This is a genomic window from Cellulomonas sp. NPDC055163 (assembly GCF_053607065.1).
The window spans coordinates 328,259-414,208 of the sequence record NZ_JBSGSU010000006.1; the positions used below are offsets into that span (position 1 = coordinate 328,259).

Genomic DNA, 85,950 nt, shown 5'->3' on the forward strand with positions numbered 1-85,950 from the left:
CCTTCCCCGAGCCGCTGCCCCGGTGGGACGACTCCGCGGCGAACCGCGCGCACTTCTGGGCGACCGAGCACGAGACCCGCGCGGACGTCGTGCGTCCGGGCCGTGACCGCCCCGCCGCGGACGCGCAGGAGCCCGGCCGCGCACGGGCGACCGGGCTCCTGGCGTGCTGCGGCCGGCGGGTCAGGCCGTCGTGTCGGGGGAGGTCCCGCCCGTGTCGGGCACCGCCTCGAACGCCGTCGTGGAGTCGTCCTCGACGACCTCGAGCAGCTCGCCGATGCGGGTGACCTCGAGCAGGAACCGCACGGTCGGCGGCACCCGGAGCAGCTGCACGGGGTGCTGGCTGCGGATCGCGAGGCGCGCGAGGAACGCGACGCCCGACGAGTCCATGAACGTCACGTGGTGCGTGTCGACCTCGATCGGCAGGCCGACGTCCTCGGCCTCCGTGGTGGCCTCCTGGAGGTCCGGGCCGAGGTCGGCGTCGACCTCGCCCGAGAGCACGATGCGCGTGCGGTCCGCCCCCAGGATCACGTGCACCGCTCCCGGCTCGCCGTTGACCGACGTGCTGCCCTGCAGGGGCGCGGTGGCTCGGTCGGAACCACCCGCGGCGTGCAGGTCCTCAGCGGGCTCGTCCGGCCCCGGGCTGTTACCGTCGCGCACGATGCTCCTTCCCGGGTGAGGTCAGCCCTCGGGCCCCGAATCACGCAGAGCCCGCGGCAGATCGCGGGATACGTTCGGCACGCTAGACGATCGGAGGTGGTCGTGGTCAACTCCGGGACCACACAATCTCCACACGCGCCCCTGGACGAGCTGCCCGGGGCGGCGCTCGCGGCGGTCGACGTGCCCGTCTTCATCACCGCCGACCACGGTGGCTCGTGGCCGATCGTCTGGGTCAACGAGTCGTTCGTCCGCACGACCGGTTTCACCGCGTCGCAGGTCATGGGCCGTGAACCGGGGATGCTGCGCTCCGCGACGACCGACGAGGCCGTCGTCGAGCAGCTGCGGACGTCGATGCGTGCGGGGGTCGGGCGCACCGAGGTGCTGCGCGCGGAGGCTGCCGACGGTTCACCCTTCTGGTCACGCGTGTCGGTCTCGCCGCTGCGCGACGGCGACACCGTGACGCACTGGGTCGTGGTCCTCGTGGACGTGACCGAGCTCATGGACCGCGACGTCGAGCACGCGGCCCTCGTGGCGTCCGAGCGCCGGGAGCGCACGTCGCTCGGGCTCGTCTCGCAGGTGTCGGACCTGCTGATGGACATCGACGACCCGTACACGCTGCGCGAGATCGCCCGGCTCCTCGAGCGGGGGCTCGTGCGCTGGGCGGGCTTCTACCTGAACGACGACGGCCTGCGGGCGGTCGACGGCGTGGACGCGCAGTCCGCCCCGACCGGGCGCGGCGACCGCCACGGCAACGTGCCGCCCGACCAGGTCGAGACCGTGGTCGAGGTCGACCCCGTGCAGCAGCTGCTCGACGGGGAGCGGGACGGGCCGTTCGAGCTCGCGCTGCGCACCGACCGGCCCCCGACGAGCGCGTCCGGCTGGCTCGCGCGCCGGCTCGGTGCCCGGGACTCCCTCGGCAGGCCGGCCGCGGACCGGGACCGGCTGCCCGACGACGTCGAGAGCGTCGTGCTGCTGCCCGTGCCCGGCCGCCGGCGCATCCTCGGCCTGCTCGCGGTCGTGCCGCGCGCCGGCGCGGGCGTCGACGTGCTCGACGAGGCGACGCTCACGGTGCTCAGCCTGACGGTCCGCCGGGTCGGCCTCGCGGTGGACAACGTGCGCCTCTACGCGCGCGAGCACCGCCTCGCGGAGACGCTGCAGCGCGCGATGCTCCCCGAGCAGGCCGAGGTCGACGGGCTCGACGTGTGGACGTACTACGCGCCCAACGCGGAGCACGCCCAGGTGGGCGGCGACTGGTACGACGTGCTGCAGATCGCCCCGGACGTCGTCGGCGTCGTCATCGGGGACGTCGTCGGGCACGACGTCGAGGCCGCCGCCGCGATGGGTCAGCTCCGCTCGGTCGTGCGCTCCTACCTCTTCGAGCAGGCCGAGCCGGGCGCGGTGCTCTCGCGCGTCGACCAGCTCGTCGCCGGGATGCGCGTGCCGCGGCCCGCGGGGCTCGTGCTCACGACGATGCAACGGCAGGAGGGCGGCGGCTGGCGGGTCGAGTACTCGCGCGCCGGGCACCTGCCGGCGCTGCACGTGCGCGCCGGTGTGGTGACGCGGCTGTCCGGCGCGGGCGGGCCGCTCATCGGCTTCGGGCGCGCACCGCGCGAGAGCGCCGGGACCGACGTGCGGGCCGGCGACTTCCTCGTCTTCTACACCGACGGGCTCATCGAGCGGCGCGACCGGTCGCTGCGGCAGGGCGTCGAGTCGCTCGCCGAGGTCGCCGCCGGCGTCACCGCGCTCGACGCGGCAGGCATCGGCGAGGAGGTGCTCTCGCGCCTCGCCGACAGCCCCGAGGACGACGTCGCGGTCGTCGTCGTGCGCGTCCCCGGCCCGGACGACGAGACGCGGCGCTCCGGCAGCCCGCGCGTGCGGCGCTGGGTGCTGCCGGGGGAGGCCGCGTCGATCGGGCGCGCGCGGCACGCGGTGCTGCGGACGGCCCGCGCCTGGGACCTCGCGGGTGTCGGGCACGCGGAGCTCGTGGTCTCCGAGCTCGTCGCGAACGCCGTCCTGCACGGCTGGGGGCAGGTGCAGCTGCGCCTCTACGACACCGGCGACGGGCTGCGCATCGAGGTCGAGGACTCCAACCCGACACCGCCCGTGACGACCGACGGGCACCCCGGGCGCATCGGGGGCTTCGGGATGCAGATCGTCGAGCGGCTCGCCGACTGGGGCTGGCGGCCCTCGCGCGGCGGCAAGCTCGTGTGGGCGAAGGTCCGGGACTCGCGGCGCTGAGGGGCGGCGCGGCCACGCCAGGGCCGGCGCGCGCCGGCTCCGGGGACGACGACGGACCCGCCGCGGCGGGCGACGGGTCCGGACGAGCGGGTGGTGCGAGGGTCAGGCCGAGGGGGTCGGGCCCGTCCCGGCCGGACGTTGGAAGCCCGACTCCTGCTTCGTGTGCGTGCACGTGTCCTCGACGCGGAACAGGTCGAGCGCGCCGCAGACCTCGAGCACGAAGAGGTCACGGGCGTCGGCCCCGCGCAGGACCGTCGCGCCGCCGCGGCTGCGCGAGGAGTCGGCGAGCGTGATGAGGAACGCCGCGCCGGTCGAGTCCATGAACGTGACGCCGCACATGTCGATGACGAGCAGCTGGCGGCGCAGGCCCACGACGCGTGCCGCGATCTCGGGGAACCGGTCGCGCTCGGCGAGGTCGAGGTCCCCGTCGATCACGAGCGTGGTCGAGGTGGGGGAGCTCGAGATCTCGATCATGGCCATCCCGGGAGAAGGGTCGGTGAGCATGCTGACTGTAACCACCGTCCAGGTGACCCGCATTCCCACCCCGCCGCGCCGGGTGCGCCCGTGCGCGCGGCGGGGGCCTGCGAGACTGGCCCGATGAGCCACCAGAACCTTCTCGGGCCCGAGCCGACCCTCCTGCCGGCCGACGGCGCCGACGCCGACGCCCGCGCTGCCCTGCAGTCGGGCGCCGACCTGCGCGAGGCCGCACGCCGGAGCCCTGCGTCGTCGTACGCGTGGGCCCTGCTCGCCGAGCAGGCGCTGTCCGAGACCGGCGACCCCGTCGCGGCGTACGCGTTCGCGCGGACCGGCTACCACCGCGGGCTCGACGCGCTGCGCCGGGCGGGGTGGCGCGGCCAGGGCCCGGTGCCCGCCGACCACGAGCCGAACCAGGGCTTCCTGCGGGCGCTGCTCGCGCTGCACGAGGCGGCGGAGGCCATCGGCGAGGACGACGAGGCCGAGCGCTGCGCGCAGTTCCTCGTCGACTCGGGGACGTCGGCCGACGAGGTGTCCGGGCTGCGCTGAGCCGGCACGGGAGCCGGCGTCGGCGCCGGGCGGCCGGCACCGGCGCCGCCCGTCCGCCACGTCGGCGCGGCGCCTCGCCCGGCGCGCGTCCATGACCCCGCCTTTACCGGTCCGCTAAACTCCCGGAGGTACTGGGTCACTGCCGCCCGTGCCCCGGGTCCCCGGCCAGCGAGCCGCCTCGCACCGAACCATCGCGGACCGGACCGCTGGCAGCCGTGGAGAGTGGTGATCTGATGCCCGCCGTCGTGGTGCTCGGGGCCCAGTGGGGCGACGAGGGGAAGGGCAAGGCGACCGACCAGCTCGCCTCCCGCATCGACTACGTCGTGAAGTTCAACGGCGGGAACAACGCCGGGCACACGGTCGTGATCGAGGGCGAGAAGTACGCGCTCCACCTCCTGCCCTCCGGCATCCTCTCGCCCGGCGTGGTCCCCGTGATCGGCAACGGCGTCGTGATCGACCTCGAGGTGCTGTTCCACGAGATCGACGCGCTCGAGGCCCGCGGCGTCGACACCGGCAGGCTCCTCGTCTCGTCCGCCGCGCACCTCATCGCCCCGTACAACCGCACGATCGACAAGGTCACGGAGCGGTTCCTCGGCAAGCGCAAGATCGGCACCACGGGCCGCGGCATCGGCCCCACGTACGCGGACAAGATCAACCGCGTCGGCATCCGCGTCCAGGACCTCTTCGACGAGAACATCCTGCGCCAGAAGGTCGAGGGTGCCCTCGACCAGAAGAACCACCTGCTCGTGAAGGTGTACAACCGGCGCGCGATCACGGTCGACGAGGTGCTCGACGAGCTCCTCGCGAACGCCGACCGCCTGCGCCCGCTCGTCGCCGACACCCCGCTCGTGCTCAACCGCGCGCTCGACGAGGGCAAGACCGTCGTGTTCGAGGCCGGTCAGGCGACGATGCTCGACGTCGACCACGGCACCTACCCGTTCGTCACGTCGTCCTCCGCGACGGCCGGCGGCGCGTGCACCGGCTCGGGCGTCGGCCCGACCCGCATCGACCGCGTCGTCGGCGTCATCAAGGCCTACACGACGCGCGTCGGCGAGGGCCCGTTCCCGACCGAGCTGCTCGACGACACCGGCGAGTGGCTGCGCAAGACCGGCGGCGAGTACGGCACCACGACCGGCCGCCCGCGCCGCACCGGCTGGTACGACGCCGTCGTCGCCCGCTACTCCGCGCGCATCAACGGGCTCACCGACCTCGTCGTCACGAAGCTCGACACCCTGACCGGCCTCGAGAAGGTCCCGGTCGCGGTCGCCTACGACGTCGACGGCACCCGCCACGACGAGATGCCGCTCGACCAGAGCGACTTCCACCACGCGACCCCGGTCTACGAGGAGTTCCCCGGCTGGTGGGAGGACATCTCGCAGTGCCGCTCGTTCGACGACCTCCCCGTGAACGCGCAGCGCTACGTGCTCGCGCTCGAGGAGATGTCCGGGGCGCGGATCTCGGCCATCGGCGTCGGGCCCGGTCGTGAGGCGACGATCGTCCGGCACGACCTGCTGGGCTGAGCCGAGCGGGGCGTCCGCCGAGCAGGGCGTCAGCCGAGCGGGGCGTCCGCCGAGCAGGGCGTCAGCCGAGCGGGGCGTCCGCCGAGCAGGGCGTCAGCCGAGCGGGGCGTCAGCCGAGCCGGTCCGCCCGTGACCGGACGTCGTCCACCACCGGTGCGTTGGCCCCGCGCGCCGCGAGGTCGTCGGCCAGCGTGAGGAGCTCCTCGCGGGCGGCGCCGCTGCGCTCGGCCTCGACGTTCAGGTCCGTGCGGAGGTCGACGACCTGGTGGTACGGCAGGTTGTGCGCGGCGTCGCCCGACCGCTGGTAGAGCGCGAGGGCCGGCGCGGTGAGCTGCAGGGCGGCGTCGGGGTCGGCGGCGTGCGCCTGCACCATCCGGTCGTCGACGCGGCGGTAGAAGTCCCGCCCGACGCTGCGGGCGACCGTGACGGCGGCCTGCGCGGCGAGCTCGGTGCCCGGCAGCAGCTCGGCCGCGTCCCGGAGCGTGGCCATCCCGGCCCCGAGCGTCGGGGACTGCGAGCCGTCGAGCACGAGCGACAGCCCGACCTCGCGCGTGAACCACTCGTGCGCGAGCCGGTCCTCCTCCCGGCTCATCGGCCGCCCGACCCGCAGCCGCGCCGCCGGCGAGGTGAGGAACAGGCCGCCGCCGTGGTACGCGGCCCGGATCAGGTACTCGCCGGGCGCGTCGAACAGGAACCCGCGGGTGCCGAACGTCAGGGGGACCACCGCGCTGTACCGGTCCTCGCCCTGGTTCGACGCGTCGGCCGCGAGCGGCTCGAGGACCGCGGTCCGCGGCAGGCCGTACTCGCACACGACCGGGTCGAACACCACGGTCCTGCCGTCGGGCCGCCGGACGAGCACCGTCGTGACGCCGTGCCGCGGGTCGAGGCGCACGTCGAGCTCGAGCGGGGACGGGGACGCGTTGCGCAGCCGGAGCTCGACCTGCACCGGCTCCATGAGCTCGACGTAGCCCTGCGTCCGCACGAGCAGCTCGACCGCCGAGTCCGGGGCCGTCTCCGCGGTGGCGTCCGGGGGTGACTCCAGGTGCCCGCCCGACGCCCACGGGTCCCCGCCCATGATCACGGCGGCCCGGTCCCCGTGACGCAGGTGCAGCAGCTCCTCGTCGTCGAACCGGAATCGGAAGGAGCTCCAGAACGCGTCCGTGCCGTTCCGGGCGTCGTACCGCTGCGGGTAGTTCATCCACGAGAGGGCGTCCGGGCGCGCCTTGTTCCACGAGTGCAGGAAGTTGAACGCGTGGCCCGCCTCGTGGACCCACGTGTACAGGAACTGCCGCATCGAGAAGGCCTCGGCCTGGGTCACCGCGGGGCGGTCGACGAGGTTCCTGAACCAGGGGTGGTTGCGGAAGACCGCGAACCCCTGCCGGTCCGGTCCCTCGCCCGCACCCCCGAAGCTGGCGGCGGCGTCGAACATGATGCCGCCGGTCGTGGCCTCCTCGTACGAGCCGGCGAGCAGCCCCCACATGTGCCAGCTCGGCCAGGTGCTCGGGAAGCCGCTGAACGCGGTCTCCATCGCGTCGTGCAGCTCGGCGGGCGACCAGGTCGCGAACCCCGGGTCGCTGTCGTCGAGGACGGACGGAGCCGTGGACCGGGTGATCTCGACGCCCGCCTCGCGGTACGCCTCCTCGATGGTCAGCTCGCGGAGCGCCGTGTCGACCGGACGCACGGCGTGCGCGTGGGTGTCGTAGCGCGGCACCAGCGGCGCCGCGGCGACCGACGAGCACCGGTCGATCTCGAGGTCGACGGTGCGGAAGCTGTCCGAGCGCAGCGCGCACAGGAACGTCGACCGTCGCACGCCGCGCCGGGCGAACGTCACCTGGGCGGGGCCGATCACGCCGCCGCGCCACGGCACGACGACGGCGACGGTCGTCAGCGGGTGGAGCCCCTGCCAGTACCGGACCGTCCCCGTGACCTCGACGCTCGTGCGCCGCCACACGACCGTCGGGGAGTCGACGACCCACGAGTGCAGGTACGTCCGGACCGTCCGCGCGGCGCCCGGGCCGGGCGTGAGGTCCGCCAGGACCGGCCGGTGGAGGTACACGTCGCCGCTCAGCGTGTCCAGGACGGGCGAGGTCGCGCTGTACCGCCGGTCGACGTCCAGGCGCAGGTGCAGCTCCTGACCCTGGACGGTGACGCCCCCGCCCCGCCCGACGTAGAGGCCGCTGACCCCACCTCGCCGGGGCCGGGCGGCGTCCGGTCCGCGCTCGTCCTCGTCCAGGTCGAGGGTGCCGGGGGCGTCGGGCTCGGGACCGTGCATGGTGCTCTCCGCAGGGCAGTCGGTCGGGGCGTCCGGCTGCGTGGCGCTGACGCGCCGGAGCCGTCCCGCCGGCTCCGGGTGGCGCGGGTGCGCGGAGAGCCGGACGACCAGGCTGCCGCCGCGTCCCGGGGGCAGGAAGGTCCGGAAGGGCACCCCCGGGGGCCGGTGCGGTGCACGAGCGGACGCACCTCGCCCGGCCGGTGACGTCCCTACACGTACCCCAGCGGCTCGCGCCCGGTGCGGACCACCAGGCCGCCCGGTTCCACCGCGACGGTGACGACCGTCTCCGGGTCGACCACGACCTCGGCGGACAGCCCGCGGCCGGGGACCTCCACGCGCAGGCGCGCCGAGGGCGCAGTGTTCTCGAGCCGGACGATCTCCGCGTAGCCGAGGAGCAGCCGCGTGGTGACGTGCGGGGAGCTGCGCACCTCGGTGCCGTCGAGGAGGAGCACGACCTCGTCGTCGTCGAAACCGTCCTGCAGGTGGACCGACGTCATCGCACGCCTCCCGCGGTCGCTCGCGGACCGGACGGTCCCCGCATTCGCCCGATCGTCCTCCGCGCACGTCCCCGGGTCGACCGCACGCGGGTCCGGGGATCACCGGCGGGGAACCATGACGCGCAGCGCGGCCGCGGTGACCTGCACGTGGATCGGCGTCGTGCCCGACACCTCACCGTCCACGTCGACCGCCATCGGGCGGTCCGTCGTCACGTGGAGCTCCGTCGCGCTCAGGTGGCCCTTGCGCGCGACCGGCTCCCACGGCGTCACGGCCTGCCGCGCTGCCGCACCCGCGGTCGAGAGGCGGGAGCGGCCCCCGAGCGCGTACGCCGTGAGCAGGCGGTCCTCGAGGCTCGCGTCGCGCGCGATCGGGGTGCCCGCGTGCATGCGGCCGTTCGCGATGTTCAGCTGGTGGGTCACGACCTCCCACACGACGTCGCCGCTGCGGACCTCCGCGACGAACGGGCGGTGGCGGGCCAGAGACACCGCGGCCGTCGCCGTGTACGCCGAGCGGCCGAGGTGGCGCTTGAGCCGGTGCGGGGTGCGCCCGGCGACCTCCGCCGAGATGCCGATGCTCACGAGGTTCGCGAAGTAGTCGCCGTCGACGCGCCCCAGGTCGACCTGGGCGACCCGCCCGCCGGTCACGACGTCGACCGCGGCGCGCAGGCCGCGCGGCAGCCCGAGGCTCCGGCTGAAGTTGTTCGTGGTGCCCAGGGGGACGTAGCCCAGGACCGTCTCGCTGTGCGCGAGGTGGTCGACGACGCTCGCGATCGTCCCGTCGCCGCTGCCGACGACGAGCATCGAGGGCCGGGCCGCGAGGAGCTGCGGCAGCAGCACCGGCAGCTCCGCGGCAGGGTCCGTGACGAGGTGTGCGGCGGTGAGCCCGATGCCCTGGGCCGTCAGCAGGTCGCGCAGGCGGGGGAACGCCTCGGCGCCCCGGCGGGACCGGCCGTTGACGAGCAGGACCGCCTCGCGCGTGGGGAGCTCGGGGCGGGCGCGGGCGATCGCGTGCGACGGGGTCGGGACCGATCGGCCGGGGGTGGGGGTCACGGGGGCATGTCTACCCATAACGGGCAGGCGTGCGCCAGGAGCGGGCGGAGCGGCTCGCCACGTCGACTGCGCCGCCGACCCGTGACCGAGACCCTGTCCGAGCCCGGACAGCAGCCGGCGCGCTACGCCGCGTCCCGTCAGCGGGCGGCGGCCCGCTGGTACTGGCGGACCGTCAGCGGCACGAACACGATCAGCAGCAGGACGCCCCACGCGAGCGTGTAGAGCACGGGGTTCTGCAGCGGCCACGCCGTCGGCTCCGGGGTGCCCGGCGGGATGTTGCCGAAGAGCTCGCGCGCCGCCTGCGTGACGCTCGACACCGGGTTCCACTCGGCGAAGGTCTGCAGGACGGGCGGCAGGTTGTCCGACGGCACGAACGTGTTGGCGATGAACGTCAGCGGGAAGATCACGATGAACGTCGCGTTGTTGAACACCTCGGGCGTGCGCACGAGCAGCCCGACGTACGCCATGAGCCAGCTGATGCAGTACGCGAAGAACAGCAGGAGCAGGTAGCCGAGCGCCGCCTCGCCGACCGAGGTCGTGATGCGCCACCCGACGACGAGCCCGGTCAGGGTCATGATCAGCACGGTCAGGACGTTGTTGACGACGTCGGCGGTCGTGCGACCCACGAGCACCGCGGAGGGGGCCATCGGCAGCGAGCGGAAGCGGTCGATGATGCCGGTCTTGAGGTCCTGCGCCATGCCGGAGCCGGTGATCGTGGCGCCGAAGATCATGGTCTGCGCGAAGATCCCGGCGATCAGGAACTGCCGGTAGAGGTCCGGGTCGACCTCGGGCGTCCCGGGCAGCGCGATCGAGCCGCCGAACACGTACGCGAACAGCAGCACGAACATGATCGGCGAGATGATCGACCCGACGAGCAGGTCGGGGACGCGCTTGATCTTGATGAGGTTGCGGCGCGTGACGGTCCAGCCGTCGCCGAGCGCCTGTGCCAGGTCGGTCACGCGCGGGCCTCCTCGGTGGGTCGGTCCTCGGCCTCGTGCCCGGTGAGCCGCAGGAACACGTCGTCGAGCGTCGGCCGGCGGATGCCCGCGTCGAGCACCTCGACACCCGCGTCGTCGAGCGCGCGCAGGGCGCCGACGAGGGCGCTCGACCCGCCGTCCACCGGGGCGGTGACGGTGCGGGTGTGCTCCTCGACGACCGGGTCGCCGGCCGCGACGACGCCGAGCGCCGCGCTCGCCCGGGCGAGGTCCTCGGCGCGCGTGACGGTGACGTGCACCCGCTCGCCGCCGACCTGCGCCTTGAGCTCGTCGGACGTGCCCTCGGCGATCACCCGACCGTGGTCGATCACCGCGATGCGGTCCGCGAGCCGGTCCGCCTCCTCGAGGTACTGCGTCGTGAGCAGCAGGGTCGTGCCGCGGGCCACGAGCTCGGCGATGACGTCCCACATCGCGAGGCGGCTGCGGGGGTCGAGCCCGGTCGTCGGCTCGTCGAGGAACAGCACCTCCGGCTCGGCGACCAGGGCGCCCGCGAGGTCGAGCCGGCGCCGCATGCCTCCCGAGTACGTCCGCACGGGCCGGCGCGCGGCGTCGACGAGGTCGAAGCGCTCGAGCAGCTCGTCGGCCCGCTCGCGCGAGCGCCGTGCACCGAGGTGGTAGAGCCGCCCGACCATGTCGAGGTTCTCGAAGCCCGTGAGGTTCTCGTCGACCGCGGCGTACTGGCCCGAGACGCCGATGCGCGAGCGCAGGGCCTTCGCGTCGCGCACCACGTCGAGCCCGACGACCGTCGCGGTCCCGGCGGTGGGCCGCAGCAGCGTCGTCAGGACGCGGACGGCGGTCGTCTTCCCGGCGCCGTTCGGGCCGAGGAGGCCCAGCACCGTCCCCTCCTCGACGGTCAGGTCCAGACCGTCGAGCGCCCGGACGGAGCCGTAGGTCTGCACGAGGCCGTGCGCGGTGATGGTCGACACCCGAGCCAGTGTGCTCGGCACCACCCACACGGACCAGGACGACCCCGACATCGCGCCGGATCAGGCAGCCGCCCGGCCGTGTATCCGGTGGGCGGGCCGCACGTCCTCCGTGGGCCGGCATGTCCCCTGCATCCCCGGCACCCGAGAGAGGACGAGCACCCATGACCACAGCGGACGACCCGCGCGGCGCGGGCCGGGTACCCAGGCGGGTCCCCCTCACGGTCCACGGCCAGCGCGCGGACCAGATCAACAACGTCGACGGCGACCAGGTGTACCAGCAGTACGTGCACCACGTGGAGCAGCAGAGGGACGGGTTCCTGCGCGACGTCGCGGCGACCCGCACGAAGGCGCGTGCGCTCATCGTCGTCGGCTTCGTCGCGTTCCTCGTCGGGCTCGCCGCCTTCGCGTACTCGATCCTGACGTTCATGGCGGAGGTCGGGAGCCTCGACCTCGCCACGACGCAGCTCCCCGGACCTGGGGAGCTGACGCCGTTCGGTCCGCCCGTGCTCGGCATGCCGCTCGGGCTGCTCGGCTGGGCGCTCGCCGCGCTCGGGACGATCCTCATGGTCGTCGGCGGCGTGCTGCACGTCGTCGCGACCGCCCGGCGGCGGCGCGTCGACCGCGAGCACCCGGTGCCCCCGCCGGTCCGCCCGCCGTGGTGGGGCGGGGCGACCGCTCCGGGAGGTGACCGGCCGTGGTGAACGTGACGGGCGGCCAGCACGCCACGGTGATCAACAACGTCGACGGCGACCAGCACAACTACGACGCGCGGACGGTGGGCGACGGCGCGCAGGCCGCCGCCCTGGGGGCGGTGCGCGACCTGCGCGCGCTGCTCGACGGCCTGGGCCTCGACGCCGCGACGGCGCAGGCCGCCCGCGCCGACGTCGCGGAGATCGAGCAGGCGGCGTCGGCAGGCGACAAGGAGCGTGCCGGCGGGAGCGTCGAGCGGCTCACCGCGCGGCTCGACCGGGCCGGACGGCTCGCGTCCGCCGGTGCGGCGCTCGTGCCCCCGCTGCGGGTGCTCGGGGGCTGGCTCGGTGCGCTCGGGGCGGGCGTGCTCCAGCTGCTGCCCGGCTGAGGCAGCGCGACCGCTCCTGTGGGGATCGACACGCTCCCCACAGCGTCACCACAGCCGCACGTCCGAGGGTCGGAGGCACACCCCGGGACCGGCCCGGGACGCACCGAGGAGCACCTCATGAAGCTCAACCACAGGCTCGCCGCAGCGGGCGTCGCCGGAGCCCTCGCGGTGACCGGCCTGACGGCGGTCGTCGTCGCCCCGCTCGCGTCGGCCGCGAGCGACACCGCCACGCCCGACGCGACCGACGACGCGACGGCCACCCGCGCCGCCGGCCGCGTGCAGGCGATCACCGACGCGCTGGCCGGTCTGGTCAGCGACGGCACCGTCACCCAGGCGCAGGCCGACGCGGTCGCGACGACGCTGGCCGGGTCGGACGCACTGCGTGGGGGAGGCGGCCACGGCGGCGGGCGCGGGCTCGACCTGGGCGCTGCCGCGGAGGCGCTCGGCCTGACCGCCGACGAGCTGCGCACCGCGCTCGCGGCCGACGGCGCGACCCTCGCGAGCGTCGCCGAGGCGCAGGGCGTCGAGCTCTCCGTCCTCACCGACGCGCTCGTGGCAGCGGGCACCGAGCGCATCGAGGCCTCGCTCGCCGACGGCCGGATCACGCAGGAGGAGGCCGACGCGGCGATCGCGGCGCTGCCGGGGAAGGTCGCGGAGCGCGTCGAGCAGGAGCTGCCCGCGGGTGGCGGGCGTGGTGGGCGGGGCGGCCCGGGAGGCGCCGCCGACGGCACGGCCACGCCGGACGGGGCCACCACCACGCCGGACGGCGCGACCGCGACGCCGAGCAGCACCGGGGGCGTCTGACCCGGTCCGCGGCGGGAGAGCGGGGCGCCCGAGCCGCCGCCTCGTCCCCGCTCCGGTGCGCGTGCGCCGGAGCGGGGAGGAGCGGTCCTCGCCCCACCGCCACCCTGCCGCCCACGAGCGCAGCCGCCGGTGCGACCGGCACGTGACCGCGCCCGCCCGGCCGTCTAGCCTTCGCGGCATGGAGCTGCGCTGGGAGGAGTCCCGCGACGCGTTCGCGGACGCGGCGGACTGGTTCGTCCGGACCGTCGGGCAGGTGGGTGACCGCTGGGGCGAGCCCGGCCTGGGCGAGTGGGACGTGCGTGCGCTCGTCGGGCACACGAGCCGCTCGTTCCTCACCGTCGAGGAGTACCTCGCGAAGCCGGCGGCGGCGGTCGAGGTCGAGTCGGCCGTCGCGTACTACCGGGCGACGCGCGAGATCGCCGCCGGGCCCGGGGTCGCGGACCGCGGTCGCGCCGCGGGGACGGCGCTCGGCGACGACCCCGTGGCGGCCGTCACGGAGATCGCCGCCCGCGTGGGCGCGCTGGTCCGCGGGTGCGACGGCACGGAGCCGCTCACCTCGATCGCGGGTGGGATGCGGCTCGCCGCCTACCTCCCGACCCGGACGTTCGAGCTCACCGTGCACACCACCGACCTCGCCGTGGCACTCGGCGTGCCCGCCGACGTGCCCGCGTCCGCCGCGCGGCAGGCCCTCGGGCTCGTGACGGCGCTCGCGGTCGAGGACGGCGCGGCCGGCGCGATGCTCCTCGCCACGACGGGCCGGCGCGGTCTGCCGGCGGGCTTCTCGGTGCTCTGAGGCTCGCTGCTCTAGGGCGGCATCCCGCGCACCTGCGCACCTGCCGCTCCGTCCGACGTGCCCTCGTCGGGCGCGTGTCGAGAACCCGCGACCGGCTCCGTCCTGGGGGTGACGGTGCCACGCTGGGCACCACCACGAGGAGAGGGTGACGACATGACCCGGTACCTGCTGGCGGTCGACTTCCAGGCCGGCGTCGACGAGACGCCGATGTCGGAGTGGTCGCCCGAGGAGATCGCAGCCCACCTGGACCACTACCGCGTCCTCAACGAGGAGCTCGTCGCGAGCGGCGAGCTCGTCGAGGCCACGATCCTCACGGGGCCGGACCTCGCGAAGATCGTGACGTCGGACGGGCAGCGCGCGCCCGTCGTGACGGACGGGCCGTTCCAGGAGTTCAAGGAGTGGGTCGCGGGGTACCAGATCGTCGACGTCGCGTCGCAGGAGCGGGCGATCGAGATCGCCGCGCGGGTCTCGGCCGTGCCCGGGCAGTTCGGGCGGCCGACGCAGCAGCCCGTCCAGGTCCGGCAGGTCATGGACGAGGGACCGTCGGGGGTCGACGAGATGCGCGCGTTCCTCGACACGGCCGGCGGCGAGCGCTGAACCTGGCCCCGGACGTCGAGGACCTGCTGCGCACGCTCGCGCCGCAGGTCGTCGGCGTGCTCGCCCGCCGCAGCCACGACTTCGACGCGGCCGAGGACGCCGTGCAGGAGGCGCTCCTCGCGGCGGCGACGCACTGGCCGCGCGACGGCGTCCCGGACAACCCCCGCGGGTGGCTGCTGCAGGCCGCGACGCGCCGGCTCGTCGACCACGTCCGCAGCGAGGCGTCGCGCCGGCGCCGGGAGCTCCTGGCCGCGCAGCACGAGCCCGCCGGTGCCCGGCCGACCGGCGAGGACGACACCCTCACGGTGCTCCTGCTCTGCTGCCACCCGTCCCTGACGCCGGCCTCGGCGGTCGCGCTGACGCTGCGCGCGGCCGGCGGGCTGACGACGGCCGAGATCGCCCACGCGTTCGGCGTCCCTGAGGCGACGATGGCGCAGCGCCTCAGCCGCGCGAAGCAGACGGTCCGCGCGTCGGGCGCACCGTTCGCCCGGCCGACGCCCGACGAGCTGCCGGACCGGGTCCGCAGCGTCCTGCACGTGCTCTACCTCGTCTTCAACGAGGGGTACACGAGCACGCGCGGCCCGGACCTGCACCGGGTCGAGCTCGTCGACGAGGCGGTCCGGATCACCCGGCTGGTCCGCGCGCTGCTGCCGGACGACGCCGAGGTCGCCGGGCTGCTCGCGCTCATGCTGCTGGTCGACGCGCGCCGGCCCGCCCGGACCGACGCCGCGGGGGACCCCGTCCCGCTGCCGCAGCAGGACCGCACGCTCTGGGACCGGGCGCGCGTCGCGGAGGGGCTGGAGCTGCTCGACGCCGCGCTGCGCGGCGGGCCCGCGGGCGAGTACACGCTGCAGGCGGCGATCGCGGCGGTGCACGACCGGGCACCGACCGCCGACGCGACCGACTGGCCCCGGGTGCTCGCGCTCTACGGTGCGCTCGAACGGCTCACGGGAAACCCGGTCGTCACGGTCAACCGCGCGGTCGCCGCCGCGATGGTCGACGGCCCGGCCGCCGGGCTCGCGCTGCTCGACGGGCTCGACGACCGGCTGGGCCCGAACCACCGTCTCGACGCGGTGCGCGCGCACCTGCACGAGCGGGCGGGGGACACGGCCGCGGCGCTGGAGCACTACCGCCGGGCGGCCGCGCACGCGACGAACGTGCCGGAGCAGCGGCACCTCGCGGCGAAGGTCGCGGAGCTCACCCGGGCGGCGCAGGCGGCAGCGGTGCCCGACGACGCAGGCGGGCGTAGGGCCTGACCGCCGCGGGGTGTCGACTCGCGACGGCCGGCCCGCACGCCGGCTCGCGTCCCGCGACGGCCGCCCGCACGTCGGCCCGCGCCGTGGCGGAAGGCGGTGCCCCCGTCGCCCGTCGCGCCCGGCGTCCTCGGGCGCCCCTCGTCAGCGCGCCGCGTGCCGCTCCAGGAACGCGTACACCTCGGCGTCGTCCACGCCCGGGAACGTGCCCTGGGGCAGCGGCGCGAGGACCTGCGCGTGCAGCGTCGCGGACGGCCACGAGGCCGAGCGCCAGCGGCGGCTCAGCTCGGCGTCGGGCCGTCGGCAGCACGACGGGTCGGGGCAGCGGGACTGCGTGCGCAGCGCGGTGTCCCGGCCGCGGAACCACGACGCGTGCGCGAACGGGACGCCGACGGTGATGGAGAACTCGCCCGACTCGGACGCGCCGGTCTGCGAGGTGCACCAGTACGTGCCCTGCGGGGTGTCGGTGTACTGGTGGTACTCCGTCGTGCGGTCGCGGCGCACGAGCGACCCGCGCGCGGCCCAGCGCCGGCACACGGGCTGGCCCTCGATCGCGCCCGTCGGGTCGGTCGGGAACGTGATGCCGTCGTTCTCGTAGCCGCGGGTCAGGGCGCCGTCGTCGCCCACGCGCAGGAAGTGCACCGGCAGCCCGAGCTCGCTCGTCGCGAGGTTCGTGAACCGGTGCGCCGCGGCCTCGTGCGTGACGCCGAACGCGTCGCGGAAGTCCTCGATCGCGAGGTCCTTGGCGCGCTTCGCGGCACCGAGGAACTCGAGCGCGGCGCTGCGCGGGATGAGGCACGACGCGGCGAAGTAGTTGATCTCCATGCGCTGACGCAGGAAGTCGGCGTAGGAGACGGGCCGGTCGTGGCCGAGCACGCGGTGCCCGATCGCCTGGAGCGCGAGCGAGCGCAGCCCGTGCCCGCCGGGGATCGACGCGGGCGGCAGGTAGATGCGCCCGCTCGCGAGGTCCGTCACGGTGCGGGTCGAGTGCGGCAGGTCGTCGACGTGCAGGATCTGGAAGCCGAGCTGCTCGGCCATGCGCGCGACGGCGCGGTGCGTGAGGGCGCCGACCGTGTACCCGGCCCTGCGCGCGAGGTCCTCGCCGACGCGCTCGATCTCGGGCAGGTGGTTGTCGCGCTCCTGCATCCACAGCCGCAGCTCGGTGTTGGCGCGGCGGGCCTCCTCGGGCGTCGCGATCGACTCGGTCTCGCGGCGCGCGAGCTCGGCGTGCAGCCCGACGAGGGCCTCGAGCGCCTCGACCGGCATGCCGCGGCTCGGGCGGACGGACGGCAGCCCCAGGCCTGAGTAGAGGTGCGAGCGCTGCGCACGGTCGAGGGCGATCTCGAGCGCGGCGCGGCGGCTCGGGGGCTCGGGGGCGAGGAGCTCGGCGACCTCGACGTGCAGTGCCGCCGCGAGCGCCTGCAGGAGCGAGAGGCGCGGCTCGCGGTGGCCGTTCTCGACGAGCGAGAGCTGGCTCGGGGCGGAGCCGGTCGCCTGCGCGAGCTGGTCGAGCGTGAGACCCCGGCTCGTGCGGAAGTGCCGGATACGGCGGCCGAGCGTGAGGAGGTCGCTGCCGTCGGGCCGGCGGCGGGCCGGGGTGGCGGGGTCCGTGCCGGGGGCTCCGGGTGCTCCCGGGGGCAGCGGACGGTCCTGCGCGCTCGGTCCCACGGCGTCGGGGGTCATGGCTTGACGGTAGCGAAAGATCCGTAGTTCTTGACAGGCCTGGAGCCGGGAAAGTGCGGCGGTACGGGGCCACAGTGGAAGGGAGGTCGTCACCGTCGCCGAGCCGCCGGCCCCGCCCGCCACGTCCGAGCCGTCCGCCCGAGCCACCCGCAGCAGGAGGTCCGTCCCATGACCGTCATCGACCGCCCCGACGCCCGACCCGCGACGCGCACCGTCGCCGACGCCCGGCCCGGCGGTGCGTCGTCGGCACCGGGCCGCCGCCGCACGGCCGACGCCACCGCCCCGACGACCCACTGGCGGCTGCGCGCCTGGGTGCAGCGGATCGCCGACCTCACCGAGCCCGACGACGTCGTCTGGGTCGACGGGTCGGCCGAGCAGAAGCAGCGCCTCGTCGACGGCATGGTCGAGGCCGGCACGCTGGTCCCGCTGAACCCCGAGCTGCGCCCGGACAGCTACCTCGCGCGCTCGGACCCCGACGACGTCGCGCGCGTCGAGGACCGCACGTTCATCTGCTCGCTGCGCGAGGAGGACGCGGGCCCGACGAACAACTGGCGCCAGCCCACCGCGATGCGCGCCGAGCTGCGCGGCGCGTTCGCGGGGTCGATGCGCGGCCGCACGATGTACGTCGTCCCGTTCTCGATGGGCCCGCTCGGCGGACCCATCTCGCAGCTCGGCGTCCAGGTCACCGACTCGCCGTACGTCGTGGTGAGCATGCAGGTCATGACGCGCGTCGGCTCCCCGGTGCTCGACCTGCTCGGGGCCGACGGCGACTTCGTGCCCGCGATCCACTCCGTCGGGGCGCCGCTCGTGGGCCGTGACGGCGAGCCGGTCGCGGACGTGCCGTGGCCCTGCAACCGCACGAAGTACATCGCGCACTTCCCCGAGACGCGGGAGATCTGGTCGTTCGGCTCCGGGTACGGCGGCAACGCGCTGCTCGGCAAGAAGTGCTTCGCGCTGCGCATCGCGTCCGTCATGGCGCGCGACGAGGGCTGGCTCGCCGAGCACATGCTGGTCCTGCGCGTGACCGACCCTGCGCAGCGCGTCTTCCACGTCGCCGCGGCGTTCCCCTCGGCGTGCGGCAAGACGAACCTCGCGATGCTGCGCCCGACGCTGCCCGGGTGGACGGTCGAGACCATCGGCGACGACATCGCGTGGATGCGTCCCGGCGGCCCCGGCACCGACGGGCGGCTGCGCGCGATCAACCCCGAGGCCGGGTTCTTCGGCGTCGCCCCCGGCACGGGCCCGGCGACCAACCCGACGGCGATCGAGACGCTGCGGTCCGACGTGCTCTTCACGAACGTCGCGCTGACCGACGACGGCGACGTGTGGTGGGAGGGCCTGACCGACACCCCGCCCGCCCACCTGACGGACTGGCGCGGGAACGACTGGACGCCGGACAGCCCGACGCCCGCCGCGCACCCGAACTCGCGCTTCACGGTCGCCGCCGACCAATGCCCGACCATCGCCGACGACTGGGACTCGCCCGCGGGCGTCCCGATCGACGCGATCCTGTTCGGCGGCCGCCGCGCGAGCAACGTCCCGCTCGTCGCGCAGGCCAGGGACTGGGCGCACGGGGTGTTCATGGGCGCGACGATCTCCTCCGAGCAGACCGCCGCCGCCGAGGGCACCGTCGGGGCGCTGCGCCGCGACCCGTTCGCGATGCTCCCGTTCTGCGGCTACAACATGGCCGACCACTGGGGCCACTGGCTGCGGCTCGGTGCCGAGCTCGAGGCGCGCGGCGTGCCGCTCCCGGCGGTCTTCCAGGTCAACTGGTTCCGCAAGGGCACCGGCGGCCGGTGGCTGTGGCCGGGCTTCGGGGAGAACTCCCGCGTGCTCGCGTGGGTGCTCGGGCGGGTCGCGGGCGACACCGCGGACGCCACGGGCGTCGTCGACTCCCCGGTCGGGCTGCTGCCGGCTCCCGGTGCGGACCCGGCCGTGACCGCCGGTGCGCTCGACCTGCGGGGGTTGGACCTCCCCGCGGAGGACCTCGACGAGCTGTTCCGCGTCGACGCCGCCTCGTGGCGCGCCGAGTGCGACCTGACCGAGGAGTTCTTCGCCCGGTTCGGCGCGCACCTGCCCGAACGGCTCACCGAGGAGCTCGCGACGCTGCGCTCGCGGCTCGGGGAGGTCTGAGCGGGCGCGCGTCGCTCACGCGTACGCGTAGCTCGACGACGAGTACTCGGAGTAGCCCTCGCGGGGGCGCAGCGTCGTCCCGCACCCGACGCAGTCCACGGGCCGGCCGCCGTCGCGCCCGCGGATCGTCAGCCACGCACCCGCCCGGCCGGTGAGCACGCCGCGGAGCTGCACGAGCTCGTGCGCGCCGTGCTTCTCGGCGGTCGCGACGAAGTCGAGGAACGTCGTGTGCCGGTCGCACTCCGGGCAGTGGAGATCGACGACGCGGAACGGTCCGTCGAGGTCGTCGACCCGGACCTCCAGGTGCTCCGCGAGCTCACGGACCTCCGCGTCGTCCATCGTGCGCATCTCGGGCGGGTCGTCCGACGGGAGCGCCCGCAGGGTCTCCCGGTCGACGCGGTACGTGCGGGTCGCCGCCGGCCGCTCGTACAGCAGCGCGCGCACGTCGTCGGGGGACAGGAAGCCGCCCTCGCGCTCGTCCATGGCGTCCCTCCCGGTTCGGCAGGCTCGCCGGCCTGCGTGCGGACGGGCCGTGCCGCCCTCGTCCGAGCGTCGTCGGCACGCGCGGGGGACACCAGGCCCGGTCGGGCAGCCGTCCGGGCGCCCACGCTGCACCGACGGGCGGGTTCCCGGACGGCCCGGGCGCGCTCCGGCCGTCGATCGCCCAGACTCGTGCTGTTCACGCACCCGTCCGACAGGAGCCTCCCGTGTCCCGCGTCCTCATGGTGGTCTCGGCCGCCGACACCCTCGTGCTCACCGACGGCACCGCGCACCCGACGGGGTTCTGGGCCGAGGAGCTGGTCGTCGCGCACCGGACGCTGACCGGCGCCGGGCACGACGTCGTCGTCGCGACGCCGGGGGGCGCGCGCCCCACGGTGGACCCGGCCTCGCTCGACCCGACGACCGTCGGCAGCGCCGAGAAGGTCGACGACCTGCACGCCTACCTCCGCGGGATCGGCGGCGCCCTCGACGCGCCGGTCGCGCTCGAGGGGGTCGACGTCAGCGGGTTCGACGCCGTCGTGATCCCGGGCGGGCACGGCCCGATGGTCGACCTCGCCGTCGACCCGGCGCTGGGCCGCCTCCTCGTGCAGGCCGACGCGGCGGGACTGGTGATCGCGCCGTTCTGCCACGGGCCGGCGGCGCTGCTGTCCGCGACGACCGACGACGGCGGGTTCCAGTTCGCCGGGCGGCGGCTCGCGGTGTTCACCGACGAGGAGGAGCGCACCGGCGGCACGGGCGAGACGACGCCGTGGTTCGTCGCGACCCGGCTGCGCGAGCGCGGCGCGGTCGTCGAGGCGGGCCCGGCGTGGTCGAGCTTCGTGGTCCGCGACGGCAACCTGGTCTCGGGGCAGAACCCGCAGTCGAGCGAGGAGGTCGCGCAGGCCGTGCTCGACGCGCTGGGGGCCAGCCGGCGCTGAGCCGGGCGCGGCCCGCGTCGCCCCCGTCCGCCATGCCGCCCTTGACCCTCCCCCTGGGGCAGGGTCGACAGTGACCGTGTGACGACGACGCACCAGCCACCCGCGCTCCTGACGATCGGCCAGCTCGCCGACCGGTCGGGCCTCAGCCTCAAGGCGCTGCGCCTGTACGACGAGCTCGGGCTGCTGCCGCCCGCGCGCGTCGACCCGGCGTCGGGGTACCGGTACTACGACACCGGTCAGCTCGACCGGGCGCGGCTCATCGGGCTGCTGCGCCAGGTCCGCATGCCGCTCGCGGACATCGGGGCGCTGCTCGCCGACCGGGACCCGGAGCGGCTGCGGGCCTGGTGGCGCGGGGAGGCCGACGACCACCGCCAGCGCGACGGCGTCGTGCGCTACCTGCTCACGGAGCTCGACGGCGCCGAGCGGCCCGTGATCCCGGTGCTCACGCGGCACGTGCCCGACGAGAAGGTCGCCACGACGTCGGCTCACGTGCTGCAGCCGGACCTCCCGCGGTACATCCCGGAGGCGATCGGCCGGCTGCGCGAGCACCTCGCGGCGTGCGGCGCGGCGGCCCGGGACATCGACTGGACGGTGTACCGCACGCCGTCCACCACGGACTCCGCGGGGCGCGTCGAGGTGTGCGTCCCGTTCAGCGGCACCGTCCAGCCGACGACCGAGGTCACCGTGCGCGTCGAGCCCGCGCACCACGAGGCGTACGCCCGGATCACCAAGGGCGAGGTCCGGGCGCCGCACATCATGTTCGCGTTCGACGCGGTCGCCGCGTGGGTCGCCGAGCACGGCCACACCCGCACGCTCGACCCGCGCGAGGTGTACTTCGCCGACTGGGTCGCGGTCGACGACGCGACACCCGCGGTGGACATCGCGTTCCCGTACGCGCCGGTGGCCGCGGCGGAGGTCGCCCCGTGACCCGCGCCGGCGACCGGGGCGACGCGCTCGACCGGTACCGCACCCACACCCCCTTCACCGACCCCGGTGCGCACGCGGCACTGCTGCGCACGCTCCCGGCGGACCTCGACGCGCTCGCCGCCGCGGTCCGCGGGCTCGTCGTGCACTACGTCGCCTCCGGTCTCTCGTTCCCGCCCGACCGGCTCGCCGAGATCGACAGCCGCTGGGTCGAGGCGATGCTCGCGCGCCTCGCCGAGCACGACCCGGCACCCCTGTCGGAGCGGCGCGACGTCGACGCGTGCCTCGTCGGCTGCTGCCGCGACTTCACGCTGCTGCACGTCGCCGCGCTACGCGAGCACGGCGTCCCGGCGCGCAGCCGCGTCGGGCTCGCGCCGTACCTGCGCCCCGGGTTCGCGCACGACCACGTCGTCGCCGAGCGCTGGGACGCCTCGCGGGCGGCGTGGGTCCGCGTCGACGCGCAGATGGACCCCGCCGACTGGGCGGACGTCGACGTCGCGGACCTCGGCACCGGGCCCGGCAGCCCGTTCCGGCCGGCGTCGCGGCTCTGGCTCGACCACCGTGCGGGCCGTCTCGGCGCTGCGGACCTCGACGGCTACGGCGTGAGCCCCGACCTTCCGCTGCGCGGGCGCTGGTTCGTGCGCAACTACGTGGTCGTCGAGCTCGCGCACCTGACCGGGCACGAGCTGCTGCTGTGGGACCTGTGGGGCGCGATGACCCCACCGGCCGTCGGCCCCGACGGCGAGCTCACCGAGGTCGCGGTGCCCGACGACCCCGAGCTCGACGCGCTCGTCGACCGGGCCGCCGCGCTGCTCCTCGACCCGGACGCGCACCTCGCGGAGCTCGACGCGCTCGCGGCCGACCCGCGCCTCGACCCGCGGACCGGCGTGGTGTGCGACTCCCCGCGGGGTGTGCAGGCCACGGTCGACCTGACCGCGCGGGCCGTGCGCGAGGTGCAGCACTGACCCGCCGCGTCTCGGGCGCCGCCGCTCAGAGCAGCCCGTGCGCCCGGAACACGCGGTCGAGGATCTCGCGGACGACCGGCGCCTTGAGCTCGTTGTAGTCCATGCCCGACCCGCCGCCGTCCGCGCGCAGCCGGTCCGCAGCCGCGTGCTTGGCCGCGGCGTAGGCCGCGCGGTCCTCGGGGTGCTCGCGGAGCCAGTCCCGCAGGAGCCGGTGCCGGACCGCCTCGGGGGAGTCGGGGCTCCAGACGTGCAGGTTCGCCCGGGGTCCCGCGTGCACGAGGACGCGGTGCTCGTGCCAGGCCCGCTCCCGCAGGACGAGCGTGAAGCCCTCCGCCTCGAGCGCCGGCACGTACGCGGCCTCGTCCGTGGAGTCGGTGACGGTGAGGTCGAGGTCGATGATCGGCTTCGCGGCGAGGCCGGGGACCGAGGTCGACCCGACGTGCTCGAGCGCGAGCACCCCGTCGGCGAGCGCCCGCCGGACGCGGTCCGCGAGCACCGCGGCGGCGTCGGCCCAGGCGGGGTCGTGGTCGGTGACCGTGATCGGCTCCGGGGTCGAGGGGGCGAGCCACTCGGCGCCGTCGGGGTCGTAGGGGTGGTGGCGGACGATCTCTGCTGCGGTCGGCACCGCCCGAGGCTAGCGAGCGTGCGGGGGCTGCGTCTGTCGCTCCGGTCCCGCGCTGCCCGCCGGGTAGTCGACGAGCGGCGTCGCACCGGCCGCCCAGGCGTCGAGGATCGGCTGCACGATGCGCCAGCCCTCCTCGGCCTCCTCGGCGTGCGCGGACAGCCGGGTGTCGCCCGCGATCACCGCGAGCAGCAGCTGCCCGTACGGCGTCGGGTCCTGGCGCGCGAGCTCGGTGTCGAGCTGCACGGTCTCCAGGTCGAACGGGTCGCCGATGCCGTTGACGTTGAGCCGCAGCGACATCCGGTCGGGGTCGAGCTGGAGGCGCAGCTCGTTGGCCTCGGGGTGCTGGCCGGTGAACACGTCGTGGGGCACGGGCCGGAACCGGACGACGACCTCGCGCCGGTCCGAGTCGAGCGCCTTGCCGGTGCGCAGCCGGAACGGCACGCCGCCCCAGCGCCAGTTGTCGATGGACAGCGTGACGTCCGCGTAGGTCTCCGTCGCGCGCGCGGCGTCGACGCCCTTCGCGTCCACGTACGCGTCGACCTGCCGGGTCTCGCCGTCCTTCCCGGTGACCTCCCCGCTCGTGTACCGCCCGCGCACGGTCGCGCGCGCGACCTCCTCGGGGGACAGCTCGCGCACCGCGCGCAGGACGTCGACCTTGCGCTTGGACAGGTCCGCCGGCCCGACCGAGAGCGGCGGCTCCATGGCGACGTAGGTGAGGAGCTGCAGCAGGTGGTTCTGCACCATGTCGCGCAGCGCGCCCGAGCGGTCGTAGTAGCTGCCGCGGGCCTGGGAGTCGACGGTCTCGTCGAACACGATGTCGACGCTCTCGACGTACCGGCTGTTCCACAGCGGCTCGAGGACGGCGTTCGCGAACCGCAGGCCCAGCAGGTTGATCACGGTCTGCTTCGCGAGGAAGTGGTCGACGCGGAACGTGCGGTCCTCGGGGACGACCGCCGCGAGCTCCGCGTTGAGCGTGCGGGCGCCCTCGAGGTCCTCGCCGAACGGCTTCTCGACGACGACGCGCAGCCCGGCCGGCCGCTCGCACCGCCCGAGCGCCGCGATGACGTCACGGAACAGCACGTGCGGCAGCGCGAGGTACAGCACGACGGGCTCGTCGCCCTCGGGGGCGGCCTCGGTGAACGCCTGCTGCAGCGTCGCCGGGTCCGTCACGTCGCCGTGCACGAACCCGGCCTCGTCGGCGAGCGCGCGCACCTGCTCGGCGGGCCCGTGCCCGGGGTGCTCCGCGACGACGCCGCGCACGTGCTCGCGGAACGCGTCCGGGGTGAGGTCGTCCTGCGCGACGCCGACGAGCCGGACCCCGCCCTCGACGAGGTGCAGCACCTGCGTGAGGCCGGGGAGGAGGTAGCGGCGCGTGAGGTCACCCGTGGCGCCCAGCACGATCATGTGTGCGGTCATCGTCGTCCGTCCCCGAGTGCGGCGGCCCTGCTCCGGCGTGAGCGAGCGCGTCCCCACTCCACCCGAGCGGCACGGGGGGCGCAACCGGGGCTCGCCCCGGGCCCCGCGGACCGCCGACGGCCCCGCGGACACCCCGGGCCCGGTGCGGCGGCGCTGGGTAGGCTCCCGGCCGTGGAGATCCTCGTCATCGGCACCGGCGCGCGCGAGCACGCCCTCGTCCGCGCGCTGTCCCGCGACCCCCAGGTCACCGGCCTGCACGCCGCTCCCGGCAACCCGGGCATCGCGCAGCACGCCCGGATCCACGGCGTCGACCCGCTCGACGGAGCCGGGGTGGCCGCGCTGGCCCGCTCGCTCGGTGTCGACCTCGTGATCGTCGGGCCCGAGGCCCCGCTCGTCGCGGGCGTCGCGGACGCGGTGCGCGAGGCCGGGATCGCCGTGTTCGGGCCGAGCGGCGAGGCCGCGCAGCTCGAGGGGTCCAAGGCGTTCGCCAAGGACGTGATGGCCGCCGCCGGCGTCCCGACCGCGGAGCCGCGCGTCGCGTCGACCCCCGAGGAGGCCGCGGCGGCGCTCGACGAGCTCGGCGCGCCGTACGTCGTCAAGGACGACGGCCTCGCCGCGGGCAAGGGCGTGGTCGTGACCACCGACTACGCCGAGGCGCTCGCCCACGCGCACGCGTGCCTCGCGAAGCCCGGGGCCCGCGTCGTCATCGAGGAGTACCTCGACGGCCCCGAGGTCTCGCTGTTCTGCCTGTCCGACGGCGCGACCGTCGTCCCCCTCGTCCCCGCGCAGGACTTCAAGCGCGCGCACGACGACGACCGCGGCCCCAACACCGGCGGCATGGGCGCGTACTCCCCTCTGCCGTGGGCGCCGCGCGGGCTCGTCGAGGAGGTCGTCACGCGCGTCGCGCAGCCGACGATCGACGAGATGGCCCGCCGCGGCACGCCGTTCGCGGGCGTGCTGTACGTCGGCCTCGCGCTCACCACGCGCGGCACCAAGGTCGTCGAGTTCAACGCCCGCTTCGGCGACCCCGAGACCCAGGTCGTGCTGGCCCGCCTCGCGACGCCGCTCGCCGGGGTCCTGCACGCCGCCGCGACCGGCGCGCTCGCGGACCTGCCGCCGCTCGAGTGGAGCGACCAGGCCGCCGTGACGGTCGTCGTCGCGTCCGAGGGCTACCCCGGCGCGGTCCGCGGCGGCGACGAGATCACCGGCATCGAGGACGCCGAGCAGGTCCCCGGGGTGCACGTGCTGCACGCGGGCACCGCGCTCCAGCAGAACCCCGCCGGGGACGACGACGACGCGCTCGCGGGCGCCCGGCTGGTCTCGGCCGGCGGGCGGGTGCTCTCGGTCGTCGGCGTCGGTGCCGACCTCGCGGACGCGCGGGCGGCGGCCTACGCGGGCGTCGAGCAGATCGAGCTCGCGGGCTCGCACCACCGGACGGACATCGCGCGCGCGGTGTCGCTGGGGCCCTCGGCCTGACCCCCGGGGACACGGCGGCCGCTCCCACCGGCACGCGTGCCGCGTCCCACCCGGGGGCGTGGCGGTCGCCGCCCCCAGCGGTGCGCGTGCCGCGCTAGCGTCGGCCCGTGCGTGCGCCGCGGCAGGGCCAGGTCGACGTCGAGCTCGTCGAGATCGTCGGTGACGACGCCGTGCCCGAGGCCGAGCCCGGGGCCGACTGGCGTGAGCTGCTGCGGCGCGTGCCCGGACGGGCCTGGGCGGTCACGGCCGTCGTCGTGGCACTCGTCGTCGGTGTCGTCGGGGCCGTCGAGTGGCGTGCCGACCGGGCCCAGGCCGCGCGGCTCGCAGCCACGGACGGGCTCACGGTGTCCCTCGCCGAGCCGCTCGCCGAGGTGTGGCGGGCCCCGCGCCAGGGCGTGCTCGGTGTCGTCGGGGACGTCGCGGTCCTGCACGGCGGCACGAACCAGGGGGTGATCGGCGTCGGCGTGCGCGACGGCGAGGCCCGCTGGGAGCAGGGCGTCGGCGGGGCGGGCTGGTGCTGGCTCGAGCGCCTCGGCCCGGACGGCCGGCGCGTCGGCCCGTGGGGACCGGCACCCGCACGGACCGAGCCCGGCGAGGCCGTGCTCGGGTGCACCGACTCCCGCGGCGGAGGCATCGACGAGCAGGGCACCGAGGTCACCGTGCTCGACCCGGTCGGGGGAGACGTCCTGCGGCAGTTCGCACTGTCGGGGCCGGGCACGGGCTCGACCTCCGAGGTCGACGACGGCGTCGCGACGCTCGGCCTCGACGGCGAGGGCCGGGTGGTCGGGCGCCGGTGGGACCTGCTGACGGGCGCGCTGGCCTGGGAGTTCGTCGGCCCCCGCGTCGAGCAGGGGTCCCAGGGCGTCCGGACCTCCGTGGGCGAGGACACGATGACGCTGGCGTCCGGGCAGGTGTCCGTGACGCTCGACGCGGCGACCGGCGAGGTCGTCGACACCGCCGGGGGCGGTCGCCCGGCGGTGCAGGAGCTCGACCGCCTGCGGATGCCCGACGGCGGGGTCGCGATCTCGACCGCCGTCGGCGAGGAGCGCCTCGAGGTCGTGGTGCAGGACGAGGACGGCCAGCAGCGCTTCACCGCGTCCGGCTACGCGCTCCGCCCCGTCGCCGACGACGGAAGCGCCCCGCAGGCTCTGCTCCTGTCGTCGTCCGGGCGTCCCGGGGTCATGGCGGTGGACGCCCGGACCGGCGACGAGCTGTGGCGCTCGCGCGTCTCCTCCTGGCAGGTCGCGGTGCTCGACGGCCTCGTGGTCCTGCGCGACGAGCAGCGGACCACGGCGGTGGACGCGCGCAGCGGCGCGACGGTCTGGTCCCACGACGACCCGGCGCCGCCGACCGGCGTGAGCCTGCTGACGGACGGCCGGGTGCTCCTCACGCCCGTCCGCGGCGGCGACGGCTCGACCGACCTGGTGGCGCGGGTGGTCGAGACCGGCAGGGAGGTCTGGCGTGCGCCGGCGCCGGTCGCCGAGGGCTCGCTGGAGAGGCTGCCGGACGGTCGCGTGCTCGTCGTGGGCTCGGGCGAGACGGTCGTGCTGGCGCCGTAGCGGACGGCCGCCGCGCGGCGTGAACGCGTCGTCCCCCGCGCGCGGTGCGTGCGGCAGGATGTGCGCGTGAGCGCGACGACCGCACCGGCCGGCTGGACCCACACCTACTCGGGGAAGGTCCGTGACCTGTACGTCCCCGACACCGGGAGCGAGGTCGGTCGCGCGGTGCGCGAGCGGCACGGCGACGTCGTGCTCGTCGTGGCGAGCGACCGGATCAGCGCGTACGACCACGTGCTCGCCTCCGAGATCCCCGACAAGGGCATCGTCCTCACGCAGCTGAGCCTGTGGTGGTTCGCGCAGCTCGAGGACCTCGTCCCGAACCACGTCGTGACCGCCGAGCCCGGCGACGCGCCCGGTGACGTCCCGCCCGTGTTCGCGGGACGCGCGATGGTGTGCCGCCGGCTCGAGATGTTCCCGGTCGAGTGCGTCGCGCGCGGCTACCTCACCGGCTCCGGCCTCGCCGAGTACCGCGCGGGCGGCGAGGTCACCGGGATCCCGCTGCCGCCCGGGCTCGTGGACGGCTCGCGCCTCGCCGAGCCGATCTTCACGCCCGCGACCAAGGCCGAGCTCGGCGACCACGACGAGAACGTGAGCTTCGACGTCGTCGCGGGGACCGTCGGCGCCGAGGCGGCCGGGCGGATCCGGGAGCTCACGCTCGCGGTGTACGCCCGCGCCGAGGGGATCGCGCGCGAGCGCGGCGTGATCCTCGCGGACACGAAGCTCGAGTTCGGCACCGACCCCGTCACGGGTGCCGTCACGCTTGGCGACGAGGTGCTCACGCCGGACTCGTCGCGGTTCTGGCCCGCGGACGCCTGGGAGCCGGGCCGAGCGCAGCCGAGCTTCGACAAGCAGTTCGTGCGGGACTGGCTCACGTCGCCCGCGTCCGGCTGGGACCGCGCGGGGGACGCCGCGCCTCCTGCGCTGCCGGCCGACGTCGTCGAGCGGACCCGTGCCCGGTACGTCGAGGCGTTCGAGCGGCTCACGGGGCACGGCTTGGGCTGAGCCGCGGCGACGCGCGGCTGCGCCCCGGAAAGAGCGGCCGAACCGGTCGGGCCCGGGAGGGTTCACGGCCCGCGCCGTGTGCGAAGGTGGAGGGGTCGATGGCATGTCGCCTGCTCGCCCGGGGCCGGCGTCACCGCTGCACGGGCGGACCCCCGCCGGACGGGCCGGCAGCTCATGGTCGAGACCACCTACCTCGATGCGCTCGCCCTCGAGGTCGCGAGCTCGTTCGGCGACACGGCCGGCTCAAGCATCACGTTCCGGCACCACGGCGCGATGCTGCGGGTCGCGAGCAGCGACGAGGCGTCCGCACGCTGCGACCAGGTCGAGTCACGCCTGCACCACGGGCCCTGCCTCCAGGCGATGGAGAGCCAGGAGGCGGTCTTCCTGCCACGCATCGCCGACGACACGCAGTGGCCGGAGTGGCGCGAGCAGGCTCTGCACGAGGGCTACGTGTCGGCGGTCGCCGTGCCCGCGCCGGTCGCACCCGAGGTCGCCGTCGCGCTGAACATCTACTTCCGCAGCCCCGATCCATGGGACGACGAGATGCTCGCCGTCGCGCAGGAGCACGCACGCACGATCGCCCGGGCCGTGCAGAGCCGGCTCGTGGTCCTGACGGCCGCGCACGCGGCGACCGAGGTGCGGGGCGCGATGGGTGCCCGCGTCACGGTCGAGCACGCGGTCGGCGCGATCATGCACTGCAACGCGTGCTCCGCCGACGAGGCGCTCGAGGTGCTGAGGCGCACGTCCGTGGACGTCGAGGTGAGCCTCGAGGTCGCCGCACGGATCGTGGTCGGCGTCCTCTCGGGCGCACCGGTGGGGTCGCCGACCCGGCTCGACGAGCGCTGAGACCGTCGCTGGGCCACGATCGAGGGACCGATGGAAGGGGTGCCGTGGAACCGGTTCCTGGCACGGTCGAGCTCCTGCGCGCACTGCGTGCGTCGGACGCGGGGGACGTCGAGGGCGCGCTGCGCGAGCTCGCCGCGCGCGTCGCCGAGGTCGTCCCGTCCTGCGTGGGCCTGAGCCTGAGCGTCGCGCACGGAAAGCTGACCTTCACGCTCGCGTCCACGGACGGGACGACGGCGGCGCTCGACGCCGTGCAGTACCTGGTCGGCGGCCCGTGCGTCGAGACCGCGGCCGAGGACGTCGAGATCGAGCTCACGGACGTCCTGGACGAGGACCGCTGGCGGCGCTTCGCTGTCGCCGCGGCCGCGTCGGGCGTGCGCAGCACCCTGTCGCTGCCCCTCACGGTCCCCGGGATGGGGCCGGCGTCGGTGAACGTGTACGCGGCGGACGAGCACGCGTTCGCGGGCACCCGGGACGCGCTGCGCGCGGTCGTCGGCGCCGGCGTCGACGTGGCGGTGACCAACGCGGACCTCCCGTTCCGCACGCGGACCGCCGCCGGGTCCGGGCTGCAGGACCTGCGCGCGCTCGACGTGGTCGAGCAGGCCGTCGGCTACCTCATGGCGAGCGAGCAGCTCGACGCGGACCGGGCGCGCGCGCGGCTGGTCGACGCGGCGGAGCGTGCGGGGACGGACCTGGTGACGGTCGCGCGGGCGCTCGTCGGCGGCAGCTGACCGCAGGACCGCGAGTCCCCGGCGGGGTGGCGTCCCTCCGCGCCGCGCGCCATCCTGGGTGCGTCGGATCCGGCCAGGGGGTGGTCACGGTGCAGCTGTCGCTCGAACGGGCGGAGGTGGTCGGTGCCCTGCAGGACGCGCTCGTGGACGCCACCGAGGTGCGGGACCTGCTCGACGCGGTCGTCCGCCACGCCCGCACCTGCGTGCCGGCCGGCGTGGACGTCGCGGCCACGGTGCACCGGACCGGTCGCGGCCCGCAGACCGTGAGCAGCGGCCCGGCGGCAGCGTCGTGCGTCGAGGCGGAGCTCGAGTCGTACGCCGGGCCGTCGGTGGCGTCGGTCGAGGCGGGTCACCGGGTCGTGGTCGTCGACGTGGCCGCGGAGCGGCGGTGGCCGCAGTGGCGCGAGGCGGCCGCCGCGGCGGGCTACCGGACGGCGGCGGTCGTGACACGCACCGTGCGCGAGGGCTGCGCGGTCACGTTCACCGTGCTCAGCACGCTCGACGGGCCGTGGGACGCGGACGCACTCGTGCGCACCGAGCTCTCCGTGCAGGAGGTCGCGCGCGCGCTCCGCATCTGCCTGCTCTGGACGGACCGCGCGGAGCTCGCGGCGGACCTGCGCTCGGCGCTCGCGGGGCGGGCCGCGATCGACCAGGCGGTGGGCGTCCTCATGGCCGAGAACCGGTGCTCGGCCGACGAGGCGCTCGCGGGGCTGGAGAGCGCGGCACGTCGTCGGGGAGTCGACGCGCGGGATGTCGCGGCGGCGCTCGTCGAGGGCGCCACCGGCGCGGCGACGGCGAGGCCGGCGGAGCTCGACGCGCGCTCGGCCGCGCCGCCGTACCGAGGTCGGCGCACGACGAGGTGACGACCAGCACCCGTGCCCTGCCCTGGGTGGGAGCTCCCGGGACGCTCCGCACGTGAGCGCCCCGGGGCGTTCACCCGCTCCACCGAGGTTGCGCGCCCGGCCGGATCCGGGCGGATGATGGACTCAGGTGCGCCGATCCTCGACTCGCCCGCAGGCTTCTGGAGCACACGGTGGATCCGATCCCCGAGACGGCACTGCTGCTCGCGTCCCTGGACGCCGGCAAGCAGGACGACCTCGTCGCGACGCTGCGGCGCATGGCGCAGGACGCGGCGCAGCTCGTCCCCTCGCTCGTCGGTCTGAGCCTCATCCTCGGGGAGCACGGCCTGACGCTGACGCTCGTGGCCCCCCACCTCGTCGCGCACGCGCTCGACGGGGTGCAGGACCTCTTCGGGGGTGGGCGCGGCCCGGCGGCGCTCGACGGGCGGGAGGACGCCGTGCCGGACCCCCTGAGCGAGGAGCGCTGGGCGGAGCACGCGCAGGCCGCGTCGAGCAACGGGGTGCGGAGCAGCCTGTCGTTCCCGCTCGACGGCAGCGCGGCGCCCGGCGGCTCGCTCACGCTGTACGCCGCGGACCCCGGGGCGTTCGACGGGCAGGAGGACGCCGTGCGCCGCGTGCTCGGCCTGCCGCGCGGGCCCGGTGTCACCAACGGCGACGTGCCGTTCCGCAGCCTCGCCGACGCACGGGACGCCGTCGAGCGGCTCGCGGACCACGACCTCGTCGAGCGTGCCGTCGGCTTCGTGGCGGCCTCGCGGCTGGTCGGCATCGCGGAGGCCCGCGTGCTGCTGCGGGCCGCGGCGCTCCGGGCGGGCGTCGAGGTCGTGCTGCTCGCTCGCACGATCCTGCACGGCCCCGGGGGCTGGCCCGTCGACCTCGACCACGGGGTCGTCGGCCCGCCGGGCGCAGGGCCTGACGGCGACGGGCACGACGACGGGCACGGTGACGGGCACGACGACGGCGACCTCGACGCGGGCCCGCACGGCACCGTCTGACCATGCAGGGCACCCGACCCGTGGTGTGACGTGATCGCGGTCCGCGGACCCGCCGGCGAAGGTTAGGCTTACCTTTGCACGCACGTCCTGGGGGTGGGCCGAGCGCGCACCCCCTCGTCGAACCTGAACGGAGCCACCCGTGCCTGCACGCACGACCCGCCGTCGGCCGCTCGCCGCCGTCGCCGCGACCGCCGCGGCCCTCGCCCTGACCCTCGCCGCCTGCGCGTCCGACGACACCGCGGCCGAGCCCGAGGAGACCGCCGGCGGCGCGTTCCCGGTGACGATCGAGTCCGCGCTCGGTGACGCCGTGATCGAGGAGGCGCCCGAGCGCGTCGTGACGCTCGGCTGGGGCTCGGGGGACATCGCGTACTCGCTCGGCGTCACACCCGTCGGCGTCGAGGAGGACACGTGGGGCGGCGACGAGGACGGCTACCAGCCGTGGCTGCGTGCCGCGATCGAGGCGGACGGCGGCGAGCTGCCGACGACGGTCCAGATGTACCCGGAGCTCGACGTCGAGGCGATCGTCGGCCTCGAGCCCGACCTGATCCTCGCGCCGCAGTCCGGCCTCGAGCAGGACGTGTTCGACCAGCTCGCCGAGTTCGCGCCCGTCGTCGCCTACCCGGGCGAGCCGTGGCAGACGACCATCGAGGACCAGGTGCGGATCTCCGCCGAGGCGCTCGGCGTCCCCGAGAAGGCCGACGCGGTGCTCGAGGCACGCGAGGCCGCGCTGACCGACGCCGCCGCGGCGCACCCCGAGTTCGAGGGCACGACGTTCGCCTACGTCTACGGCGGCACGCCCGGCACGCTCAGCGTCTACCTGCCGGGCGACACGCGCGTGTCGCTGCTCACCGGCCTCGGGCTCGAGCTCGCGCCGTCCGTCGCGGGCCTCACGGCGAGCGAGGGCACGTTCGCCGCGACGCTCGGCCTGGAGAACGCCGACCAGCTCGCCGACGCCGACGTGCTGTTCACGTGGTTCAACGACGAGACCGAGCAGCAGGCCACCGAGGCGCAGCCGCTGTGGCAGCAGATCCCCGCGTTCCAGCGCGGCTCGTACCTGCCGATGCTCGACACCCAGCTCGGGATGGCCGTCTCGGTCGCCTCGCCGCTGAGCATCCCGTGGGCGCTCGACACGTACGTGCCGCAGATCGCCGAGGCCGTCGCGGCCGTCCCCGCGTCCTGACCGCCGCCGCTGTCGTGCCGGCTCCGGAGCGCCTTCGCGGCCCCGGACCGGCGCGGCCGCGGGGCGCCCGGACACGCACCCCCCGGACGCGCACGCCCTCGACACGCACCCCCCGGTGACGCACCCATGAGCACCCTCGACGCACCGCCGTCGGCCCCGGCCCGGCACGTCACCCACGTGCGGGGCTCGCGCGCGCGCTCGTGGTGGCTCGCGGTCGGGCTGCTCGCCGCCGCGGCGCTCGTCGTGGTCGCGTGCGCGCTGAGCGTCACGGTCGGCTCGAAGGCCGTGCCGCTCGGCGACGTGTGGGGTGCGCTCGTCGCGCCCGACGGGTCCTACGCGTCCGTCGTCGTGGACTCGCGCCTCCCGCGGACCGTGCTCGGGATCCTCGTCGGTGCCGCGCTCGCCGTCGCCGGGGCGGTGATCCAGGGCATCACGCGCAACCCGCTCGGTGACCCCGGGCTGCTCGGCGTCAACGCCGGCGCGGCCGCGTCGGTCGTGGTCGTGACGGCCCTCGCCGGGGCAGGCGCCGGGCGGTCGGTGTGGGCGGCGGTGCCCGGCGCGCTGCTCGCCGCGGGCGCCGTGTACGCGATCGGCGCGGGCGGGCGCGGGCCGACGCCCGTGCGGCTCGTGCTCGCGGGCGCCGCGGTCACCGCCGCGCTCGTCGCGCTCGTCGAGGCGATCTCGCTCGCGAACCCCACCGTCTTCGACAGCTACCGCGTGTGGGCCGTCGGGTCGCTCGCCGGGCGCGACGCCGGGGCGACCACGCGCATCCTGCCGTTCGTCGTCGTCGGGCTGCTGGTCGCGCTCGCGCTGTCCCGCGCGCTCAACGCGCTCGCGCTCGGTGACGAGGCCGCGACGTCGCTCGGGCTGCGTGCCGGGCGCACGCGGCTCGCCGGCGGGTTCGCCGCGGCGCTGCTCACCGCCGCGTCGGTCGCAGCCGTCGGGCCGGTCGCGTTCGTCGGGCTCGCGGTGCCGCACGTCGTGCGCGCGTTCACCGGGTCCGACCACCGTTGGCTCCTGCCGTACTGCGCGCTGCTCGGCCCCGTGCTCGTGCTCGGGTCGGACGTCGTCGGGCGCGTGGTCGCCCGGCCCGGGGAGCTCATGGTCGGCGCCGTGACGGCGTTCGTCGGGGCACCGTTCCTGGTCGTGGCCGTGCGGCGGGGGAGGGCCGGGCTGTGAGCACCGGCACCGCCGCGCCGAGGCTGCTCCGGGTCGGCGACCGCGTCGCGCTCGTGACGAACCCGCGCGCGGTCGGGGTCTGCCTCGTGCTCGTCGCCGTCGCGCTCGCCACCGTGCTCGTGACGCTCACGATCGGGGACCTCGGCGTCCCGCTCACCGAGCTGCCCACCGTGCTCGCGGGCGCGGGGAGCCGCGCGCAGGACTGGGTCGTGTTCACCAACCGGCTCCCGCGGCTCGCGGTCGGGCTCGGCGCCGGGGCGGCGTTCGGCGTCGCGGGCGCCGTCTTCCAGAGCGTCACGCGCAACCCGCTCGGCAGCCCCGACGTCATCGGGCTCGGCGCCGGTGCGGCGGCCGGAGCGGCGGCGGCGGGGCTCGTCTGGCCCGGCGTCGTGCCCGTACCCGTGGGGGCGCTCGCCGGCGCGTTCGTCGCGATCGTGGCCGTCTGGCTCGGCTCGGGGCGGGGGTTCGCGGCGCCGTACCGGATGGTCGTGACCGGTATCGCCGTCGGGGCGATGGCGCTCGCGTTCGTGCAGCTCGCGATCCTGCGCGCCTCCCGCGAGGACGCGCAGGTCGTCGCCGCGTGGCTCAACGGGAGCCTCGGCTCGCGCGGCTGGTCGGACGCCGCGACCGTCGCCGTCGCGCTCGTCGTGCTCCTCCCGCTCGCGCTCGCGCTGAGCCGCCGCCTCCAGCTCGTCGAGATGGGGGACGACGCCGCGACCGGGCTGGGCGTCGACGCCGGGCGCACGCGCACGCTCGCGGTGGTCGTCGCGGTGCTGCTCACCGGGGCGGCCGTGGCCGTGTCCGGGCCGGTGGCCTTCATCGCGCTGACCGCCCCGCAGATCGCCCGGCGCCTCACGCGCTCGTCGGGCCCCGGCATGGTCGCCGCCGCGGTCACGGGCGCGACGCTGCTCGTCCTCGCCGACCTGCTCGCGCAGCGGCTGCCGTTCGGGGTGCAGTACCCGGTCGGGATCGTGACCGCCGGCCTCGGCGGGCTGTACCTGGCGTTCCTGCTGGTCCGTGAGTGGAGAAGGGGTGCGGTGTGACGCCGACGACGACAGCGACGGGGCCGGTCGCGCCGGGCTCCTCGGCGGCGCCGCTGCGCGCCGAGCACGTCACGCTCGCCTACGACCGGACCGACGTGGTGCACGACCTGTCCGTGACGATCCCGCGCGCGTCGTTCACGGTGATCATCGGGCCCAACGGCTGCGGCAAGTCGACGCTGCTGCGGGCCCTCGCGCGCACGCTCCGGCCGCGCACGGGCGAGGTCCTGCTCGACGGCGAGCCGCTCGCCCGGCTGCGCTCGCGCGACGTCGCCCGCCGCCTCGCGCTCCTGCCGCAGAGCCCGCTGGCGCCCGAGGCCATCACGGTCGGCGACCTCGTCGCGCGCGGCCGCTACCCGCACCAGGGGCTGCTGCGCCAGTGGTCGGCGGCGGACGCGGTGGCCGTCGCCGACGCCCTGCACGCGACCGAGGTCGCCGAGCTGCGCGACCGGCTCGTCAGCACCCTCTCGGGCGGCCAGCGGCAGCGCGTCTGGCTCGCGATGGCCCTCGCGCAGGGGACCGACCTGCTGCTGCTCGACGAGCCGACGACGTTCCTCGACATCGCCCACCAGTTCGAGGTCATGGACCTGTGCGCGCGCCTGCACGAGGAGGGCCGCACGCTCGTCGCGGTGCTGCACGACCTCAACCAGGCCGCCCGGTACGCGACGCACCTCGTCGCGATGAAGGACGGCCGGGTCGTCGCCGAGGGCACGCCCGCCGAGGTCGTCACCCCCGAGCGGATCGCCGAGATCTTCGACCTCGCGTGCCGCGTCGTCGAGGACCCCGAGACCGGGACGCCGATGGTCATCCCCGCGCGGCGGCCGGTGCGCTGACCGGATCGCGGGCGGAGGCTTTCTCGCTCCCGCAACGCTTTATCAACTCTTGTGAAGATGTTCCCCGGTTGTGAAGTTCGCGCCATGGACCGAGCGCGAAACCCCTACACACCGAACGCCGGTGCCCCGCCGAGGTACTTCGCCGGACGTGCGACGGAGGTGGAGGACTTCCGCATCCTTCTCCGGCGCCTCGCCGCCGGCTACACCGAGCAGTCCGTGGTGGTGACGGGTCTGCATGGCGTCGGCAAGACCGTGCTCCTTGGTGAGTACCGCCGTATCGCCGATGAGGAGGGTTGGGTCGCGATCGATGCCGAGGTCTCGAAGAACACCGAGTTCGGGCCACAGATGGCCAACCTGGCTCGCCGTGCGCTCCTCCAGGTCTCGCCGCGAGTTCGTTGGGGTGACCGAGCCCGCGCAGCGGCCGCGACCCTGAGGTCCTTCTCCTTGACGGTGCAACCGGACGGCTCCCTCACGGGGGGCCTCGATGTCGAGCCGCAGTGGGGCAAGGCCGACACCGGGATCCTGAACGACGACCTCGCCGACGTGTTCGAAGCCGTCGGAGAGGCCGCGAAGGAGACCGACCGCGGCGTCATCTTCTTGTTCGACCCGTCGCGGACCGGCCGCCCGGGCCGCCCGGGTGCCGCCGCTCAGCCCAGCCCGGCGGCGCGCGCCTTGATCGCCGCCTGCATGCGCGACGTGCAGCCGAGCTTCGCGAGCACCCGCGACACGTGGGTCTTCGCGGTCGCCTCGGTGATGACGAGCGCGGCCGCGAGGTCGGCGTTGGACAGCCCGCGCGCGAGGCAGCCGAGCACGTCGCGCTCGCGGGCGGTCAGATCGGCCCAGCCGTCGATCTGCTCGGGCGTCGCCGCGGCGACGGGCGGCGGCGCGACGAACGCCGCGAGCAGCCGGCGGGTCACCTCGGGGGCGACGACGCCCTCCCCGGCGGCGACCCGGCGCACCGCGTCGAGCAGCGCCGCGGCCTCGGTGGACTTGAGCAGGAACCCGGCGGCCCCGGCGCGCAGCGCACCGAACACGTACTCGTCGAGGTCGAACGTCGTGAGCACCAGCACGTCCGCCAGGCCCTCGCCGGTGATCGTCCGGGTCGCCTCGATGCCGTCGGTCCCGGGCATCCGGATGTCCATGAGCACGACGTCGGGGCGCAGCGCGCGGGCGTTCGTCACGGCCGCGGCGCCGTCACCGGCCTCGCCGACCACCGTGATCGCCGGGTCGGTCTCGAGCATGAGCCGCAGCCCCGCGCGGATCGCGGCGTGGTCGTCGGCGACGAGGACCCGCACCGGCGCCGCGCTCACGCGGTCGCCCCGAGCGGCAGGGACGCCACCACGGACCAGCGGGCGTCGCCCGCCCAGCCGGCGGCGAACCGCCCGTCGAGCGCCTCGGCGCGCTCGCGCATCGTGACGAGCCCGAGCCCGGACCCGTCGGCGCCGGCCGGGGGCGGTGGTTCCGCGGCGGGGGAGCCGGGGGTCGGCGCGGCCGACTCGACCGCGAGCTCGAGCGCCCCGTCGTGTACCTCGACGGCGACCCGCACGTGCGCCCCGGGCGCGTGCTTCGCGGCGTTGGTGAGCGACTCCTGCAGGATCCGGTAGGCGGCCTGGTCCACCGCGGAGGGCAGCGCCGGGAGGTCGTCGAGCATCGTCCCGTCCCACGTCAGGGTCAGCCCGGCGGCGCGCGTGGCGGCGACGAGCTCGGTGGCCTCGCGCAGCCGCGGAGCCGCCGCCGTCGGGTCGCCCGACGCGGCGCCGTCGGCCCGCAGCAGCAGGATCATCGAGCGCATCTCCTGCAGCGACGTGACGCTCGCGGTGCGGACGGCCTCGAGCGCGGCCCGGTCGCGGGCAGCGGAGCGCGGGTCGCCGGGCGGCACGGCGAGCGCCGCCTCCGCGTGGATCGCGATGGCCGAGAGGTTCCCCGCGATCGCGTCGTGCAGGTCGCGGGCCATGCGGGCGCGCTCCTCCGTCACGAGCTCCGCGGCCCGCAGCGACGCGAGCCGGCGCTGGTCCTCGGCGCGCTCGGTCGCCAGGTCCGCGAGCTCCGACTGCCGCCGCACGGCGGTGCCCCACCACAGCGGCGTGCCGATGAGCGCGAAGTACTGCAGCGCGAGGAACACCGTGGTCTGCGCGTCGTGCGTGACGCCCCACACCAGCGCTGTCCCGACGCCGCCGAGCGCGACGACGGCCGAGCGGAGCACCGCGGCGGCCCGCGCGCGGGCGTGGATGGCCGCCGAGTAGATGAGGTCGACGAGCACCACGATGACGCCGATGCTCCCGCCGAGGTACGCGTCGACGACGAACAGCACGACGCCCGCGAGCAGCACCCCGACGGGCCAGCGCCGCTTCACGACCATGAGCGCGCAGCCGACCGCGAGCAGGGCGAGCGGCACCGCGGGCCCGGGCGGCCGGTGCTCGGCCAGGTCGCTCCACACGCCGTCGATCCCGACCGCGATCGTCAGGAGCCCGACGAGCGCGACCGCCCCGGCGTCGAGGAGGTCGCTCGTGCGCTCCGACGCGCGCACGCGCCGGTACCAGGCGGCGTCCGGGACCCTCATCGGGCCATCCCAGCACAGCACGCGCCGGGGGAGGTCCGACGAAGGATGTACCCGGCCGCCGCGCGTCGCGCCTTTCGCCCGACGACGCGGGACCCGCGCCCGCCACACGCTCGGCGCATGGCCCCTGACCTGCTCGGACAGCTCGTCGTCCTCGCCCTGATCGACAGCACGAGCTTCGGCACGCTGCTCATCCCGGTGTGGTTCCTGATGGTGCCCGGGCGGGTGCGCGCCCGGCGCGTGCTCGTCTTCCTCGGCACGGTCGCGACGTTCTACCTCGTCGTCGGGCTCGTCCTCATGTCCGGGGCGCACGCGGCGCTCGGCGACGGGTCGCGGCTGCGCGAGGGGACGGCGGGTTCGGTCGTCCAGCTCGTGCTCGGCGGGGCCCTGCTGGCCTGGGCGCTCGCGTACAAGGCCCCGAAGGCCGACGCCGGCGGGGCGGACGCCACCGGCGCGACGGGCGGTGCGGGGGCGGGCGGCGCCGGCGTGGTGGTCGACGCGCGCCGGCTCGGGAGCGGGGACGGCGCCGGCCCCGGCGTGGCGGGCGGCGCGGGCGGACCCGCCACGGCGACCCGGCGGCAGGGACGCGTGACGCGCTGGCGGGACCGGGCGATGAGCGGCGAGGCCGGCGGCGTCGGGGCGCTCGTGGGCCTCGCCGTCGCGGCGGCCGCCGTCGAGCTCGGGTCGATGCTGCCGTACCTCGGGGCGATCGGGCTGCTCACCGGCTCGGGGCTCACGTGGCCCGAGCGGGCGACGGTGCTCGTCGGCTACTGCCTCGTGATGATCCTGCCCGCGCTCGTGCTGCTCGCGGGGCGCCTGGTCGCCGCGGGCGCGGTCGAGCCGCTGCTGGGGCGGGTCGCCCGCTGGATGGAGCGGTCCGCCGGGGAGACGACGGCGTGGGTCCTCGGCATCGTCGGGTTCCTGCTCGCGCGCGACGCGCTCACCCGGCTCCCGTGGGTGCTGGACGCGCTCCGCACCGCCGGCTCCGTCGCGGGGATCGGGGACTGAGCCGGGGTTCCCGGGCGCGGTGCCCGGCTCAGCGGGAACGAGTCCGGGACGTGGAGCCGGTGACCGCGACACGGTCCCGACCGTCGGCCTTCGCCTCGTAGAGCGCCGCGTCCGCCGCGGCGTACAGCTCCCGCAGGGTCGTCTTGCCCGACGCGTGCGCCACGCCGATGCTCACGGTCAGCGGGACCGGGCCGTCCGCGGTGCGCAGCGGGCTGTCGCGCACGAGGCGCACGAGCTCCTCGGCGACCCCGATCGTCGCCTCGCGGTCCCACCCGGGCAGCAGCAGGGCCATCTCGTCGCCCCCGAGCCGGGAGGCGATCCAGTCGCGGTCGGCCCGGCGGCGCAGCAGGTCCCCGACGTGCGCCAGGGCGTCGTCGCCGACGGGGTGCCCGCGCTCGTCGTTGATGACCTTGAACCGGTCGAGGTCGAGGACCAGCAGGCCCGTGCCGGCACCCGTACTCGCCAGGGCGCACGCGGCGGCGTCGTCGAGCACCCGTCGCGTCGCGAGCCCCGTGAGCGCGTCGACGGCGGCCTGCTCGGTCAGCCGGGCCACGAGCCGGTCCTGACGCTCGCCCGCCTGGACCAGCACCGCGGCGACGACCGTGAGCATCGCCCCGATGTACGCGAGGTCGGTCGCGGCGCGGCCGGGCGGCAGCAGCGAGAACACGACCCAGGCGTTGCCGAGCACGGCAAGCACGGTCACGAGCGCGACCGGCCGGCGGCCGAGCTGCGACGCGGCGAAGACGACGGGGAACGCGAAGAACGCCTGCGCCGAGGCGCTCGCGTCGTGGGTCACGACGTCGAGGCCCGCGATGATCGCGACCCCCACCACCGGCGTGAGCAGCCAGGTCACGGCCGGCGCGCGGTGCCCGTGCCGGTAGAGCGCGAGCGCGAGCGCGAGGACGACGAGGTTGACCACGACCACGACGACCTGCGCGACGAGCGACGACGGGCCCTGGCCGAGTGCGGTGAAGACCAGCGTGACGACGGCGCCGACCGCGACGAGGACCGCCGCGGCGCGTGCTGCACCACGCGGGTCCCTCGGCCGGCACGCCTCGTCCCATGACACGTCCTCTCCATCGGCCGCCGCCTCCCCGGGCTGAGCGGCCCGACGGCTGAAGGGCCGGCAGCGGACCACCGGGGGTGGGCCGGCAGCGGACCACCGGGGGGCCGGCGGCGGACCGGCGGCGGACCACCGCCGGGCCGCCGCCTGCGCCGATGAGTTCCGGCGCCGCCGTCCGTCTGCCCCCGTGACCGCCGGACGGCCGCCGCCGCCCGCCCGCGACACCCCGGAGGACCCGATGACCACCGCACCGGACCGACCGACCACCCTCGCGCCCGGCCGCCCGCTCGTGGTCGACGCGGCGACGTGGCAGGCCGCGCGCGACGAGCTCCTGGTCCGCGAGAAGGCGCACACGCACGAGGGCGACGCGATCGCCGCGGCGCGCCGGCGGCTGCCGATGGTCGAGCTCGACCCGACCGTCGAGGTCGTGGGACCCGACGGGCCCGTCCCGTTCCTCGACCTGTTCCAGGGGCGCGACGAGCTGCTGGTCTACAAGCACATGTGGCACGACGGCGCGCCGCACCAGGGCCAGTGCGAGGGCTGCACCGTCTCGGCGTGGCACCTGCGCGACACGTCCTACCTGCAGGCCCGGGGGGTCTCGTTCGCGGTCGTGACCACCGGCGCGTGGGACGAGGTGGCGCCCTTCGCCGACTTCATGGGCTACACCCAGCCCTGGTACTCGGTGCGGGGTCTCCCCGAGCCGGTCGGCGGCGAGATGGGGATGTTCGCAGTCTTCCTGCGCGACGGCGACCGCGCGTTCCTCACCTACGACACGACCGGGCGCGGCACCGAGGTGGCCAGCGGCTCGTTCGCGCTGCTCGACCTGACGCCGTACGGGCGTGGGGAGGCGTGGCAGGACACCCCCGAGGGCTGGCCCGAGGGCCGGGGCGCCTGCTGGTACTGGCGCACGGACGTCGACGGCAACGGGACCTGGGGAGGGACGGGCCGCCCCACGCCGCAGTGGACCCGCCCGGGCGCGACCCCGGAGACGACTCTCGGGCGGCACGGGGACCACCACTGACGGTGGCGTTCGACGGCCCGTTCGACGGCCGGTCGACGGCGTGCCCACCCGGTCCCCGTCGGGGCCCTGGGTGGGCACGCGGCTGAGCTCCGCGGGCTGCGTGCTGCGTTCTGCGTGCGGCGGATCAGGCGACCGCGGTCGCCAGCCGTGTCGTGCGGCGTGCCGCGAGCGCCGTCGCCACGAGCGCGAACACGACGACGGCGGCGCTGACGACGCCGTACGCGGGCAGGTCGACCACGGGCGGCCCGCCGAGCACGCCGGCGCTCACGCCGACCACCGCAGGGACCACGGCCAGGGTGCCGACGACCCACGCCGTGACCCCCGTGATCGCCGCCTCGACCGTGGTCATGGCCAGGAGCTGGCGGCGGGTCGTGCCGGTGCGGTGCAGCAGCGCGAGCTCGTCGCGGCGGGCGACCGTGGTCATCGCGAGCGTGCTCGCGGCGCCGACCGCCACGACGGCGAGCAGCAGGAGCAGCAGCGCGGTCCCGATGTCGTTCTCGCCGCCGGCCGAGCGCATCGCCGTGGCAGCGTACGTCGTCGCGTCGGCCGCGGTCGCGCCCGCGGCGGCGATCGCCGCGGTGGCGTCCGCCAGGTCCGCGCCGGGGGTGAGGTCGACGAGCACGGTGTCGGCCAGCACGGGCAGCCCGTGGGCCTCGGCAGTCGCGGGGCCGGTGATCAGGTCGCCCACCCCCAGCCCGCGGGAGAACACCGCGACGACGGTCGCGTCGACGACGTCCTGCCCGAGCCGGAGCGCGAGTGTCTCGCCCGGACGAGTGCCGCTCGTGAAGGCCGTGTCGGTGCTCACGGCCACGGTGTCCGGGGTGACGAGGCCGGCGAGCGAGCCGTCGACGACGTCCGGGTCGAGCGCCGTGGTGCCCGGCGGGACGACGCGCAGCGCCGTCGCCTCCCACGCCAGGGCGCCGTCGATGTCGTCGTCGGTCCGCAGCTGTGCCGGCACGGTCGCGAGCGGGACTGCCGACGCGACGCCGGGCACCCCGGCGACCTGCGCCGTCAGGTCCTGTGCTGCGCCCTCGGGAGGTGCCGCGCCCTCGGGGGGCGTCACGACGAGGTCGGCGGCGACCGAGGCGACGAGCTCCTCCTGGGCGGCGGTCGTGATCGCCCGGTTGACGCTCGTCTGGACCGTCGCCGCGGCGACCACCAGGGCGAGCGGCACGACGACGGTGGTCAGCCGCCGCGAGAAGCCGCGCACGTTGCGAACGGCGAGCACCGTCGCCGGACGTCCGCCGGACGGGTGGACCCGCGCGAGGCGGTCGAACAGCCAGCCGACCAGGACGGGGCCGGCGAGCGCGACGGCCCCGACCAGCGCGAACGCGGAGAGCGACGCCGTGGCGCTCCCCAGGGTGCCCGGGATCCACAGGCTCGAGAACGCCAGGGCCAGGCCACCGAGAGTCATGGCCAGGGCGGTCAGCCGCCGGGCGGTCCCGACCTCACGGTCCTCGACGGCGCTCAGCTGGAGCGCCTCGGTCGGTGCGGTCCGCGCGGCCTCGCGGGCGCCGAGCCGGCCGACGGGCACCGCGGTCACCACGATCAGCGCGACGGCCACGAGGACGGGCAGCGGCGACAGGGACGACGTGAAGCCCGGCGCGACCATCCCGCCGCGCACGAGCAGGGGGTCGAGGAGCCGGGCGCCGAACAGTCCCGCGAGCGCACCCAGCGGCGCGGCGACGAGCGAGACCACCGCGACCTCGAGCGTGACCGTGCGCCGCACCTGCGCCGGCGTCGCGCCGACCGCGCGCAGCAGCGCGAGCTCCCGGCGGCGTCCGCGCAGCGCGAGGGTCACGGTCGCGGCGACGACCATCACCACGACGACGAGCAGCGTCCCGGCGTAGGAGGACGCGAGGGACACGAGGAGGCCGCCCGAGGTCGGGTCCGCGGCGGCCTGCGTGCGCAGGCCCGACTCGGCCAGCACCCCGGTCACGGCGAGGACCGCCGCGGCGACGGCGAGGACGACGGCGGTGCCGGCGAAGGCCCCGCGGTGGGCGCGGACGCCCGAGGAGGCGAGCTGCCACACGGTGCTCACCGGCCCGTCGTGAGGAGGCGGGCGGTGACCTGCTCGGCGGTGGGATGCTCGAGCTGGTCGACGACGAGCCCGTCCGCGAGGACGACAACGCGCTCCGCAGCGGCCGCGACGCCCGCGTCGTGGGTGACGACGACCACGGTCTGCCCGAGCTCCCGGGCGGAGTCCCGCAGCACCTGGAGCACCGCGGCCCCGGTCCGGGAGTCCAGCGCACCCGTCGGCTCGTCGGCGAACACGACGGCGGGCCGCGTGACGAGCGCCCGGGCGATCGCGACCCGCTGGGCCTGCCCGCCGGACAGCTCGCCCGGCAGCCGGTCCATGAGGTGCGGCACGCCGAGGAAGTCGAGCAGGGCGGCCTCCCACGCCGCGTCGACCGGACGGCCGGCGAGCACGAGCGGCAGGCGGACGTTCTCGCGGGCCGTCAGGTGACCGATGAGGTTGTAGGACTGGAAGACGAAGCCCACGTGCTCCCGGCGGAACCGGGTGAGGTCGTCGGGCCGCAGCGTCGTGAGGTCGTGCCCGCCGACGACGACGGCGCCGCGGCTGGGCGTGTCGAGCCCCGCCGCGCAGTTCAGCAGCGTCGACTTGCCCGAGCCGGACTGCCCGACGACGGCCGTCACGGAGCCCGCGAGCAGCTCGAGGGACACCCCGCGCAGCGCGTGGACGGGCTCGCGGCCCGGGTAGGTCTTGTGCAGGTCGACGAGGCGGACGGCGGTGGCCGTCGCCTCGGCCGTGGTCGGTGCGGACATGAGGTGCTCCCGGGGTTCGAGGTCGAGGTGCCGCTCTCGAACCTAGGAACGCGGAGGGGTGCCCATCGAGCCTCGGAGGGACGCCCTGCGCGGGTCCATCCTTCGATGCAGGCGCGGTGCGCGATGCTGTCCGGCACGGAGCCGAGCGAGGAGCAGCGCGTGGGTGTCGAGGAGTGGGTGCTGACGGGGGCGCGGGTCGCGCGGACCTCGCCGGACGGGGTGCGCGTGAGCCGGCCGGCGGACCAGCCGGTCGACGTGCACGTGCGCGACGGGCGGGTCGTCGCCGTCGGGCCCGACGCCGCGCGGGGCGCCGGGGCGCGGGCCGAGCGGGTCGACCTCGGGGGCCGCGTCGTCGTCCCCGGGCTGTGGGACGCGCACACGCACATGGACCAGTGGGCGCTGTTCCGGCGGCGCCTCGACGTCTCGGGTGCGACGTCCGCCGCCGACGCCGCGCGGCTCGTGACGGAGCGGCTCGCGCGCGGCGACGCCGACGAGGTGCTCGTCGGGATGGGCTTCCGCGACGGGCTGTGGCCGGACCTCCCCGACGCCGCGCTGCTCGACGAGGCCGCCGCGCGCGCCGGGCGTCCCGGCGCCGCCGTCGTGCTCGTCTCGGGCGACGTGCACTGCGCGTGGCTGAGCACCGCGGCGCTCGCCCGGTACGGCGTCCCGTGGCGGGCGGACGGGGTGCTGCGCGAGCACGAGTGGTTCGCGGTGAGCGCGCGCGTCAACGTCGTCGCACCGCGGCTGCTCGACGCGTGGGTCGACGAGTCGGCGCGGGCCGCGGCCGCGCGTGGGGTCGTCGGGGTCGTCGACCTCGAGCTGAGCGACCTGCTGACCGCGTGGCGCCGGCGCATCGCGGGCGGCGCCCGGTCGCTGCGCGTCTCCGCGGGCGTCTGGCCCGACCACCTCGACCGTCCGCTCGCCGAGGAGCTGCGCACGGGCGACGTCGTGCCCGGGCAGGGCGACGCGGCGCTGCTCACGATGGGCCCGCTCAAGGTCATCACCGACGGCTCGCTCAACACGCGCACCGCCTACTGCCACGACCCGTACCCCGGCCTGACCGGCCCGGACGCGCGCGGCGTGCTGTCGGTGCCGCCCGGCGAGCTCGTGCCGCTCATGGCGCACGCGCACCGGCACGGCCTGCGCTCCGCGATCCACGCGATCGGCGACGCCGCGAACACGCACGCGCTCGACGCGTTCGCGGCGTCGGGCGCGCGCGGCAGCATCGAGCACGCGCAGCTCCTCGACGCCGGGGACGTCGCGCGGTTCGCCGAGCTCGGCGTCGTCGCGTCGGTGCAGCCCGAGCACGCGATGGACGACCGTGACGTCGCCGACCACTACTGGGCCGGGCGCACCGGGCGGGCGTTCGTGCTGCGCGCGCTCGTCGACGCGGGCGTGCGCCTGACGCTCGGCTCGGACGCGCCCGTCGCGCCCCTCGACCCGTGGCAGGCGATCGGGTCGGCCGTCGACCGGGCTCGCGACGGACGCGAGCCGTGGCACCCGGAGCAGGCGGTCGACCTCGACGTCGCCCTCGGCGCCTCGGTGCGCTCGCGCGTCGAGGCGGGCCAGGTCGCGGACCTCGCGGTGCTCGACGCCGACCCGTGGGCCGCGGCGGCGGACCTGCGCGGCACGCCGGTCGCGGCGACGATGCTCGCGGGCGGCTGGACGGCGTCACAGCTCTAGGCCACTACCCTCGGGTCGCGCCGCACGGGTGGTCCCCGCCGCCCTGACCTCGACGCAGCTCCGCCCGACGCACGCTTCGCCCGACGCACGCTCCGCCCGACGCACGCTCCGCCCGGCTCACCCGCCCCCGACGCGCGCCGTCCCGCACCGGCCCAGCGCCGCCCGCCCCTGGAGGTCCGCATGAAGGTCGCCGTCGCCGGAGGCACCGGCCTGCTCGGCCGTCTCGTCGTCGAGGCCCTGACCGCGCGCGGCGACGCGCCCGTCGTGCTCGCGCGCTCGCGCGGCGTCGACCTGACGACCGGGCGCGGGCTCGACGCGGCCCTGGCCGGCGCGGACGCGGTGATCGACGTCAGCAACGTGACGACCACGAGCCGGCGCACGGCGGAGCGGTTCTTCGACGCGGCGACGCGGCACCTGCTCGACTCCGCGCAGCGCGCGGGCGTGCGGCACCTCGTCGCGGTCTCGATCGTCGGCGTCGACACCGTGGACTTCGGCTACTACCTCGGCAAACGCCGGCAGGAGCAGCTCGTCGCCGCGGGCCCGGTGCCGTGGACGGTCCTGCGCGCGACGCAGTTCCACGAGTTCGCCGAGCAGCTCGTCGAGCGCGGTGTGGGGCCGGTCGTCGTGGTGCCGCGCATGGCGAGCCGGCCCGTGGCGGCCCGGGAGGTCGCGGAGCACCTCGTCACGCTCGTGCACGGCGAGCCGCAGGGCCTCGCCCGGCCGATGGCCGGCCCCGAGGACCTCGACATGGTCGGTCTCGTCCGGCGCGTGCTCGCGGCGCGGGGGCAGCGCCGTCTCGTCGTCCCGCTGCGCTTGCCGGGCGCGACGGGAGCCGCGATGGCGGGCGGCGCGCTCGTGCCCCGGGGCGACCACGTGCGCGGGACGGTCACGTTCGCGGAGCACCTCGCGGGCACGACGCGCTGAGCGGCGAGGGTCGGCCGGTGCCCACCGTCGGGCCGCGGCCCTGCGCTGCGCCGCGGTGCGCGCCGTGGCCGGCGCTCGCGGTCAGCCGGTGCCGGCCGTGCCGGCCGCGTCCTCCTGGATCATCACGTCGGACGCGTGGACGCACATCATCCGCAGCGCCCCCGTCCCGGTGTTGACGAACCGGTGCCACACCCCCGGGCCGACGACCGCGCAGTCGCCCGGGTGCGCGACGACGGTCGTGTCCCCGCGCGTGATCGTGGCCTCGCCGTCGAGCACGACCCACGTCTCGCTGTACGGGTGCCGGTGCAGCGAGGGGCCCTGCCCGGGGTCGTTGTCGACGAAGAAGTAGGACACGCCCGAGCCGTGCGCGCGCCCTTCGAAGCGGGCGGTGCGCGACCCCGGGAGGCGCAGGTCGGCGACGCGGACGACGGCCGGGACGGTGGTCATGCGGCGCTCCTCTCAGGCTCGCCGGACAGCCACCGGCGGCTGCCCCCAGCGTGCCAGCGGGCACCCACGCGCCGGTAGGTCCGCGCACGCCGACGCGTCCGACCGCCGACGAGGGGGGCGGCGCGGGCTACCCGACCGACCCGGCCGCGCGGTAGACGACGACGAACAGACTCGCGACCACGGCGGTGCCGAGGGATGCCACGAGCACCGGCACTGCACCCCGAACCCGCCGCGCCAGCATCCCCACGAGCAGCGCGATCGCCCCGACACCGAGCACGACCCAGTACGCGGCACCGGTCGTCCCGACCACGACCGTCAGCCCGTAGACCGCCTCCCCGACGCCGACGCCCGCGAGCGCCGCGGTGCCGAGCGCGGCCCGCAGCCCACGCTCCCGCAGCCACGCGGCCGCGACGCCGACGACCGGCCCGACGACGAGCCCGACGACGCCGAAGAACGTCGGGTCGTAGAACAGCCCGCGCAGGTGCGCGCCCGCGCTGTACCCGAGCACGAGCAGCACGAAGCTCGCGGCGCCGAGCACCGCGGCGGTCCGGGTCCGGGCGCGGGACCACAGCACGAGCAGCGCGGTCAGCACCGTCCAGCCGCTCGCCGAGTTCGCGAACGGGGCGGCGGCGTCGGGCAGCACGCCCTGGGCCGTCACCGTGAGCACGCCGAGCGCGGCGCTCGCGAGCGGCACGGCGGTGAGGCGCGCCCAGCCGGGCCGCTGCTCGGGCGGCACCGGGGGAGCGACGGGAGCGGCGGCGGCGGTCGGAGGCACGCGTCGACCGTAGGCGGCGCCGCACCGGGCGCGCGTCCGCCCTCCGTCGGGCGTCCGGGCTCGCACGTCCACCCGTGGGTGCAGGTCCGTGCCGGAGCGGAGGCGGACGGCGCGCGACCGGCGTACAACGGAGTCACCCCGCCACATCGACGACGATCGGCAGGCTCCGATGCGCAGGTTCTCCGTGCCGTCCCGCTCTCTCGCTGCCCCCGTGACCGCCGCCGTCTCCGCGGCGGTCCTCGCTGCGGGGCTCGCGCTCGCCGGTCCGGCGGGCGCGGTCACCGACCCGGGGTCCCTCGACGCGCCCCTCGGTGGCCTGGGCGGCACGGGCGGCGGTTCCGGCGGCGGCCCGGGCGGCGGCTCCGGAGGCGCGCACCGCGCGGTGCGGTCGACGCCGTACACGAACCCGGTGAGCGGCGGCTTCGCGGACACGTACGCCGACCCCGCGGTGATCCGCGGCAAGGACGGCTGGTGGTACGCGTACGGCACGACGGACCCGCTGCGCGAGGGCGAGGGCGTGCGGCACCTGCTGCCGATCTCGCGGTCCTCGGACCTCGTGAGCTGGGAGTACGTCGGGGACGCGTTCACCGAGGACACCCGCCCGGCGTGGGCCGACGCCGAGCGCGACGCGGCGCTGTGGGCGCCCGACATCCGCTACGTCGACGGCGAGTACCGGCTCTACTACGTCGTCACGGACACCACGACCGGCCCGGACGACCCCGGGGAGCCGAACGACAACGCGATCGGCGTCGCGACCGCCCCGACCCCGGTGGGCCCGTGGACCGACTCCGGCGACCCGGTCGTCGACCCCCGTCGCGGGGCGGGGGCGTCCGAGGACTTCCTGTGGACGTTCGACCCGCACCACGTCGTCGGCCCGGACGGCACCGAGCACCTGTTCTACGGCTCGTACTACGGCGGGATCTGGGTCACCGAGCTCGGCGAGGGCGGCACGGAGGCCGTCGGGGAGCCCGTGCAGGTCGCGATCGACAACAAGTACGAGGGCGCGTACGTGGTCCAGCGCGACGGCTGGTGGTACCTGTTCGCGTCGTCGGCCAACTGCTGCACGGGCCCGACGACGGGGTACAGCGTGCACGTCGGGCGGTCGCGGGACCTGACCGGGCCGTACGTGGACCGGGAGGGCGTGCGGATGGACGAGTCGCGGGCCGGCGGCACACCGGTGCTCGCCCCGAACGGGAACCGCTGGGTCGGCACCGGGCACAACGCGGTCGTCACGGACCTCGCGGGTCAGGACTGGGTCGTCTACCACGCGATCGACCGTGCGGACCCCTACCTCGACGGGACCGACGGCATCAACGAGCGGCCCATGCTGATCGACCGGCTCGACTGGGTCGACGGCTGGCCGACCGCGCGGGCGGGCGCGTGGGCGTCCGAGGACCGCCAGCGCGGACCCGTCACGGGCCAGGTCACGGGGTTCGACGACGGCATCCCGCGCACGTGGACGGCGGTGGGCCGCTGGACGACCGGGTCCGACGACGACGCGGGGGGCCACGCGGTGTCCGGCGCGCCGGGCCGCACGGGGGCGGGCGCGCTCGTCACCCACCGGCCCCTCGGCAACGGCGACGGCGTCCGTGTCGAGGCGGACCTGCGGGCCGACCCCGGCGTGACCGCCGCGCACGGGCTCGTCGCCGGGTACCGGACGCGCGGCGGCGCCGGGCGGCTCGAACGGCTCACCGACAACCCCGACGCCCCGCGCGGCCCGGTCGACCAGGTCAGCGCCGCGATCGACCCGGCGACCCGCGAGCTCGTCGTCGAGGCGACCGTGCGCGGCCGCCCCGTCGCGCGCGCCGCCGCACCCCTGCCCGCGGACCTCGACCTCACGACGTGGCACTCCGCCGTGCTGACGGTGCGCGGGGGCGTCGCCCGCGCCGAGCTCACGCACGCGCGCCTCGGCGACCCGCTCGCCGTCGTCACGCTCGAGCTCCCGCGCGGCGCAGGTGCGCCGGGTGCCGCCGGGGCGTTCGCCGCCGGCGCGGGCGTGCACGTCGACAACCTCAGCGCCCTCCCGGCGGCGCGCCCGGTCACGCGCACCGTGCCGCTCGCGCGGCCGGGGGACCTCCTGCTGGAGGACGAGTTCGACGGCGACGCGCTCGACCCGGCGTGGACGGTGCTGCGCTCGCCCGAGGTCACCGTGGCCGGCGGCGTCCTGCGCTGGCCCACCGAGGCGGGCGACCTCAGTGGCGCCGCGAACGACGCCGGGGTGCTCCTGCGCGACGCGCCCGACGGGGACTGGGTCGCGGAGACCCGCCTGACGATCGACCTGGGCACCGACGAGATCCGCAACTACCAGCAGGGCGGGATCGTCGCGTACGTGGACGACGACCGGTGGGCGCGGCTCTCGCACGTCGCGATCTGGAACACCCGGCAGACGGAGTTCGGCACCGAGCAGCCGTACGCGGGGCGGCTGCAGTACGGCGGGACGATCGTCGGGCCGCCCGCCGAGACCACGTGGCTGCGCCTCGCGCACCGCACCGACGACGCGGGCGAGCACGAGGTGCAGGCGTTCACGTCGACCGACGGGCGCACGTGGGTCGCGGGCGGCGTGTGGACGTTCCCGGCGGGCTCGGAGCTGTCGATCGGGCTCGTCTCGCACGGCGGCGTCGGGGCGACCGCGGAGTTCGACTACCTGCGGGTCTTCGAGCGCGCGGGCCGGAGCTGACGCCGGCGCACGACCCTCGGCGCCGCCCGGGTCGGCGCGCCGCCCGGGTCAGCGCGCGGCGGCGACCAGCTCGTGCACCGTCGCGACGTCGTACGGCGCCGCCCCGCGCCCGCGGCGGTGGGCGTCGCGCGCCGCCGCCTGCACGGCGTCGTTGACCGGTGTCGCGACGCCGTGCAGGCGCCCGAGCAGCGCGATCTCCCCGTTGAGCCAGTCGACCTCGATGCCGTCGGTGCCGCGGGCGAGGCTCTGCCACGTCGAGCTGCCACCGCGCGGGCCGGCGCCGACGGGTCGCACCTGCACCGCGTCGCCCCGGCGCTCCTGCTCCTGCTCGGGCGTCGAGAAGTCGATCCCCGCGGCGGTCAGCACGGACCGGCCCTCCGCGCGCAGCTCGTCGAGCAGCTCGCGGGTCCCGGACGCTCCGCCGACGAGCGCGTCGAGCCCGTTCCCGAGGTTGCTCAGCAGCTTGCCGTACTTCCACCGCATGACCTCGGCGTCCTCGACGGCCCTGAACCGGCTCCCGCCGAGGTCGGCGACGAGCCGCGCGGTCACGTCGTCGAGCGCCCCGGGCACGCGCCCGACGGTGAGGAAGCCCGAGTACGGGTGCCCCTCGGCCTGGACGGTGCCGGGCGTCAGGTAGGACGCGGGCAGCCACACGCACACCCCGTACACGCGCCGGAACACCCGCAGCGCGGCGTGCTCGTTCGCGACGCCGTTCTGCGCGGTCACGAACGGCAGCCGGTGCGCCGCAGGTGCCCCGGAGGTGCCGACCGGCGCGTCCGCCCACGCGTCGAGCACGCTGCGGGTGTCCTGCGACTTGACGGCGGAGACCAGCACGTCGTCGTCGGTCAGCCTGAGCTCGTCGGGGCCGCCGACGGCGGGGACGGGCAGCGTCGACGAGCCGTCGGGCGTCTCCAGGACCAGCCCGCGGTCCCGGATCGCGTCGAGGTGCGCGCCGCGCGCCACGAGGACCACGTCGTGCCCGGCCTCGAAGAGCCTCCCGCCGAGGGTCCCACCGACCGCGCCCGCACCGATCACGACGTATCTCATGCGGGGGATCGTAGGTCGGGACGCGCCGGGGTGCTGTGTCGTAGCGTCGGGTGGGACGCGCCGGACCGCGGGCGCGGACCCACGCGCGCCGGCCCGGACGCGCGGCCGACGCAGGGGGAGACGTCACGTGACCGAGCCCGGACGCACGTCCGACGGCACCGCCGCCCTGCTCGCCGACGCGCAGGCCCTCGGCCCCGGGCTGACGGCGCTGCGCCACGACCTGCACCGGGTTCCGGAGATCGGCCTGCACCTGCCGATCACGCAGGCGCGGGTGCTCGCCGCACTCGACGGACTGGGCCTCGAGGTCACGACCGGCACCGGCCTGTCCTCGGTCGTCGCGGTGCTGCGGGGCGCCCGCCCCGGCCCCGCGGTGCTGCTGCGCGGCGACATGGACGCGCTGCCCGTGACCGAGGAGTCGGGCGAGCCGTTCACGAGCGAGCACCCCGGCGTGATGCACGCGTGCGGCCACGACCAGCACGTCACGGGGCTCGTCGGCGCCGCCCGGCTGCTCGCCGCCCGGCGCGAGGAGATCGCCGGCTCGGTCGTGCTCATGTTCCAGCCCGGCGAGGAGGGCGACCACGGCGCCCGGCTCATGATCGAGGAGGGCGTGCTCGACGCCGCCGGCGAGCGCGTCGTCGCCGCGTACGGGCTGCACGTGGTCTCGTCGATGCTCCCGACAGGGCTGGTGACGAGCCGTCCGGGTCCGGCGATGGCCGCCGCCGACCAGATGTTCGTGACCGTGCGCGGGCGCGGCGGCCACGGGTCGTCGCCGCACCGAGCCGCCGACCCGGTGACGGTCGCCGCGGAGATCGTGCTCGCGTTCCAGACGGCAGTGACCCGTCAGTTCGACGCGCACGACCCGGTCGTCGTGACCGTCGGCCGGATCGCCGCGGGGACGACCGACAACGTCATCCCGGAGACCGCCGAGCTCGCCGCGACGATCCGCACGTTCTCGGAGCGGCACCACGCCGAGATCCCCGAGCGGCTCACGCGCGTCGCCGAGCACGTCGCGCTCGCGCACGGCCTGACCGCCGAGGTCGACTACGTGCGCGGCTACCCGGTCACGGTCAACGACGCCCACGAGGTCGAGCGTGCGGCCCGCGTGACGCGGTCGCTCAGCGGCGACGCCGGGTACGTCACCGCGGACCGGCCGGTCTCGGGCGCCGAGGACTTCTCCTACGTGCTGCAGCAGGTCCCCGGCGCGTTCGTGTTCCTGGGCGCGACCTCGGCCGGCGCCGACCCCGCGACCGCCCCGTACAACCACGCGGCCGGCGCCCGGTTCGACGACTCGGTCCTGCCGCTCGCGTCGGCCCTGCTCGCCGGGCTCGCGCTCGACCGGCTCGCGGAGGGCTGAGCGCGGCCCGTGCGCTGCGTCCGCGACGATGGACCCATGCGTGCCGTCGTCGTCGAGGAGTTCGGTCGGGTCCCCGTCGTCCGGGAGGTGCCCGAGCCGGTCTGCGCGCCGCACGGGGTGGTCCTGCGCGTCGAGGCGACGGGCGTGTGCCGGTCGGACTGGCACGGGTGGCAGGGGCACGACGACGGCATCACCCTCCCGCACGTCCCCGGGCACGAGCTCGCGGGCACGGTCGTCGAGGCCGGCGCCGACGTGCGGCGCTGGGCTGTGGGCGGCCGGGTCACCGTGCCGTTCGTGTGCGCGTGCGGGGACTGCCCGGCGTGCGCCGCGGGCGAGCACCAGGTGTGCGAGCGCCAGACGCAGCCCGGCTTCACGCACGACGGGTCGTTCGCCGAGCGGGTCGCGCTCGACCACGCCGACGTCAACCTCGTCGCGCTCCCGCCGGGCCTGTCGGCGGTCACCGCGGCAGGGCTGGGCTGCCGGTTCGCGACGGCGTACCGGGCGCTCACGGTGCACGGCCGGCCGGGCGCGGGGGAGTGGGTCGCCGTGCACGGGTGCGGCGGCGTGGGGCTTTCCGCGGTGATGGTCGCGGCGTCGCTCGGGGCGCGGGTCGTCGCGGTCGACGTGTCCCCGGCGGCCCGGGCGGCGGCGCTCGACCTCGGCGCGGAGCACGCGCTCGACGCGTCGGGCCTCGCGCCGGCCGACGTCGCCGCCGCCGTCCACGAGACCACGGGCGGCGGCGCCCACGTCTCGCTCGACGCGCTCGGCAGCGCCGCGACCGCCGCCGCGTCGCTGCTCGGCCTGCGCCGCCGGGGTCGGCACGTGCAGGTCGGGCTCCTGCTCGGCGCCGACGCCGACCCTGCGCTGCCGATGGGCCGCGTCGTCGCGTGGGAGCTCGAGGTCTACGGCAGCCACGGCATGGCCGCGCACGAGTACCCGGCCATGCTCGCGCGCATCGCCGACGGGACGCTGCGCCCGGACCGGCTCGTCGGCCCGGTCGTGACGCTCGACGACGCCCCGGCGGCGCTCGCGGCGATGAGCGGCCCGGCGACGTCGGTGGGGATGACGGTCGTCGTTCCGTGAGCGCCGGGGACGTGCCGGTGCCGCGATCGCCACGTCGACGCCGGTGCCCGGCCCAACGCTCGCCCGGCCGTCCCCGCCGCGCACGGCGCCTTGCGAGGCCTTGCCTCATAGGTCGCTGCGCGATATATATCGTGCATGGCGAAACGGATGTCCGAGCAGTCGTACCTCGTGCTCCTCGCGCTCGCCGAGGAGCCGCGGCACGGGTACGGCGTCGTCCAGGCCGTGCTCGCGCTCTCCGGCGGCGACGTGCGGCTCGGCGCCGGCACGCTCTACGGGATCCTCGACCGGCTCGTCGCCGCCGGGCAGGCGGAGGCGTCGGGGGAGGTCGTCGTCGACGGTCGCCTGCGGCGGTACTACCGGCTGACCGACGCGGGCCACGAGGCGCTCACCGCCGAGACCGCGCGCCTGCGCGACCTCGCCCGCCGCGCCCAGCGGGTCCTCACCGCGGCTCCGCGACCGGCGCTGGGGCAGGCATGAGCACGCGCCGGCGCGTACCGAGCGCTGCCGGGGGCCGCGGGAGCGCGGTGCCCACCGCCTCGCCGAGAGCCGCGCCGGGTGCCGCGGTCGAGCAGCTGCCGTCGTTCGAGCGGTCCGTCCGGCGCTGGCTGCACGCCTACCCCCGGCGGTGGCGCCGTGCGCGGGCCGCCGAGGTCACCGCGGTGCTCGCCGACCTGGCGGGACCGGCAGCCCGCCACCTCGACGCCCGCACCGCCCTCGGCCTCGTCGGCGCCGGGCTCGCGACCCGCTGGCGCGAGCACCCGCCGCCGCGCGTGTACCTCGCGTACCGGCTCGCGGGGCGTCACCCCGGTCCGGCGTGGGACGGGTGGCTCCGCGACGACGTCGACGGCCGGCTCTACCCCGCACGGCTCGCGCTCACCGAGGGCCTGGTCGCCGCCGTCGCCTACCCGTCCGTCGAGCGGCTCTACCCCGTCGCGGCGCCGCCGCTCCCGGGGACGACCGTCACGCCGACCGTCGCGGGCGACGTCCCGGGTGCCGCGCCGGCGGCGTCCGTCGAGGACCGCGCGTGAGCGCCCCGGACCGGTTCGCCCGCTCCGCCGCGCTCTGGCTGCGCGCCTACCCCCGGCGCTGGCGCACCGCGCGCGCGGACGAGGTGACCGACGTCCTGCGCGACCTCGCCGCGCCCGGCGCCGTGCGCGTGGACTCCCGCGCTGCCCTGAGCCTCGTGCGGTCGGGCTGGTCGACGCGCTGGCGTGAGCACCCTCCGCTCGGTGCGTGGCTGCGGTACCGGCTCCTGCGGGAGCGGCTCCCTCGGCAGTACCGCGGGTGGGTGCGCGACGACGTCGACGGGCGGTGGTTCCCCGTGCGGATGTTCTCGCCGGTCATGCCGCTGTGGGGGCTGCCCGTCTACGTGGCGCTGCTCGACCCGTCCGACGGTGAGGGCTGGGTGCGGCTCGCCGTGCCCGCGCTGCTGCACACTGCCGTCGCAGCGCTGCTGTGGCGCACCGCGCGGCGCACCGGCCGGCGGCTCTATCTCGCACGTCGCCCCGCCGTGCCGAGGGGTGAACGCCGCGACGGCCCCGCGCGCAGCACTCGGTAGGCTGGCCCCGCCCCCACCGCCGCGAAAAACCTGGAGCCACCCGTGGGACGAGTCGTCGTCGATGTGATGCCGAAGCCCGAGATCCTGGACCCGCAGGGCAAGGCCGTCGCCGGTGCCCTGCCGCGGCTCGGCTTCGCGCAGTTCACCAGCGTCCGCCAGGGCAAGCGCTTCGAGCTCGAGTTCGAGGGGCCGGTGACCGACGAGGTGCTGGCCGCCGCGCGCGAAGCCGGTGAGCACGTGCTGTCCAACCCCGTGATTGAGGACGTCGTCGCGGTCTACGCGGAGGACGCCGCGCAGGTGACCGCGTGACGCGCGTCGGTGTCGTGACCTTCCCGGGCACGCTCGACGACCGGGATGCCGCGCGCGCGGTGCGCCTGGCCGGCGGCGAGCCGGTGGCGCTGTGGCACGCGGACGAGGACCTGCACGAGGTCGACGCGGTCGTCCTGCCGGGCGGGTTCTCCTACGGCGACTACCTCCGTGCGGGCGCGATCAGCCGCTTCGCGCCCGTGATGGGGTCGGTCGTCGACGCCGCGAACGGCGGGATGCCCGTGCTCGGGATCTGCAACGGCTTCCAGGTCCTCACGGAGGCGCACCTGCTGCCCGGCTCGATGATCAAGAACGACCACCTGCACTTCCTGTGCCGCGAGCAGGTCCTCAGCGTCGAGAACGCCGAGACGTCCTGGACCCGCGACTACGCCGCCGGCGAGCGCATCACGATCCCGCTCAAGAACCAGGACGGGCAGTACGTCGCCGACGAGCGGACGCTCGACGAGCTCGAGGGCGAGGGCCGCGTCGTCTTCCGCTACGAGGACGGCAACCCGAACGGCTCGCGCCGCGGCATCGCGGGGATCTCGAACGCGAAGGGCAACATCGTCGGCCTCATGCCGCACCCCGAGCACGCGGTCGAGGCCGGCTTCGGTCCCGACGGTGCGAACGGCCCGCGCAGCGGCACCGACGGGCTGCGCTTCTTCACGTCCGTGCTCCACGCGCTGGTCGGATGACGCTCGCGGGCACCCGTACGGAGCTGACGACGTCCTTCGTCGACTGGGCGGACCTCGACGGCTCACGGCTGCGCGCCAAGCAGCAGGCGGACCTCGCCGCGCGCTACGGCGAGGACGACTTCGGCCCCGAGATGACGGCCGAGGGCGTCGTCGCGATGCTGCTCGTGCGCGACGACGGCGAGGCGGTCGCGTGCGGCGCGCTGCGTGACGTCTCCGCTGAGCACGGCCCGCAGACCCTCGAGATCAAGCGCGTGTTCGTGGTGCCGACGCACCGGGGGCGCGGCCTGTCCCGGCTCGTCATGGCGGAGCTCGAGGCGCGCGCGCGTGCGCTCGGGTTCCGGCGTCTCATCCTCGAGACGGGCGTGATGCAGCCCGAGGCCATCGGCCTGTACCTGGCCCTCGGCTACCTCCCCATCGAGAACTACAGCGAGTGGAAGGACGAGCCGGGGTCCCGCTGCTTCGGCAAGGCCCTGGTGCCCGACGACGGCGGTGCGGAGACGGACGTCCCGCGCGACGAGCCGCCCGCGGACGTCCCGGTCCGGCGACGCCCCGAGGTGACGCTGCGCTTCGTCGACTGGGACGACGCCGACGCCGTCGCGCTGCGCGTCGCGATGTACGAGCGCACCAACGCCCGGCTCTACCCGGCGCTCCGCGAGCACGTCGAGCGGCGCGGGGGCTTCGCGGTGGACGACGCCGCGCAGGGCGAGGGTGCGCTGACCACGGTGCTCGCCGAGATCGACGGCGTGCCGGTCGGCTGCGCGACGCTCCGGGCCGCCCGCGACGGGTACCCCGAGGGGTCGGGCGAGCTCAAGAAGGTGTTCGTCGACGAGTCGGCCCGCGGCGCCGGCGTCGCGCGCACGATGCTGCAGGCGATCGAGGACGCCGCCCGGGCGCACCGGCTCACCCAGGTCGTGCTCATGACCGGCTACCGGCAGCCCGAGGCCGTCCGCCTGTACGTGTCGAGCGGGTACCGCCCGATCCTGCCGCTCGCGCCGCACGAGCGGATCAACCCGCACGGCCTCTGGTTCGCCAAGCACCTCGGTCGACGGTGCGTTCCGCCGATCGGCTGACGGTCGGGCGACCGAAGGTGGATGTGGCCGCGACCGCGCGGCTCCTAGCGTCGAGGTCATGACCGCGGACCGCTCGGACCACGTACCCACGACGCCGTCGGGCACGGTCCCTGCGGCGACCGTGCGGTCGCTCGCCCCCGACCTCGCCCGCGGCATGCTCCTGCTGTTCATCGCCTCCGCGAACGTCTGGGGCTACCTGTGGACCAGCGCGGCCGAGGTGTCGCGGTACGGCATGCGCCCGGTCGGCGGCTCGTCGGTCGACCTCGCGGTGGACGGCGTCGTGGCGTTCTTCGTCGACGACCGCTCGCGGCCGATGTTCGCGATCCTCTACGGCTTCGGGCTCGCGACGATGGCGGCCCGGCTCGCGGCCCGCGGCGCCGACCCGCGTCAGGTCCGGCGCGTGATCGCGCGGCGCAGCCGCTGGCTCGTCGTCTTCGGCGTCGTGCACGCCGTCCTGCTGTTCGCGGGCGACATCCTCGCGCCCTACGGCGTGACCGGCCTGATCGCGCTCGCCTTCCTGCAACGGTCGCGCACCGTGCTGCTGTGGTGGTTCTGCGGGGCGTCGCTCGTCGCCACCGCGGGCGGCGCCTTCGTCCTGACGTTCCTGCACGGGTCCTGGGGCACGGGCGAGATCCCGGCGCCGGACTACCTCACCTCCGCCGTCGAGCGCCTGTTCGCCTCGCTCGCGATCACCACGATCGCGGGGCTGCTGCTGTTCTTCGTCCCGCAGGTGGTCCTCGGGATCCTGCTCGCACGCGCCGGCTGGCTCGCGCGGCCGTGGGAGCACCGCCGGGTGCTCGGGCACGTCGTCGTCGTCGCCCTCGTGGTCAACCTCGTCGGGAACCTGCCGTTCGCGCTGGCCGTCGCTCAGGTCTGGACGCCGGCCGACGGCGCGACCGGGCTGACCGTCGAGCTCGCGCACTACCTGTCCGGGGTCGTGATGGGGCTGGGGTACGTGTGCCTGTTCGCGTGGGTGGCGGCGGTGCTGCGGGACCGTCCGCGGCGCGGGGTCGTGTCCGCGGTGGCGGCGGTGGGGGAGCGGTCGTTGACGTCCTACCTGCTGCAGTCGGTGATGTTCGCGCCGCTGCTCAGCGCGTGGGGGCTCGGGCTGGGTGGGCGGATCGGGACGGCGCAGGCGGCGGTGCTCGCGGTCGGGGTGTGGCTGGTGACGGTGGTGATCGCGGTGGCGATGCACCGGGCCGGGCGTCGGGGGCCGTTCGAGGTGCTGCTGCGGCGCCTCACCTACGGGCGCGGCGGGTCCGCCGTCGCGGTGCCGGTGCGCGCCGCGGCGCACCTGCCGCCGGGCGGGCCGGCGGCCCCACCGGTGACGGCCGGCGTGGGCGACCCGTGGACCTCGCCGGTTCCGGCGACCCGCCCGGCGGGACCCGAGGGACCCGCCACCCCGCGCGGGTGACTTCGCCGACCGGATGCCGGGACGGGGTAGGCAGCCCCGTCCCGGCGCCGTACGATCGCCGGGTGTTCCTGATGCAGACGTGTTGTCGCTGAGCTGACGACCCCGCGCGCCCGCGGCCACCGGCCCCCGCTGCGCACCTGCTGCACCGCACCCCAGGACACCCCCCATGTCTCAGCTCGTCCTCGACCGTCTCCTCACGGACATGTCGACCCCCTCCGCCCTCGACGGCGCCCCTGCCCTCGACGGTCCCCGTGCCGCCGGGCCCGGCCCTGCCGCTGACACCGCTGCACCCGTGCGCCGCGGTCCGAGCGCCCGCGCCGACCTCGGCACCGCGGCCGACGGTGCCCGCCACGTGACCGTCGCCGTCGCCGCCCCGGCGGCCACCCGCCCCCACGCCGGCGACCCGGTCGCCTTCCGCCCCACGTCCGGGGTGGGCCTCGCGCTCGCCGCCGCACGTGCCGACGCGGTGCACCTGTCCTTCTCGGCCCAGGTCCCGACCGTCGCCGCGATGGCGAAGCTTGTCGGCCGGCTCGAGGACGAGATCGCCGCGGTCGGCCGCGAGCGCGCCGGCGTGCGCATCGTGCTCGACCTCGACGTGCTGCCGACCGCGGACGCCGCCGTCGCGCGTCGCAAGCGCTCCTACCTCGAGCACCTCGACGCGCTCGCCGGTCTTACGTGGGCGCCCTCGGCCACGCGCGTCGTCGCACCGGCGGAGGCGGTCGTCGGGACGGCCGTGGACCTCGCCCGGCAGGTCGGCGCGGACGGCGTCGTGCTCGTGCCGCTCGCGGACGGGCCGGGCGTGGACCACCTGCGCGCCCTCGCGCCGGTCGCCTGACGCTCACGCCGCCGCCCGGCCGGCGCGCTGCGGACGACGCAGGGCCGGACGGGGACCTGCGTGCGCGGCGCTCGCGTCCGGTCGGCCTCGTGCCCGGTCGGCCCGGCGTCCGGACGCGGACGCCAGGCCGCCCCACGGCTCGCCCAGGAGACCCACGGCTCGTCCACGCCGACCCACGGCTCGCCGAGGAGCGGAGCGGACGGGTCAGCCCGCGAGCGGCTCCAGCGCCTGCGCGAGGTCCTCGACCAGGTCCTCGACGTCCTCGAGCCCGACCGACAGCCGCACGGTCGCCTCGCCGATCCCGACCTTCGCGCGGCCCTCAGCACCGAGCTTGCGGTGCGTCGTCGTCGCGGGGTGCGTCGCGATCGACTTGGCGTCGCCGAGGTTGTTCGAGATGTCGACGATCCGCAGCGCGTCGAGCACGCCGAACGTGACCTTCTTGGAGTCGTCGACGGACGCGCCCTCGGGGACGGCCAGGTCGAGCGTCACCACGGTCCCGCCGCCGCTCTGCTGGCGCAGCGCGAGCTCGTGCTGCGGGTGCGAGGGCAGGTACGGGTAGCGCACGGACGCGACGCCGGGGTGCTGCTCGAGCCACGTCGCGACGCGCAGCGCCGACGCCGTCTGGTGGCGCACGCGCAGCGACAGCGTCTCGAGGCCCTTGAGCAGGACCCATGCGTTGAACGGGCTGAGCGACGGGCCCGTGTTGCGGATGAGCGTCTGCACGGGGCCGTGCACGTACTCCTCGGAGCCGAGGATCGCCCCGCCGAGCACCCGGCCCTGGCCGTCGATGTGCTTGGTCGCGGAGTAGACGAGCACGTCGGCGCCGTGCTCGAGCGGCCGTGACAGGACGGGCGTCGCGAAGACGTTGTCGACGACCACGACGGCGCCCGCGTCGTGCGCGAGGCGGCTCACCGCGGCGATGTCGACGAGGTCCTGCATGGGGTTGGACGGCGTCTCGAAGAACACGACGTCGGTCGGGGTCGCGAGCGCCTCCTCCCACTGGGCGAGCACGTGCCCGTCGACGTAGTCGGTGGTGACGCCCCACCGCGCCAGGATGTCGTCGAGGATCACCACGGTCGACCCGAAGAGGGCCCGCGACGCGACGACGCGCGAGCCGGTGCTCACGAGCGCGGCGAGGGCCGTGAACACCGCGGACATGCCGGTCGCGGTGGCGTACGCCGCCTCGGCCCCGTCGAGCAGGCGCAGCCGCTCCTCGAACGTCGAGACCGTCGGGTTGGAGTAGCGCGAGTACAGGAACCGGTCGACGTCGCCGGCGAACGCCGACTCGGCCTCGCCGGCCGACCCGTACACGTACCCCTGGGTCAGGAACAGCGCCTCCGACGTCTCGCCGAACTCGGTGCGCACGAGCCCGCCGCGCACCGCGAGCGTGTCGGGGCGCAGGGTGCTGCGGTCGACCGAGCGGTCGTCCCAGTCGAACGGTCCGGGCGTGCGGCGGGCGCTCACCGCTGCCGCCAGGGGAGCCCGGCCGCGCGCCAGCCGGTCGCCCCGCGCTGCCCGTCCGGGCCGACGCCGCCCTCGAACCCGTCGAGCACGTTGTACGCGGGGCCGAGGCCCGCGGCGGTGGCGAGCTTCGCGGCGCCGACCGACCGGACGCCCGAGCGGCACAGGAAGACGACGGGCCGCTCGTCGCCGGGTTCGAGGCCGCTCGTGCGCAGCTCGTCGACGAACGCCGGGTTGGGCCGGCCGGTGCCGTCGACCCACTGCACGAACGCCGCGGGGCGCCCGGTGGTGGACGTGTCGGGGACGCCGATCGCCGTCCACTCGCCGTCGGTGCGGACGTCGACGAGCAGCGCGCGCTCGTCGTGCTCCAGCAGGTCCCACGCCTGCTGCGGGGTCAGGTCACCCGCGTAGCCGCCGGTGCTCATGCGGGGAGCACCTGGGCGCGCGGCGTGGGGAACGCGCCGGTCGCCGGGGTCGCGTCGGGCAGGACGACCGCCTGCGCGACGACCACCCGGGTGCCGTCGAACGTCGCGGCGGGGCCCCCGTGCAGCACGTAGCCCTCGTCGAGCGCGGCGCTGACGCGCTCGCAGAAGCTGCGGTCGTCGGGCCCGGTCAGGAGCCGGTAGCGCAGGCGCTCGGGCTCGGGGGTGCTGGGCCCGGGCTCGCCGGTGCCGCCGGTCCCGGTCGTCGGGTCGGGTGCGTCGCTCATGTCGCCTCCATCGGTCCTGGCGGTAGCACCCTGCTCCAGGCACGTGGTGCCTGCGGGTTGCTGCGGCGTCGTCGAGCCAGATCTCTCGGCCGCTCTGGATGGTGACGGTGATCGTAGGCTCACGTGCGGCTGCCGTCCAAGCCTCGACCCCAGGCTGTCCGGCATGCGAGACGCAATGCCCACCCGTTGACACCGGCAGTCCTCCCCGGGGATTCTCGACCCAGGTCATGAGTGCCAGCACGAAGCCCCGGCTTGCTGGCCGGCAACCCTCCTCCGCGGTGGGGTGCCCCGGGTGACGACCTGGCCGTGCCGCCGATCGGCGGACGGCAAGCGCGGGGTCCTCCTCACGGGTCCCCACCGACCTGTCGAGGAGCACCATGTCCGTGATCACCGAGGCCACCACCTGTGCGACGACACGCGCGCCCCTGGACGGGCTCCTGCCCGTCGTCGGCGGCGCGACGCAGGTGCCGCTGCTCGACGGCACGAGCCGCACCTACGCCAACCTCGACTACGCGGCGAGCGCCCCCGCGCTCGAGGCCGTCGCGGCGCGCGTCACCGAGGTCCTGCCGCTCTACGCGTCCGTGCACCGCGGCGCGGGCTACCTCTCGCAGGTCTCCACCGCGCTCTACGAGGCGTCCCGCCAGACGATCGCCCGGTTCGTCGGCGCCCGCGCGGACGACGTCGCGATCATCACCCGGAACACGACCGACGCGCTCAACCTGCTCGCGGGCGTCGTCCCCGCCGGCGCCGACGGGACCCCCGGCCGGGTGCTCGTGCTGGACGTCGAGCACCACGCCAACCTGCTGCCGTGGGGTCAGGGCCCGGACCGCGCGTCCACGGTCGTGCCGATCGCCGGCACCGTCGCCGAGACCCTCGAGGTGCTGGCCCGCGAGCTCGCCGCGCACCCGCACGCGCTCGTCGCGGTCACCGGGGCGTCGAACGTCACGGGCGAGGCGCTGCCGCTCGACGAGGTCGTGCGGCTCGCCCACGCCGCGGGCGCACGCGTCGTGGTCGACGGCGCGCAGCTCGTCCCGCACCGCGGCTTCGACCTCGCCGCGACCGGGGTCGACTACGTCGCGTTCTCGGGGCACAAGACGTACGCGCCGTTCGGTGCGGGGGCGCTCGTGGGCCGGCGCGACTGGCTCGACGCGGGCGAGCCGTACCTCGCGGGCGGCGGCGCGGTGCGCGACGTGCGCGCCGACCGGACGATCTGGCAGCCCGCGCCCGCCCGCCACGAGGCCGGGTCCCCGAACGTCGTCGGCGCGATCGCGCTCGCCGAGGCCTGCGAGGTGCTCGCCGACCTGCCCGCCGGGGCGCTCGAGGCGCACGAGGCCGCGCTGCGCTCGCGCCTCGTCGACGGCCTCGCGGCGCTCGACGGCGTGCGGGTCGTGCGGATCTGGCCCGACTCCGGCGAGCCCGTCGGGGTCGTGACCTTCACGGTCGGCGAGCACGACCCGGGCCTCGTCGCCGCCTACCTCGCCGCCGAGCACGGGATCGGCGTGCGCGACGGGCGGTTCTGCGCGCACCCGCTGCTCCGGCACCTCGGCGCCACGGACGGCGCCATCCGCGCGTCCGTCGGGGTCGGCACGCCCTCGGAGGCCGTGGACCGGCTCGTCGCCGGTGTCGCGGCGTTCCTCGCCGAGGGTCCGGGCGCGCGCTACGCGGTGCAGGACGGCTGCTGGGTCGTCGCGCAGGACACCCGCCCGCTCATCCCGCTGCACGGCCTCGACGGCCTCGCGGCGACGGCGGCGGCGTGCGGCCCGGCGATCGACTGACGCCCGGTGATCGACCGACGCCCGGTGATCGACTGACGCTCGGCGATCGACTGACGCCCGGCGACCGACCGACGCCCGGTGGTCGACTGACGGGACCGGGGCCGGCTCACGCGCGCGTCGGCTCCAGGTCCGGCCGGCTGTCCCGTTCGCGCAGCAGCCGGCCGAACGCGGCGGCCGTCTGCGGCGGCGCGAAGTGGAACCCCTGCGCCCGGTCGCAGCCCAGCCGGCGCAGGATCGCGTGCTGGTCCGGCGACTCGACGCCCTCGGCGACCACACCGAGCCCGAGCGCCCGCGCCATGCCGAGCACGGCCTCGACGAGGTGCAGGTCGCGGGCGTCGCGCGCGAGTCGGGCGACGAAGGAGCGGTCGATCTTGAGCTCGGACATCGGCAGGTCCTGCAGGTAGGACAGCGACGAGTAGCCCGTCCCGAAGTCGTCGACCGAGAGCTGCACCCCGGTGGCGCGGAGCCGGTCGAGGCTCTCGCGCCCGTGCGTCGCCCAGCGGACGAGCGTCGACTCGGTGACCTCGAGGCACAGCCGCTCGGCGGGCAGCCCCGTCTCGCGCAGCACGTCGGCGACGAGCGGCACGAACGCGCCGTCCTGGAGCTGGGCGCCGGAGACGTTGATCGAGATCCGCAGCGGGTGCCCGTCGACGCACCACCGGGCGGCCTGGTCGCACGCGGTGCGCAGCACGACCTCGCCGACCGCCGAGATCAGGCCCGTCTCCTCGGCGACCGGCACGAACTCGAGCGGCGCGACGAGCCCACGCGTCGGGTGCAGCCAGCGCACGAGCGCCTCCGCGCCGGTGATCCGGCCCGACGCGACCTCGACGAGGGGCTGGTAGAACACGACGAGCTCGCCGTCGGCGAGCGCGCGGCGCAGCGCCTGCTCGGTCTCGAGGTAGCGCGTCGCGCGCCGCTGCATCGACGCGTCGAACACCGCCCAGTCGATGCCGAGCTCGCGCGCGCGGCCCATCGCCGTGTCGGCCTCGCGCAGCAGCCGCTCGGGCGCCGAGTCGTGGTCCTGCGGCGCGATCCCGATCGCCGCGGTCAGCACGATGCCCGCGCTCCCGACGTCGACCGGCTCGGCGAGCGCCGCGAGCAGCCGCTGCGCGAGCACGACCGCGCCGTCCACGGTCAGGTCGCGGCCCAGCACCATGAAGTCGTGCCCGCCCTCGCGCACGAGCAGGTCCCCGGGCCGCAGCGCCGAGCTCAGGCGCGCCGAGGCCTCGACGAGCACCCGGTCGGCGCCGTCGTGCCCGAGGCTGTCGCTGATCGTCTGGAAGCGGTTGAGGCCGACGCACAGCACCGAGACGCGGGCGCCGCTCGTGCCGTCGAGCGCCCGGGCGAGCCGCTCGCGCAGCAGCTCCTTGTTGGGCAGCCCGGTGAGGCGGTCGTGCGTCGCCTGGTGGGCGAGGCGCGCCTCGTGGCCGGCGCGGACGTCGAGCAGCGTGGTGAACTCCCGCGCGAGCTGCCGGAGCTCCGCGGGCCCGGCGACCTCGACCTGGGCGGCCGCCGCCGAGCCGGTGGTGCGTGCGCCCGTGACCGCGGCGGTGAGCGCGCGCAGCGGGCGGGCGACCCGGCGCTGGGCGAGCCACCCGAGCACGACGATGGCGAGCAGGGCGAGCGAACCGAGGACGGCGAAGGTCGAGAGGGTCTGCCGTGCGTCGGCGACGACCGACGCGGCATCGACACCGCGGTACACGCGCCACCCCGCGGGCTGGACGTCCGCCGAGGCGAACAGCCGCGCGACGCCGTCCGGCGCGTCGGTCTCGCCGGAGCGCCGCGTCGGGTCGACGACCGCCCCGACGAGCGCCGCAGGGTCCCGCCCGGAGGCGGAGACGACGCGCCCCGTGCCGATGTCGACGATCCCGATGACGGAGTCGGTGCCGAGCCCCAGGATCGAGCCGAGGTCGCCGGCGACGGTCCCGACGTCGAGGAACAGGACCGCCGCGGCCCGCCCCCCGGCGTCGTCGGACGCGAACGCGCGCGCGACGACGATCGAGGGGCGCCCGGTGGCGGGGTCCTGCGCACCCCACAGGACCTGCGTCGACGAGGTCCCGAGCGTGCGGGTGAGCCACTCGCTCCCGGCGTGCAGCCCGGGTGCGGCGAGCGTCTGCTCGGGCCGTGACGTGCACGCGACGTCACCGGCGCCGGTCACGAGCGACACGCGCACCTCGGTGAGGATCGTCGCCCCTGCGGGCGGCAGGACGCACCCGGGGCCGTCGTCGAGCAGAGTGGCCAGGCCCGGCGCAGCGACGAGCGACTCCACCTGCGCGCGCGCCGAGACGACCGACTGCGTCACCGTCCAGGCGGCGAGCTCGGCGTCGGCGCGCAGGTCGGCGGTCGCGTGCTCGCGGGCCCGCTGGGCGTTCGTCTGGTAGGCGTACCCGAGGCCCAGCGTGGTGGCGAGCACGAGCACGGAGAGTGCGACGGCCACGTAGGTGCCGACCGGCCAGGCGCCCGACGCAGGCGCGCCGGCCCGGGCGTCCCCGTCGGACCACCGTGCGCGACCGGGCGAGGGCGCGCTCGTACCCCTCATGCGCCTACCCCCCTCGATCGGCGCGACCGCTGACCGTCGGCACAGGACGCCGGCCGGGTGAGCAGGTCGTGCTCCCGAGCGGCGCGCGTGCCAGGTCCTGGTCCACTGTAGGCAGACTCGGCCCGAGCGCACGGGCTGACGCGAGTGGGGGGTCGTGCGTCGACGCGTGCCCCGGCCGGGCCGCGGTGCGTCGGCGGGTTCCGGGGGCGGGGGTCGTGCGGCCGGGTGACCACGGGCCTGAGCCGGCGGCTTGATCGCGGGACGAAAGAGGTCGCCCGCCGCCCGGCCCGTGTGCTTGGTTGTGCAGCGTGCTCCACGACCTCACGCTCGACGGCTTCGGCGTCCGCCTCGTCCCCCTCGCCCCCGAGCACGCGGAAGGCCTCGCGGCGTTCGTCGACGACCGCATCTGGGCCGGGATGTCGACCCCCGTCCCGCGCGGGGTCGACGCGATGCGCACGCACGTCGAGGCCGCCGTCGCGGCACCGGGACGCGTCGCGCTCGCGGCGCTCGACGCCGGGACGGGCGAGGTCCGCGGCAGCACCTCGTTCTACGACCTCGCGCCCGAGCTCGCCCGCGTCGAGATCGGGCACACGTACTTCGCGCCGCGCTGGTGGGGCACGTCCACCAACCCGGCGTGCAAGTACCTCATGCTGCGGCACGCCTTCGAGGAGTGGGGGATGCAGCGCGTCGCGCTGCGGGCCGACGCTCGCAACACCCGCTCGGTCGCGGCGATCACGCGGCTCGGTGCGGTCCCGGAGGGCGTGCTGCGCAGCCACCGCGTCGCGCCCGACGGCTCGCGCGGCGACACCGCCTACTTCTCGGTGCTGGCCGACGAGTGGCCCGCGGTGCGCGACGGGCTGCTCGCACGCCTCGCAGGAGCACCGCGCTGAGCCGTCCTGCGTCCGCAGGGTCTCCGGCGTGCGGCCGCCCGCTGGGCCCGCGCCGGGGCCGACAGTGCGGAGACGGCCGCGGCACGTCCCGCCCGAGGTGCTGGAGCGCGACGCGCCGACCCCGGGGGGCACCGGGGGATGGCACGGGCGCGTCCCGCCCGAGGTGCTGGGGTGCGGCGTGGCGACCCGGGGTGACCGGGCGGACGGCCGCGGCAGGTCCCGCCCGAGGTGCTCGGGCGGGACGCGCCGTGACGCACGTCAGAGCGGCCGGACCGAGCCCGTCAGGTGCACCCTGCCGGTGCGGGCGTGCCAGCCGGCGTACGTGTAGCCGTCGCCGGGAGCGCCGTCTGCGGCGACCCGCACCGCGACGGACCCGGGCAGCAGCACGGGCTTGGCGAACTCGACCGACCACGTGAAGGCGTCGCCCCGCTCGGCGCCGACCGTCGCGAGCGCGCGCGCCGCCGTGTACATCCCGTGGGCGATCGCGCGCGGGAAGCCGAGCGCCTTCGCGGACACCGCGGAGAGGTGGATCGGGTTGCGGTCACCCGAGACGGCCGCGTACCGGCGTCCGGTGCCGGCGTCGAGCTCCCAGCGTGCGGTGGGCACGGGCGGCACGAACGCCGGCCGCTCCCTCGCCGCAGCGCCGTCCCGAGCGACCTCGGGCTCGCCGACCCCGTCCGACCCACCGGTCGCTCCGCCGTCGGACCCACCGCTCGCTCCGCCGTCGGACCCGTCGCCGGAGCGCACGAGGTACGTGCCCTTCGCGAGGTACGTCGAGACCCCGCGCCACGCCACCGGCCCCTCGCCGAGCTCGCGCGCCGCACCGGCGAGCCGGACCTCGGTCACGAGCTCGACGGTCGTCCCGGTGCGGTGTGCCGCGAGCGCCTGGGCCCACGCCCGCACGTCGACGGGCTGCCCGAGGCGCAGCGGCACGTGCTGCGTGACCTCGTTGCTGAGGTGCACGAGCCCGGCGAGCGGCAGCGGGAAGTCGGGCCGGGCCATGACGGCGGTCGCGACGGGGAACGCGAGCACGTGCACGAACCCCGCCGGCAGCACGTCCGACGCGGTCTCGCCGAGCAGGTGCTGGTAGGCGGTGAGGTGCGCGGCGTCGGCCTGGACACCGGCCACGAGGTACGCGACCTCGGGCAGGTCGACGGGCCCGCGCCCGAGCCGCCGGGCCAGCGCGAGCCGCCCGGAGGACGCGGCGCCGCGCGCGTAGAGACGGCCGAGCGGCGGCACCCCGGGGAGCACGACCTCCTCGCGCCGCAGGTCGTCCGGGTCCGGCGCCGGGTCCGGGCCCGCGGGGGTGCCGCCCGCACCGGTCACTGGCCCACCAGGTTCTGCCCGCACACCCGCAGCGTGCGCCCCACGACGCCCCCGGCCTGCGGCGACGCGAGGAACGCGACGGCCTCGGCGACGTCGACGGGCTGGCCGCCCTGCTGGAGCGAGTTGAGGCGCCGCGCGACCTGCCGCGTGACGGCCGGGATCCTCGCGGTCATGTCCGTCTCGATGAACCCGGGGGCGACGGCGTTGGCCGTGCCCCCGAACGCGGTGAGCAGGGGAGCGGTGGCGCGGACCATGCCGACGACGCCGCCCTTGGACGCCGCGTAGTTCGTCTGGCCGCGGTTGCCCGCGATGCCGGACGTCGACGCGAGGGCGACGACGCGCGGCTCGGCGGTGAAGTCGCCCGACGTGAGCAGCTGCTCGTTGATCCGCAGCTGCGCGGCGATGTTGACCGCGATGATCGGGTCCCACCGGTCGGGCGTCATGTTGACCAGGAGCTTGTCGCGCGTGATGCCGGCGTTGTGGACCACGACGTCGAGCCGCCCGTGCCGCGTGCGCGCGTGCTCGAGGATCCGGGTCCCGGCGTCCTCGGCGGTCACGTCGAGCTGCAGCGCGGTGCCGCGGACCTTGTTGGCGACGGCCGCGAGCTGCTCGCCCGCCGCCGGGACGTCGACGGCGACGACCGTCGCGCCGTCGCGTGCGAGGGTCTCCGCGATGGCCGCGCCGATGCCGCGCGCGGCGCCGGTCACGACCGCGACTCGGCCGTCGAGCGGACGGTCCCAGTCGAGCGGGAGCGAGCCGCCGTCGCTGTCGACGGCGAGCAGCTGCCCGTCGACGAACGCCGACCGGGCCGACAGGAAGAAGCGCAGCGTCCCGAGGACGCTCGGCGCGGTGACCGGGACGCCGTCCGCGACGACGACGCCGTTGCCCGTCGCCCCGCTGCGCAGCTCCTTGGCGACCGAGCGCAGGATCCCGTCGACGCCCTGGCGCGCGGCGGCGACCGCGGGGCCGTCGTCGGGCGTCGCGGGCCGCGACACCGTGACGACGCGCGCGTGCGGCGCGAGGCCCTTGAGCGTCGACCCGAGCGCGAGCACCGGCGCGGCGAGCTCGTCGGGGTGCGTGAGGCCCGTGAGCACGAGCACGACGGCGGCGTACCGCTCGCCCTGCGCGGGGTGGCGGCGCACGTCGAGGTCCCAGCCGGGCGCGAGCAGCGACCCGTCGACCCCGGCGGTGCACGGCGCCGCGGCCGACGCCGTGCCCGCGAGCACGTGGGCGACCGTGTCGGCGTCCTCCCCGGTGCCGAGCACGAGGACCGGCCCGTCGACGAGCGGCCGGCCGGGCTGGTGGCGGCGCAGCGGGACGGGCCGGGGCAGCCCGAGCTGCTTCGCGATCTTCTTCGTGAACCCCGAGTTGACGAGGTTCAGGTAGGTGTCGGTCACGCTGCCTCCAGGATCGCGGTCACGCCGATGCCGCCCGCGGCGCACACCGAGAGGAGGGCCCGCACGGGCCGGCCGTCGCCGTTCGCCGCCTTGCGGCGCGCGAGCTCCTTCGAGATCGTCGCGACGATGCGCCCGCCGGTCGCGGCGAACGGGTGCCCGGCGGCGAGCGACGAGCCGTGCACGTTGACCCGGCTGCGGTCGACCTTGCCGAGCGGGCCGTCGAGGCCGAGGCGGGTGCGGCAGAACTCGTCGGACTCCCACGCGCCGAGCGTCACCGCGACGGTCGCGGCGAACGCCTCGTGGATCTCGACGTAGTCCATGTCGTCGAGCGTGAGCCCGTGGCGGGCGAGCAGGCGCGGTGCGGCGAAGACCCCGGCGGTGAGCAGCCCGTCGACGCCGTGCACGAAGTCGACGGCGGCCGTCTCGGCGTCGACGACGCTCGCGAGCGGCGTGAGGTCGTGCGCGTCGGCCCACTCCTGCGAGCCGAGCAGCACGGTCGACGCGCCGTCGGTCAGCGGGGTGGAGTTGCCGGCGGTCATGGTCGCGGGGGTGTCGAGCGTCAGCCCGAACGTGGGCGTGAGCTTCGCCAGCTTCTCGAGCGAGGTGTCGGCGCGCAGGTTCGCGTCCCGCGTCAGCCCGCGGTACGGGGTCACGAGGTCGTCGAAGAACCCGGCGTCCCACGCGGCGGCGAGGCGCTGGTGGCTGAGCAGCGCGATCTCGTCCTGCGCCTCGCGCGTGATGCCCCACTCGGCGGTGGTGAGCGCCTGGTGCTCGCCCATCGACAGCCCGGTGCGCGGCTCGGAGGTGCGGGGGACCGACGGCGCGAGGTCGCCGGGCCGCAGCCGGGTGAGCGCGGCGAGCTTCTGCTGGGGGCTCTTGGCGCGCGAGAGGTCGAGCAGCACGCGGCGCAGGCGGTCGCTCACGGCGATCGGGGCGTCCGACGTGGAGTCGACGCCGCCCGCGATCCCGGACTCGAGCTGGCCGAGGCGGATCTTGTTCGCGAGGAGCACCACGGTCTCGAGCCCGGTGGCGCACGCCTGCTGGAGGTCGAACGCGGGGGTCTCGTTGGACAGCGCGGAGCCGAGCACCGACTCCCGGGTGAGGTTGAAGTCGCGGCTGTGCTTGAGCACGGCGCCCGCGGCGACCTCCCCGATCCGCTCGCCCTGGAGCCCGTAACGGGCGACGAGCCCGTCGAGGGCGGCCGTGAGCATGTCCTGGTTGCTCGCGCGCACGTACTTGCCGCCGGCCCGTGCGAACGGGATCCGGTTGCCGCCGAGCACGAGCGCCCGGCGCGGGGCTCCGCCCTGCGGGTGGTCGGGGGCGGGGGTCGGGGCCGGGGAGCGGGTGGCTGCCATGGCGTTCCTCTCGCGTCGTCGCTGGGTCGAGGCTCGGTGCTGCGTCGGGGCCGTGCGGGTGCTGCGTGCAGGTGCTGCGAGCGGGCGCTGCCTGCGGGAGCGGCCCGTAGGGACGTGGGTCCCGGGCTGCGCGCCTCACCCCGTGCTATGTCCAGAACCCACAGTACCTGATACCGTCGGTTTCGTGAGTCCGGTCACACCCGACCCGTCGACGCCGACGGACCGCCGCGCACCGTCGCCCCCGACGGTGCGCGAGCCACGTCCCCTCGGCGCGAATCCCCTGCGCACCGTCCGCCCCGGGCACCAGCCCCCGCACCCGGCGGAGCGGTCCCCGCACCCGGCGGAGCGGTCCCCACGCCCGGCGGCGCAACCCGCGCGCCCCGCAGCGCAGCCCGGGCGACCCGCGCAGGCCCCGCCCGACGCCGACCGCTACCGCCGCGCGGACGAGTCGACCCGCCCGGTGCTCGGCGGCGAGCCCGCCCCCGACGGCCGCTCGACGCGCTGGGCCGACCACCGTGAGGCCCGCCGCGCCGAGCTCGTGCGCGTCGCCCGCCGCACCGTCCACCACCAGGGCCCCGACGTCTCGATGGAGGAGATCGCCGCCGCCGCGGGCACCTCCAAGTCCATCGTCTACCGCTACTTCAGCGACAAGACCGGCCTCCAGATCGCCGTCGCCGAGGCCGTCGTGCTGCAGATCCAGGGCGCGCTCGAGGCCGTGCTGCGGATCGCGCCGACCCCGCGCGACGGGCTGCGCGGCATGGTCGCCGTCTACCTCGAGATGATCGAGCACTCCCCGCACGTCTACGCGTTCGTGACCCGCGACGGCTCCGTCGAGTCCGGCGGACCGCTCGGGCACTTCCTGGACTCCGTGACCGCGCTCGTCGCCGCGCCGTTCGCCCACGCGCTCGCGGACGACGAGGGCGGCCCCGACCCGGAGCAGCTCGCGCTCGCCGAGGCCTGGGCCGCGGGCGCCGTCGGGTTCGTGCGCGGCGCGGGCGAGCGGTGGCTCGCGCACCGTGACGTCCCCGGTTCCCCGACGCGCGAGGTGCTGACCGCGTCGGTCGCCGCGTGGCTGTGGGCCGGGCCCGTCGGCCTCCTCGCCCGCGAGCGCACCCGCGCCCCCGACCGCCCGCCCACCGCCGACGCCACCATCCCCGACGCCGGCCCTGCGCCCGCACCTCACACCCCGACCGAGGAGTCCCGATGACCGCCACGACCGACCGTCCGGCAGCCCGTCCCGACCGCCCCGCCGCACCGAACCCCCAGCGCGACGCGACCCCGGCGGTCGACGTCGCCGCGCTCGGGGAGCAGCTGCTCGGCCGCTACGCCGAGCTCCGCCGCGGCGCGCGTGCGGTCGCGGCGGACCCGCGGTTCCACCGGATCGAGGGCCAGTCGATGGCCGAGCACCGGGAGCGGGTCCTGGGCCAGCTCCAGCAGCTGGCCGCCGAGGCGGACGTGCTGCGGGCGTTCCCCGAGGTGCTCGGTGGGCGCTCGGACCACGGCGGCAGCCTGTCGCGGTTCGAGGAGCTCGTCGTTGCGGACCCGTCGCTGCAGATCAAGGCCGGCGTGCAGTGGGGCCTGTTCGCGTCCGCGATCATGCACCTCGGCACGGCCGACCACCACGCGCGCCTGCTGCCGGACGCCATGTCGGTCGAGGTCCCGGGCGCGTTCGCGATGACGGAGACGGGCCACGGCTCGGACGTGGCGTCGATCGGGACGACCGCGACGTACGACCCGGCGACCGAGGAGCTCGACCTGCACACGCCGTTCCGTGCGGCGTGGAAGGACTACCTCGGCAACGCCGCGCAGCACGGCACGGCGGCCGTCGTGTTCGCGCAGCTGATCACGCCCGACGGCGAGGGCGGCCGGCCCGTGAACCGCGGCGTGCACGCGATGTACGTGCCGATCCGCGACCCGCGGACGGGGGAGTTCCTGCCGGGTGTCGGGGGCGAGGACGACGGCCTCAAGGGCGGCCTCAACGGCATCGACAACGGGCGGCTGCACTTCACGCACGTGCGCGTCCCGCGGGCGAACCTGCTCAACCGCTACGGCGACGTCGCGGCCGACGGCACCTACTCCTCGCCGATCACGAGCCCGGGACGCCGGTTCTTCACGATGCTCGGCACGCTCGTGCAGGGTCGGGTGTCGCTCGACGGCGCGGCGGTCAACGTCGCGAAGCTCGCGCTCATCACCGCGGTCACGTACGGCAACCAGCGCCGGCAGTTCACGGGCGCCTCGGACACCGAGGAGACCGTGCTGCTGGACTACGCGGAGCACCAGCGCCGCCTGCTGCCGCTGCTTGCCGAGACGTACGCGGCGACGTTCTCGCACGAGCACCTGCTGAGCGCGTTCGACGACGTCTTCTCGGGCCGCGAGGACACCGAGGAGACCCGCCAGGACCTCGAGACCCTCGCGGCGGCGCTCAAGCCGAAGTCGACGTGGCTCGCGCTCGACGCCCTGCAGACGGCGCGCGAGGCGTGCGGCGGCGCCGGTTTCCTCACCGAGAACCGGCTCGTGTCGCTGCGCGCCGACATGGACGTGTACGTGACGTTCGAGGGCGACAACACGGTCCTCCTCCAGCTCGTCGCGAAGCGGCTGCTCGCGGACTACGGCAAGGCGTTCAAGGACGTCGACGCGAGCGCGGTCGCGCGGTACGTCGCGGGCCGGGCGGCCGACGCCGCGCTGCACCGGACGCCGCTCCTGCGGGCGGTCCAGACGCTGACCGACGCCGGCGACGCACGCCGGTCCGCGGGTCAGCTGCGCGAGACGGCGACGCAGCGCGAGCTGCTGACCGACCGCGTCGAGACGATGGTCGCGGACCTCGCCCAGGCGCTGCGTCCCGCGTCGAGGTCGTCGCGCGAGGCCGCCGCGGCGCTGTTCAACGCGCACCAGCACGAGCTCATCGAGACCGCGCGGGCGCACGCGGAGCTCATCCAGTGGGAGGCGTTCACGTCGGCGCTCGCGCGCACCGACGACGCCGGGACGCGCCAGGTGCTCACGTGGCTGCGCGACCTGTTCGGGCTCAGCCTCGTCGAGCGCAACCTCGCGTGGTACCTGATCAACGGGCGGATGTCGGCCGGGCGGGCGCGGACCGTCACGTCGTACATCGACCGGCTGCTCGCGCGGCTGCGGCCCCACGCGCAGGACCTGGTCGACGCGTTCGGGTACGGGCCCGAGCACGTGCGCGCGGCGATCGCGTCGGGCGCCGAGCGGGAGCGGCAGGACGAGGCCCGCGCCCACTACCGGGTCCAGCGCGCGTCGGGCGACGCACCGGTCCCGGAGAAGCAGCTCCCTCCCGGCTCGGTCGCCCGCCAGACGCCGACGACAGGCCCGGTCACGGGCGACCCCGGCGCGGGGGACGAGCCGGCGTCGAGCGAGGACTCGGGCGTCGCCGCCGTCGGTTCGCCGGCCTGACGAGTCGCCGCCCCCCGGAACCGCTGCGCGGCCGCCCTCCCCGGGGGGCGACCGCGCTGCCGCGTCCGGGGGCAGGGCCCGGGCGCCCGGGTGAGATCGCCGCTTCACCCCCGCCGCCGCCGGCCGAGCCCTTGAACTCGGCGCGCCCGGACCGATGGGCTCCACGCGATGGAGACCACCGGAGAGCAGCAGACCTCAGCACGGGAGACGTCCGGGGGGACGACGACCCTGCTGTTCCGGCACGTCCGGGCGCAGGGCGGGGCGGCCGCGGTGCAGGCGGTCCTCGAGCGCGCCGGCGCCCCCGAGCTCGCGGCGCACGTCGACGACATGGCGCACTGGATCGACTACCCCACGCGGATCCGCCTGTTCCAGGCCGCGGTCGAGGTGCTCGACGACCCCAGGACGATGTTCGACGTCGGGGCCACCGCCATCACCCGCGGCCTCGACCACGCGCTCGTGCTGCTCCTGCGCACGCTCGGCAGCCCGCGCGAGGTCTACCGCCAGCTGCCGCGCGCGGTCTCGAAGTTCACGTCGACGTCGACGATGCGGATCGTCAGCCTCCACGCGACGTCCGCGACGGTCCACTACCGGCTGCACGACGGCTACGAGCACTCCCGGCTCGACTGCGACTACGCGCGCGGGCTCATCTCCTCGGTGCCGCAGCTGTTCGACCTGCCGGCGGCCGTCGTCGAGCACGAGACGTGCCAGTCGGACGGGCACCCGCACTGCGTGTACACGATCCGCTGGCCGCGCTACCGGCGGCTCGCGGTGCTCCGGCGGCGCGGCCACGAGAGCGTCGAGCTCGGCGCGCTGCGCGCCCAGCTCGAGGACCTCCAGCTCGCGGCGTCCGATCTCGTGAGCAGCGACGACGTCGGTGCGGTGCTCGAGCGCATCACGGACCGGGCCGCGAGCGCGCTGCTCGCGCCGGCGTACCTGCTGGTCGTCGAGGGCCGTGACGGGGACGAGCCGGTCGTGCGCTCGAGCGGGCTCGACGCGGACCAGGCGCGCGATCTCGCGGACGCGATGCGCCGCGGGGACGACCTCGGCGCGCGTGCCGTCGTCGTCGACGTCGCCTCGAAGCGTCGCGCGCACGGGAAGCTCGCCGCGGTGTTCGGACCCGGGCAGCGAGGGCTCGACCAGGACCGGCACCTGCTCGAGGCCTACGCGCGCCACGCCGCCGCCGCGCTCGACCTGCTGACGGCGCTCGAGGACAGCCGCCGGGAGGCGAGCCGCGCGACGGCGCTCCTCGCGCTCGCCCACTCGCTCGCCGGCGCGCGGGACACCCTCGCCGCCGCCACCGTCGTCGTGCAGGCGATGCCCGGCATCGTGGGGTGCCGGGGCGCGGGCGTCATGCTGTGGGACGCCGCGACCGGGTCGCTGCGGTCCGTCGCGTCGCACGGGCACGAGCCGCACGAGTCCGAGGTCCTCGCGAACGCGACGATCCAGATGGACAACGTGCCGGAGCTCGCCGGGCTCATCACGCGCCGCGAGCCGCTGGTGCTCGACGTCAGCACGGCGAGCCCCGTCGTCGCCGGCCTGCTGCGCGGCGTCGGCGCCCGGTCCGCGATCGTCGTGCCGCTGCTCGCGGGCGACTCGCTCATGGGCATCGCGACCGCGAGCTGGCCCCGGTCGATGGTGGGGACCGCCACGTTGAGCGAGGCCCTCACCCGGCTCGAGGGGCTGAGCGACCAGGCGGCGACCGCGCTCGAGAACGCCCGGCTGCTCGCGACCGTGCACCACCAGTCGCAGCACGACGCGCTCACGGGCCTGCCGAACCGCGTGCTGTTCGCACGGGCGCTCGACGACTGCCTGCGCGCGACCCCGGAGGACCGGACCGTCGCGGTGCTGTTCTGCGACCTCGACCGGTTCAAGTACGTGAACGACGGGTTCGGCCACGCGGCGGGCGACGAGCTCCTGCGCCAGGTCGGGGCGCGGCTGCGCGAGGTCGTGCGCGGCGACGGGGACGTGCTCGGGCGGCTCAGCGGCGACGAGTTCGCCGTCGTCCTGCCAGCCGTCTCGGGCGAGGACCACGCGGTCGGGATCGCGATCGACATCATCGAGTCGCTCGACAAGCCGTTCCGGATCGACGGCCGCGAGCTGCGCATCACCGCGAGCATCGGCATCTCGTTGCACACCGGGCCCGACGGGCGTGGTGACAAGCTCCTCGCGTCCGCCGACTCCGCGATGTACCAGGCGAAGCAGCGCGGCCGGAACCAGGTCGCGGTGGCCGGGGGGCTCGTCAAGCGCGGCGTCGTCCCGTCGCTCGAGGCCGAGCTGTCGAGCGCCATCACCAACGACCAGCTCCGCCTCTTCTTCCAGCCCGTCGTCGACGTGTCCGGGCCGTCCGAGTCCGGCGACGTCGTGGGCGGCGAGGCGCTGCTGCGCTGGGCGCACCCCCGCCTCGGGCTGCTCGCGCCCGGTGCGTTCCTGCCGCTCGCGGAGGAGGCCGGCCTCGTCACCGACCTCGACCTGTGGGCGCTCGGCGCGGCGTGCCGCACGCTCGCGAGCTGGTGCGAGGAGTCCGGCCGCGCGATGCACGTCGCGGTGAACCTCGCGGGGGCGACCCTCGTCGACCCGCGCCTCCTGCCCGCGGTCCGCGCCGCCCTGACCGCGAACGCGATCAACCCCGACCAGCTCCACCTGGAGATCGTCGAGAGCCGCTCGCTCGTCGACATCCCGGGAGCGGTCGAGCGGCTCGGCGAGCTGCGGCAGATGGGCGTGAAGATCTCGCTCGACGACTTCGGCACCGGCTACTCGACGCTCGCGTGGATCCAGGCGCTGCCCGTCGACCAGATCAAGATCGACCGCACGTTCATCATGGCGCTGCCCGACGACGGCGCGTCGCTCGCGGTCGTGCGCGCGGTCCTCTCGCTCGCGAGCGACCTCGGCATCGGGGTCGTCGCGGAGGGCGTCGAGGAGCTCGAGCAGCTCGCGGCGCTGCGCGAGGTCGGCTGCGGTCTCGTGCAGGGGTACCTCCTCGGGCGCCCCCAGCCCGAGCTCGACATGGGCCTCTGACACCTCGGCCGTCGGCGGGCGGCGCGGAGGGTGCCGTGCCGCCGCCGGTACCCTGGCGGTCATGGCCAGAGCAGCTGTTCCCGCACGCGGCATGCGTGACGTCCTGCCCGCGGAGAAGGAGAAGCGGGAGCGCGTCCTCGGCTCGATCCGCTCGACGTACCGCCGGTTCGGCTTCACCGAGATCGAGACCCCGGCGGTCGAGCCCATCGAGCGCCTGCGCTCGAACCAGGGCGGCGAGAACGAGTCGATGCTCTTCCAGATCATGCGGCGCGGGCTCGAGGCGGGCACCCCCGTGAACCCCGCGGAGGCCGTCGACCTCGCGCTGCGCTACGACCTGACCGTCCCGCTGACCCGGTTCTACGCCTCGCACGCCGCCGAGCTGCCGACCGTGTTCCGCGCCCTGCAGACCGGTCCGGTGTGGCGCGCCGAGCGCCCGCAGAAGGGCCGCTACCGCCAGTTCACGCAGTGCGACATCGACATCATCGGCGAGCCGGGCACGATCGCCGAGATGGACCTCGTCGTCGCGACGCTCGCCGCGTTCGAGGACCTCGGGCTCGCCGAGGGCATCACGCTGCGGATCAACGACCGGCGCATCCTCCTCGACCTGCTCGCGGCCGTCGGCATCGCGCCCGAGCGGTCCGCCGAGACGCTCATCGCGCTCGACAAGCTCGACAAGATCGGGGCCTCGGGCGTCGCCGCCGAGATCGAGGGCCGCGGGCTCGCGTCGGGCGAGACCGTCGAGCGGCTCCTCACGTCGGTCACCGCGCTCGGGACGCAGACCGGGCTCGACGACGCGCCGCTGCGCGACGGCACGTTCACGGTCGACGGGACCGACGTGCAGGTCAGCCTCTACGACCTCCCCGAGATCGTCGCGACCGTCGCGAAGCTCGCCCCCTGGGCCGACGTCGCGTTCGACGTCTCGCTCGTGCGCGGCATGGGCTACTACACCGGGCCGATCTTCGAGATGACGCACCCGTCGTCCCCCGGCTCCGTCGCGGGCGGTGGGCGCTACGACTCGGTGGTCGGCAAGTGGCTCGGGCGGGACGTGCCGGCGTGCGGCTTCTCGATCGGCTTCGAGCGGATCATCGACCTCGTGCCGGACGTGCCGAGCACGCGCCGCCGGGTCGCCGTCCTGTACGCCGAGGGGACGCCCGCCGCCGACGTGCTGACCGCGCGCCAGCAGCACCAGGCCGACGGCAGCGACGTCGCGCTCGTCCGGGCCCCCCGGAAGCTGAGCGGCCGGTTCCTCGACGGCCTCACCGCGGAGGGGTTCACGCACGTCGACAGCGGGGCCGTCTCCGGCGACGGGCCGGGGACGGTGCGCGAGCTGCGCCAGGGCTGACGCTCAGCCGCCTGCGGGAGGCAGGTAGCCGGTCGTGACGGCCTCGTCGTGCTCCGCGTGCGCGCGGTGCAGCAGCTCCATGAGCTCGCGCTCCGAGCGGATGCGAGCACGGTACTTCTCGGGCAGCGCCGTGAGCTGGGCCTCCTCGCGGAGCAGGCGCGCGAACAGCTCCTCCTCGTACGCCGGGTCGTTCTCGGTCTCGAGGTACTCGGTCGCGTGCCGGCGGGCCGCCGCGACGGAGTTCTGCGCACGGCCCTTCGCGCTCGTGAGCGACGCGACCACGGTCACGACCAGCGTCCCGATGATGACGGCCAGCGACACCGGCGTGCTGATCTCCACGACCGGGACGGGGTCGCCGTCGTTGATGAACGGCACGTTGTTCTCGTGCAGCGCGTGCAGGATCAGCTTGACTCCGATGAACGCGAGGATCGCCGCGAGCCCGTAGGACAGGTAGACGAGCCGGTCGAGCAGGCCGTCGATGAGGAAGTACAGCTGGCGCAGCCCGAGCAGCGAGAACGCGGTCGCCGTGAACACGAGGAACACGTTCTGCGTGAGACCGAAGATCGCGGGGATCGAGTCGAGCGCGAACAGGATGTCCGTGCCGCCGATCGCGACCATGACGAGCAGCATCGGCGTCAGCGCCCGCTTGCCGTCCTTGATCGTGAAGAGCTTGTCGCCGTCGTAGTGGTCGGTCGAGTGGAACACCTTCCGCGCGAGCCGGACCATGATGTTGTCGGCGGCGTGGCTGTCCTCGGACTCCGGCCGGAGCAGGTTCCCGGCGGTGACCAGCAGGATGAGGCCGAAGAGGTAGAAGACGGCCGCGAAGCGGTTGATCAGAGCCGCGCCGAGCAGGATGAACCCGGTCCGCGCGATCAGCGAGAACACGATCCCGAAGAGCAGGACCTTCTGCTGGTCGGCCCGCGGCACCTTGAAGCTCTGCATGATGATGAGGAAGACGAACAGGTTGTCGACCGAGAGCGCCTTCTCGGTCACGTACCCCGCGAAGTACTCGCCGCCCATCGTGTGCCCGCCGAACGCCCACACCGCGACGCCGAACGCGATCGCGATGCCGACGTAGATCGCGGACCACCGCGCGGCCTCGCCCAGCGTCGGCACGTGGGCCTTGCGGACGTGGAACACGAAGTCGAACGCGAGCAGCGCCACGATGAACGCGATCGTCGCGATCCAGACGGGCGTCGACACGTCCATGGCGGGGCTCCCGTACGGTTCGGTCAGCGGTCCGGCCCGTGCTGCGGCCTGACGCTCAGCGTAGGTGCGGTCCCCGGGCGCTGCCCGGCCGCGGAACCCCGGGAGGCACGTGTGGCAGCGTCGGACGGCAGCGCGGGGACGGCGGGCGCACGCGGGGCCGGCGGCGGCGAGGGCCGTCCGCGTGCGGCGGGAACGACCCCGGGGCCGACGGGTGCGGCACGCGCGGTGCGCGCGGTGGCGCTCGCGGTCCTGACCGCCGCGTGCTGGTTCGCGTGGCTTGCCTGGGACACGACCTACGGGGTCGACCCGGCGACGGGAGTCGCGTCCGGGCCGTACGAGGTGTGGCAGGTGCTCGGCTGCGTGCTGAGCCTGGCCGTCGCGGTGGTCCTGGGGACGCGTGTGCTCGGCGGGCCCGTGACCGTGGTCGTGACGGCGCTCGCGTTCACCGTCGCGTGGTCGGTCACGGCGAGCGCCGACGAGACCGGGCTGTGGCTCGTCGGTGCGCTGCTCGTGCTGGTCGGGGTCGCGGTCGGCTCGAGCGTGGTCGCGGCGGTCACGGCCGCGGCCCTGCGGCGGCGCCGGTCACGATCGGCCTGAGCGGGCGCCTGCGCGCACGACCCGACGCGCCCCCCGACCCGTGCGCCCGACGCGCCCCCCGACCCGTGCGCCCGACGCGCCCCCCGACCCGTGCGCTCGGCGCGTCGTCCGACCCGGACGGGGTGTCGCCCGCGGGCCGCGACGACCGCCTCGTCAGGCGGTGAGCGCAGCGTGGAGCGCAGCCGCGTGCTCGTCGACCCACTCGGCGTCGCGGCGCCAGAAGCCGCCGTGGCCCTCGTCCCACAGCCGCGCCCACGGCTGCGTCCCCGTCCGGTGCCCGTGCTCGAGCAGCGTGTGCATGCTCCAGGTGCGCGGCGCGAGCGTGCGGGCGAGGCGCTCGCGGCCGGCGTCGTCGAGCCCGTACCCGTCCGCGAGGGCGCGGAGCCCCGTCGCGGCCGCGTCGACCCCGGGGCCGCCGGCGTCGGCCGGGGCGAGCGGGACGAACGCGTGCGCCGCGTAGGCGAGGTCCCACGTCCGGGTGCCGGGGCCGCAGCCGTCCCAGTCGATGAGCACGAGCCGGCCCGCGGCGAGCACGAGGTTCCACGGCGCGAGGTCGTGGTGGATCACGAGGTCCTCACCGTCGGGCGGGATCACGCGCTGGAAGCGGGCACCGGGCGGCGGGGACCAGCCGTCGAGCGCGTCGTGCAGGTCGCGGGCGAGCCGTCCCACGTCGGCGAGCGCGGGGGCGGTCACGCCGCCGGGCAGCGGGTGCGCCATGACCCCGGGCACGTGCTCGACGACGTGCCGCCCACGCTCGTCGAGCCCGAACGACCGCGGCGCGTGCCGGAAGCCGACATCCTCCAGCCGCGTCAGCACGGCGTGCACCGCAGGGGTCCACGGCCCGGCGGGGCGGCGCACGGTGTCGCCCACGCGGACGACGCCGGTGCTCACGTTGCCGCCCGTGAGCGGCTCCTCGTCGGCACCCGGCGCGTCGTCGGGCACCCGGGGCAGCGCCGTCACGCCGCCGCCCGGCGGGCGGTGAGCGTCACGGCGGCGAGCGCGGCGTAGACGCCGGCCGAGACCCGGTCGAGCTCACGCAGCCGCAGCCCGGGCAGCCGGTTCCGCAGCGCACCGCCCGCGACGCACCAGACCGAGTCGAGCACCCACGCGAGCGCGATGAACACGAGCCCGAGCTCGAGGAGCTGCAGCGACACCGGCCCGGCCGCGGGGACGACGAACTGGGGGAGGAACGCGAGGTAGAACACGGCGGTCTTGGGGTTGAGCGCGCCGACGAGCAGCCCGGCGCGGAAGCGGCTCCCGAGACGGGCCGACGGGCCGCTCGCGCGGGGCGGGGTGCCGGACGACGCGGCGTCCGACCGAGCGGTGCCGGACGACGAGGTGCGTGCCTCGGTGGCGCCCGTGCCCGCGGCGCCCGGCGACGACGTCCCCGCCGTCCCGGCGCCCGGCAGCCCGGTGTCGCCCAGCGTCCCCGGCGTCCGCGCACGCCACGACCGCACCGCGAGCCACACGAGCCACGCCGCGCCGAGCACCTTGACCGCGGTGAACGCGCTCGCGCTCGCGACGACGACGGCGGACAGCCCGACGACCGCGCCGAGCACGTGCACGAGGTAGCCGACCTCGACCCCCGCGGTCGCGGCGAGCCCCGCGCGGCGCCCGTGCCGCAGCGCTGTCGCGACGACGAACCCGACCGACGGACCGGGCACGAGGATCAGCGAGATGCTCGCGACGACGAACAGCGCGAGGCGGTCGGTGGGCACCATGCCCCGAGCGTGGCCGAGCGGGGCGGCTGTGCGCCAGTGGTTTGCCCGTCGGGAGCACCGCGACGCGCGAGGATGCAACCGATCGTGGTCCCGGGTCCGTCTGAGGGGCATGGACGGATGGAGAGCTCCCGATGACACCTGACGACTTCCGGGCCTGGGCGGCGCAGCACCGGCCGCTCCTGGTCCGCACGGCGACGCTGCTGACCGCCGGTGACCCGCACACCGCCGAGGACGTGGTGCAGACCGCGCTGACCCGGCTCTACCTCGCGTGGCCGCGGCTGCGCGGCGTGGACAACCGCACCGCGCACGCGCGCCGCGTCCTGGTCAACGCGTTCACGGACGAGATGCGGGCCACCCGCCGGCAGCGCGAGGACCTCCGCCCGGAGCTCCCGGACCGCGCGACCGGTGACGGCGGCGCGGACGAGGACGCCCGACTGCTGTTCGCCGCGCTCGGCGAGCTGCCCCGGCGGATGCGCGCCGCGGTCGTGCTGCGCTACTTCCACGACCTGAGCGTCGCGGACACCGCCCGTGCGCTGCGGTGCACGCAGGGCACCGTCAAGAGCCAGACCTCCCGGGCGCTCGAGAAGCTCGCCCGCCGCCTCGGTCCCGTGCTGCGCACCGACGAGGGCGCGGGCCCGCGACCGACCGGACACCCCGGGCCGGACACCCTGCCCACCCCCCTGATCCGTACCCCCGATCCCGCTGGGAGCCTGCGATGAGCGACCTGACCACCCTGATGACCCGCGCGACGAGCGCCGCCGTGACGCCGTCGGCCGCGACCCTCGACGACGACGTGAGCCGGGGCCGCCGCGCGCGCCGCCGCCGCACGCGCCTCGTCGGCTCCGGAGTCGTCGGCGCGCTCGCCGTGACGGCCGCGGTCGGCGCGTCGCTCACGTCGACCGCGCCGTCCGCCGCCGCGGCCGAGCTCGTCGCGTTCACCGCGGAGCAGCCCGCCGGTTTCACGATCGCGGAGGTTCCCGAGGGCTGGCACGTGCTGTCGTCCGACGCCGGCAGCCTCGTGCTCGCGGACGCCGACGACCCGGGCGCGGACCCGAACAGCTACGAGGGCCGGATCGTCGCGACGCTCGTCGGCGAGGCGTCCGTGCCGACCGGCATCGACGCCCGGACATTCGAGGTGGACGGCCGGGACGTGCTCGTCTACGAGCTGCTCGACGCGGACGGCGAGCCCGGCGGCACGCTCGGGGTCTTCGCGCCCGAGGGCGACGGGGACTACCTCTCGGTGCAGCTGCCGCCCGAGCTGCACTGGGAGGCGGACCTCGCGGCGCGGTTCGTCGAGGGGCTCGACGTCACCGCGAGCGCGCAGCACTCGGTGGGCTGACGGTGGCGGGTGGCGGGGCGGCGACGCTCCGCCACCCGGCCCCCAGCCGGCCGTCACTCGGGGTTGCAGCGCGCCGCGAGGGTCGCGAGCGAGCCGGCGTCCGGGCGCCACGGCTCGAGGTTCCAGGTGTCCTTGTCGGGTGCTCCGACGGCGTGGCACAGGAACTGGTCGCGCATCCCGGTGGTGTCGGCCTCGGGCTCCTGCGCGACGACGGCCGCCCACGTGCCGTCCTGCGCGGCGAGCCCGCCGGCCCGCGCCCACGGCGTCGGGTCGACCGCGAGCGAGCGCCCGCCCTCGCGCTCGCCCCACGTCGCGCTCTCCAGCACCGCGGTGCCGAACCAGACGCGGGCGGTGCCGGGCGCGTCGAACGCGGCGCCGCTGAGCCCGGGGGAGACGGTCACCGTGAGCAGGTCGGGAGCCTCGACCTCGTACACAGCGAGCAGGCGGGCGCCGTCCTCGCTCGTCGCGGTCGCCGCGGCCAGCCCCCCGACGAACGCACCCGCGGTGTCGCGCACCACGACCGAGCCGTCGGGCTGCGGCTCGAACGCCGTGCCCTCGGGGGCCGCGAGCCTCGCGACCAGAGCCGGCGGGGTCGTGCGCGCCCACACGGGCACGGTCGCGACGACCGACCCGTCGGGCTGCGGCTCGACCGTGACCGTCGCCGTCTCGAGCTCGGCGCGCGCCGCGAGCACGAGCGCGCCCGACGTCACCGGCGTGCCGGCGGCGCGGACGTCGGCCGCGGTCGGCTGGGCCGGGGTCTGGACCACCTGGGGGTCGCGCTCCGGGACGGTCCCCGTGCTCGGCCCGGACGGCGACGGCCCGGGACCGGCGGCGGGTCCGCACGCGGCGAGCAGCGCGGTCAGGACGAGCCCCGCGACCGCGAGCCGGGGAGTCGTCCGGTGCATGCCCGAACGGTAGCCCGGGTCGCAGCCGCACCGCTGCCACACCACGCGGCACCGCGGTGCTCGGCGGCGCGCCCTCGTCGGGCCGCGCCG

General features: G+C 76.0%; 78 protein-coding genes, 1 pseudogene and 2 riboswitches. Of the genes and pseudogenes, 49 read left to right on the top strand and 30 right to left on the bottom strand.

The window, feature by feature from the left end; translation table 11 throughout:
- Nucleotides 1–180: 180 nt before the first annotated feature.
- A complete protein-coding gene (locus ACWFNE_RS14055; RefSeq protein ID WP_452123046.1) occupies nucleotides 181–657 on the bottom strand; it encodes an STAS domain-containing protein in 477 nt (158 codons plus the stop codon).
- A gap of 96 nt (nucleotides 658–753) precedes the next feature.
- Here ACWFNE_RS14055 and ACWFNE_RS14060 point away from each other — a divergent pair, with 96 nt between their 5' ends.
- Nucleotides 754–2,895 carry a SpoIIE family protein phosphatase gene (locus ACWFNE_RS14060; RefSeq protein WP_452123047.1) on the top strand — a complete coding sequence of 714 codons (2,142 nt, stop codon included), beginning with the start codon at nucleotides 754–756 and terminating at the stop codon, nucleotides 2,893–2,895.
- 102 nt (nucleotides 2,896–2,997) lie between these two features.
- Here ACWFNE_RS14060 and ACWFNE_RS14065 read toward each other — a convergent pair whose 3' ends face one another.
- Nucleotides 2,998–3,369: an STAS domain-containing protein gene (locus ACWFNE_RS14065; RefSeq protein ID WP_452123126.1), complete on the bottom strand. Its 372-nt coding sequence runs from the start codon at nucleotides 3,367–3,369 to the stop codon at nucleotides 2,998–3,000.
- Nucleotides 3,370–3,492: 123 nt separating this feature from the next.
- Between ACWFNE_RS14065 and ACWFNE_RS14070 the strand changes: the two genes are divergently transcribed.
- Nucleotides 3,493–3,918 carry a DUF3151 domain-containing protein gene (locus ACWFNE_RS14070; RefSeq protein ID WP_452123048.1) on the top strand — a complete coding sequence of 142 codons (426 nt, stop codon included), beginning with the start codon at nucleotides 3,493–3,495 and terminating at the stop codon, nucleotides 3,916–3,918.
- 233 nt (nucleotides 3,919–4,151) lie between these two features.
- Nucleotides 4,152–5,438, top strand: coding sequence for an adenylosuccinate synthase (locus ACWFNE_RS14075; RefSeq protein ID WP_452123049.1), 1,287 nt, complete (start codon nucleotides 4,152–4,154; stop codon nucleotides 5,436–5,438).
- A gap of 109 nt (nucleotides 5,439–5,547) precedes the next feature.
- On the opposite strand, the gene ACWFNE_RS14080 is transcribed toward ACWFNE_RS14075, so the two are convergent.
- The 5 genes from ACWFNE_RS14080 to ACWFNE_RS14100 form a co-directional block, all read right to left on the bottom strand.
- Nucleotides 5,548–7,710 (bottom strand): hypothetical protein, encoded by a 2,163-nt coding sequence (locus ACWFNE_RS14080; RefSeq protein ID WP_452123050.1) that lies wholly within the window; start codon nucleotides 7,708–7,710, stop codon nucleotides 5,548–5,550.
- A 209-nt stretch (nucleotides 7,711–7,919) separates the two neighbouring features.
- The gene (locus ACWFNE_RS14085; RefSeq protein WP_452123051.1) at nucleotides 7,920–8,207 is read right to left on the bottom strand and encodes a hypothetical protein; all 288 of its coding nucleotides are present in this window, start codon (nucleotides 8,205–8,207) and stop codon (nucleotides 7,920–7,922) included.
- Between the two features lie 99 nt (nucleotides 8,208–8,306).
- On the bottom strand, nucleotides 8,307–9,257 hold the full coding sequence (locus tag ACWFNE_RS14090; protein ID WP_452123052.1) for a diacylglycerol/lipid kinase family protein: 951 nt from the start codon (nucleotides 9,255–9,257) through the stop codon (nucleotides 8,307–8,309).
- A 137-nt stretch (nucleotides 9,258–9,394) separates the two neighbouring features.
- Entirely contained in the window at nucleotides 9,395–10,216 is an 822-nt protein-coding gene (locus tag ACWFNE_RS14095; protein WP_452123053.1) for an ABC transporter permease, read from the bottom strand.
- Complete coding sequence (locus ACWFNE_RS14100) at nucleotides 10,213–11,178, bottom strand: ATP-binding cassette domain-containing protein (RefSeq protein WP_452123054.1); 966 nt, start codon at nucleotides 11,176–11,178, stop codon at nucleotides 10,213–10,215. The genes ACWFNE_RS14095 and ACWFNE_RS14100 overlap by 4 nt, the downstream gene beginning before the upstream one ends.
- 161 nt (nucleotides 11,179–11,339) lie before the next feature.
- Here ACWFNE_RS14100 and ACWFNE_RS14105 point away from each other — a divergent pair, with 161 nt between their 5' ends.
- The 6 genes from ACWFNE_RS14105 to ACWFNE_RS14130 all read left to right on the top strand — a co-directional run bounded on the left by ACWFNE_RS14105 (nucleotide 11,340) and on the right by ACWFNE_RS14130 (nucleotide 15,706).
- The gene (locus ACWFNE_RS14105) at nucleotides 11,340–11,879 is read left to right on the top strand and encodes a hypothetical protein (RefSeq protein ID WP_452123055.1); all 540 of its coding nucleotides are present in this window, start codon (nucleotides 11,340–11,342) and stop codon (nucleotides 11,877–11,879) included.
- On the top strand, nucleotides 11,873–12,256 hold the full coding sequence (locus ACWFNE_RS14110) for a hypothetical protein (RefSeq protein WP_452123056.1): 384 nt from the start codon (nucleotides 11,873–11,875) through the stop codon (nucleotides 12,254–12,256). Before ACWFNE_RS14105 ends, ACWFNE_RS14110 begins: the two co-directional genes overlap by 7 nt.
- Nucleotides 12,257–12,373: 117 nt before the next feature.
- Nucleotides 12,374–13,060, top strand: coding sequence for a hypothetical protein (locus ACWFNE_RS14115; protein ID WP_452123057.1), 687 nt, complete (start codon nucleotides 12,374–12,376; stop codon nucleotides 13,058–13,060).
- A gap of 178 nt (nucleotides 13,061–13,238) precedes the next feature.
- Complete coding sequence (locus ACWFNE_RS14120; RefSeq protein ID WP_452123058.1) at nucleotides 13,239–13,853, top strand: maleylpyruvate isomerase family mycothiol-dependent enzyme; 615 nt, start codon at nucleotides 13,239–13,241, stop codon at nucleotides 13,851–13,853.
- A gap of 153 nt (nucleotides 13,854–14,006) precedes the next feature.
- A complete protein-coding gene (locus tag ACWFNE_RS14125; RefSeq protein ID WP_452123059.1) occupies nucleotides 14,007–14,450 on the top strand; it encodes a YciI family protein in 444 nt (147 codons plus the stop codon).
- A 2-nt stretch (nucleotides 14,451–14,452) separates the two neighbouring features.
- Nucleotides 14,453–15,706: an RNA polymerase sigma factor gene (locus ACWFNE_RS14130; protein WP_452123127.1), complete on the top strand. Its 1,254-nt coding sequence runs from the start codon at nucleotides 14,453–14,455 to the stop codon at nucleotides 15,704–15,706.
- A 141-nt stretch (nucleotides 15,707–15,847) separates the two neighbouring features.
- Here ACWFNE_RS14130 and ACWFNE_RS14135 read toward each other — a convergent pair whose 3' ends face one another.
- The gene (locus ACWFNE_RS14135; protein WP_452123060.1) at nucleotides 15,848–17,386 is read right to left on the bottom strand and encodes a helix-turn-helix domain-containing protein; all 1,539 of its coding nucleotides are present in this window, start codon (nucleotides 17,384–17,386) and stop codon (nucleotides 15,848–15,850) included.
- A gap of 168 nt (nucleotides 17,387–17,554) precedes the next feature.
- On the opposite strand from ACWFNE_RS14135, the gene ACWFNE_RS14140 reads away from it, so the two are divergent.
- Nucleotides 17,555–19,519 carry a phosphoenolpyruvate carboxykinase (GTP) gene (locus ACWFNE_RS14140; RefSeq protein WP_452123061.1) on the top strand — a complete coding sequence of 655 codons (1,965 nt, stop codon included), beginning with the start codon at nucleotides 17,555–17,557 and terminating at the stop codon, nucleotides 19,517–19,519.
- Nucleotides 19,520–19,534: 15 nt separating this feature from the next.
- Here ACWFNE_RS14140 and ACWFNE_RS14145 read toward each other — a convergent pair whose 3' ends face one another.
- Nucleotides 19,535–20,002, bottom strand: a complete 468-nt coding sequence (locus ACWFNE_RS14145) for a hypothetical protein (protein ID WP_452123062.1) — start codon at nucleotides 20,000–20,002, stop codon at nucleotides 19,535–19,537.
- A gap of 224 nt (nucleotides 20,003–20,226) precedes the next feature.
- Between ACWFNE_RS14145 and ACWFNE_RS14150 the strand changes: the two genes are divergently transcribed.
- From ACWFNE_RS14150 to ACWFNE_RS14160, 3 genes are all read left to right on the top strand, one after another.
- Nucleotides 20,227–20,937 carry a type 1 glutamine amidotransferase domain-containing protein gene (locus ACWFNE_RS14150; protein WP_452123063.1) on the top strand — a complete coding sequence of 237 codons (711 nt, stop codon included), beginning with the start codon at nucleotides 20,227–20,229 and terminating at the stop codon, nucleotides 20,935–20,937.
- A 78-nt stretch (nucleotides 20,938–21,015) separates the two neighbouring features.
- Entirely contained in the window at nucleotides 21,016–21,864 is an 849-nt protein-coding gene (locus ACWFNE_RS14155; RefSeq protein ID WP_452123064.1) for a MerR family transcriptional regulator, read from the top strand.
- Nucleotides 21,861–22,826 (top strand): transglutaminase-like domain-containing protein, encoded by a 966-nt coding sequence (locus tag ACWFNE_RS14160; RefSeq protein WP_452123065.1) that lies wholly within the window; start codon nucleotides 21,861–21,863, stop codon nucleotides 22,824–22,826. Before ACWFNE_RS14155 ends, ACWFNE_RS14160 begins: the two co-directional genes overlap by 4 nt.
- Nucleotides 22,827–22,851: 25 nt before the next feature.
- Here the strand turns inward: ACWFNE_RS14160 and ACWFNE_RS14165 are convergent, their stop codons facing one another.
- Both ACWFNE_RS14165 and ACWFNE_RS14170 read right to left on the bottom strand, forming a co-directional pair.
- Nucleotides 22,852–23,451 carry a GrpB family protein gene (locus ACWFNE_RS14165; RefSeq protein ID WP_452123066.1) on the bottom strand — a complete coding sequence of 200 codons (600 nt, stop codon included), beginning with the start codon at nucleotides 23,449–23,451 and terminating at the stop codon, nucleotides 22,852–22,854.
- A 9-nt stretch (nucleotides 23,452–23,460) separates the two neighbouring features.
- Nucleotides 23,461–24,867, bottom strand: coding sequence for a glucose-6-phosphate dehydrogenase (locus tag ACWFNE_RS14170; protein WP_452123067.1), 1,407 nt, complete (start codon nucleotides 24,865–24,867; stop codon nucleotides 23,461–23,463).
- Between the two features lie 171 nt (nucleotides 24,868–25,038).
- On the opposite strand from ACWFNE_RS14170, the gene purD reads away from it, so the two are divergent.
- The 12 genes and pseudogenes from purD to ACWFNE_RS14230 all read left to right on the top strand — a co-directional run.
- Nucleotides 25,039–26,343: a phosphoribosylamine--glycine ligase gene (gene purD, locus ACWFNE_RS14175; RefSeq protein ID WP_452123068.1), complete on the top strand. Its 1,305-nt coding sequence runs from the start codon at nucleotides 25,039–25,041 to the stop codon at nucleotides 26,341–26,343.
- 107 nt (nucleotides 26,344–26,450) lie between these two features.
- A complete protein-coding gene (locus ACWFNE_RS14180; protein WP_452123069.1) occupies nucleotides 26,451–27,902 on the top strand; it encodes an outer membrane protein assembly factor BamB family protein in 1,452 nt (483 codons plus the stop codon).
- 60 nt (nucleotides 27,903–27,962) lie between these two features.
- Nucleotides 27,963–28,904 (top strand): phosphoribosylaminoimidazolesuccinocarboxamide synthase, encoded by a 942-nt coding sequence (locus ACWFNE_RS14185; protein ID WP_452123128.1) that lies wholly within the window; start codon nucleotides 27,963–27,965, stop codon nucleotides 28,902–28,904.
- Between the two features lie 174 nt (nucleotides 28,905–29,078).
- Nucleotides 29,079–29,750 (top strand): GAF and ANTAR domain-containing protein, encoded by a 672-nt coding sequence (locus ACWFNE_RS14190; RefSeq protein WP_452123070.1) that lies wholly within the window; start codon nucleotides 29,079–29,081, stop codon nucleotides 29,748–29,750.
- Between the two features lie 44 nt (nucleotides 29,751–29,794).
- Nucleotides 29,795–30,478: an ANTAR domain-containing protein gene (locus tag ACWFNE_RS14195; RefSeq protein ID WP_452123071.1), complete on the top strand. Its 684-nt coding sequence runs from the start codon at nucleotides 29,795–29,797 to the stop codon at nucleotides 30,476–30,478.
- Between the two features lie 89 nt (nucleotides 30,479–30,567).
- Nucleotides 30,568–31,341, top strand: a complete 774-nt coding sequence (locus tag ACWFNE_RS14200; protein ID WP_452123072.1) for an ANTAR domain-containing protein — start codon at nucleotides 30,568–30,570, stop codon at nucleotides 31,339–31,341.
- Between the two features lie 170 nt (nucleotides 31,342–31,511).
- Nucleotides 31,512–32,330 (top strand): ANTAR domain-containing protein, encoded by an 819-nt coding sequence (locus ACWFNE_RS14205; protein WP_452123073.1) that lies wholly within the window; start codon nucleotides 31,512–31,514, stop codon nucleotides 32,328–32,330.
- 139 nt (nucleotides 32,331–32,469) lie between these two features.
- Entirely contained in the window at nucleotides 32,470–33,510 is a 1,041-nt protein-coding gene (locus tag ACWFNE_RS14210; protein WP_452123074.1) for an iron-siderophore ABC transporter substrate-binding protein, read from the top strand.
- A gap of 126 nt (nucleotides 33,511–33,636) precedes the next feature.
- Nucleotides 33,637–34,689 (top strand): FecCD family ABC transporter permease, encoded by a 1,053-nt coding sequence (locus tag ACWFNE_RS14215; RefSeq protein WP_452123075.1) that lies wholly within the window; start codon nucleotides 33,637–33,639, stop codon nucleotides 34,687–34,689.
- Entirely contained in the window at nucleotides 34,686–35,732 is a 1,047-nt protein-coding gene (locus tag ACWFNE_RS14220) for a FecCD family ABC transporter permease (protein ID WP_452123076.1), read from the top strand. The genes ACWFNE_RS14215 and ACWFNE_RS14220 overlap by 4 nt, the downstream gene beginning before the upstream one ends.
- A complete protein-coding gene (locus ACWFNE_RS14225) occupies nucleotides 35,729–36,562 on the top strand; it encodes an ABC transporter ATP-binding protein (protein ID WP_452123077.1) in 834 nt (277 codons plus the stop codon). The genes ACWFNE_RS14220 and ACWFNE_RS14225 overlap by 4 nt, the downstream gene beginning before the upstream one ends.
- Nucleotides 36,563–36,646: 84 nt before the next feature.
- Nucleotides 36,647–37,156, top strand: a pseudogene (locus ACWFNE_RS14230) (ATP-binding protein); the annotation flags it as partial.
- Between the two features lie 53 nt (nucleotides 37,157–37,209).
- Here ACWFNE_RS14230 and ACWFNE_RS14235 read toward each other — a convergent pair.
- Nucleotides 37,210–37,803 (bottom strand): response regulator, encoded by a 594-nt coding sequence (locus ACWFNE_RS14235; RefSeq protein WP_452123129.1) that lies wholly within the window; start codon nucleotides 37,801–37,803, stop codon nucleotides 37,210–37,212.
- A gap of 65 nt (nucleotides 37,804–37,868) precedes the next feature.
- Entirely contained in the window at nucleotides 37,869–39,122 is a 1,254-nt protein-coding gene (locus ACWFNE_RS14240; RefSeq protein WP_452123078.1) for a sensor histidine kinase, read from the bottom strand.
- Between the two features lie 117 nt (nucleotides 39,123–39,239).
- Here ACWFNE_RS14240 and ACWFNE_RS14245 point away from each other — a divergent pair, with 117 nt between their 5' ends.
- Entirely contained in the window at nucleotides 39,240–40,127 is an 888-nt protein-coding gene (locus ACWFNE_RS14245) for a GAP family protein (protein ID WP_452123079.1), read from the top strand.
- A 28-nt stretch (nucleotides 40,128–40,155) separates the two neighbouring features.
- On the opposite strand, the gene ACWFNE_RS14250 is transcribed toward ACWFNE_RS14245, so the two are convergent.
- Nucleotides 40,156–41,196 (bottom strand): GGDEF domain-containing protein, encoded by a 1,041-nt coding sequence (locus ACWFNE_RS14250; RefSeq protein WP_452123080.1) that lies wholly within the window; start codon nucleotides 41,194–41,196, stop codon nucleotides 40,156–40,158.
- A 232-nt stretch (nucleotides 41,197–41,428) separates the two neighbouring features.
- On the opposite strand from ACWFNE_RS14250, the gene ACWFNE_RS14255 reads away from it, so the two are divergent.
- Nucleotides 41,429–42,211 (top strand): DUF899 family protein, encoded by a 783-nt coding sequence (locus ACWFNE_RS14255; RefSeq protein ID WP_452123081.1) that lies wholly within the window; start codon nucleotides 41,429–41,431, stop codon nucleotides 42,209–42,211.
- 124 nt (nucleotides 42,212–42,335) lie between these two features.
- Here the strand turns inward: ACWFNE_RS14255 and ACWFNE_RS14260 are convergent, their stop codons facing one another.
- Together ACWFNE_RS14260 and ACWFNE_RS14265 are read right to left on the bottom strand one after the other, a co-directional pair.
- Nucleotides 42,336–44,252 carry an FtsX-like permease family protein gene (locus tag ACWFNE_RS14260; RefSeq protein WP_452123082.1) on the bottom strand — a complete coding sequence of 639 codons (1,917 nt, stop codon included), beginning with the start codon at nucleotides 44,250–44,252 and terminating at the stop codon, nucleotides 42,336–42,338.
- Nucleotides 44,249–44,998 carry an ABC transporter ATP-binding protein gene (locus tag ACWFNE_RS14265; RefSeq protein WP_452123083.1) on the bottom strand — a complete coding sequence of 250 codons (750 nt, stop codon included), beginning with the start codon at nucleotides 44,996–44,998 and terminating at the stop codon, nucleotides 44,249–44,251. Before ACWFNE_RS14265 ends, ACWFNE_RS14260 begins: the two co-directional genes overlap by 4 nt.
- Nucleotides 44,999–45,121: 123 nt before the next feature.
- Between ACWFNE_RS14265 and ACWFNE_RS14270 the strand changes: the two genes are divergently transcribed.
- Complete coding sequence (locus ACWFNE_RS14270) at nucleotides 45,122–46,681, top strand: amidohydrolase (RefSeq protein WP_452123084.1); 1,560 nt, start codon at nucleotides 45,122–45,124, stop codon at nucleotides 46,679–46,681.
- A 180-nt stretch (nucleotides 46,682–46,861) separates the two neighbouring features.
- Nucleotides 46,862–47,605, top strand: a complete 744-nt coding sequence (locus ACWFNE_RS14275; protein ID WP_452123085.1) for an SDR family oxidoreductase — start codon at nucleotides 46,862–46,864, stop codon at nucleotides 47,603–47,605.
- An 81-nt stretch (nucleotides 47,606–47,686) separates the two neighbouring features.
- Here ACWFNE_RS14275 and ACWFNE_RS14280 read toward each other — a convergent pair whose 3' ends face one another.
- Both ACWFNE_RS14280 and ACWFNE_RS14285 read right to left on the bottom strand, forming a co-directional pair.
- A complete protein-coding gene (locus ACWFNE_RS14280; protein ID WP_452123086.1) occupies nucleotides 47,687–48,052 on the bottom strand; it encodes a cupin domain-containing protein in 366 nt (121 codons plus the stop codon).
- Between the two features lie 127 nt (nucleotides 48,053–48,179).
- The gene (locus ACWFNE_RS14285; protein WP_452123087.1) at nucleotides 48,180–48,827 is read right to left on the bottom strand and encodes a DUF6518 family protein; all 648 of its coding nucleotides are present in this window, start codon (nucleotides 48,825–48,827) and stop codon (nucleotides 48,180–48,182) included.
- A 211-nt stretch (nucleotides 48,828–49,038) separates the two neighbouring features.
- Between ACWFNE_RS14285 and ACWFNE_RS14290 the strand changes: the two genes are divergently transcribed.
- A complete protein-coding gene (locus ACWFNE_RS14290) occupies nucleotides 49,039–51,504 on the top strand; it encodes a family 43 glycosylhydrolase (protein WP_452123088.1) in 2,466 nt (821 codons plus the stop codon).
- A gap of 48 nt (nucleotides 51,505–51,552) precedes the next feature.
- On the opposite strand, the gene ACWFNE_RS14295 is transcribed toward ACWFNE_RS14290, so the two are convergent.
- Nucleotides 51,553–52,551: a ketopantoate reductase family protein gene (locus tag ACWFNE_RS14295; protein ID WP_452123089.1), complete on the bottom strand. Its 999-nt coding sequence runs from the start codon at nucleotides 52,549–52,551 to the stop codon at nucleotides 51,553–51,555.
- A 127-nt stretch (nucleotides 52,552–52,678) separates the two neighbouring features.
- Between ACWFNE_RS14295 and ACWFNE_RS14300 the strand changes: the two genes are divergently transcribed.
- From ACWFNE_RS14300 to ACWFNE_RS14345, 10 genes are all read left to right on the top strand, one after another.
- Nucleotides 52,679–53,905 (top strand): M20 metallopeptidase family protein, encoded by a 1,227-nt coding sequence (locus ACWFNE_RS14300; RefSeq protein WP_452123090.1) that lies wholly within the window; start codon nucleotides 52,679–52,681, stop codon nucleotides 53,903–53,905.
- A gap of 36 nt (nucleotides 53,906–53,941) precedes the next feature.
- Entirely contained in the window at nucleotides 53,942–54,988 is a 1,047-nt protein-coding gene (locus tag ACWFNE_RS14305) for a zinc-dependent alcohol dehydrogenase family protein (protein WP_452123091.1), read from the top strand.
- A gap of 135 nt (nucleotides 54,989–55,123) precedes the next feature.
- Nucleotides 55,124–55,465 (top strand): PadR family transcriptional regulator, encoded by a 342-nt coding sequence (locus tag ACWFNE_RS14310; RefSeq protein WP_452123092.1) that lies wholly within the window; start codon nucleotides 55,124–55,126, stop codon nucleotides 55,463–55,465.
- A gap of 47 nt (nucleotides 55,466–55,512) precedes the next feature.
- Entirely contained in the window at nucleotides 55,513–56,016 is a 504-nt protein-coding gene (locus ACWFNE_RS14315) for a hypothetical protein (protein WP_452123093.1), read from the top strand.
- On the top strand, nucleotides 56,013–56,546 hold the full coding sequence (locus ACWFNE_RS14320) for a hypothetical protein (protein ID WP_452123094.1): 534 nt from the start codon (nucleotides 56,013–56,015) through the stop codon (nucleotides 56,544–56,546). Before ACWFNE_RS14315 ends, ACWFNE_RS14320 begins: the two co-directional genes overlap by 4 nt.
- A gap of 42 nt (nucleotides 56,547–56,588) precedes the next feature.
- Nucleotides 56,589–56,855 (top strand): phosphoribosylformylglycinamidine synthase subunit PurS, encoded by a 267-nt coding sequence (gene purS, locus ACWFNE_RS14325; RefSeq protein ID WP_141372194.1) that lies wholly within the window; start codon nucleotides 56,589–56,591, stop codon nucleotides 56,853–56,855.
- Complete coding sequence (gene purQ, locus ACWFNE_RS14330; RefSeq protein WP_452123095.1) at nucleotides 56,852–57,547, top strand: phosphoribosylformylglycinamidine synthase subunit PurQ; 696 nt, start codon at nucleotides 56,852–56,854, stop codon at nucleotides 57,545–57,547. Before purS ends, purQ begins: the two co-directional genes overlap by 4 nt.
- Complete coding sequence (locus tag ACWFNE_RS14335; protein WP_452123096.1) at nucleotides 57,544–58,617, top strand: GNAT family N-acetyltransferase; 1,074 nt, start codon at nucleotides 57,544–57,546, stop codon at nucleotides 58,615–58,617. The genes purQ and ACWFNE_RS14335 overlap by 4 nt, the downstream gene beginning before the upstream one ends.
- A 58-nt stretch (nucleotides 58,618–58,675) precedes the next feature.
- Complete coding sequence (locus ACWFNE_RS14340) at nucleotides 58,676–60,031, top strand: DUF418 domain-containing protein (RefSeq protein WP_452123097.1); 1,356 nt, start codon at nucleotides 58,676–58,678, stop codon at nucleotides 60,029–60,031.
- A gap of 166 nt (nucleotides 60,032–60,197) precedes the next feature.
- Nucleotides 60,198–60,866 (top strand): hypothetical protein, encoded by a 669-nt coding sequence (locus ACWFNE_RS14345; RefSeq protein ID WP_452123098.1) that lies wholly within the window; start codon nucleotides 60,198–60,200, stop codon nucleotides 60,864–60,866.
- A 204-nt stretch (nucleotides 60,867–61,070) separates the two neighbouring features.
- Here ACWFNE_RS14345 and ACWFNE_RS14350 read toward each other — a convergent pair whose 3' ends face one another.
- Genes ACWFNE_RS14350 through ACWFNE_RS14360 form a run of 3 tightly spaced genes read right to left on the bottom strand, consistent with a single transcriptional unit; the run spans nucleotide 61,071 to nucleotide 63,036 of the window.
- The gene (locus ACWFNE_RS14350; RefSeq protein WP_452123099.1) at nucleotides 61,071–62,330 is read right to left on the bottom strand and encodes an O-succinylhomoserine sulfhydrylase; all 1,260 of its coding nucleotides are present in this window, start codon (nucleotides 62,328–62,330) and stop codon (nucleotides 61,071–61,073) included.
- Complete coding sequence (locus ACWFNE_RS14355; RefSeq protein ID WP_452123100.1) at nucleotides 62,327–62,752, bottom strand: rhodanese-like domain-containing protein; 426 nt, start codon at nucleotides 62,750–62,752, stop codon at nucleotides 62,327–62,329. The genes ACWFNE_RS14350 and ACWFNE_RS14355 overlap by 4 nt, the downstream gene beginning before the upstream one ends.
- Nucleotides 62,749–63,036, bottom strand: a complete 288-nt coding sequence (locus ACWFNE_RS14360) for a DUF1737 domain-containing protein (protein WP_452123101.1) — start codon at nucleotides 63,034–63,036, stop codon at nucleotides 62,749–62,751. The genes ACWFNE_RS14355 and ACWFNE_RS14360 overlap by 4 nt, the downstream gene beginning before the upstream one ends.
- A 4-nt stretch (nucleotides 63,037–63,040) precedes the next feature.
- A riboswitch (SAM riboswitch) is annotated at nucleotides 63,041–63,141 on the bottom strand.
- 118 nt (nucleotides 63,142–63,259) lie between these two features.
- Nucleotides 63,260–63,375: riboswitch (SAM riboswitch) on the top strand.
- 38 nt (nucleotides 63,376–63,413) lie between these two features.
- Between ACWFNE_RS14360 and ACWFNE_RS14365 the strand changes: the two genes are divergently transcribed.
- Complete coding sequence (locus ACWFNE_RS14365; RefSeq protein ID WP_452123102.1) at nucleotides 63,414–64,811, top strand: aminotransferase class V-fold PLP-dependent enzyme; 1,398 nt, start codon at nucleotides 63,414–63,416, stop codon at nucleotides 64,809–64,811.
- A gap of 106 nt (nucleotides 64,812–64,917) precedes the next feature.
- Here ACWFNE_RS14365 and ACWFNE_RS14370 read toward each other — a convergent pair whose 3' ends face one another.
- Entirely contained in the window at nucleotides 64,918–67,350 is a 2,433-nt protein-coding gene (locus ACWFNE_RS14370) for a putative bifunctional diguanylate cyclase/phosphodiesterase (RefSeq protein ID WP_452123103.1), read from the bottom strand.
- A gap of 308 nt (nucleotides 67,351–67,658) precedes the next feature.
- Between ACWFNE_RS14370 and ACWFNE_RS14375 the strand changes: the two genes are divergently transcribed.
- Nucleotides 67,659–68,240 (top strand): GNAT family N-acetyltransferase, encoded by a 582-nt coding sequence (locus ACWFNE_RS14375; RefSeq protein WP_452123104.1) that lies wholly within the window; start codon nucleotides 67,659–67,661, stop codon nucleotides 68,238–68,240.
- A gap of 258 nt (nucleotides 68,241–68,498) precedes the next feature.
- On the opposite strand, the gene ACWFNE_RS14380 is transcribed toward ACWFNE_RS14375, so the two are convergent.
- From ACWFNE_RS14380 to ACWFNE_RS14390, 3 genes are read right to left on the bottom strand one after another with little or no spacing between them, the layout of a single operon-like run.
- Nucleotides 68,499–69,509 carry a MaoC/PaaZ C-terminal domain-containing protein gene (locus ACWFNE_RS14380; protein ID WP_452123130.1) on the bottom strand — a complete coding sequence of 337 codons (1,011 nt, stop codon included), beginning with the start codon at nucleotides 69,507–69,509 and terminating at the stop codon, nucleotides 68,499–68,501.
- A gap of 53 nt (nucleotides 69,510–69,562) precedes the next feature.
- Nucleotides 69,563–70,963, bottom strand: a complete 1,401-nt coding sequence (locus ACWFNE_RS14385) for a 3-oxoacyl-ACP reductase (RefSeq protein ID WP_452123105.1) — start codon at nucleotides 70,961–70,963, stop codon at nucleotides 69,563–69,565.
- A complete protein-coding gene (locus ACWFNE_RS14390) occupies nucleotides 70,960–72,318 on the bottom strand; it encodes an acetyl-CoA C-acetyltransferase (RefSeq protein ID WP_452123106.1) in 1,359 nt (452 codons plus the stop codon). The genes ACWFNE_RS14385 and ACWFNE_RS14390 overlap by 4 nt, the downstream gene beginning before the upstream one ends.
- 184 nt (nucleotides 72,319–72,502) lie before the next feature.
- Here ACWFNE_RS14390 and ACWFNE_RS14395 point away from each other — a divergent pair, with 184 nt between their 5' ends.
- The 4 genes from ACWFNE_RS14395 to ACWFNE_RS14410 all read left to right on the top strand — a co-directional run bounded on the left by ACWFNE_RS14395 (nucleotide 72,503) and on the right by ACWFNE_RS14410 (nucleotide 80,089).
- Complete coding sequence (locus ACWFNE_RS14395; RefSeq protein WP_452123107.1) at nucleotides 72,503–73,525, top strand: TetR/AcrR family transcriptional regulator; 1,023 nt, start codon at nucleotides 72,503–72,505, stop codon at nucleotides 73,523–73,525.
- Nucleotides 73,522–75,732: an acyl-CoA dehydrogenase family protein gene (locus tag ACWFNE_RS14400; RefSeq protein WP_452123108.1), complete on the top strand. Its 2,211-nt coding sequence runs from the start codon at nucleotides 73,522–73,524 to the stop codon at nucleotides 75,730–75,732. The genes ACWFNE_RS14395 and ACWFNE_RS14400 overlap by 4 nt, the downstream gene beginning before the upstream one ends.
- Nucleotides 75,733–75,900: 168 nt before the next feature.
- Complete coding sequence (locus ACWFNE_RS14405) at nucleotides 75,901–78,747, top strand: EAL domain-containing protein (RefSeq protein ID WP_452123109.1); 2,847 nt, start codon at nucleotides 75,901–75,903, stop codon at nucleotides 78,745–78,747.
- Nucleotides 78,748–78,808: 61 nt separating this feature from the next.
- Nucleotides 78,809–80,089 (top strand): histidine--tRNA ligase, encoded by a 1,281-nt coding sequence (locus ACWFNE_RS14410; RefSeq protein ID WP_452123110.1) that lies wholly within the window; start codon nucleotides 78,809–78,811, stop codon nucleotides 80,087–80,089.
- Nucleotides 80,090–80,092: 3 nt separating this feature from the next.
- Here ACWFNE_RS14410 and ACWFNE_RS14415 read toward each other — a convergent pair whose 3' ends face one another.
- Entirely contained in the window at nucleotides 80,093–81,298 is a 1,206-nt protein-coding gene (locus tag ACWFNE_RS14415) for a TerC family protein (protein WP_452123111.1), read from the bottom strand.
- A gap of 234 nt (nucleotides 81,299–81,532) precedes the next feature.
- Here ACWFNE_RS14415 and ACWFNE_RS14420 point away from each other — a divergent pair, with 234 nt between their 5' ends.
- Nucleotides 81,533–81,895 (top strand): hypothetical protein, encoded by a 363-nt coding sequence (locus ACWFNE_RS14420; RefSeq protein ID WP_452123112.1) that lies wholly within the window; start codon nucleotides 81,533–81,535, stop codon nucleotides 81,893–81,895.
- Nucleotides 81,896–82,048: 153 nt separating this feature from the next.
- Here ACWFNE_RS14420 and ACWFNE_RS14425 read toward each other — a convergent pair whose 3' ends face one another.
- Both ACWFNE_RS14425 and ACWFNE_RS14430 read right to left on the bottom strand, forming a co-directional pair.
- Nucleotides 82,049–82,855 carry a phosphotransferase gene (locus tag ACWFNE_RS14425; protein ID WP_452123113.1) on the bottom strand — a complete coding sequence of 269 codons (807 nt, stop codon included), beginning with the start codon at nucleotides 82,853–82,855 and terminating at the stop codon, nucleotides 82,049–82,051.
- A complete protein-coding gene (locus tag ACWFNE_RS14430) occupies nucleotides 82,852–83,616 on the bottom strand; it encodes a LysE family translocator (RefSeq protein ID WP_452123114.1) in 765 nt (254 codons plus the stop codon). Before ACWFNE_RS14430 ends, ACWFNE_RS14425 begins: the two co-directional genes overlap by 4 nt.
- Before the next feature lie 131 nt (nucleotides 83,617–83,747).
- Here ACWFNE_RS14430 and ACWFNE_RS14435 point away from each other — a divergent pair, with 131 nt between their 5' ends.
- Both ACWFNE_RS14435 and ACWFNE_RS14440 read left to right on the top strand, forming a co-directional pair.
- A complete protein-coding gene (locus tag ACWFNE_RS14435) occupies nucleotides 83,748–84,335 on the top strand; it encodes a SigE family RNA polymerase sigma factor (RefSeq protein ID WP_452123115.1) in 588 nt (195 codons plus the stop codon).
- Entirely contained in the window at nucleotides 84,332–84,955 is a 624-nt protein-coding gene (locus ACWFNE_RS14440) for a hypothetical protein (RefSeq protein ID WP_452123116.1), read from the top strand. Before ACWFNE_RS14435 ends, ACWFNE_RS14440 begins: the two co-directional genes overlap by 4 nt.
- 53 nt (nucleotides 84,956–85,008) lie before the next feature.
- Here ACWFNE_RS14440 and ACWFNE_RS14445 read toward each other — a convergent pair whose 3' ends face one another.
- Nucleotides 85,009–85,860, bottom strand: a complete 852-nt coding sequence (locus ACWFNE_RS14445) for a DUF2599 domain-containing protein (RefSeq protein WP_452123117.1) — start codon at nucleotides 85,858–85,860, stop codon at nucleotides 85,009–85,011.
- Between the last annotated feature and the right edge of the window lie 90 nt (nucleotides 85,861–85,950).

Excerpts from the sequence above, each read along its gene's own strand:
- ACWFNE_RS14065 (WP_452123126.1), bottom strand. The coding sequence starts at position 3,369 with ATGATCGAGATCTCGAGCTCCCCCACCTCGACCACGCTCGTGATCGAC.
- ACWFNE_RS14070 (WP_452123048.1), top strand. The coding sequence starts at position 3,493 with ATGAGCCACCAGAACCTTCTCGGGCCCGAGCCGACCCTCCTGCCGGCC.
- ACWFNE_RS14075 (WP_452123049.1), top strand. The coding sequence starts at position 4,152 with ATGCCCGCCGTCGTGGTGCTCGGGGCCCAGTGGGGCGACGAGGGGAAG.
- ACWFNE_RS14080 (WP_452123050.1), bottom strand. The coding sequence starts at position 7,710 with ATGCACGGTCCCGAGCCCGACGCCCCCGGCACCCTCGACCTGGACGAG.
- ACWFNE_RS14085 (WP_452123051.1), bottom strand. The coding sequence starts at position 8,207 with ATGACGTCGGTCCACCTGCAGGACGGTTTCGACGACGACGAGGTCGTG.
- ACWFNE_RS14105 (WP_452123055.1), top strand. The coding sequence starts at position 11,340 with ATGACCACAGCGGACGACCCGCGCGGCGCGGGCCGGGTACCCAGGCGG.
- ACWFNE_RS14115 (WP_452123057.1), top strand. The coding sequence starts at position 12,374 with ATGAAGCTCAACCACAGGCTCGCCGCAGCGGGCGTCGCCGGAGCCCTC.
- ACWFNE_RS14120 (WP_452123058.1), top strand. The coding sequence starts at position 13,239 with ATGGAGCTGCGCTGGGAGGAGTCCCGCGACGCGTTCGCGGACGCGGCG.
- ACWFNE_RS14125 (WP_452123059.1), top strand. The coding sequence starts at position 14,007 with ATGACCCGGTACCTGCTGGCGGTCGACTTCCAGGCCGGCGTCGACGAG.
- ACWFNE_RS14135 (WP_452123060.1), bottom strand. The coding sequence starts at position 17,386 with ATGACCCCCGACGCCGTGGGACCGAGCGCGCAGGACCGTCCGCTGCCC.
- ACWFNE_RS14140 (WP_452123061.1), top strand. The coding sequence starts at position 17,555 with ATGACCGTCATCGACCGCCCCGACGCCCGACCCGCGACGCGCACCGTC.
- ACWFNE_RS14145 (WP_452123062.1), bottom strand. The coding sequence starts at position 20,002 with ATGGACGAGCGCGAGGGCGGCTTCCTGTCCCCCGACGACGTGCGCGCG.
- ACWFNE_RS14170 (WP_452123067.1), bottom strand. The coding sequence starts at position 24,867 with ATGACCGCACACATGATCGTGCTGGGCGCCACGGGTGACCTCACGCGC.
- ACWFNE_RS14190 (WP_452123070.1), top strand. The coding sequence starts at position 29,079 with ATGGTCGAGACCACCTACCTCGATGCGCTCGCCCTCGAGGTCGCGAGC.
- ACWFNE_RS14215 (WP_452123075.1), top strand. The coding sequence starts at position 33,637 with ATGAGCACCCTCGACGCACCGCCGTCGGCCCCGGCCCGGCACGTCACC.
- ACWFNE_RS14235 (WP_452123129.1), bottom strand. The coding sequence starts at position 37,803 with ATGCTCGAGACCGACCCGGCGATCACGGTGGTCGGCGAGGCCGGTGAC.
- ACWFNE_RS14240 (WP_452123078.1), bottom strand. The coding sequence starts at position 39,122 with ATGAGGGTCCCGGACGCCGCCTGGTACCGGCGCGTGCGCGCGTCGGAG.
- ACWFNE_RS14245 (WP_452123079.1), top strand. The coding sequence starts at position 39,240 with ATGGCCCCTGACCTGCTCGGACAGCTCGTCGTCCTCGCCCTGATCGAC.
- ACWFNE_RS14255 (WP_452123081.1), top strand. The coding sequence starts at position 41,429 with ATGACCACCGCACCGGACCGACCGACCACCCTCGCGCCCGGCCGCCCG.
- ACWFNE_RS14265 (WP_452123083.1), bottom strand. The coding sequence starts at position 44,998 with ATGTCCGCACCGACCACGGCCGAGGCGACGGCCACCGCCGTCCGCCTC.
- ACWFNE_RS14270 (WP_452123084.1), top strand. The coding sequence starts at position 45,122 with ATGCTGTCCGGCACGGAGCCGAGCGAGGAGCAGCGCGTGGGTGTCGAG.
- ACWFNE_RS14275 (WP_452123085.1), top strand. The coding sequence starts at position 46,862 with ATGAAGGTCGCCGTCGCCGGAGGCACCGGCCTGCTCGGCCGTCTCGTC.
- ACWFNE_RS14280 (WP_452123086.1), bottom strand. The coding sequence starts at position 48,052 with ATGACCACCGTCCCGGCCGTCGTCCGCGTCGCCGACCTGCGCCTCCCG.
- ACWFNE_RS14295 (WP_452123089.1), bottom strand. The coding sequence starts at position 52,551 with ATGAGATACGTCGTGATCGGTGCGGGCGCGGTCGGTGGGACCCTCGGC.
- ACWFNE_RS14305 (WP_452123091.1), top strand. The coding sequence starts at position 53,942 with ATGCGTGCCGTCGTCGTCGAGGAGTTCGGTCGGGTCCCCGTCGTCCGG.
- ACWFNE_RS14310 (WP_452123092.1), top strand. The coding sequence starts at position 55,124 with ATGGCGAAACGGATGTCCGAGCAGTCGTACCTCGTGCTCCTCGCGCTC.
- ACWFNE_RS14335 (WP_452123096.1), top strand. The coding sequence starts at position 57,544 with ATGACGCTCGCGGGCACCCGTACGGAGCTGACGACGTCCTTCGTCGAC.
- ACWFNE_RS14340 (WP_452123097.1), top strand. The coding sequence starts at position 58,676 with ATGACCGCGGACCGCTCGGACCACGTACCCACGACGCCGTCGGGCACG.
- ACWFNE_RS14345 (WP_452123098.1), top strand. The coding sequence starts at position 60,198 with ATGTCTCAGCTCGTCCTCGACCGTCTCCTCACGGACATGTCGACCCCC.
- ACWFNE_RS14355 (WP_452123100.1), bottom strand. The coding sequence starts at position 62,752 with ATGAGCACCGGCGGCTACGCGGGTGACCTGACCCCGCAGCAGGCGTGG.
- ACWFNE_RS14360 (WP_452123101.1), bottom strand. The coding sequence starts at position 63,036 with ATGAGCGACGCACCCGACCCGACGACCGGGACCGGCGGCACCGGCGAG.
- ACWFNE_RS14365 (WP_452123102.1), top strand. The coding sequence starts at position 63,414 with ATGTCCGTGATCACCGAGGCCACCACCTGTGCGACGACACGCGCGCCC.
- ACWFNE_RS14370 (WP_452123103.1), bottom strand. The coding sequence starts at position 67,350 with ATGAGGGGTACGAGCGCGCCCTCGCCCGGTCGCGCACGGTGGTCCGAC.
- ACWFNE_RS14390 (WP_452123106.1), bottom strand. The coding sequence starts at position 72,318 with ATGGCAGCCACCCGCTCCCCGGCCCCGACCCCCGCCCCCGACCACCCG.
- ACWFNE_RS14400 (WP_452123108.1), top strand. The coding sequence starts at position 73,522 with ATGACCGCCACGACCGACCGTCCGGCAGCCCGTCCCGACCGCCCCGCC.
- ACWFNE_RS14405 (WP_452123109.1), top strand. The coding sequence starts at position 75,901 with ATGGAGACCACCGGAGAGCAGCAGACCTCAGCACGGGAGACGTCCGGG.
- ACWFNE_RS14410 (WP_452123110.1), top strand. The coding sequence starts at position 78,809 with ATGGCCAGAGCAGCTGTTCCCGCACGCGGCATGCGTGACGTCCTGCCC.
- ACWFNE_RS14415 (WP_452123111.1), bottom strand. The coding sequence starts at position 81,298 with ATGGACGTGTCGACGCCCGTCTGGATCGCGACGATCGCGTTCATCGTG.
- ACWFNE_RS14430 (WP_452123114.1), bottom strand. The coding sequence starts at position 83,616 with ATGGTGCCCACCGACCGCCTCGCGCTGTTCGTCGTCGCGAGCATCTCG.
- ACWFNE_RS14435 (WP_452123115.1), top strand. The coding sequence starts at position 83,748 with ATGACACCTGACGACTTCCGGGCCTGGGCGGCGCAGCACCGGCCGCTC.
- ACWFNE_RS14440 (WP_452123116.1), top strand. The coding sequence starts at position 84,332 with ATGAGCGACCTGACCACCCTGATGACCCGCGCGACGAGCGCCGCCGTG.
- ACWFNE_RS14445 (WP_452123117.1), bottom strand. The coding sequence starts at position 85,860 with ATGCACCGGACGACTCCCCGGCTCGCGGTCGCGGGGCTCGTCCTGACC.